This is a genomic window from Rhodococcus sp. DT1, from assembly GCF_049844875.1.
In the GTDB taxonomy this organism is placed as follows: domain Bacteria; phylum Actinomycetota; class Actinomycetes; order Mycobacteriales; family Mycobacteriaceae; genus Rhodococcus.
Genome location: NZ_JBNCLW010000002.1, coordinates 379434 through 494380 on the forward strand (window position 1 = coordinate 379434; position 114947 = coordinate 494380).

The following is a 114947-nucleotide window of genomic DNA, read 5'->3' on the forward strand; positions in this document are numbered from 1 at the left end:
AAACCGTGGGGTAACACGATGCGCGTACGGTCTGCGCGGCCGGCACGAGCACGCCGGCGGGTGGGGAGGCATCATGACCGAAACGTCTGCGCTGGCCGATGCGATCGCGCGGTCGTTCGCGCACCGGGAACCGGAACGCCCGGCAGTGTCGCCACTGCGAGCTTTGGGGCGCAGGCAACTGTCGGGATGGGAGGTGCTCGCTCAATCGGTCGCGACGACCGCCCCGGCGGCATCGATGGTCCTGCTGCCCGCCGCGATGCTCACCCACCACGCGTTGATGTCCGGTGTGATCGCCGTGGTGGCTGCAACTGTGCTGGTCACTCTGATTGCTTGGTGCACAGCGCTGTTCACCCGCCGCATGGTTGCCTCGGGCGGGCTGTACGCGTTCGTCGCAAAAGGTCTGGGCCCACGTGCGGCTCTGACGACGGGCGTCGCGATGGCGGTGAAGTATCTCGGGAGCGGCGCGCTGACGCTGTACCACGGAGGTCACGCGGTGATCGCGATCGCCGCACAGTGCGGCATCGGCATCCGCGGGCCGGCGACCGCGGTGGTGTATCTCCTGATCGCCGCGGCGATCCTTGCGGCATTGTTGCGTGGTGTCCGGTTCGCGGCGCTGGCGATCCTTGTGATCGAATCCTGTTCCTTGATTTTCATCGTCGGCCTGATGGTGATTCCCGGTGCGGAATCGGTACCGGTGCAGCCTTTTCCGGGATCCGGGACCGGTCTCCTGCTTCCTGTAGTTCTGTCCGCGCTCTTCGCCCTCGCAGGATTCGAGAGCGCGACGTTCGTCGCGCCCGAGGCGCGCCGTCCGATGATCACCGTAACCCGCACCGTGATCGCCACACCGGCACTGTGTGGAGCGCTGTTCGTGTTCGCCGGTTGGGCCGCGTGGAGCGGCCACGCCGACACCCTCGTGGGGGCTTATCTGTACGGCACCTCGACCGGCGTCAGTCCGGTGGTGGTGGCCTTGCTGCACCTCGGGATGGCCTGCTCGTGGCTCGCGTCGGCGATGGCGTCCTCCAACGCCGCGTCCAGGCTGCTGTATTCGATGGGCGTCGAAGGCGTTCTGCCGGCTGGGCTGGGCTCGGTACACCGGAGGCTCCGCACACCCTGGGTTGCGCTCGTCTCCGCGGTGTCCTGTCTCGCGATCGGTGCGACGGTCCTCGCGGTCCGGGGTGAGGTGCCCAACTGGGCCGGTGTCACGCTGCGCGTCGTTCTTCTGGTCGCGTACGTCCTGGTCGCGGTCGCGGCGGTGGTGTTCCTCGCTCGTATCCGGGAGTCGACGCCGGCAATCACCTGGACATGCCGCCTCGCTGCGACTCTCGGTGGGGTGGTCACCGGGTACATCGTGATCGGCCACGCGCTGGAGGGACGGTTCGGCGCTCTGACGGCGTTGCTCGTCGTGCTCGCGGTTCCGGTCCTGTGGCACCGGCACCTGCGACGAACGCGACCGGCCACCCTCGCCGACATCGGCGTCTTCGACAGCCCCGAATCGAAGGATGTGCTTCCCGGGGCCGGCGCCTTCGCGGAGACCGGGCGCGGCCGCGTCGCCCTCGTCGGATCCGATCATCCGAACGCGGTACGGCGGTGAGCGTCCGGGCCGGGCAGGGTGGGCACGAACCCCGGGCCGTTCAGCGTGCGCTCGCTCTCCTCGAAGCCGTTGCCACCCTCGGTGCCGGCGCATCGGCTCGTGACGTCGCGGCGCTGACAGCGATCCCGCCCGCGACTGCCTACCGTCTGCTCAATCTCCTCGTGGCAGACGGTTACCTTGTTCGGGTCGAAGACCTGTCGGGTTTCGCGCTCGGACGGCGTACCCGCGAACTCGCTGCCGCCGCACCGGCGCCCCCTGTGGACATCGATCCGGGTCCTGTCCTCGAGGAGTTGCGGGCACAGCTCCGGTACGGCATCTACCTGGTGTCCTACACGGGTGGCCGGGTCCGCCTCGTCGACCGAGACCCCGACCACGAACTGTCCGGCGAGTCGACCTGGACGACGCACCTGCACGCGTCGGCGATCGGAAAACTGCTGCTCGTTCAGCGGCCCGAACTGATCGGGCCCGGCCCGCTCCGCCGGATCACCGAATGCACCAAGACCGAACCAGCCGAACTGAGGGCGGAACTGGAACGTGTACGTGACGAAGATGCCGCGTGCGAGGTCGACGAGAGTCGCATCGGCCGGTCAGCGCTCGCGGTCCCGGTGCGCACTAACGACCATCGGCTCACCGGAGCGCTGACCGCCATCGGGCGCACCGGACGGCTCAGCGTGAACGATCCGGAGATCCGGGATCTCTTGCGCTCCTACGCTTCTGTCCTACACGGGTCGACCTCGGTCTCGTAACCGAGGTTCCGTCCGATCCGGCACACGAACCGTGCGGGCGTACCGAGCGGAAATGCTTGTCAGAACGACGGATTCACGGTCCGAGCGGGCGGGGTGGGAAAGGGGCAATCGCCGCACACACCTGCGTTGGCGGTGCGGTAGAACAGGCAGCAGCTACGACGCATTCCTGTCGCTCGGTCGATGCTGTCGGTCAATCGCGGGTCGTCCAGAAGCGCGTCGAGCTGCGGAAGTGCCGCGTCGCCGATCATTCGCCCCGCACCGATCAGAGCCGAGGCCGCGTTACCCCACATCAGCCCGGGTGCCACCACATCGCGCCACGCCTCGACGAGCGGCTCGAGTTGCCGGTCGAGCACCTCGACGGCAACGGAATCACCGAATCGCGGTTCGGCGACGTGCAACAGCACGGTGCCACCGTCGGACCGCCACAGCACCTGCTCCGGGTCGAGGCCGATACAACGTCCGGACAGCGTGACGGACCCGATCGCGATCGACCACACGCGCGCGGCGTAAGCGAAGAACACCGTCGAAGCGGCCACCCGCATCTCGTCGGTGCTCATCCGCTCGGCCGTAGCGGTCACGAGGTGGTCACGGGTCGTGCGCTCACGCAGTGTGGTGGTGGGTTGCCATCGGCCGTCGGGCACTTCTCCGGTCCCGGCCGCGAAGAAGGGACTCAGTGCCGAGATCCGTTCGAGCACCTCGGTCGCGCCCGACGTCGCATTCTCCTGGGCCACGGCACTCCTGCTCTCGTTCGTCCACTCCATCCGCCGGCTCGCTCGTGCCGTCGTGCGACGTCGGCAACGTAGCACGGCGCGAGCACGCCGAATCGCCCGCTTCGGCGGGCCGACTATCGTAGGTCTCACGACAACCGATCGAAAGGACCGGCATGGGTGTGAGTTTGGCCAAGGGCGGAAATGTCTCGTTGTCGAAGGAGGCTCCGAACCTCACTGCGGTGACGGTCGGTCTCGGCTGGGACGTCCGGGCTACGACCGGCGCCGATTTCGACCTCGACGCCAGTGCTCTCGTCACGGGCGCGAACGGCAAGGTGCTCTCGGACCAACACTTCGTCTTCTACAACAACCTGCGTTCGCCGGACGGATCGGTCGAGCACACGGGCGACAACCTGACCGGCGAGGGAGAGGGTGACGACGAGTCGATCAACGTCGACCTCGTGGCAGTGCCCGCCGAGGTGCAGTCCGTCGTATTCCCGGTATCGATTCACGACGCCGACGCGCGCGGGCAGTCGTTCGGTCAGGTGCGCAACGCGTTCATCCGGGTGGTCGACCGCTCCAACGATCGCGAACTCGCGCGCTACGACCTGAGCGAGGACGCGTCGTCGGAGACCGCGATGGTCTTCGGTGAACTGTACCGGCGCGGCACCGAATGGAAGTTCCGCGCGATCGGCCAGGGCTACGCGTCCGGCCTCGCGGGAATCGCCCGCGACTACGGTGTCAGCATCGGCTGACCCCGCAGGCGCGCCGCGGGCTCGTGACCGGGCCCGCGGCGCCGCCACCCGATCTGCTGCGATCACCTCGTGCAGGCGGACTCCCGGTGCGACACTGGTGTGATGTGTAGATGGATGGCCTACTCCGGCGATCCGATTCTTGCCGAAGACTTGTTGTTCAGGCCGGAGCATTCGCTGATCGATCAGAGCCTGCACTCGCATCTCGGTGCCACCACGACCAACGGTGACGGCTTCGGGGTCGGCTGGTACGGCCTGGGCGAGCGACCCGCGGTGTTCAAGGGCATCGATCCGGCGTGGAACGACGAGAATCTTCGTGAAGTCGCGTCGCAGGTGAGTACCCATTTGTTGTTCGCCCACATCCGGGCATCGACCGGAAGTGCCGTCCAGCGGAGCAACAGCCACCCCTTCCGGCACGAGAACTGGCTGTGGATGCACAACGGATGCATCGAAGGATTCGAGCGGATGAAACGGGATCTGGCCTTCGCCATCGAACCGGATCTCTACCCGTACATCGAAGGGTCCACCGACTCGGAAGTGCTCTTCTTTCTGGCGTTGACGTTCGGCCTCCGGGAAGACCCTCTCGGCGCGGTGGGGCGGGCAGTGGGACTGGTCGAGCATCTCGCCCGGCAATACGACATCGACGCTCCGGTGCAGATGAGTGCCGCCACCACGGACGGCGTCACGGTGTGGGCGTTCCGCTACTCGAGCGAAGGAAAAACGCGCTCGCTGTTCTACTCCACCGAGATCTCACGATTGCGCTCGCTGCATCCGGAGGTCGAGGCACTCCAGCGTTTCGGTATGACCGCGAGATTGGTTGTGTCCGAACCTATACGGGACTTGCCGGGGGCGTGGAACGAAATGCCCGAAGGGTCCGCGGCGATCGTCCGCGAAGGCCGCGACGACATCGTTCCTTTCGTTCCACTGGGTGCGGCGTAGACAGCGCGGGGCGACATCGTGTCCGCGTCGGCAACCCGTGATACCGGGGTCGGAGGCGGCGCGTGACCGGCCGGCTACCGACCGGAGGCCGGTCCACCCGCAGGTTGTTGTGGTCGGCCGGTGTGCGGCCGTTGCTGACAACCGTGGTGCTGCTGACCGTCTACTTTCTCGCACCGCTCGACGGTGTCGGGGATCTGGGGGCAGTGTTCCTCCTGATTGTGGGGGTTCTCGCGGTGGGTACGGTGGCGGTCTGGCAGGTCAAGAAGGTACTGGCGTCCCACTACCCGGCGGTGCAGGCCGTCGAAGCGGCCGCTGCCACTGTTGCCTTGTACCTCGTCGGTTACGCCGCGTTCTACTACCTGCTGTCCGCTGCGAACGCGCAGGGATTCAGTGAGGTGCTCTCGCGGGTCGACGCACTCTATTTCTGTCTCACCGTGTTCGCCACGGTCGGATTCGGCGACATCGTGGCCACCACGGATTCGACGAGAGCGGTCGTGTCCCTCCAGATCGTCGCCAATCTGGTGTTCCTCGCCGTCGGGATCCGTGTACTGACCGGCGTGGTGCAGTGGCGTCGGCAGCAGCGTCAGAACCTTCCCGGCACTCCCCCGGGTGGGTAGGACCGCCACCCGAAAGGAACGGAAATCGTGGCCGTACCCGACATCCCGACACACACCGAGGTGCATCTCGATCCCCGAGCACGGAGAGCCCGAGGGAAGCACGCACGACGCTCGACGCCCCTCGACTCGCTCGCCGACTGCGGCGCCGCTCCCGGCCGTTCCCCGATCGATCTGCTGTTGGCGCAAGCCGAGACCAGGGTGCCCCAGTTGGTCCCCATCCGGCACGGCCGCATGGCGTCGTCGCCCTTCGCGTTCTACCGCGGTGCCGCGCTCGTCATGGCGGACGATCTGTCGCGGACCCCGTCGAGCGGGCTGACCACCCAACTCTGCGGCGACGCGCACCTGTCCAATTTCGGCATCTTCGCCACGCCCGAAAGGAAATTGGCGTTCGACGTCAACGACTTCGACGAGACCTATCCCGGCCCGTTCGAATGGGATGTCAAACGACTCGCGGCCAGTCTCGCGATCGCAGCGAAGGACAACGAGTTCACCCGGAGGCAGCGGCGGCGCATCACCACTGCCTGCGCGTCCGAGTATCGGGAAACGATGCTCGAGCAGGCAGAGCGGGGGAACCTCGCGGTCTGGTACTCCCGGATCCAGCCGACCACCGAACTGGTGGAACTCCGCGACGAACTCGATTCGTCCATGAAAAAACGTGTGCGGAAGCTGCTCGAGAAGTCGGTACACAGCGACAGCGTGCAAGCGGCCGGAAAACTGACCTCCGTCGTGGACGGCCGCCGCACGATCACCAGCCGGCCACCTCTGATCGTGCCGGTCGAGGAAGTGTTCGCCGACGCCGATGCCACGCAGCTCTACGACGAACTGCGTCGGCGGCTCCGCGAATACGCCTCCACACTTCAATCGGATCGCCGCACCCTGCTCGCGCAGTTCGAATTCGTCCAGGCCGCGCGGAAAGTCGTCGGTGTCGGCAGCGTGGGCACCCGGGCATGGATCGTCCTGATGCGGGGCAAGGACGACGATCCGCTGGTATTACAGGCCAAGGAAGCACAGCGGTCGGTACTTGCGGGGTACGTCGACGGGCCGCAGTACGAGAACGAAGGGGAGCGGGTGGTGCACGGCCAACGGCTCATGCAGGCTGCGAGTGACATCTTCCTCGGATGGCAGCAGGGGCCCGGTGTCGACGGTGTCCGGCGTGACTTCTACGTCCGGCAGTTGCGGGACGGCAAGGGGTCCGCGGTGGTGGAGGCGATGACGCCGAGAGGTATGGAGCTGTACGGGCGGTTGTGCGCCCGTGTCCTCGCGTACGGCCACGCGCGCGGGGGAGACCGCATCGCGATCGCGTCCTATCTGGGATCGGGCAACGAATTCGACGACGCGATTGCGGGGTTCGCGGATACCTATGCGGAGAGGAATGTTCGCGATCACCAGGAGTTGGTCGCCGCGATCGATTCGGGTCGAGTCGCCGCGCGCACCGGTGTGTGAGCGCGACGGGTCAGCGCACCAGGAGCCAGTTCTTGTCGTGCCGGTAGAAGGTGGAGCGTTTGAGGGGGCGGGGATTCGCGACCCCGTCGCGGGTGACGGTCGCGGCCGGCGAACCCAGTTGCATCGCTCGTCCCGTCAGCCACTTGTAACCGCCGAACCAGCGCGGCCGGTCGATTGCGGCGCGCAGTCCCGGCATCGCCGGTGTGGGCTCGACCCGGATACCGGGCACCGTGCCGGAGAACAGGCGGGTGTCGTCGACGTAGGCCTCCCCGACGAGACCGGACTCGTCGCCACACACGAGCGCCCGGCCGACGAGCGCGATGCCGGCGTCGTCCCGGATCAGCGGAATCGGCTTCGCCTCACCGCGCAATGCGATGGTGGCCGCTTTCGAGCCGCTGCGCAGGCCGTATGCCTCGGTGGCCGGAGTGCGCGACTCGGGTACGTACGCGAGTTCGATGTCGTCGAGCCGATCGAGGCGCATCAGCCGGGTCAGTGTCGCGGCGAATGCGGCATCGTCTCCGACGACGATCAGCCGGGGGTTGTCCACCGAGTCCGCTTGGGCGAGGACATCCTCGAAATCGTCCTTCTCCGGAAGCGCGGGAGCGGACAGCGTCGTCTCCGGGGTGAGAGTCAGCGGCAGGGGTACCTCGCCACATCTGAACACTACCGGGGTCAACAGAACTCCTCGCGAATGTCGGGTTCGTACGGTTGCAGGCTTCGGTCCACTCTAATCGGAAGGCGCCGGGCGGGGGTGGGACGCGCGGCGGTGCCGCGAGTCCTCCTGCAGCTGCCACCCGGATCGTGCCGATACCGGTGCCGGAGCCGGAGGCCGTGGCAGGGTGGACTACACTGTGGTCCCGGCTGCTGTCCGGTTCCAGGGCAGGACCCTGCAGGCGAGACCGCCCGCACGTAACACCTGTCTGAGGAGAGCGCGACATGCCGGCAATCGTCCTGATCGGAGCCCAATGGGGCGACGAGGGCAAGGGCAAAGCTACGGACCTGTTCGGTGGACGTCTGCAGTGGGTCGTGCGCTACCAGGGCGGAAACAACGCCGGGCACACCGTGGTGCTGCCCAACGGCGACAAGTTCGCTCTGCACCTGATCCCCTCGGGCATCCTGACCCCGGGCGTCACCAACGTCATCGGCAACGGTGTCGTCGTGGATCCGGGCGTGCTGCTCACCGAACTCGCCGGCCTCGAAGAGCGCGACGTCGATACGTCCCGCCTGCTGCTCTCGGCCGACGCGCACCTGATCATGCCGTACCACGTGGCGATCGATAAAGTCACCGAGCGCTTCCTCGGCAAGAGCAAGATCGGCACCACCGGCCGCGGAATCGGCCCCTGCTACCAGGACAAACTGGCCCGCGTCGGCGTGCGCGTCGCCGATGTTCTCGACGAGAAGATCTTCACTCAGAAGGTCGAGGCGGCGCTCGAGTTCAAGAACCAGGTGCTCGTCAAGATCTACAACCGCAAGGCGCTCGATCCCGAGCAGGTCGTCGAAGAAGTCCTCACCCAGGCCGAGGGATTCAAGCACCGCATCACCGACACCCGCCTCGAGCTCAACAAGGCACTCGACCGCGGTGAGACGGTTCTGCTCGAGGGCTCGCAGGGCACGTTGCTCGACGTGGACCACGGCACCTATCCGTACGTGACGTCGTCCAACCCCACCGCGGGTGGCGCGGCAGTCGGATCGGGCATCGGACCGACGAAGATCACGACGGTGCTCGGCATCCTCAAGGCGTACACCACGCGTGTCGGTTCGGGCCCGTTCCCGACCGAACTGTTCGACCACCACGGTGAGTACCTGGCGAAGAAGGGCGGCGAGGTGGGTGTGACCACCGGTCGCGCGCGCCGCACCGGGTGGTTCGACGCCGTGATCGCCCGTTACGCCACCCGCGTGAACGGCATCACCGACTACTTCCTCACCAAGCTCGACGTGCTGTCCGGGCTCGACACCGTGCCGATCTGCGTCGGCTACGACGTCGACGGGGTCCGTGTCGACGAGATGCCGATGACGCAGACCGACGTCCACCACGCCAAGCCGATCTACGAAGAGATGCCCGGTTGGTGGGAGGACATCTCCCACGCCCGCACCTTCGAAGAGCTTCCGAAGAACGCTCAGGATTACGTGCTGCGTCTCGAAGAGCTTTCCGGAGCGTTCATCTCGTGCATCGGTGTCGGTCCCGGCCGCGACGAGACGATCGTGCGCCGCGACGTCATTCGCTGACACAGGCCGCGCCGCACTGAAACCGGTTGCGCGGCTGAGCCTCGACGGTCCCTCGGCGGACGTGCGGCTCGCAAGCGTCGGTGTGCAGCGGCCACCATGTGGTGCGGAACAGGATCAGGTCGTCGGTGGCGCGACGATGCGCACCGACCGCGGCGGGCTGGCAACCGTGAAGTCATACCGTCGCGCAGCGGCCACGAACGGGTCGGGACTCGGATCGGTCGGCCAGTCGGCCTCTCCCGCGTTCCCGAACAGGCTGACCGCGTTGGGGTTCGGCCCGGTGGTGAACCGGGTTTGATACTGCAGCCCGGCGAAGGTGGTGGCGGCGAACTTCGCCGCCCACTCCTGAGGCACCGCGTATGGGGTCATGGTGACAAGTTCCGTGGTTGAACCGAAGTCCGCCGCCGTGTCCGCGCAGGTGTCGGCGAGCCGATGGTTGTGTGGCACGGTCAGGGTGGAGAGCTGGCGTTCGGCGGCGAATTCGTCGCTGATGATCCCGGTTGCCGCCAGCGCCTGGCCGACGGTCTCCCGGATCGCGGTGAGCTCGTCGTACGCGAGGTAGCAGGTACCGCGTGGCGGGGTCAGATCGAAGCGGCCGCCGCCGTCGGAGGAGAACCACCAAGGGCCGTTCCCGGCGCGGTGCCCGCGGTGCAGCGGCTGCCCCACGGTGAGTTCGCAGGCGGGGAAGTTGCGCAGCGGCCGGGTCGGCGGCCCCAGAGCGACAGTGTCACGACTGCTCACGCGGCCCACCGCTGCGCGTCGGCGCGGGCCAGCTCCAGTGCCGCGTCCAGGGGATGACCGTCGACGATCCAGTCGGCTGCAGTGCGGTCATCGAGCTCGGGCTGGGGGCTGCGAAGCCAGACTGCGCAGGTCCACGGGTCGGCAGCGTCGCGCAGGGTCCTCCACAGAGTGAGCAGGTGTGGGTGCACCGTTCCTGTGTCGGTGAACTGCCAGGTGGGGTAGACCCACCCGCCGCCGTCGAGTTGGCAGGCGATCACACTGCCCGTGGCTACAGCCTTGTTGACGGCTTGGCGGCTCACACCCCACCACTGTGTCAGCCCCGCGGTGTCGTAAAACGGGCCGATGAGCTGGTCGTAGACGTGGGGAAGTGCTGCAGTCATCGCGCGAGCGATCGACTTGACGTCTGCAAAGGCAGCGGGGGAGACGTGGGCTTCGCGTGCGCGGTCGAAAGTGTCCTGGACGCGGCGGGTGAGCTCGTCCATGAGCTCACGTTGTTGCTCGGCGAGGGTAACCATGCGAAAGCCTCCTGGTCGTCAACCGTGTCAACCCCAGCGTCATCTTCTGCGTCAACCGTGTCAACGAACGGAAGATGGGTGTTCTCATTCCACCCCAGTCGCTGAGGTTCGTCTCCTGCGGGCCTGCCTCACCGACTGGCCTGACTCGATCGGTCCACTTTCGGCGATACTGGACCGGTGATCACGCGTGCGATAGGGGCCGGTTCGCTTGTCCGGGATCTGGGCAACTGGCAGGACGCCGGGGACCGCAGGCCGGCATACCGTGCGCTGGCCGACGGCATCCGCCTCCTCGTGCACGACGGTCGGGTACCGCTCGGGGTGGCGCTGCCCAGCGAACGCGAACTCGCGTCGGCCCTGTCGCTGAGCCGCACCACTGTCACCGCCGCGTACACCGCGCTGCGCGATGCGGGGTACCTCCGCAGTCGGCAGGGAGCGCGCAGCACGGTGGCGATGCCTGCCGAACGAACCACGGTCCCGGCGTCGGTGCCGGTGCTCGGTGAGGCGATCGACCTCCGCAACGCGTCGCTCGCGGCCCCGGCGGCCGCCATCGAAGCGGCGTACAGCGCGGCACTGGGATCGATGTCCGCGTATCTGGGCTCCCACGGCATGGAACCCGTGGGCGTCATGGCGCTCCGTGACGTGATCGCACGCCGGTACCGGGATCGTGGGCTGCCCACCACGCCCGATCAGATCATGGTGACTTCCGGTGCGCAGCACGCGATGCGATTGCTGCTCGGCGTCCTCACCGATCCCGGCGACCGGGTGATCGTCGACCACCCCACCTATCCGAATGCGCTCGAAGCGATCCGTCGTCACGGCACCCGTCCGGTGCCGGTCCCGGTGCGACCGGAAGACGGACCCGCCGGCGGCTGGGATCTCGACGGACTTGCCGGTGCCGCCCGCCAGACCGGCGCGCGCACCGCGTTCCTGGTGCCGGACTTCCACAATCCGACCGGGCTGTGTCTCGACGCGGACGGGCGAGCAGAACTGACCCGCATCATGCGTGACGCGAGGGTGACGCTCGTCGTGGACGAGACGATGGTGGACTTGTGGCTGGACGCCTCGCCACCGCCGCCCGTCGCCGCGACCTCGTTCGGAGGGCAGGTCGTCACCGTCGGGTCGACCGGCAAGTCGTTGTGGGGCGGGCTGCGAGTGGGGTGGATCCGTGCCGACCGGGACCTGATCGTGCGTCTCACCGGAGCGCGTATGGCAGTGGACCTCGGCACGCCGGTCATGGAACAACTTGCCGCCGCGCACCTGCTGTCGGACGTCGAGGACCTGCTCGATGCCCGCCGCCGCCTGTTGCGGGAGCGCCGCGCCGCACTCGTCGCCGCGCTCGCGGACCGGTTACCGGCGTGGAGATACACCATCGGGCAGGGCGGCATGTCGTTGTGGGCGAGGATGCCCGAACCGGTCTCGACGGCCCTCGCCGCGACAGGACCGAGCCACGGGGTGCTCCTCGCCGCCGGTCCCAGATTCGGAGTGCAGGGTGCGTTCGAACGATTCGTGCGGCTGCCCTACACCCAGGAGCCTGACACCCTGCGGCGTGGAATGGCCTCGGTTGCCGCGGCCTACAGCGCCGTCACCGCGGGATCGCCCATAGACGAGACCAGGATCGTCGTCTGAGAGACCACGAAAACCGCTGCCCCGCCGGAAGATCCGTCGGGGCAGCGGTCGAGCTCTGAAAGAGTCAGACCCAGAGCGTGTCGATATCGGTCGCCTCGCCGGCCGGCGCGGCGGGCTCACCCGACGGCGTGCGCGAGAAGCGCGGGGCGGGCGCGTGCTGGACGACACCGTCGACCTCGATCAGCGATCCCCGTGCGGCGAGATGCGCGTTCTGCGGCGCCTCCGCGAAAGTGAGGACCGGCGTCACGCACGCATCGGTACCGAGGAACACCTCGGACCACTCGTCGCGGGTCCTGCTGAGGAACTTCTCCGCGAACACCTTCTTCATCTCCGGCCACGAGGACTTGTCGAGCTGATGCGGCAGATCGGCCGGATCGAGTTCGAGACCCTTCAGCAGGAGCGCGTAGAACTGCGGTTCGATCGCACCGACGGCCATGTACTTGCCGTCCGAGGTCTCGTACACCTCGTAGAAGTGTGCTCCGGTGTCGAGCATGTTCACACCGCGCTCGTCGGACCACAGGCCGTTGCCGCGGAACGACCACATCATGTGCGACAGGGCGAGAGCACCGTCGACCATCGCCGTGTCGACGACCTGGCCGCGACCGGACGTCTGGCGTTCGACCATCGCCGCGAGGATGCCGAAGACGAGGAACATCGAACCGCCGCCGAAGTCGCCGACCATGTTGAGGGGCGGGACGGGCCGCTCGCCCTCCCGGCCGATCGCGTGGAGCACACCGGTCAGCGAGATGTAGTTGATGTCGTGGCCGGCGGCGTTGGCGAGAGGACCGTCCTGTCCCCAGCCGGTCATGCGGCCGTACACGATCCGGGGATTGCGCTCGAGCACCACGTCCGGTCCGAGGCCGAGACGTTCGGTGACGCCCGGACGGAAGCCTTCGATCAGCACGTCGGCGCGCTCGAGCAGTGCGAGCACCTTCTCGATGTCCGCCGGGTCCTTGAGGTTCGCCTCGACGACGCGACGGTTGCGCTGGATCGGGTCGCGGTGGCCCGCGGGCGGGATCTCGCCGGGACGCTGCACGATGACGACGTCCGCGCCGAGGTCGGCGAGCAGGGTTGCCGCATGCGGTCCGGGGCCGAGTCCCTTGAACTCCACGACGCGGATACCCGCGAGCGGGCCCTTTTTCTCAACAGCTTCAGCGGACACTCGTCGAACCTCACTCCGATGCGTAGGAACTCTCCGACCGGGACAGTACCTTAGCGATCGCTCGGGAATATGAGCGTGGTCACGGTGCTCCGGCTCACGCCTGGTACAGGTCTGCCTCGGTCAGTCCGGTCGCCTCGAATGCGTCCGCGAGACTGCTGTGCCGCACCACCATCACGACTTTGTCGTCGACCACCCGGAAGGCGATCGCCTCGTCGAGCGGCGCGCCCGTGGCTTCCGCACCCCACGTCGACCGTTCTTCGACGACCACGATGCCCTCGTGGACGAACATCCGTCCGGGCTCGAGAGTGACGCCGGAGTTCGTTGCCCATTCGCGCAGTTCGTCGAGGCCCTGATCGGCGTCGTCGTCGTCGGTGGGAAGGACGATGTCGTCGCTCGACAACTCGAGGAGCGTGTCGATGTCGTTGCTGTTGACGGCCTCGTGCCAGGCCAGAACGGTAGCGATCTCGGAGGTGCTCATGATCGAAGCCTAGCGTTCCGGCCCGGAGGTCGGCATCGTTCCCAGGCCCGACCCGGGGAGGCGAATCCGCCGAATCGGCCGCCCGGACGGGAGGTGCCGGGCACAGTGGAAGACATGCTGATCACAGGACAACTTGTGAGCTTCGTACCGAGCACGGACCTCGACGTCTCGGAGATGTTCTACGTCGACACCCTGAAATTCAGGAAGCTCGGTCGCGATGCGTTCGTGCTGGTGATCGATGGGGGCGGCGGAGCGCCCGTGCGGATCACGCTCGTGCAGTCGCGGGAGGAGACGGGCTACACCGCGCTGGGCTGGCGGGTACCCGACCTCGATGCCACCGTCGACCGACTCCGAGACAAGGGCGTCGACTTCACGCGCTACAACGGGATGGATCAAGACGAGCACGATGCGTGGACCGCGCCGGACGGCGCACGGGTCGCCTGGTTCCGTGATCCGCACGGAAACGTGCTCTCGCTCATGCAGTCCTGACCGGCGCGCGCCCGGTCCGCTCGGCGCCCGGGGCTCACCCGGCGAGGAAAGCACCCCGTACGAATCCGGCGAGCAGCACCGTGAATCCGCCGATCTCGCCGACGATCAGGGCGACCATCGCCGCTTCCGTACCGTGCACCGGATCGGCGAACTGGGCGCGATGTCGACGTACGGGTGCGCAAGGTGGTTCTCCGGCTTCGCCATCCCTGCTGCGAAGCAGCGGTTCATCCGGAAGTGCGATCCAACGGCGGGTTCTCTGCTGGATCGGTGGATGTTCGATCGGAGTTTGCGGAGCTGTCCTTGGCGATGATGGCGTACGCGATGAAGGCGAGAACCACGGGGACGGTGCCCGCGAGGAGGAAGAGGAGCCTGACGATTCCGTGGTCGATGAACAGCCCTGTCACCACTGTGGAGATGGGCATGAGAGAGATGCTGCCGAACCAATCGACACTGGTCACTCTTCCCCGCAGGTCGTCGGGCACGCCTTGTTGCATCAGGGTTTGCCAGAGGACGTTTCCGTAGGCGTTGAAGAGGCCGACGAGGACCATCGCGACCGCCGCCACTGCGACTGTCGGGTGGAAGGCGATGGCGATGAGGGGAAGGGACCCGAGGCTCCACGCGGCGAAGAGGGTTCCGAATCGGTTGTCGGGGCGGATCGCGAACGACGAGACCAGTGACCCTACGGCGCTGGCGATTCCGTAGCCGACCATGATGAGGGCGTATGCCCCTGCTGATCCCTCACCGAATACGACGGGTAGTGCGACGGATCGTGGGCCTGCCTGCAGAAGGAGCGCTAGTGCGGACCACAGCACTGCCGTCCATATCCATTTTGTCTGGGCCACGTACTGGAAGCCGTCGCCGATGTCCTGAAACACCGATGCCCAGCCGGCCGACCGGTCGGGTGCGGGCGGTTCGTAGGCCGGCACGATTTGTCGAGAGAACGCCGCCGTGACCAGGAACAAGACGCCCACGACTGCGAGAGCAGGGGCGGGGCCGGCCAGAGCGATTGTCGCGCCTCCGATCGCTGGTCCGAAGGCTTTCAGCAGCAGGGACTCCACTAAGGCTTGGAGGCTGTTGCCGACGTGGAGGTGCTCCTTTTCGACGATTTCTGGCAGGAGGGATTCGTTTGCCGGCCCGTATACGCCGTCGCAGGCGCCGACGATCGCCGCTGTTGCGGCCAAGGCGTACCACGGGATGGTGGCGGCCTCTGCCCATAGGCAGATGGCCAGGAGCACAGTCCCGGGGATGAAGGCTGACCAGGCGAGAATCGTCCGTTTGGGGTGCCTGTCGAGAAGGGCGCCGCCGAAGAGCAGGCTCGCCAGAGTGCCGATGAGTCCGCAGCCGACGACGATGCCGACGGTAGCCGGGCCGTATCCGAGGTGGAGTGTAAACAGGGGTAACGCGATGACCCACACGCCCGCTGCGAGCAGCGAGGATGAGAGTGCTAGCCAGAGGTATCGGAAGTCTCGATTACGGAGCGGGCTGGTCATGCCTTCCGGAGTGCCCTTTCCTTCGTGTCCACGCCTGAGCTGGTCGGGAGGTGCGCTCCGGCCGCCACCTTCTTGCGAACTGCGACCTTGACCGGCTGGCCGTCGGGGCCATCGGTCATGAGGACTGCTGGAGTCTCGGGCCGCTCCACAGGATGGGGTGTGCCCGCCACTGGAGTCCGTCGATGCCGACGATCGGCTCGACGTCAGGATGCGGGTTTCGCTTCTTCGCGTTGATCTTCCGGAGCTTGATCCTGCGGGACTGCCTGTCGTCGAAGGAGACGTCCATCGTCATGGAGTACTCCTCCGAGTTCGCGCTGATCGCGTTGTACTGCTGCTTCGCGAGCAACCGGTACCACCGCTCGGATGCAGCCTCGCTGTTCGGCTGGAAGACCGCAACTTCTAGGGGGGCTGCGTCGATCGGGACGTTGATTGCTCGGAATCGGGGTGCCACGAGGTCTTGTCGATTTGGTCTTCCGCAGGAAGGCAGCAAGAGTAGATGTTCGAGTCTGGATCCGTTGGAGGTCAGCACGTCCGCCTGGCCGCGCCCAGGGTCATCGCATCGGTATGGGGCAGCCGTCAACTGCAACCGCTGGTGCTCCCGCACGACGGGCAGGCGTGGCACGATCCGGCACGTTGCATACGCACTCCGCATTGCATGCAGTACGGCGCGTCCGGATTCCCCGGAGAGGGTGCAGTGAGGCCGCCGGGTGCCGGAGGAGTGTCGGGAGTATCCGTCGTGATCGCGGCCGTCGTGGCCGCTGTGGTTGTGCCCGTGTACGACGTGAGGGTCGGGGTGTCCGGGACGGTGCGCTCCGCGCTCGTCAGGATCCCGAGTTCGGTGCGTTCGTCGAGATCGAGGTAGTCCACCGCGAGCCGCCGGAAGATGTAATCGAGGATCGACGTGGCGATCCGCAGGTCGGGATCGTCCGTGATCCCGGCCGGCTCGAAGCGGGTGCTCGTGAACGCCCGCACGAACGTGCGCAGCGGAACCCCGTACTGCAGGCCGTAACTGACCGACATCGAGAACGCGTCCATGATTCCGGCAAGAGTGGAGCCCTGCTTCGACACCCGCAGGAACATCTCGCCGGGTCTGCCGTCGCCGTACTCGCCCACGGTGACGAACCCCTTGCAATCGGCCACGCGGAATTCGAACGTGCGCGAACGCCGGGTGCGCGGCATCCGTTCCCGGCGAGGCGCCGGGAGCGGCGTGGCGGCCCCGTCACGGCGCCCCGACCGGGAGGTCGCCGACAGCGGCTGACCGAGTTTGCAGTTGTCGCGGTAGATCGCGAGCGCCTTGAGGCCGAGCCGCCACGCGTCGACGTACAGGTCGGAGATGTCTTCCACCGTCGCGGATTCCGGAAGATTGACCGTTTTCGAAATCGCCCCCGACAGGAACGGTTGCACCGCCGCCATCATCCCGACATGGCCGCGCGGCGCGATCACGTTGTCGCCCATGGACGTCGCGAACACCGGCCGGTGTTCGTCACGCACGTGCGGCGCGCCCTCCAGGGTGTGCTCGAGATCGAGATAGGCCACGATGTCCGCGACCCGCGCCGGATCGTATCCGAGGCGTGACAGTGCCCGCGGCACAGTGCGATTGACGATCGAGAGCGACCCTCCGCCGACGAGCTTCTTCGTCTTGACGAGTGCGAGATCCGGTTCGATTCCGGTGGTGTCGCAATCCATCGCCAAGCCGATCGTGCCGGTCGGGGCGAGCACCGACACCTGGCTGTTGCGCACACCGTGTGCGGCGCCGTCGGCCACCGCACGGTCCCACGACTCGCGTGCCGCGGTGAGAACCTCCGGTGCCGCGAGGTCGGCGTCGATGTCGTCGAGCGCGCCCCGGTGTTTGGCGAGCACCCCGAGCATCGGCTCGCGATTCTCGGCGAAACCGTCGAACGGTCCGAGGCGCTGCGCGAGCTGCGCGGAGACCTCGTAGGCGGCTCCCGTCATCAGCGCGGTGACGGATGCGGCCCACGCACGGCCCGCATCGCTGTCGTAGGGGATACCCGAGGCCATCAGCAGCGCACCGAGGTTCGCGTATCCGAGCCCCAGTTGCCGGAAGCGCCGTGACGTCTCCCCGATCCTGTCGGTGGGGTAGTCGGCGCGGCCCACGAGGATCTCCTGCGCGGTGAGCATCACCGCGACGGCGTGCCGGAATCCGTCGACGTCGAACACACCGTCCTCGCGAAGGAAGGTCAGCAGATTGAGGCTCGCGAGGTTGCAGGCCGAATCGTCGAGGTGCATGTACTCCGAGCACGGGTTCGAGGCATTGATCCGGCCCGTCGCCGGCGCGGTGTGCCAGGCGTTGATGGTCGAGTCGTACTGCATCCCCGGGTCGGCGCATTCCCAGGTCGCGGCGGCGATGCGTTGCAGCAGGTCGCGGGCTCGGACGGTCCGCACCACCTTGCCGGTGCGGACCGCACGCAGCGGCCACTCGGCGTCGTCCACCACGGCGCGCATGAACTCGTCGGTCACCCGCACCGAGTTGTTGGCGTTCTGATACTGGACCGAATAGGTGTCGGCGCCGTCGAGGCTCATGTCGAACCCCGCCTCGGCGAGCACCCGTGCCTTGCGCTCCTCGATTGCTTTGCAGTCGATGAATTCCTCGATATCGGGATGGCTCACGTCGAGGATCACCATCTTCGCGGCTCGCCGGGTTTTTCCGCCCGACCTGATGGTGCCCGCGGAGGCGTCGGCTCCGCGCATGAAGCTCACCGGTCCCGACGCCCTGCCTCCGCCGGTGAGAGGTTCGGCGGACGACCGGATGTGCGACAGATTCACCCCCGCGCCCGACCCGCCCTTGAAGATCAGCGCTTCCTGCCGGTACCACTCCAGTATCGAATCGATGCTGTCGTCGACCGAGAGGATGAAACACGCGCTCGCCTGCTGCGGTTTGTCCGGCACACCGATGTTGAACCACACGGGGCTGTTGAACGACGCCCGCTGGTGGAGCAACAGGAACGTCAGTTCCGCCGCGAACGCCTCCGGATCGTCGAGGTGCCCGTCGGCCCTACCCCACGCCGTGACGGTGTCGACGATCCGGGCCACGACGTCGCGCAACGAGTGTTCGCGCTGGTCGGTGCCGATCTGTCCCCGGAAATACTTCTGGGTGACGATGTCGGTGGCGTTCTGCGACCAGAACGCCGGAAACTCGACTCCGGTCTGCTCGAACACCACCTTGCCGGTGCCGTGGTGGACGATGCGCGCGTCGCGGCGCTGCCAGTCCACTTCGTCGGCCGGATCGACGCCCGCCCGCGTGAAGAACCGGGTATCGGCGCGCGCGTCGGTGGGAGAGCCGGCAGGCGACTGCCGGGCGCTGCTGTGAGGCACTGCACTGCACATCGCTTTCCTCCAGGGACGGCGATCGATGCCACATATAGTCCCACCATGGTCTCACCGCGTCTCGGTACTCCGCTGTCTCCGACTGCCACCCGTGTTCTTCTGCTCGGCTCCGGCGAACTCGGCAAGGAGGTGATCATCGCCCTGCAGCGACTCGGCGTGGAGGTCATCGCCGTCGATCGCTACTCCAACGCCCCAGGTCATCAGGTTGCGCATCGTGCTCATACCGTCGACATGGGAGACCCCGACGCGCTCCTGGCGATCATCGAGGCAGAGCGTCCGCATCTGGTCGTGCCGGAGATCGAAGCCATCGCCACCGACGCGCTGGCCGTGGTCGAAGAACGCGGGCTCGCCGAGGTCATCCCCACCGCCCGCGCCACGCAGCTCACCATGAACCGCGAGGGGATTCGCCGCCTCGCGGCCGAGGATCTGGGTCTGCCCACCTCTCCCTACCGGTTCGCGCAGTCGCTCGACGAGGTCCGCGCCGCCGCCGAGCAGGTCGGTTTTCCGTGCGTCGTCAAACCCGTGATGTCCTCGTCGGGGAAGGGCCAGTCGACGGTGCGTTCCGCCGCCGACCTGTCCGCCGCGTGGGATCACGCACTGGCCGGGGGCCGCATCAACCACGGCACCGTCATCGTGGAGGGCTTCGTCGACTTCGATTACGAGATCACTCAGCTCACCGTGCGCGCCATCGGCGAGTCGGGCGAGGTCGAGACGTATTTCTGCGATCCGATCGGGCATCTGCAGCAAGACGGTGACTACGTCGAATCCTGGCAGCCGCAACCGATGAGCCCTACCGCGCTCGCCCGCGCCCGGGAGGTCGCCGGTGCGGTCACGGGTGCGCTCGGTGGTCGCGGCGTGTTCGGCGTGGAACTGTTCGTCAAGGGTGATGACGTGTACTTCTCCGAGGTCAGCCCGCGCCCGCACGACACGGGCCTGGTCACCCTGCGCACCCAGCGCTATTCGGAATTCGAGCTACACGCACGCGCGATCCTCGGGTTGCCGGTCGACACGGCCATGATCACCCCCGGCGCATCCGCCGTGATCTACGGAGGGGTCGACGCCCCCGGGATCGCCTTCGACGGTGTGGCCGACGCCCTGCGCGTCCCCGAAACGGACCTGCGCCTGTTCGGCAAGCCCGAGTCGTACCGTCGCCGCCGGATGGGTGTGGCCGTGTCGACCGCGACGGACGTCGCGACCGCCCGTGCCCGCGCGACCGATGCCGCGTCACGCGTGCACCCGATCGCACTGTGAGCACCGGCGCGGAGGTCCTCGTCGGCCTCGTCATCTGTGTCGGGCTGCTCGGTATCGTGCTCCCGATCCTGCCGGGCACGCTGCTCATCTTCGGAGCGATCGCGGTGTGGTCGGTGGTCACCGGGGGCGCGGTGGCATGGACGGTGTTCGCGATCGCCGCACTGGCCCTCGTGGTCACCGCGATCGTGAAATACACCTGGCCCGGAAAGCGACTCCAGCAGGCGGGTGTGCCGAACCGGTCGCTGATCATCGGCGGTCTGGTCGGGATCGTCGGGTTCTTCGTCGTGCCCGTGATCGGCCTCGTGCTCGGATTCCTTCTCGGCATGTACGTCTCGGAGATCCAGCGCCATCGCACACATGCGGGGGCGTGGCGGTCCACGGTGGCCGCTACCAAGGCGGCAGGCCTGTCGATCCTGGTGGAACTGTTCGGCGCCCTGATCGCAGCCGGCGCGTGGCTCGGTGCGGTGGTGTTCTGGTAGCTCCGGCGGCCGGGCCGGCAGCGCCGTCGTTGTTTACCCACCCGATCCGAATGGTTACGCCGTTGAAATGCGCGGCGGCCTAACGTCGTCCCCAACGATCGGTTCAGCGTCGAACCACCGGCCGTCACTCGCTGCCACCCGGAGGTGGGATGTTCACGTCACGATTGACAGAAGCCAGTGTGGTTCCCGAGCGGATAGACACCCCGCAGGAGGCACGCGCAGCCATCTCCTCCCGCGGTGCCGCGGTTGCCCGCGGACTGCACACCGAGGAAGATGCCCTGGCTTTTGCGGCGGAAGTGCTGGGAGACAAGCGTATCCGGCTCGGTCGGCAGTTCGAGGCGAGTATGCGCAACCATCAGCGGGAAGCTGCCGTCGTCGACGCTCAGCCCGTCGACGAGCGAGGACGAAAGCGCTCGTTCGGAAAACCGGGCGAACGGATGACCGCACACAACGACGGATTCGCGTTCGGGGACTACGCGCCGGACCACCTGTTCCTGTGGTGCAAGCGGCCCGCCGAATCCGGCGGTGACTCGTTCCTCGTCGACGCGTGGAAGCTCACCGAACTACTCGCCGCGGATCCCGCGACCGCCGACCTCGCGGAGTTCTGCCGGACCGTCGACATCGATCATTCGGAACCGAACTTCGCGCAGAGTACGTACGCGCCTATCGTGCGGGTCGTGCCCAGCGGGCGCGTACAGGCGCGGTACCACCCCTACCTGGCGCCGGTCCCGGGCTCGACTCGTCCCGCCGACGCCGACATGCTCGCGCGCTGGAACGACACGGTGCTGCATGTGCGGGACACCGGGCCGATGTTCCGGGCGGAAGCCGGCGAGATGATCTGTGTCGACAACTACCGGCTGCTCCACGGCCGCGACGGATACACCGATCCGGCGCGCGAGCTCTACTCGATCTGGGGGTGGACGACCGATGCGGTCGCCGTGCCCGTGCAGCAACTCGACATCGTCGAGCCGGACCTCGCCGGACTGACCGGCTGAGCCGCGCGATGAATACCGTCCTGTCCCGGGGAGCGCCCGCCGCAGGGGCCGCGACCGGACCCGCCGGCGAGGAGCACGTTCCGGCCATCGACATGAAGGGTGTCGCGAAGGCGTATCCGCTCGGCCGCCGACGCGGCGAACTGACCGCCGTCGACTCGTTCGATCTGACCGTCGCTCGTGGCGAGTTCGTCGCGCTTCTCGGCCCGTCCGGTTGTGGCAAGTCCACCGTGCTGCGCCTGCTCGCGGGCCTCGAGGAACCCACGGCGGGAACGGTCCGCATCGAGGGAGGCGGACCCGCCGACCTGGTGGCCTCGCGCCGGCTCGGCGTCGCGTTCCAGGAACACGCCCTGATGCCGTGGTCGGATGTGTGGCACAACATCGCGCTGCCCTTCCGCATCGCCGGGCGGACGGTCGACTCCGGTCGCGTCGAAGAACTCGTCGAACTCGTGGGGTTGTCGGGCTTCGAGAAAGCACGACCGCGACAACTGTCCGGTGGCATGCGGCAGCGTGTGGCCATCGCGCGGGCGCTCGCACTCGAACCGGACGTTCTGCTGCTCGACGAACCCTTTGGCGCGCTCGATGCGGTGACCCGCCGGCGCATGAACTTCGAACTCGCCCGGATCTGGGGCGACGCGGGGTCGACGACCGTGCTGGTGACACACGACGTCGACGAGGCTGTGCTGCTCGCGGACCGGATCGTCGTGCTCACCGGCCGGCCGGGCCGGGTACGGCACATCGAGAACGTGGCGCTGCCCCGGCCGCGATCGGCGGAGATCACCCGCGACCCGAGATTCCACAGCATCGTCGACCGGCTCACCGGCTTGCTCGACGGGCCCGCGACGTGACCGCGGTTCTTCCGCGACCCGTCACCATCCCGCCGTTCGCGTCGAACATTCTCGGCGCCGCCCTGTTGCTCGCGATGTTCGAGGTCGTCGGCAGGGCGCAGGTGTTCGGGAAGAACTGGCCCCCGCTGACGGAGGTCGTCACGTACGTCGCCGGCAACGACGCCGTGCAGGCCACCTTGACACGGGCATTCGGTGCGACCGCCACCTCGGCGCTGTGGGGATTCGCGCTGGGCACCGTCGTGGGCGGAGCGCTCGCATGCGTCACCGTCGTGGCCCGATGGACCGCACCGGGACTCGACCGGCTGGCGACGATCGTGCACGCGATACCTCTCATCGCGATCGCACCGCTGCTGGTGACCACGGTCGGGCGCACGACCGCTCCGACCGTCGTCGCAGCGATGGGCGCGGGTTTCGCCGTCTTCGTTGCCACGTCGGCGGGGCTGGCGTCGGCACCGGCGGCGCAGTCCGACGTGCACACGGCGCTCGGATCGTCGCGTTGGTCGCGTCTTCGTTTCCTGCAACTCCCGCACACGGTGCCGCTCGTCACGGACGCGGCGGGCCTCGCGGTGACTTCGGCCGTCCTCGGGGCTGTTCTCGGGGAGTGGTTCGGCGCCCCGAAGGGGCTCGGTGTGCTGCTGGTCAGCGCGATGAACAACTATCAGATCCCGCTGCTGTGGTCCGCCGCCGCCGGATGCGTGGTGCTGTCCCTGACCGCGTACCTGCTGGTCCGTGTACTCGCCGTACCCGTGCATCGGAGATTCTCATGACTGTCGTGCGCGGCGCCGTCACGCGGTACTGGGTGCTGCTCGCGCTGCTCGGCGGGTGGTGGGCGGTGGTCGCCGTCAACGACTTCAACCAGATCGTCATGCCGTACCCCCAGGATGTTCTCGTCGCGATCGTCCGCGAGCGACACGAGTACGTGACCGCGCTCGTTCCGACCCTCGCGCTGTCGCTGGGCGGACTGGCCGCGGGCTTGACGGCCGGCGGCGTGTGCGCGGTGCTCGTATGGTCCTCCCGGATCGTCGCGGGAGTGCTGACCCCGATGGCGTTGCTGCTCAACTCCGTTCCCGTCGTGGCGATGATCCCGGTGCTCGCGCGGGTGCTCGGGTACGGGCAGACCACGGTGTTCGTGGTCACCGCCATCATCTGTTTCCTGCCCGCGTTCGTTTTCGTCGGCGCCCGGCTCGCGGCCCCGCCTGCGTCACTCGGAGACGTCTACACGGTGCTCGGGGCGGGCAGGGGAGTGCGGCTGAGGAGACTCCTGCTGCCCCATGCCCTGCCCGGGTTCCTCGTCGCTCTGCGGGTCAGCGCGCCCACCGCGGTCCTGGCAGTCCTGCTCGGTCAGTACCTCATGGGTGCCGGCGGCCTCGGAAAGATGTTCTCCACCTCGATCACCTACAGCCAGAACCAGCAGGCCTGGGGCGTGGCGGTGGTCGCGACCGCTGTGTCCACCGGCCTTTTCTTCGCGGCACGTGCGGTCGCGGATCGTGCCGCCGCGCGCTTGACCTGACCACCCGCTGCTTTCTCACCGATCATCACCAGGAGGCTCCATGCCCGCACGCCCCTTCACCGGTCCGAGCCTGAGCCGGCGCACTTTTCTGCGGGGAACCGCGGCCGGGGCTCTGGGAATCGCCGCGGCCGGCACTCTCGGTGCGTGTGGGTCCGGCGAATCCGGTGCGGAGTCCGACACGCTTCGGGTCGCCTTCGGCTGGATCCTCAACACCGAGTTCGGTGGGTACTACGTCGCCGAGGACAAAGGTTATTACGCCGAGGAAGGACTCACCGTCGAATTCCAGGGCGGTGGCCCGAACGCCCCCACGCCGATGCAGGCGGTCGCCGCCGGATCGGCGGACATCGGTATCGCGGCCGGCGCGCCCGACCTGTACACCGCGATCGGGCAGGGCAACGATTTCGTGGCGCTCGGCGCCCAGTTCCAGGTCTCACCCGCCGGACTGCTGTCGTTGTCCGCACGACCGATCCGCACCCCGCGCGAACTCGCGAGCGCGCGCATCCTCGGCCAGGAAGGCATGCAGACCACCCTCGACGCGGTGCTCGTCGGCGCGGGTCTCGACCCGGTGTACGACTTCACTCCGGTGGGCTTCGATCCGAGCCCGCTCGTCGAGGGCCAGGGCGACTGCTACACCTGCTTCGTCACCAACCAGCCGATCACTCTCGAACAGCAATACGGTTTGCGACAAGGCGACGGCTACGAGGTGGTCACGTTCGCCGATCTCGGTTCGGCGCAATACGCCGATGTCGTGTTCGTGGACCGCACCGCCCTTGCGGAGAATCGCGACAGGCTGGTGCGGTTCATGCGTGCCACGATGCGCGGCTGGGACGACTACCTTGCCGACCCGCACGCCGCAGCGGCATTGGCGGTGGACAAGTACGGCGTCGACCTCGGACTGGAGATGGCGCAGCAGACCCGGCAGGCGGAACTCCAGGTTCCCCTGATCGAAAGCCCGAGCGGCCTGTTCGCGATGGACGTCACCGCCATGGAGGGACCCATGTGGCAGGCGCTGGCATCGGGCGGGTACGAGAACCTGCCCGCGCCGGACTCCTTCGTCGACCTCGGTGTGCTGGCGGAGGCACGTCCGCCTTCATGAGAGCAGCGTGCCTCCGCCGGCACCCACCGGAACGTCACGACGGACGCCGGGGTCACACCTCTTGCAGGCGAGGGTAATCCGTATATCCCTCGGCGCCGGGTCCGTAGAAGAGTTCCGGGCGCAAGTCGTTCTCGCGGTGTTCGCCCCGCCACCGTTCGACGAGATCGGGGTTGGCGAGCACCGCGCGACCGACGGCCACCGCGTCGGCATGGGCTTCTTCGATGAGGCGAACGGCTTCCTCACGCGTGGTCGGGGACGCGAAGCCACTGTTGGCGATCACCTTCCCGCCGAAGCGTGCCCGCAACTCCTGCACCAGGTCACCGGCAGGCTCCTGGTGCAGGACCGACAGATACGCCAGGCCGACGGGACGCAACCGGTCGACGAGGGCGCCGTAGACAGCGCGCACATCCTCACGGTCGGTCTCGAGCGCGTCCTGGATGTTGTGTTCGGGGGAGATGCGCAGTCCGACCCGGCCCGCACCGACGGCGTCCGCCACGGCCGTGACCGCCTCGGCGACGAGACGGATCCGGTTCTCCACCGAGCCGCCGTACTCGTCGGTGCGCCGGTTCGAGGCCGGCGACAGGAACTCGTGCAGCAGGTAGCCGTTGGCACTGTGGATCTCCACACCGTCCAGCCCCGCGTCGATCGAGCGCCGGGCTGCGGCGACGATGTCGGCGACCGCAGCGGCCACCTCGTCGGTCGTGAGCGCGTGCGGTACCGGGTACGGCTGCTTGCCCTTGGCGGTGTGCACCTCACCGTCGATCGCGACGGCGCTCGGGGCGACGACGCGCCGTCCGCCGTTCACATCCGGGTGGGTCACTCGTCCGCCGTGCATCAACTGCAGCACGATGCGGCCGCCGCGTCCGTGTACGGCGTCCGCGACCCGGCGCCAGCCCTCGGCCTGCTCGTCGGTGGCGATTCCCGGCTGTCCGACGAACGCCTGCGACTCGAAGTTGACGTAGGTTCCCTCGGCGATGATCAGGCCGACGCCGGCCCGCTGCCGATAGTGCTCGGCGATCAGGTCGCCGGGAATCCCGTCCGGTCCGCCGCGCAGGCGGGTCAGGGGAGCCATGACGATGCGGTTGCCGAGTTGGAGGTCGCCGAGTGTGACTGGTGTGAACAGATCCATTCGTGGCGCAACAGGATCTCCGGGGCCGGGATTCCCGATGTGGTGCCCGCTATGAAAAGTGTCACCGCAGGACCCGAGGTCCCCTCGGTGTCGTCCCGTCGCTCCGTGTGCGCATCCCCGCAGGACAGCGCAGAGACGGCTCCGCCCGGGGGACGCGAGGCGTCCACCGGGCGGAGATGGGCCGGTGATCAGGCCTTGTGCGGCTCCGACGCGCGGAACATGTCCTCGCGTTCGACGACCTTGACGCGCTCACGGCCTTCGGCTTCGCCGAGGCTGCGCTCGTGCGCATCGAGCCGGTACCAGCCCTGCCACGTGGTGTACGGCAGCTGCTTGCCTTCGAGGAACTGCACGACGGCATCCTCGGACGGCTCCTCGGGAGAGTTCAGGCGGCCCGCCGAGCGATCCTCGAGCAGGTTCGCGACCGTCTCGTTCGCGTCGCCCTTCGTGTGGCCGATCAGGCCGACGGGGCCGCGCTTGATCCAGCCGGTGACGTAGGTGTGCGGCATGAACCGCTCCGGGCCCTCGACGGACTCGTCGCCGAGGACGCGACCGGCTTCGTTGGGCACGGTGCCCGCCTGCTCGTCGAACGGCAGCTGAGCGATGTTCTGCGACAGGTAACCGACGGCGCGGTAGACGGCCTGGACGTCCCAATCGCGGTACTTGCCGGTCCCGCGAACGTTGCCGGTGCCGTCGAGTTCGGTGCGCTCGGTACGCAGGCCCACGACCTTGCCGTCCTCCCCGAGGATCTCGTGCGGAGACTCGAAGAAGTGGAGGAACAACTTGTGCGGACGGTTGCCCACGTCGCGGATCGCCCAGTCCTGCAGCGTGTTGGCGACCATGTCGACCTGCTTGGACGCGCGGCGCGCCTGCTCGGAGCCCTGGTCGTAGTCGATGTCCTCCGGGTCCACGATCACTTCGATGGTCGGGGAGTGATCGAGTTCGCGCAGTTCGAGGGGCGTGAACTTGGCCTGGGCCGGACCGCGACGCCCGAAGACGTGCACCTCGACGGCCTTGTTGTTCTTGAGGCCCTCGTAGACGTTCGGCGGGATCTCGGTCGGCAGCAGTTCGTCGCCCGTCTTGGCGAGCACACGCGCAACGTCGAGCGCGACGTTTCCGACGCCGAGGACGGCGACCTTCTCGGCCTCGAGCGGCCACTCGCGCGGCACGTCCGGGTGGCCGTCGTACCAGGACACGAAGTCGGCGGCGCCGTAACTGCCGTCGAGGTCGATGCCGGGGATGTTCAGCGCGCGGTCGGCGTTGGCACCGGTCGAGAAGATCACCGCGTCGTAGAAGCGGTTCAGGTCGTCGAGCGTGAAGTCGGTCCCGTAGTCGAGGTTGCCGAGAAGCCGGATGTTCGGCTTGTCGAGCACCTTGTGCAGGGCCGTGACGATGCCCTTGATGCGCGGGTGGTCCGGCGCGACTCCGTAGCGGATCAGACCGAACGGTGCAGGCATCCGTTCGAACAGGTCGATGCTGACTCCCGGATCCTGCGCGGTGTCGGACTTCATGAGCGCATCGGCGGCGTAGATACCGGCGGGACCGGCACCGACGATCGCGACGCGAAGGGGACGAGTCTGATCGGTCATCAGGGGATCAACTACCTCTTCGGTGAGCGGACGGACATACCCAGCTTAAATTAAGGCTGCCCTCAGCGGGCGGGGCGCAGGGCGCGGGGAAGGACGGTGTGAGAAGAATGAGAGAACCGTCGAGAGAATCGCTTCAGCGACAACACATGTGGGCACTCATGCGACACAGGTCGACGGCGAGGCGTCGAACGAGCTGAGTAGTGGCCACGTCACAATTCCTACCTCGAGAGGGTTTATTCGGCAAATGCGCCGTGACCGGCTCCGACCTGGTCGGGGATAGGATCGCCCATATGGCACAGCGTCAAGCACCCGATCCCGATCCCTCGGCCGACGAACCCGCCAGCGGTACACCCTGGCCGTTCATGGGGGCACTGCTGGTTGTCGTGCTGCTCATTCTGGCCGTGATGGGTGCGCAACTGCTCTCGCCCGCGCAGGACGAGCTGAGCGTGGACGAACGGATCAATCGCACTGTGGCGGACTACGTCAGGGCTCACAACGAGAACGACCGGGACATTCTCGCGCGTCTGCGCTGTGAAGAGCTGCCGGAGGCGGAGGCGCCGCTCTCCGACGTCGAGGGCACTGTGGAGTTGCAGGCGACCCAGGACGTCGCCGTGGAAGGTGACCGCGCGACGGTCGACGTCCGCGCGACCGTCGACGGTGAGTCCCGGATCGAGACCTGGCAGGTCGTCCAGGTCGACTCGGTGTGGCGGGTCTGCGAGTTCTGACAGCCTCCCGCTTGCGCGCCACGCCGTGACCTGTGAAAACATGTCGTGGTGAGCTACGCAGGTGATATAACGCCGCAGGAAGCTTGGGAGCTCCTGCGGGAAAACCCGGATGCCGTGCTCGTCGATGTTCGTACCGACGCCGAGTGGAAGTACGTCGGGGTCCCCGAGACCTCGCCCATCGGCCGCCGAACCGTCTTCGTCGAATGGGTTCGCTATCCCGACGGTGCCCCGAACCGAACGTTCGTGGACGACCTGGCGAAAGCCGGCGTCTCCGGCGGTCCGGTGATATTCCTGTGTCGCTCGGGGCAACGCTCGATAGGTGCCGCCGAGGCGGCTACCGCGGCGGGCGTGACCCCCGCGTACAACATCCTCGACGGATTCGAGGGAGCGCTCGACGCCGACGGGCATCGCGGAGCTCAGGGCTGGCGGGCAGTGGGCCTGCCGTGGAGGCAATCGTGAGCTCCATCCCCAAGGGCGGCGCATTCGAGCGCCGGCTTCCCGACAACGTGCGTCCTGCCACGCTGGGCGTGCGGGGTGGCACCCTGCGTTCGGGGTTCGAGGAGACGTCCGAGGCGCTCTACCTCAACTCCGGATTCGTGTACGAATCGGCGGAGGCCGCCGAAGCGGCGTTCACCGGCGAGGTCGACCACTTCGTGTACTCGCGGTACGGCAATCCGACCGTGAAGATGTTCGAGGAGCGGCTACGACTGCTCGACGGTGCCGAAGGCGCCTACGCCACGGCGTCGGGCATGTCCGCCGTCTTCACCGCACTCGCGGCTCTTCTGGGCAAGGGGGATCGGCTCGTCGCCGCCCGCAGCCTTTTCGGATCCTGCTTCGTCGTGTGCAACGAGATCCTGCCCCGATGGGGTGTGGAGACGGTGTTCGTCGACGGCGAAGACCTCGATCAATGGGAACAGGCATTGTCCGTCCCCACGACCGCGGTGTTCTTCGAGACTCCCTCGAACCCGATGCAGACCCTCGTCGACGTGCGGGCCGTCTCCGAGATGGCGCACGCTGCCGGGGCAAAAGTGGTGCTGGACAACGTATTCGCCACTCCTCTCCTGCAACGCAGCATCGATCTCGGTGCCGACATCGTGGTCTACTCGGGCACCAAGCACATCGACGGCCAGGGCAGAGTGCTCGGCGGTGCCATCCTCGGACCCGCGGACTACATCGACGGACCCGTGCAGAAGCTCATTCGTCACACCGGTCCGGCGCTGAGCCCGTTCAATGCGTGGACGCTGCTCAAAGGCCTGGAAACGATGCCGGTCCGGGTGCGCGCCGCGGTCGATTCGGCGCTGCGCCTGGGCCAGTTCCTCGAGACGCAGGACAAGGTGCGCTGGGTCAAGTACCCGTACCTGGAGTCGCATCCGCAGCACGACCTCGCGCGGTCGCAGATGAGTGGCGGTGGCACGATCCTCACGTTCGAGCTCGACGCTCCCGAGGGCGAAGGCAAGAAGCGCGCGTTCGAGCTGCTCAACAAGCTGCGCATCGTGGACATCTCGAACAACCTCGGCGATTCCAAGTCCCTCATCACCCACCCCGCGACCACCACCCACCGGGCGATGGGCCCGGAGGGGCGCGCCGCGATCGGCCTGTCCGACGGGGTCGTGCGCCTCTCGGTGGGACTCGAAGACCCCGAGGATCTGCTCGAAGACCTCGAGCAGGCGCTCTCCTGACCCGAGAGCACTCTTCCGGCCCGGAAACGCTGTGGGTTACGCTGCGGGTGCTCTGCCAGTCGGGCAGGGCACCCGCAGCGTTACGGTGAAGCCGGTGAAAATCCGGCGCTGTCCCCGCAACTGTGAACTCCGGCGATCGTGCCGGGGAAGCCAGGTCAGCCGGCGCAGCGGGCACGTACTGGTCCTCGGACGAAGGACGGTCTCGTGCCGCAACTGACGATGTTGCAGCCGTACTGTTTTCGTCCTCCGAGTTACGGAGGATGGCTGTGCCCCTCGTATCCCACCGGCTGCTCGCTGCCGGAATCACCGCGTGCGCTCTGCTGGCCACGGCGTGCGGCGCCGACGACGCCGCCAACCATGACAACCACGACACCGCCGGAGCCGGAAGTCCCCAGGCGATCGTGTCCCTGAGTCCCGTCAGTACCGAAATGCTGTACGCCGTCGGCGCCGGCGACCAGGTGATCGCCGTCGACGACCAATCCGACCATCCGGCCGGCGTACCGGTCACCGATCTGTCCGGGTACACCCCGAACGTCGAGGCGATCCTCGGTTACGAACCCGATCTGGTGGTCGCCAACGCGGACACCGCGGATCTCGTCGCCGGACTCGAGCAGGCCGGCGTCGAGACCCTGATTCTGCCCGCGGCGCTCACCCTCGACGACACCTACGCCCAGCTCGAGCAGGTCGGTGCGGCCACCGGGCACGTCGCAGACGCGGCCGAACTGGTCGCGCAGATGAGGAGCGAGGTCGACGAGATCCTCGCCGGACTGCCCGAACGTCAAGTCCCGCTTCGCTATTACCACGAACTCGACAACACCTACTACTCCGTCACGGACGACACCTACATCGGCGAGATCTTTTCCATGCTCGGTCTCACCTCGATCGCGACCGGCGGCAACGGGTATCCGCAACTGTCGGCCGAGTTCATCCTCGAAGAGAACCCCGACATCGTCTTCCTCGCCGACGGCCAGTGCTGCGGCGTCACGCCCGAGAATGTGGCGGAGCGAGCAGGATGGGGCGAGCTCACGGCGGTCCGTGACGGGCACGTCTACGTCCTCGACGAGGACATCGCCAGCCGCTGGGGGCCGCGCGTCGTGGACTTGATGCGGGACGTCGCCCGGATCGTCACCGGGATCCCCTCGGCCCAGCCCGCGTCTTGATCACGACCCCGCGTCGTCGCGCCCTCGTGCTGGGTGGCGCGGCGGTCGTTCTCCTCGCCGCCATGCTGGTGAGCATCCTCGTCGGTCCGGCGGGACTCACGCCACAGGCGGTCCTTCTCGACATCGCCGACCGGTTGCCGTTCGTCGACGTCGATTCCGGGCTCTCGACGCGGCAACAGGCGATCCTCTGGAACATCCGCATGCCGCGCGTGGTGCTGGGGGTTCTCGTCGGAGCCATGCTCGCCGTCGCCGGAGCGGCGTACCAGGGCGTCTTCCGCAATCCCCTGGCCGACCCCTACCTGCTCGGGGTGTCGAGCGGGGCGGGCCTCGGCGCGACACTCGCGATCGTGGTCGGAGGCGCCGCAGGGTTTGCCGGGGTTCCGATCGCAGCGTTCGCCGGCGGCCTGCTGGCGGTCGGTGCGACGTATGCCCTCGGCCGCTCGGTCGGCGGGGTGCGTTCCGAAGTCGTCATCATCCTCGCGGGCGTGGCGGTCGCGGCGTTCGCGAATGCCATCCAGACGTTCTTCATGCAACTGCACGACGACACCTTGCGTCAGGTGTACTCCTGGATGCTCGGGCGGTTGTCCACCGACGGGTGGTCCGATGTCGTCGTCGTCCTGCCGTACGTGGTGGTCGCGGTCGCCGTCATCGCGCTGCACCGGCGCACCCTCGACGTCATGGCGGTCGGCGACGTCGAGGCCGCCAGCCTCGGGATTCATCCGGCTCGTGTCCGGCTGTTGTTGGTCTGCGTGGCGACACTCGGCACCGCCGCCGTGGTGTCGGCGAGCGGACTGATCGGGTTCGTCGGCATCGTGGTGCCGCACGCGGTCCGGTTGCTCGTCGGCCCCGGTCACCGCATGCTGCTGCCGTTGTCATTGATGGTCGGGGCGACGTTCCTCGTCCTCGCCGATGTGCTCGCCCGCAGCGTCATGTCGCCGTCGGAACTGCCCATCGGCGTGGTCACCGCCGCGATCGGTGCGCCGTTCTTCCTCGTCGTACTCAGACGAAGCCGAGGTGCATGATGCCCGCCGATCTCGAATCGCTCGCGTCCACCGCCGTCACGTGCCGCGGTGTCGGGGCTGCACGCGGCGGCGTGGACGTGCTCCACGACGTCGATCTCACCGTGGCGACCGGCGCGTGGGTGTCGCTCGTCGGACCCAACGGGTCCGGTAAGACCACGTTGTTGCACGTTCTCGCGGGACTCGTTCCCTCGACGGGGCACGTGCGGGTGGCGTCCGTGACGCCCGGCCGGGGCGGCCGGCGCGCAACGGCGCGCGCGGTCGCGCTGATGCCCCAGCGCCCCGTGGTTCCCGAGGGTGTCACCGTCGTAGAACTCGTCCGGCTCGGCCGCACACCGCACATCGCACGGTTCGGCTCGGAAACGGGACACGACCGCGCGGTGGTGGACCGGGTCATCGAGCGCCTCGAACTCGAGCCGTTCACACGCCGATTCGCGACGGATCTGTCCGGGGGTGAACTCCAGCGCGTGGTCCTCGCTCGCGCACTGGCACAGGAACCACAGGTGCTGCTGCTCGACGAACCCACCAGCGCGCTCGACATCGGGCACCAACAGCAGGTACTCGAACTCGTGGACTCCATGCGCACCGAAGGCGAGCTGACGGTGATCGCCGCCATGCACGATCTGACCTCGGCGGCGCAGTACGGTGACAGGCTCGTCCTTCTCGACCGCGGCCGGGTCGTCGCCGACGGGCCGCCCGCCGAGGTGCTCACGGTCGACCGGATCGGCCAGGTCTACGGGGCGCGGGTCGAGGTCCTCGACCGTCCGGCCGGCCGCGCCGTTCTCCCGCTTCGTGATCCGTGGAAGGACGCATGATGGACGTACTGCTGCTGGGCACCGGTGCCGCGGACGGCTGGCCGAATCCTTTCTGTGCCTGCGAGTCCTGCACGGATGCCGCACGCCGCGGTGAGATCCGCGGCCAAACGGCCGCGCTCATCGACGACGTGCTCATGCTCGACTGCGGACCCGAAGCTCCCCGCGCCGCAGTACGTTTCGGCAGGACCTTGGCGGGTGTGCGTCACATCCTGCTCACCCACGCGCACACCGACCACCTCGGGCCGCAGGCACTGTTGTTCCGCTCGTGGGTCGATGCGGGTCACGTGCTCGACGTCGTGGGACCGGCGGACGCGGTCGACACGTGCCGGCAGTGGGCGGGCCCGGACGATCCGGTGCGCTTCGTACCGGTCCGGGCGGGCGACGCGCTCACCGTCGGCGGGTATGCGGTGCGGGTCCTTCCCGCACGACATCACGTGTTCCGCGACGGTGATGCGGTGCTCTACGACGTCACCGGTCCGGACGGTTCCCGCATCCTGTGGGCGTGCGACACCGGCCCGCTCCCGGACGGCTGGTTCGACGCGGTGCGCGGTGCGCGGTTCGATGCCGTGTTCCTCGAAGAAACATTCGGTGACCGATCGGAGTTGGGGCAAGGGCACCACGGACTGCCCGAATTCCGGGACACCGTCGCGGCTCTGCGCAGGTGCGATGCCGTGACCGACGCGACGGACGTGGTGGCGGTGCACCTCGGCCACCACAACCCGCCGATCACCGCCCTGCGCGAGCGGTTGCGGGAGTATGGGGCCAGGCCCGGTATCGACGGCGAGGAGGTGCGCGTGGGGGACGCCACCGCGCCGCCGCACCGGACCCTGGTGCTCGGGGGCGTGCGCTCCGGAAAGTCACGGCACGCGGAAGAACTGTTCGCTTCGCACGCCGCCGTCACCTACGTCGCGACCGGCGGGACCCGCGCAGGCGACGAGGAATGGGCGCAACGGGTTGCCCTGCATCGCGAGCGGCGGCCCGAATCGTGGTCGACGGTGGAGACATCCGATGTGAGCGGCGTGCTGCGCGCGGCTACCGATCCGCTGTTGGTCGACTGCCTCGGCACCTGGCTCACCGCACGAATGGATCTGCACGACGTATGGAACGGCGGGGACATGGGGGCGGTCGACGCCGACATCGCCGAACTCCTCGACGCGTGGCGGCGATGCCGGGTGCCGGTGGTCGCCGTGAGCAACGAGGTGGGCAGCGGTGTGGTCCCGGCCAGTGCCTCGGGACGGCTGTTCCGCGACACTCTCGGGCGTCTCAATGCCGCGGTGGCGGCAGTCTCGGACAGTGTCACGCTCGTCGTGGCGGGGATACCGCTGACGTTGCGCTGATCCCCGCGACCAGGCCTCTGCCTCAGGCGAGCAACCGGTACAGGCCGATGAGCCCCACTGCGACGATGACCGCCCGTAACACGGTGGGGGACATACGCCGACCGTACCGGGCACCGAGGTCTCCGCCGATCAGCGAACCCACGGCGATCAATACGACCACCGTCCAGTCGATGCGCTCGAACGCCACGAGAATGTATGCGGTGGCCGCGACGATGTTGACGAGCAGCGAGAGCAGATTCTTTGCGGCGTTCTGCCGTTGGATGTGTTCGGTGAGCAGAGCGCCGAACAAGCCCATCAGCAGAATTCCCTGCGCGGCGGTGAAGTATCCGCCGTAGATGCCGACAGCGAAAGTGCCCGCCACGAGCAGACTCATCCGCACCGGACCGATCCGGGCTTCCGGGTCGGCGTCGGTTCGCCGCAGTACCCACTTCTGGATCTGCGGTTGCAGCACGACGAGGACGAGTGCCAGGACCAGCAGGACCGGAACGACGGTCTCGAACACCGTCTCCGGCAGATGCAGCAGAAGCCACGACCCGATCAGCGCGCCGCTGACCGACGCGGGGATCTGCCATCGCAACGTCGGCCACTGGCCGCGTAACTCGCGCCGATAACCCCACGTTCCCGACACACCGCCCGCGACGAGTCCGATCGCGTTCGACATCGTCGCGGTGACGGGCGGCACGCCGAACGCAACGAGGGTCGGGAAGGTGATGAGGGTTCCGGAGCCGACCAGCGAGTTGATCGCACCGGCGCCGAGTCCGGCGAGGGCAACGAGAAACAACTCCAGCGGCGTCACTGCTCGGAGTCTACGGAGACCCCGGGACAGGGTCGAGGCGGCTTCCGGTCGCTCTAGGTGCCTGCATCCTGGCGCGCACTACGCCGCAAGGCGAGGACGACGACAAGGGGCCATATCGTCTCGGGCGTCAAGCCCACCCGCTCGACCAGCCCGAAATACTGCCCGCCCTGCGCCGAGATCAGGAACGCCACGGTCAGGGCCACGAACACCGCGGTCGCGATCGCCGATCCGCGGACGCTCAATGCGAACGACTGCGGACGGCTGCGAGACCCGACGAACGCGGGGAATGTCGCGATCAGGATCGAGCCGATGACGACACTGACCACGTGCGAGGTGGCAGACCCGTTCGCCGGTTGCGGAAGTGCCGCGAGAGCGATCCCGGAGATCCCCGCGCCGCCGAGGACCAGTCGTGCGGCGGGACGCAAGGCACTCAGTCCGAGCGCAGTGATCACATGGCACGCGCCGAGCACGAACAGCGATGTCGTCATGATCCAGCGTTCGGCTCCACCGTGCCCGGCGAGCGCGCTCAGGCTCTGCCGCACAGCGCTGTACTCCGGGGGTTGTACCGTGCCCGCGACCACCCAGCCCGCGGTCAGTGCAACGGGGGCGAGCACGGCCGAAGCCACTGCCCACCAGGGTGCCCCGCGATACACGCGGCTCGGCCCGGACGCGGTGATCGTTACTCGTTCGACGCTGCCCACGTGCTCCATCGTTGCGCACCAGCGGCTTCCGCGGCGGCGGATTGGAATGTTCCGCGAGGCTTGGAATCAGGTCGATCCGAATGGGTGTGCGCAGCGATCTCATGGTCCACAGTTCATCGCAGTCCACGTGTGTGCCCGATTCTTCTGTTCCGCGCAGTCCCATCCAGAGCGACCGAGAGACCCGGCTCCATGACGTCGCAGCAACCCTCCCGACATCGGGTGCGGGTGCTACCGCCGGGACCGATGGAAGGTAGATCCACCATGACGTCTCCTGCCCGCAGTGGGTCGGCGTGAGCGCGCCGGCCGAGTTCCGCACGACCATCCCGGTCCACGAGCATCTGGACGACTCGAATCTCGTCGTCGCTCCCACCCGTGGATTCCACGAACCTGTTCGGTGATGGGGAGCCGTACGACGTCCGCCCCGCATCGCCTGCGGGGACTTGCCGCATCGCCTCGCAGAACCCGCCCCGCCGAGGAGATCGGCCCACACCCGTTCGAGAGAATCCTGACCCGAAAGGTGGAGTCCGCGTGAGATTCCTGTTGCTGAGCTTGATCACCCACCAACCCGACCCCGCAACCGGAGACCTGCTCGGTCCGGCAGAACGACTTCGCGAGGTGGTGGAGACGGCGGTGCTGGCCGAACAACTCGGGTTCGAAGGCTTCGCGGTCGGGGAACGGCACGAGCACCCGTTTCTGTCGTCGTCGCCGCCGGTCGTGCTCAGCAACATTGCCGCACGCACGTCGACGCTCGAACTGTGGACCGGAGTGACCACGCTGAGTCTGCTCGATCCGGTGCGCGCGTTCGAGGACTACTCGACCCTGGACAATCTGTCCGGCGGCCGTCTGAACCTGATGATCGGCAAGGGCAACGGCACCGCACAAGCGGAACTGTTCCACGTCACCCCCGACGATCAGTGGGACCGCAATCGTGAAGGCTACGAACTGTTCCGGCTGCTGTGGGAGAACGAGACCGTGACATGGGAGGGGCGCTTCCGCCCGCCGCTAGCCGATGCGGTCACCGTCCCCCGCCCGCTGCAACGCCGCCTGACGATCTGGCACGGAAGCGCGACGAGCCGGGAATCGGTCGATCTGGCGGCACGATACGGCGACCCGGTGTTCTCCGCCAACGTGACGAATCCGATCGAGCCCTATGCCGAGCTCATCGACTACTACCGGCAGCGCTGGGCGGAGTACGGGCACGACCCCGCGTCCGCCCGGGTGGGCGCGGGAACGGCGGGGCTGTACGTGACGCGGACGTCGCAGGAGGCGGTCGATCGGTTCCGCCCGTTGTTCGACCAACGGTTGCGACTTGCGCACGCGGCCGGCCAGCCGAGCGTCTTCGACACCGTGGAGGACTTCGTCGAGCGCAGTTCCGCGCTCATCGGCAGCCCGCAGCAGGTGATCGACAAGGTGCTGCGCTATCACGAACGGCTCGGGCACGAGGTCATGCACGTCACCGCAGACCGCGGCGGCCTCACCACCGCAGAGCAACGCGCAAGTCTCGAACTGTTCCAGAGCGAGGTCGCGCCGGCGTTGCGAGCGGCGATCCCCGGCCGGCTCGTCGCCCGGTAGGAGTTTCGATCACGGTGAGCGTAAGCGTGTGCCCACCGCAGCGGGATGCGTAGCGTCTGCGACGACCATCCAGAGCGACCGAGAGACCCGGCTCGATGACGTCGCAGCAACCCCCTGCCCCGCAGGTGAGGGTGCTACCGCCGGGAACGATGGAGGACAGCATGAGGAATCGTCCCTCGGTGCGATCGTGGTCGCGCCGGCACGTCGACCTGTGCCGGCACAGCGGCGCACTCTGTCGCCGTCGCGCGGTCCCCGCTTCGTAAAGGATTCTCCCGCAACACGTCTACTCCGACCCGGCCGCCCCGCACTCGCGCGGCTGCCGGGGTCGTGCCGAGAACATGGAGCCACAGGTGCCACTTTCGTCCATAACCGCTTCCCGTCGGGTCGTCGTCGCCCTCACCGCGTCGGCACTTGCCGTCGGCCTGACCGCGTGCGGGTCCGATTCGTCGGCAGCCACCCCCGCTGGTGGCACCCCACAGCCCGGCGGAACACTGCGGTACGGACTGTCGCAGGCGCCGACCTGCGCAGATCCCGCCCAGGCCGGCACCAACCAGACCATCTACGTCGCACGTCAGATCGTCGACTCACTCACCGATCAGAATCCCGACACCGGTGAGATCGTGCCGTGGCTCGCCGAAAGCTGGGATGCCAACGCCGACGCCACACAGTTCACCTTCAGGCTGAGGGACGGCGTGACCTTCAGCGACGGAACACCTTTCACCGCGAGCTCGGTCAAGAACAATTTCGACGCGATCGTGCACAGTATCGGCGGCGTCAAGGCTCCGAGCGCCGTCGGCTACCTGGCGGGCTATACCGGCACCACCGTCGTCGACGACCACACCGCACAGGTGAACTTCTCCGCGCCGAACGCTCCGTTCCTCCAAGCCACCGCGACACTGCAACTCGGTCTGCTCTCCGACAAGGACGCGGCGAAGAGCGCCGAGGAGCGTTGCGCCGGAGATCTTTCCGCAACCGGGCCTTTCGTGCTCGAGGACTACCAGCAGGACAAGTCCGTGACCCTCGTCAAACGTGCCGGATACTCGTGGGGATCGGATGCCTTCGCGCACGACGGCGAGGCGTATCTCGATCGCATCGAATTCTCGATCGTTCCCGAATCCGGTGTGCGCACAGGTTCTCTCGCGTCGGGACAGCTCGACGCGATCTCGGACGCGCTGCCGCAGGACGCCCCCCAGATCGAGGGTGCCGGTGGAGGCATTCTCACCACGTCGAATCCCGGAATTCCTTTCGGTTTCCAGCCCAACGTCACTCGTGGGGTGCTCACCGATCCCGCGGTCCGCGCCGCGCTCGTCCCGGCGATCAACCGGCAGGAACTCGTCGATACCGTTCTCGGACCCGACTTCAAGCCGGCGACGAGCACACTGGCCTCGGCCACCCCCGGCTACGCCGCGCTCGACGACGTCACCTACGACCCGGAGAACGCGCAACGCATCCTCGACGAGGCCGGATGGGTTCCCGGCGCCGAGGGGATCAGGGTCAAGGACGGACAGCAGCTGAGTTTCCCCGTGCTGTTCAGTCCCGTGTTCGCGGGCAACCAGGCGATCCTCGAACTCATCCAGCAGCAGTTTCGTGCCGTCGGCGTGGACCTGCAACTCGACCTGCAATCCATGCCGGAGCAAACCGCCCGGCAGAACTCGGGTGAGTACGAGTCGTCGTACTACAACAGCACCCGCGCCGACGGTGACATCCTGCGCACGGCCTTCGGGCTCGACGGCCGCAATATCAACCGGCGCGGACCGATCCCGCAGCTCGACGAGGTGCTGACCGCTCAATTGACGACCACCGATCCGGCGGCGCGTGCGGAATTGATCCGGCAGGCACAGCAGCTCGTGCTCGACGACGGTCTGTGGATCCCCACGGTCGAGCTGTCACAGGCGATCGGTGTCGGCCCGAACGTGCAGGATCTCGCGTTCGAGGCGTCGGCGCGACTGCAATTCTTCGACACCTGGCTGAGCGAGTAGATCGTGGTGCGCTATCTCGTATCCCGCGTTCTGCAGGCGGCCGGTGTGCTGTGGGCTGCGTTCACCGTGTCGTTCGGTGTCCTCTATCTGCTGCCGTCCGACCCGGTGAGTATGGCCGCGTCGGCTGACAACGGCACTCCCGTCGACGCCGCGGCGATCGCCGAACTGCAGGCCAGGTATGGACTCGACCAGCCTGTGTGGACGCAGTACCGGAATGCCCTGGGCAGCGCGATCCGGGGCGACTTCGGGACGTCCATCTCGACCGGGCAGTCGGTGACCGACGCGATCGGCGCCGCACTTCCGAGCACGGTGGTCCTCGCCTCCACGGCATTGACGGCGGCGGTGGTGGGGGGAACGGCGGTTGCACTGCTCGCGACGTACACCCGCATCGGCTGGCTGCGCAACGCGCTGCTGTCCGTGCCCCCACTTGGTGTCGCGGTCCCGACCTTCTGGGTGGGGCTGATCCTGCTCCAGGTCTTCTCGTTCCGTTTGAAGCTTGTGCCGGCATTCGGGGATCAGAGCATCGAACATCTGATTCTGCCTGCGATCACGCTGGCGCTGCCGGTCTCGGCGGTGATCGCACAGGTACTCGCCGCAAGCCTCACCTCGACGTGGCGCCAACCCTTCATCGAAGCGGCTCGGGCGAAAGGGGCTTCCCGCCTGCGTATCCAGATGCGGCACGCCCTGAGACTGTCGAGCATTCCGGCGTTCACGATCGCCGGCGTCCTCGTCGGGTCGCTGCTCGCGGGGTCGGTCGTGGTGGAGACGGTGTTCTCCCGCGCCGGTATCGGCCGGCTGACACAGATGTCGGTGATGGCTCAGGACATTCCGGTGGTGCAAGGCATCGTCGTGTTCTCCGCGGCCGTGTTCGTTCTCGTCAATCTCGCCGTGGACCTGCTGTACCCGCTGATCGACCCGCGGATCGTCGGCGCCCGCCGGCGACAGGGCGTCGCGCCGGAGGTCGAGCGCGCCCCCGCCGCGCACGACGCCGACCTGGAGGTGAAGGCTCTTGTCTGACACTCTGACTCGGGAAGGACTCCACGCGGGCACCTCGCCCTGGCGAGGAACAGCGGTGGGCCGTCCGTGGCAGTGGCGTGCAGTGCCGGCGCAGGTGCGGCGCCACGGGGTCGTCGTGGTCTCCGCGGGCGTGCTGCTGCTGGCGGTGGGGTTCGCGCTCTTCCCGTCCGTTTTCGCCTCCGGCGACCCGCTGGTGGGGATACCCGCCGAGAAACTACAGGGCCCGAGCCTCGCACACTGGTTCGGCACCGACAACATCGGCCGCGACGTCTACACACGGGTCGTGCACGGGTCGGCGCTGTCGCTCACCGCCACCCTCCTCGCCGTCGGAATCGCACTCGTCGCGGGCTCGGCGATCGGGCTGCTCTCCGGCGTGGTCGGCGGCGTGCTGGACGCGGTGCTCATGCGTATCGTCGATGTGCTGCTGTCGATTCCCGCTCTCCTGCTGTCGCTCGCACTCGTCACCGCACTGGGGTTCGGCACCGTGAACGTGGCGATCGCCGTGGGTGTGGGGCTCGTCGCCAATTTTGCTCGTGTGATGCGCTCGGAGGTGCTGCGAGTGCGGCGCGCACTGTATGTCGAAGCGGCCTTCGCCTCCGGCGCACGCCGCCACTCGGTGCTGCGACGTCACGTGCTCCGCAATTCATACGCGCCGGTCCTCGCCCTCGCCGCAGTCGAATTCGGCATGGCCGTGCTGGCGGTCTCGTCGCTCAGCTTCCTCGGCTTCGGCGCGGTGCCGCCCACACCCGAGTGGGGGTCGCTGATTTCGGAAGGCCGCAACTATCTGGCGACCGCATGGTGGATGACCACTCTGCCCGGACTCGTGATCGTCGCGGTGGTGCTCGCTGCTCACCGCATAGGCCACGCCGTCGAGAAACGAGGAACCCGATGAGCACGACCCGTCCTCTCCTGGAGGTCAGCGATCTGCGCGTGGTGTACGGCTCCGGGCGGGATACGGTCGCTGCCGTCGACGGAATCGACTTCTCCGTCTCTCGCGGCGAGGTCGTGGCCGTGGTGGGCGAGTCCGGATCGGGCAAATCGACCACAGCGCACGCGATTCTCGGACTGCTGTCGGGGAGCGGCCGGGTCACCGGTGGCTCGGTCGTGTTCGACGGGCAGCGCCTCGACGACCTCCCCGAACGAGCGTGGACACGACTTCGGGGCGCGCGCATCGGCCTGGTTCCCCAGGACCCTGCCACCTCGTTGAACCCGGTCGTCCGAGTCGGCGACCAGATCGCCGAAGTGCTGCGGATTCACGGCCGTGCGGATCGCCGCACCGCGAAGATCGACGCTCTGCGGATTCTGGACGAGGCCGGCCTCGACCACCCGGAACTGCGTGCCGAGCAGTACCCGCAGGATCTCTCGGGCGGGCAACGACAGCGGGTGCTCATCGGTATCGCCCTCGCATGCCGCCCCGAACTGGTCATCGCCGACGAGCCGACGAGCGCACTCGATGTCACGGTGCAGCGACGGATCCTCGACCACCTCGAGGAGCGGATCGCGGAAACCGGTTCCTCTGTTCTTCTGATCACCCACGATCTGGGTGTCGCCGCGGACCGTGCCGACCGCATCGTCGTGATGAAGGACGGACGGATCGTCGAGACCGGGTCGGCGCTCCAGGTGCTCGACAACCCGCAACACGCATATACGCGTTCGTTGATCGCTGCGGCACCGAACTCGGCGGATGCGCCTCGTCGCGTCGGCCGGGACCGCGGTGGTGATCCGATCCTGTCCGTCTCCGGCGTGTCGAAGACCTTCCGCATCGGCCGGACATCCTCGCTCGAGGCGGTGCGGGACGTGTCGTTCGATGTGCACCGCGGCCGGACGCTGTCGCTGGTGGGGGAATCAGGATCGGGGAAGTCGACGGTGGCGCGGATCGCGATCCGGCTCGAGACCGCAACGACCGGAACGGTCAAGCTGAACGGGCGCGACATCACCGCGCTGCGTGGCCGTGAACTGCGGGCGTTGCGGCGGCGGGTGCAGATCGTCCACCAGAACCCGTACGCCTCGCTCGACCCGAAACTGCGGATACGTGAGATCGTCGCCGAACCGCTCGACGCCTTCGGTATCGGAACCCGGGCAGAGCGTCGTGCCCGAGTCGCGGAGCTTCTCGACCAGGTGGCGCTGGCGCCGTCCCACCTCGAGCGCAAGCCTGCCGAGTTGTCGGGCGGCCAACGTCAGCGCGTCGCAATTGCGCGAGCCCTCGCGCTGCAGCCGGAACTCGTGGTGCTCGACGAACCGGTCTCCGCACTGGACGTCTCGGTTCAGGCCCAGATCCTCGATCTGCTCACCGAACTGCAGAACGAGCTCGGTGTGAGCTACCTGTTCATCTCCCACGACCTTGCCGTCGTCCGCCACATCAGCGACACCGTCGCGGTGATGCGTTCCGGCGATGTCGTCGAATACGGCACCACCACCGATATTTTCGACAACCCACGGCACGAGTACACCAAGACGTTGCTCGACGCCATCCCAGGGAAGGTTCGTCATGCCCGATAGTTCGGAATTGCTGCTCGCCGTCGAATTCGCGGGCACCGGTCTCCATCCCGCGTCGTGGCGACGCGATGATTCGCGCGCCGAGGATCTGTTCACCTCGCGGTACTGGAGCGACCTCGTCGGGAGTGCCGACAAGGCGGGTGTCGACTTCGCCTTCCTTCCCGACGACTTCGGAGTCACCTCCGCCGAGAACACCGTGCGGGGTCGCCTCGAAGCGGTCGGTGTTGCTGCACGGCTGTCCACCGCTACGTCCCGGATCGGACTGATCCCCACCGCGACTGTGACCCATACCGAACCGTTCCACGTGGCCAAGGCGATCCAGACGATCGACCACACCACACTCGGCCGCGCGGGATGGGAGGTCGCGGTGACCCGGGGTGGCACTCCGGCACGGCTGTTCGGGCGCAAAGAGGCCCAGCACGACGGCTCGCTGTGGGCGGAAGCCCACGAGGCCGCCGAGGTCGCTTCCCGACTGTGGGACAGCTGGGAGGACGACGCCGAGATACGGGATGTGGAGACGGGCCGGTTCATCGACCGCGACAAGCTGCACTACATCGATTTCGAGGGTGAATACTTCTCGGTCAAAGGTCCGTCGATCACGCCGCGGTCCCCCCAGGGCCAGCCGCTCGTCGCGGTCACGATCACCGACGAGCACTCCTTCGACTTCGCCGCTGCGCGAGCCGATCTCGTACGGATTCTCGCGGCGGACCTGCGAGCGGCGGCAGATCTCGCAGACCGCGTGCGCGCCGCCGCGGACGGCCGTCGCGTCCACATCCTTCTCGACGTGGATCTGCTGCTCGCCGCGAGCGAGGACGACGCTGCGGCAGACCTCGCTCAGCTCGAGCGCTGGACCGGTGCGGAATACCGGCCCGGCACCGTGTTCCATCGCGGAACGTCGGCCGGCTTCGTGGACCTGCTCGAGCTGGTGCACGGTGTGGACGGCGTCGTTCTCCGGCCTCTCGCACTGGTGTCCACCGTGCATCACCTCGTCGACGACGTGCTGCCCGTGCTGCGGCCGACCGTCGAACCCGCCGCGGGCACACTGCGCGACCGACTCGGCCTCGTCCGACCCGCCAACCGCTTCGCTCCCACTCACTGAAGGGCTGACACCAGTGTCCCGCAACACGATCCGCAAACAGGTACACCTCGGGGCGCACTTTCCGGGCGTCAACAACACGACCGTCTGGGCCGACCCTGCCTCGAAGAGCCAGATCGACTTCGCGTCGTTCCTGGATCTCGCTCGCACTGCCGAACGCGGAAAGTTCGACTTCTTCTTCCTCGCCGAAGGATTGCGATTGCGGGAACACCGCGGCCGCATCCACGACCTCGACGTCGTGGGCAGACCGGACACGCTCACCGTGCTCGAGGCGCTGGCCGGCGCCACCACCCACCTGGGTCTGGCCGGCACGATCAACACCACGTTCAACGAGCCGTACGAACTGGCCAAGCAGTTCGCCACTCTCGATCACCTCTCCGACGGTCGGGCCGCGTGGAATCTCGTGACATCCTCCGACGCGTTCACGGGTGAGAACTTCCGGCGGGGCGGATACCTCGATCACTCTCAGCGATACGTCCGGGCGCACGAGGTGGTCGACGCGGTCCGCACACTCTGGGACAGCTGGAGTGACCGGAGCCCGGTGATCGACCGCGCCGGTGGAGTATTCGCATCCGACGAGGCGATCACGCCCGCCGAGATCCATTCCACCCAGTTCGACATCACCGGACGCTTCGAGGTTCCGCGCAGCCCGCAGGGTCATCCCGTACTGCTGCAGGCCGGGGACTCCGACGAGGGCCGCGAATTCGGTGCCGCCCGGGCCGACGCCATCTTCAGCCGGCACGGCACCCTCGAGGAAGGGCGCGCGTTCTACACGGACGTCAAGAGCCGGCTCGCCAAGTACGGCAGGACCCACGACGACCTGAAGATTCTCCCCGCCGCGACATTCGTACTCGGAGACTCGCCCGAAGACGCGCAGGAACGCGCCCGGCACATCCGGCTGCAACAGGTCGGTCCGCAGACCGCCCTGGCGTTCCTCGAACAGATCTGGGGCAAGGACCTCTCGTCCTACGACCCCGACGGCCCGCTGCCCGATGTGGACCCGGAAGACAACGTCACCATCACCCGTGGCCGGGTGCGTCACGCCAAGGACCCGCTCGCAGTCGCGCGGGCCTGGAAGGCGAAGGCGGACGCCGAGAACCTGAGCATCCGTGAACTCGTCATCGAGACCACCGCACGCCAGCAGTTCGTCGGGACGCCGCAGCAGGTCGCCGACGAGATCGATCTCTATGTGCAGACCGACGCGAGCGACGGCTTCATCCTCGTCCCGCACCTGACACCCGGAGGACTGGACGACTTCGTCGACCAGGTCGTGCCACTCCTCCAAGAGCGCGGCAGTTTCCGTGCCGACTACGAAACCACTACCTTGCGCGGCCACCTCGGAGTGGCCGACCCGCACACCGTCACAGAAGGAGTCCGTGCATCGTGACCACGACACTCGACCGGTTCGTCGCCGACTGGCAACAGTGGCACACCGAGCGCAACGAAAGCCTCCGTCGGCCCCTCGGCTGGCTGAGCCTGACCGCCTTGCACTGGCTCGACAGCACCCCCACACGATTCGAGGAGGTGCCGGGACGCTGGCACGTCGCCGGCACGACCGTGGTCCGGGATCTCGACGGGGAGATCACACGGCTCGAACCCGCCGAAGGTGCTCCCGGCGCGGAAGTGGAGTTCGATCGAGGGTTCGTCGAGGTCATCCAGCGCACCGGACGATTCGGTATACGCATCCACGACCGCGAGGCTCCCGCCCTCTCGTCGTTCACGCACATCCCGGCGTACCCCCCGGATCCGGCGTGGCGACTGACAGGACGGTTCACCCCGTTCACCGACGAGCGCGTCGTCACCACCGGCGCGGTCGTCGACGGACTCGAACACCACCACCGTGCGGCCGGCGTCGTCCGTTTCCGCCACGACGGTGCCGAACACGAACTCGTCGCCTTCGGGGACGCCGAAGGGCCGCTGCAGATCCTGTTCACCGACGCGACCAGCGGTGTCACCACCTATCCGGCTGCGAGGACTCTCCGTGCAGAACGAACCGGGAACGGAAGCGTCGTACTGGATTTCACGCGAGCCGCGAACCTACCGTGCGCTTTCACCGACGCGGCCACGTGCCCGATCGCGCCTCCGGAGAACCGTCTGCCGTTCGCAGTCGACGCAGGTGAGCGAAACCCGCGTACCGGCGGGGCACCGGCATGAGCGCGCCGAACCCGGTGCCCCTGTCCATCCTCGACCTCTCTCCGGTCAGTGAAGGGTCGACCGCTGCGCAGGCGCTGCGCAACAGCATCGATCTGGCGCGTCACGCGGAGGCATGGGGCTACCGGCGGTACTGGGTCGCCGAGCATCACTTCGTGGCTGTCGCGTCGTCGTCGCCGGTCGTGCTGATCGGCGCCATAGCTGCTGCGACAGAGACGATCCGGGTCGGGGCTGCCGCCGTGCAACTCGGCCACAACACCGCCGTCGGGATCGTCGAGGCGTTCGGGACGCTCGACGCTCTGTATCCGGGACGGATCGATCTGGGACTGGGCAGGTCGGGACAGCGACGGGCCGAAGCTCTCGCCGCCGCTGCGTCCGCAGCACCCGAACCGTCCCGTCCGGTCGAAGTCCGGGACGGACTCGTCATCCCGCCGCCCTTCTCGCCTGCGGCACTGCTGTCCTCGTCGCGGCTGGCCGCGAGCTTCGGGGTATTGCAGCAACCGGGAGCGCAGGCTCCGGAATTCGACAGCCAGGTCGGCGACATCCTCGCGTTCCTCCAGGGCACGTTCACCGCACCGGACGGAACGGACCTGCACGCCACCCCCGGCGAGAACGCCGACCTTCAAGTGTGGCTCTTCGGTTCGAGTGCGGGGCCGTCGGCGGACCTGGCGGGCCGGCTCGGGCTGCCGTTCGGAGCCAACTACCACGTGAGTCCGGGCACCACGGTCGACGCGGTCGACGCATACCGGGCAGCGTTCCAGCCTTCGGCGGTTCTGTCGGAACCGTACGTCGTGGTGTCCGCCGATGCGGTCGTCGCCGAAGACGACGCGACCGCTCGGGAGCTGGCCTCGACCTACGGGCACTGGACCCACAGCATCCGGAGCGGGCACGGCGCCGTGCCGTATCCCGATCCCACCAGTGCGCCGCCCCTGACCGACGACCAACGCGCTGTCGTCGACGATCGGCTGATCACCCAGTTCGTCGGGTCGCCGGATGTGGTCGCCGATCGCCTCGACTCGTTGCGGCGGGTGACCGGCGCCGACGAACTGGTGGTGACGTCGGTGACGCACAAGCACGAGGACCGGTTGCGCTCGTACGAACTGCTGGCGCGCGAATGGGGGTTGCGGAAATTGCGCGCCGCTTGACCGGCATCCGGTTTCCACGGGGGAGTTTCGGGCGCCACACCGGTCTCGACCAGAGGGGCATACTCGGGGGAAGTTGCACTACGACGGTCGGAGGATTTCGGTGGCACAGGAACTGAAGCTGGGATACAAGGCGTCGGCGGAGCAGTTCGGGCCGCGTGAGCTGGTCGAACTCGGAGTGCTCGCCGAGGCGCACGGGATGGATTCTGCGACGGTGTCGGATCATTTCCAGCCGTGGCGGCACAACGGTGGGCATGCCCCGTTCTCGCTGGCGTGGATGACCGCGGTGGGCGAGCGCACCGAGCGGTTGCAGTTGGGGACGTCGGTGCTGACTCCGACGTTCCGGTACAACCCGGCGGTGATCGCGCAGGCGTTCGCGACGATGGGGTGTCTGTATCCGGGGCGGGTGTTCTTGGGCGTGGGGACCGGTGAAGCACTCAACGAGATCGCCACCGGCTATGCCGGTGAATGGCCGGAGTTCAAGGAACGCTTCGCGCGTCTTCGCGAGTCGGTGGCGTTGATGCGGCAGTTGTGGCTGGGAGATCGGGTCGATTTCGAGGGGGAGTTCTATTCGACGAAGGGGGCGTCGATCTACGACGTGCCCGAGGGTGGGGTTCCGGTGTATGTGGCGGCGGGTGGTCCGGTGGTGGCGCGCTATGCGGGCCGGGCGGGGGATGGGTTCATCTGCACGTCGGGTAAGGGCATGGAGTTGTATACGGAGAAGTTGTTGCCGGCGGTGGCGGAGGGTGCGGCGAAGGCCGAGCGTGATGTCGCGGGGATCGACAAGATGATCGAGATCAAGATTTCGTACGACACCGATCCGGAGTTGGCGTTGGAGAACACCCGGTTCTGGGCGCCGTTGTCGTTGACGCCGGAGCAGAAGCACAGCATCGATGATCCGATGGAGATGGAGGCGGCGGCGGATGCGTTGCCGATCGAGCAGGTCGCGAAGCGGTGGATTGTCGCGTCGGATCCGGATGAGGCGGTGGAGTTGGTGCGGGCGTATGTGGATGCGGGGTTGAATCATCTGGTGTTTCATGCGCCGGGTCATGATCAGAAGCGGTTTTTGGAGTTGTTCGAGCGGGATTTGGCGCCGCGGTTGCGCGCACTCGCCTGACCGGATTCCCACGCGAGTAGACGCGGGGTGTCCTCTCTCCGGGGACACCCCGCACTAGGGTGGCAACCATGAGTGTTGCTGAAGATTCCGTATCGAGCATCTACATCGCAGCCCCGGAAGGCGACACCGGGAAGTCGACGGTGGCCCTGGGCTTGCTGCAGACATTGTGTGCTTCCACCGCCCGTGTCGGTGTCTTCCGGCCCATCGCTCGATCCGACAGCGACACCGACCACATCCTGGAACTGCTGCTCGAGCGCACCACCGCGGATCTCAGCTACGACGACTGCGTCGGCGTGACCTACGACGAAGTGCACGCCGACCCCGAGGCGGCGCTCGGCGACATCGTGACCAAGTACCACGCCGTCGCCGACCGGTGCGACGCCGTGGTGGTCGTCGGCAGCGACTTCACCGAAATCGCCAACCCCAGCGAACTCGCCTACAACGCACGCATCGCCGCCAACCTCGACGCGCCCGTGCTGTTGGTGCTCCGCGGCGCGCGCCGCACCCCCGACGAGATCGCCCACCTCGCCGACCTGTGCGCGAGCGAACTCGCGTTCCACCACGCGCACCTGAGCGCCATCGTCGTGAACCGGTGTCCACCGGAGGCGCTCGAGGAGGTCGCTGCCGCACTCGGCGGCCGGAAGGAACCGGTATGGACCCTGCCGGAAGTGCCGATTCTCAACGCACCGACCGTCGCCGAACTGCAGACCGCGATCGGCGGCAAGCTCTACAGCGGCGACCCCGACCTGCTGCAGCGGGAAGCACTACGCATCATGGTCGGCGGCATGACCGCCGAACGCATTCTCGAACGCATCACCGAGGGTGTCGTCGTCATCGCACCGGCGGACCGCTCGGACGTCATCCTGACGCTCGTCAACGCCAATGCGGCAGATGGCTTTCCGACGCTGTCGGGCATCATCATGAACGGCGGACTGCTTCCGCACCCCGCCATCGCCCAGCTCCTGTCCGGTCTCGGCTCGAATCTGCCGATCCTCACCACCGACCTCGGAACCTTCGATACCGCTTCGGCAGCGGACCGCACCCGAGGACGCATGGCGCTCGGCGCGCAGCGCAAGATCGACACCGCGCTCGCTCTCGTCGAACAGCACGTCGACACTGCCGCGCTGCTGGAACGGTTGCGGCTGCCCCGGCTGTCGGTCACCACTCCGCAGATGTTCGAGTATCAGCTCATCGACCGTGCCCGCAGTGCACCACGGCACATCGTGCTTCCCGAAGGCGAGGACGACCGCATCCTGCGGGCTGCGGGGCGGGTACTGCAACGGCACATCGCGGATCTCACGATTCTCGGTGACGAGCCCGCGGTCCGGCAGCGCGCTGCCCAGCTCGGAGTGGACATTTCCGGTGCACAGATTATCGATCCGCGCACATCCGAACTCGGCGAACGCTTCGCCGAGGAGTACCACAAGCTTCGTCAGCACAAGGGCATGACTCTCGACCGCGCGACCGAAATCATGCGGGACGTCTCGTATTTCGGAACGATGATGGTGCATTTCGGACTGGCCGACGGAATGGTGTCCGGCGCCGCGCACACCACCGCGCACACCATCCGCCCGTCGTTCGAGATCATCAAGACCGAGCCCGGAGTGTCGACGGTGTCGAGCATCTTCCTGATGTGCCTGTCCGACCGGGTCCTCGCGTACGGCGACTGTGCGGTCGTACCCGCGCCCACCGCCGACCAGCTTGCGGACATCGCCATCTCGTCGTCGGCGACGGCGGCGAAATTCGGAATCGAACCACGTATCGCAATGCTGTCGTATTCGACCGGAGAATCGGGTTCGGGCGCGGATGTCGACAAGGTGCGCACCGCCACGGCCCTCGTCCGGGAGCGCCGCCCGGACCTCGCGGTGGAAGGGCCGATCCAGTACGACGCGGCGATCGAACCGACCGTCGCGAGCGCGAAGCTTCCCGATTCGGAGGTAGCCGGGCGAGCCACGGTGTTCATCTTCCCTGACCTCAATACCGGCAACAACACCTACAAGGCGGTGCAACGCAGTGCCGGAGCCGTCGCGATCGGGCCGGTGCTGCAGGGGCTGAACAAGCCGGTCAACGATCTGTCGCGCGGGGCGTTGGTCCAGGACATCGTCAACACCATCGCGATCACGGCAATTCAGGCGCAGGGAGAAGAATCGTGAGCACATCCACCTCGTTGACCGAGGGGACCGTCCTGGTACTCAATTCGGGTTCGTCGTCGATCAAGTTCCAGCTCATTCACCCCGAAAGCGGTGAAGCTGTAGCGCACGGACTCATCGAGCGCATCGGCGAGCCGGAGGGGCGGATCATCTTCCACCACACCACCGGAACCGAGGAGCGGGTGGGCGAGATCCGCGACCACCGGGCCGGCTTACGCACGGTGCTGGACATGCTCGAGACGCTGGGCAGGCCGCTGCAGGAAGCCGGTATCGCAGCCGTCGGGCATCGGGTTGTTCACGGCGGCACCGTGTTCCACGAACCTGCCCTCGTCGACGACGACGTGGTGAAGGCCGTGGCCGAGTTGTCCATCCTCGCGCCCCTGCACAATCCGGCGAACGCCATCGGGATGGAGGTCGCGCGCGAGGAACTGCCCGACATCCCGCACGTCGCGGTCTTCGACACCGCGTTCTTCCACGCGCTGCCCGCGGCAGCCGCAACGTACGCACTCGAGCGAAACATCGCTCGCGAGCACGACATCCGGAGATACGGATTCCACGGGACGTCGCACGAATACGTCTCACAGCGCGCGGCAGCGTTCACCGGTCGCGACCAGGCCGAACTGAACCAGATCGTGCTGCATCTCGGCAACGGCGCATCCGCGTCGGCCATCGAAGGTGGCCGTCCCATCGATACGTCGATGGGGTTGACTCCTCTCGAGGGCCTCGTCATGGGTACGCGAACGGGTGATATCGACGCCGGCGTCGTCATGCACCTCAATCGGGTCGCGGGAATGAAGGTCGACGCGATCGACGACCTGCTCAACCGGCGCTCCGGACTCCGGGGACTCTCCGGTGTGAACGATTTCCGCGCGCTGCTGAACCTCATCGACGAAGGCGACGAAGACGCGAAGATCGCGTACGACGTCTATGTGCACCGGTTGCGGAAGTACATCGGTGCGTACGTCTTCGAGTTGGGTGGCGCCGATCAGATCATCTTCACCGCCGGCGTGGGCGAGAACAATGTCGATGTCCGGCGTGACGCGCTCGCGGGCCTGGAACGGCTCGGCATCGTCGTCGACCTCGAACGCAACGCAGCCCCCGGCAAGGGGGAGCGGCGGATCTCCGCAGACGAGTCGGAGGTCGAGGTCTTGGTCATCCCCACGAACGAGGAACTCGCGATCGCCCGCGCCGCTGCGGAATTCGCGTAACGGAGGCCCAGCAGCGGCGTCGGATCAACAGCGGTGTCGGATCAACAACGCTGTCAGATCAGGCTGCGGGGACGGATGGCGTTCGCGAGATCGACCAGGACGTAGCGATGCGCGCGCTCGGGGCACTTGCGGGCGAGTTCGCGAAGGGCGGCTTCGGTGCCGCGGCGCAGACCGTTCTCCGTGAACCGGCTGTCGAGGATCCGGCCGTGGTCACGCCGGGGGGATCGTCCGGCCCGGATCCATTCGAGGGCGGTGCCGAGAACCAGGGCACGCATCTGCAGGGCGCGGCCCTCGTCGGCGGGCAACGACGACACACGCTTCGCGGCGTCGAAGAGGTCGGCATCGGTCAGCTCGTCGATGTTGCCGTGACGCAGCAAGATCAGCGCTGCGGTCATGTTCGCGACGTTGTGGTGTCGTGACGTGTGGGGAACCTGGTCGAGGACGTCGACCGCGTCGCCGGTCCTGCCGCTGCCCGCGAGTTGGCGGGCGAGGCCGAAGGCGGCACTGACCACGCTGTGGTCGGTGCGCCACACCGTGCGGTAGAAGTTCTCGCAGAAGGCACGCCAGGACGCGGGATCATCGCTCTCCCAGTGTTCGAGCGTCAATTCCGCGGTGGCGGCCAGCGCGAGTTTGGGTGCGAGTTCACCCGGCAATGCCTGCAGCACCCGATCGAAGCGGGCGAATGCGCCTTCGTAGTCTTCTTGTAGCAGGGCAGCGTTACCGGCGTACCAGTCGATACGCCAATCGGCGCCGGTCTCTCGTTCGAGCCGGGTGAGGATCTCGATGGCTTGTTCGCCGCGCCCCAGATCCAGATTGGCCCGCACTTCGGCGAGAGTGATCTCGCGGGAGAACGCGGCGTCGGTGGTTCCGGACACGCGCTCGAGTCCGTTGTCTCGGGCGTGCCGCAACGAGTCGAGGGTCTGCTGGGGTTCGCTGTGCACGGCTGCGGTGAGAAGGGCGGCACTCGGATCCGCGGGGTCGAGCAGCGGCACGGGCAGCGCCGCCGTAACGGCGCGAGGGGAGAGCACCACCGTACGATCGACTCCGTCGGCAAGCGCGTCGGTGCGAGCCACATCCTCATCGGTGCCGAAGGTCGTGCGTTGCGGGCTGAACATCGTGGAGAACCCGGGATGTTCGGTGCGGGTCTGCTGCGACAGGATTTCACGGAGCACTCCGGTGAGCTGGCCGGCAACCTCGTCGGCCGACGAGAACCGCAGGGCTGGATCCGCGTTCGTCGCGCGCAGGAGCAGGCGGTGGAACGAGTCGAATTCGGCGAGCAACGGAGCCTTTGCCGGTGTGGGCAGTCCGTCGAGGTACCGGCCCTTCTCCGAGGGCATTTCCAAGGTGAGTACCGCGAGCGTGCGGCCCACGGTGTAGATGTCGCTGGCGACGGTGGGACCCGTCCGCACGATTTCGGGAGCTTGATATCCGGGGGTGCCGTACAGGTACCCGTAGTCCTCGATGCCTGCCACGGCGCCGAGGTCGATCAGTTCGAGTTGCTCGTCGGTCACCATGATGTTCTCGGGTTTGAGGTCGTTGTAGACGAGACCGATCTCGTGCAGATACTGCAGCGCCGGAAGAACTTCCAGCATGTAGGCGATGGCCTGCTCCACCGGCATCCGTTGTGGCTTCGAGTACGTGTCGAGGACTTCCCTCAGCGTGTGCCCGCCGACGTACTCCATGACGATGTAACCCATCGGCGTGCCGTCGGGGAGTGGGTGCTCGACGAAGTTGTAGATGCGCACGATGCTCGGGTGGCTGACTTCCGCGAGGAATTGCTGCTCGGCGACCGCGACGGCTTGCGTCTCCGCATCACCCGAGTGCAGCAGACCCTTGAGGACAACCCACCGATCGCTGACATTGCGGTCCACAGCGAGGTAGATCCAGCCGAGCCCGCCGTGCGCGAGGCACCCTTGGATCTCGTACTGGCCCGCCACGAGGTCTCCGCGCTGCAGGACAGGGGTGAAGGAGTAGGGCGACCCGCACCGCGGGCAGGTGCCCGCTGTCGGTCCCGGGCCGGACGGTGTGCTGCGCCCGACCGGTTCGCCGCACTTCCAGCAGAACCGTTTCCCCTCCGCGACATGCGGCGTGCGCAGCACGGCGTGCATCGGGTCCTGTGGCGCAGCGACCGGGACGTCGACCAGTCCTGCGATGCGGCGACGGCCCGTTCCGCGCGGCCGGGTACGCCGGCTCGAGGAACGCTGAGAGGGAATCGAACGCTCGGACGGACCCGTGGCCGGGAGCGGGGCCCGCTGCGTTCCCTGCCCCGGCGCGGTCTCGCTCTGCGCGCTCGCGGAAGCGGAATCTGCGTCGTCGGGCGTGCGGTTGGCGGACATCACTTCCTCAATCCACATACGTGGGTGCCGGTGGCTCCGGCGCGGGCCCCAGTACCGAAAGGTACCTGTCGTAGAGTGCGGTCCAGGTGCCGTCCGAGCGGATACGTTCCAGTGTGCGGTTGACGAACCGAACCAGGTCGTCGTTGCCCCGGGTGATCCCGATTCCGTACGGTTCCGTGCGCAGCGAGTCCCCGACGACTTCGACGTACGGGTCCTGGGCGGCGAAGCCCGCCAGGATCGTGTCGTCGGTGCTCACGGCGTCGACCTGCCGTTGCTGGAGCACCACCAGGCAGTCCGCCCAGGACGGGACCGTCAGAATCGACGCGGACGGCTGTACCTCGCGCATCCGCTCGAGCGAAGTGGTGCCGTCGACGATGCACACGCGTCGCCCCACGAGGTCGGAGACGTTGCGGATCCCGGAATTTCTGACCACGAGCACACGTTGCTCGGCGCGCAGATAGGTTGTGGAAAAGTCCACGAGTTCGCGACGCGCGCACGTGATGCTCATCGTCTTCGCCACGATGTCCACCGTCGAAGTCTGCAGCGCCTCCTCGCGCTCGGCGGAACTGAGAATCCGGAAATCGACCGATTCGGGACTGCCGAGGAGATCACGGGCGATTTCACGAGCGATGTCGACATCGAAGCCGGTGATGTCACCGGTGGTGGGGTCGCGATAACTCAGCAGATTGCTCCCGGCGTCGAGTCCGACGATCAGGCGGCCCCGGGCGCGGATCGCGTCGAGGGTCGGTCCGGAGTCGGCGCCGTTCGGGCGCAGGCTCGCGGTGGGGTCACCGCATTCCGGTGAGGCGGATGTCGGCCCGGACGGTTCGGCGATCCTGGCGCCTTCCGGAAGCGGGAAGGTTCTCTCGGCGGTCTCGACGACGGATGGACCAGGGGAAGGCTGTGTGCCGCAAGAGGATACGAGAGCAGCAGTGGCACACAGTGCAGCGGCGAAGGCGGAGGTGCGGCGCGATCTCATTGGTACTCCCTGATCCGTCGCCACAGTCCGATGCCGCTTCCCGTGAGCGCGATGACGACGAGGATCACGGCGGCCGGAACGAGCCCCGACAATGTGCGGGAGGCACGGGACTCGTTGTCGCGTAGTTCGGTACGTGATTCTGCGATGGCGGTCGAGAGGGCACCGTCGAGTGTTGTGAACTGTGCGGTGGATTCGTCCGGGCCGGGTCCGATCACCAGGACGACGGCGGCCTCGTAGTCGCCGCGTTCGAGAGCGTCCGTCGTGCGCGCATGAGAATTGATCCACGCGTCGCGGGCTGCCTGCGCACGCTGTACCGCTTCGGCCCCGGCTTCGGTCGGGTCGGCGCCGCCGTACCGTTCGAGAAGTTCCCCGAGCCGGGTGATCCGCTCGCCGTACGTTCCGTCGTACGCGCCGGTGGAGTGGCGTTGCGCCAGCAGCAGCGTTTCGGCGGTGCGTGACTGCTGGGCGAGGATTCTGCTCTCCGTGAGGACCGCCAATGGTTCGGCGCCCTGTTCGAGGGCGCGTTCGGTGGCGTCGGAGGACACCAGTCCCGCGACGAGAAGCCAGGCGAGCAGCGACCCGGCCGCGGCGATGGCCACCAGCAGACCGAGATTGAACGTGCGGCGGGTTTTGCGGCTGACCAGCATGTGAACCGCGACGAGCGCGGCGACGGTGACGAGCAGCAGTCCGATCGCCGGCCAGGGTGGCCGCACCGCGGCACGCTGCGTGGCCTCGACCGCGGAGATCCCTTCCGACTGCAGTTCCTGCGCCGCGGGAAGCAACACGGACTGCATCATGTACGACGCTTCCCCGAGGTAGGCGGAGGCGACGGGATTGCCGACGCGCGAATTGGCGCGCGCGGTCTCGATCAGCCCGGTGTAGACGGGCAGCATGCGTCCGATCTCGGTGAGGTTGCGGGTGCTGTGGGCCTGGTCCGCGGTGAGACCGGCCGCGGCGATCACGAGATGGTCGGAGGCCTCGGCGAGGGCGTCGAGATAACGCTCCCGAACCTCGGCGGGCTCGATGCCCCCGGAGATGAACCCTGTCACCGCGGCGGCGTCCGCGACGGACAGCGCGCTGTACAGGTTTTGGGAAGCGTTCGCGAGCGGTTCGGTCGTCGCGAGGAGCCGGCCGTGCGTGTCCTGCCGTGCGCCCACGAGTTGCACCGTCACCACGCACGACGCGACGAGCAGGACGGCGAGCACACCCGCGAGGACCGCGAAGAGCACGGGAGTGGACTGCAACGTGCTGCCGCGTCGGCGGGCAGCGCGTACAACCGGGTTCTTGGGATCCTCGGTACGCTGGTTGTGGTTCTCGACCGGTAGAACAGTAGGGGTCAGGCGAATATCCACCGCATAACCCCCCTTCTCAGGTTGCCGGTTTTGTGGAGCATATAAGCAGCACGCGAAAGAATGTGCCGACCACGGACACGGGATCTCCTCGCCCGAGCACTTCCGTGACGGCTGGGACCAGGGAGCGGACAGGATGCGCGGTGACGGGGACGGCTGGGCCGTCGGGCCGGACGGTGACAAGCGGTGGGGACGGCACGGTGCCGCCGGATTGCTCCTGCGCGCGCCGCTTCCGGACGGGACTCCCGCTGTTCTCCTGCAGCACCGGGCGGCGTGGAGTCATCAGGGCGGAACGTGGGCACTGCCCGGCGGCGCTCGCGACTCGCACGAAAGCACCGTCGACGCGGCGGTCCGCGAAGCGCACGAGGAGGCCGGGATCGAGGTGACGGCACTCGCCGTGCGTGCCGTGCGGGTCACCTCCGGGTCGGTGGGCGGGTGGACCTACACCACGGTCGTCGCCGACGCTGCTGCTCCGCTCGACACCACGCTCAACGGTGAGAGCACCGAACTCCGCTGGGTGCCCGAAGAGCAGGTCGGCGAGATGCCGTTGCACGCGGGTTTCGCGGAGGCGTGGCCGGCCCTGCGCACCCGCCCGGTACGGATGCTGCTCGACACCGCGAATGTCCTCGGCTCGACCGGGCCGACGGGCTGGTGGCGGGATCGTCCGGGCGCGACGAGTGCTCTGCTCGCGAATCTCGCCGCCGTCCTTCCCCGGACCGTCGAGCTTCCGGACGGCCTGTTCGGGTGGGTGCCGCAGGTCGAGGCGGTCCTCGAAGGAGCTGCCCGCGGTGCGGCGACGGACGACGCCCGCATTCCCGTGCACACCGCGGAGGGGAGCGGAGACGACGAACTGGCCCGCCTCGCGGCAAGTACTGCGACCGCGGTCGACCCGGGGGTCACGGTCGTGGTCACCGCCGACCGCGGACTTCGTGACCGGCTTCCCGGCAACGCGGTGACACTGCCCCCGTCCGCTGTCCTGGCGTGGCTCTAGAGCGCACCGTTCACGGTGTGGGCAGCGCGGCTTTCAGCGCTGCGGCGGCGGCGCGCGGATCGGCGGCTTCGGTGATGGCCCGCACGACGGCGATCCGGGTGGCGCCCGCGTCGAGGACCTGAGGCAGCCGCTCGAGATCGATCCCGCCGATCGCGAACCACGGCCTGCGCGGATGCGACTTGTGGACCTCTCGCAGCACGCTCAGGCCCGCTGCCGGACGACCCGGTTTGGTCGGGGTGTCCCACACCGGACCCGACGCGAAATAGTCGACTCCCTCTTCGATGTCGGCGAGCGACGCCTGCCCGCGGGTGCCGGTCGACCGGCCGATCACGATGTCGTCGCCGAGGATGCTTCGCGCATGCTCGACCGGCAGGTCGCCCTGGCCGAGGTGGAGGATGTCGGCACCCGCGGCAAGGGCGATGTCGGCTCGGTCGTTGACCGCCAGCAACGCACCGTGGCGCGCGCATGCGTCGGCCAGGATGGACAGGGCTGCGAGTTCGTCACGCGCCTCGAGCCGGCCGTACTTCTTCTCACCCGCCGAACCCTTGTCGCGCAGCTGAACGATGTCGACACCGCCGGTCAGCGCCTCGTCGATGAAACGGGCGAGGTCGCCGGTGTCGCGGCGCGCGTCGGTGCACAGGTACAGCCGGGCGGTCGCGAGACGCCCACGGGGGTCGGGATGGTTGCCGCGGTAGGTGGTCACGGTCAAGACGGTAACCTCTCGGGTAGACGAGATACGACACGGGAGTCCCGAGGTACACGGGGCTGAGAGGGGGCCTGCCGGCCCCGACCGTTATGACCTGAACCGGATCATGCCGGCGCAGGGAGTGAGGTGGACCGATGACAACAGTGGCAGTCGTGGGTGGCGGAGTGATCGGTCTGTCGATCGCGTGGCGCGCGGCCCGCTCGGGGTATGTCGTCACCGTCCACGATCCGGACCCCGGTTCGGGTGCGTCCTGGGTGGCGGGCGGAATGCTCGCCCCGTTGTCCGAAGGGTGGCCCGGCGAAGGCCACGTCCTCGAACTCGGTGCCGCGTCGCTGCAGCGCTGGCCCGAGTTCGCGGCACTCCTCCGGTCCGGGACCGGCATCGACCTGGTGACCTCCACCGCGTCGATGACGGTGGCTCTCGACGCCGCAGACGCCGCGGACCTGCGCACGGTCGCCGAGTGGGTTCAGGCGCAGGGCCACGAGATGAGGGTGCTCTCCCGCGCGGAGGTGCGAGACCTCGAACCGTCCCTCGGGCCTCGCATCCGTCTCGGTTTGCTCGCGTCGGCGGAATTGTCCGTGGACAACCGGGCGCTCGTCGTCGCCCTGCGTCGTGCCGCTGCCGATGCCGGTGTCCGATTCTCCGAGGCACCGGTCGCCGACCTCGCCGACCTCGACGCCGATCGCGTGGTGCTCGCCGCCGGTTCCGCCTCCTCCCGGTTGTGGCCGGCCCTGCCGGTACGGCCCGTCAAGGGCGAGATCCTGCGGCTGCGGATGCGTCCCGGAGCGACTCCGCTTCCGGAGCGCACCATCCGGGGCAACGTCCACGGCAGACCCGCCTACCTGGTACCCCGCCGTGACGGTCTCGTGGTCGGTGCCACCCAGTACGAGGCGGCGGATACGCAGGTGACCGTCGCGGGGGTGCGCGACCTGATCGCCGATGCGGAGGCACTGCTGCCGGCGATCGGCGAGTACGAACTCCACGAGGCGAGCGCGGGACTGCGCCCCATGACACCGGACAACCTTCCGCTCATCGGGCGGTTGTCGGAACGCGTGATCGCCGCGACGGGACACGGCCGCAACGGCGTGCTGCTCACACCCCTGACCGTCGACGCGGTGCTCGCAGAATTGTCCGAAGATCCCTTGTCCGAGGTGAAGCATGCTTCCCCTCAACGATTTACGGAAGTGGTAGCGCAATGACCAACGGAACCGGGTCGAACCGAACTCAGGTGGGCGTCACCGTCAACGGTGAGGACAAAGACTTCGCGGTGGCACCGACGATGTCGGAACTGCTGGCAGGCATGGGGCTGCCCGAGAAGGGCCTCGCCGTCGCAGTCGACGGCGTGGTGTTCCCCCGCAGCCGCTGGAGCGAGCGGGTCGCCGCGGGCGCACAGATCGAGATTCTCACGGCGGTCCAGGGTGGCTGAATTCCTCGACGGCCCTTCCGGCGACCCGGCCGCGGACCTGCCGCCGTTGACCATCGCCGGTCGCACCTTCGGGTCCCGGCTGATCACCGGAACGGGCGGAGCGGCGAGTCTCGCTGCGCTGGAAGACGCGCTGGTCGCGTCCGGAACCGAACTGACGACCGTCGCGATGCGCCGCGTCGATCCGACATCGGGCACCGGTGTCCTCGATCTGGTGCGCCGGCTGGGGATCGCGCTGCTGCCGAACACCGCCGGTTGCCGTGGCGCGAAGGAAGCCGTGCTCACCGCGCAACTCGGACGTGAGGCGCTCGAGACCGACTGGGTCAAACTCGAAGTCATCGCCGACGAGCGGACACTGCTCCCCGACGCGATCGAACTGGTCGCGGCTGCCGAGCAATTGGTCGACGACGGGTTCGTGGTCCTGCCGTACACGACGGACGATCCCGTGCTCGCGCGCCGGCTCGAGGACATCGGCTGTGCCGCGGTCATGCCGCTCGGCTCGCCCATCGGGACGGGCCTGGGCATTGCGAACCCGCATCACATCGAGATGATCGTCGAGGCGGCCGGGGTGCCGGTGATCCTGGACGCCGGAATCGGCACCGCGTCGGACGCCGCGCTCGCAATGGAACTCGGTTGCGACGCAGTGCTGCTCGCGACCGCGGTCACGCGCGCGAAAGAACCCGCGTTGATGGCCTCGGCGATGCGGCACGCGGTCGAAGCGGGATTCCGCGCACGCCATGCCGGACGGATTCCGAAACGGTTCTGGGCGCAGGCGTCGTCGCCTCTCGAACCCTGATGACGGGGCGGTAGCTGCGCGCGCGGTCCCGATCGTGCAGAGTATGGCCCATGATCGAAGTGACCGGACTGACCAAGACCTTCGGGTCCACGACCGCGGTCGACGATGTGACGTTCACGGTCCGCCCCGGCATCGTCACCGGGTTTCTCGGCCCCAACGGCGCCGGGAAGTCGACGACGATGCGCATGATCCTGGGCCTGGACCGCCCGACCTCGGGCAGCGCGCTCATCGGAGGCAAGCCGTATCGCAGCCTGACACGGCCGCTCCAGACGGTGGGAGCGCTCCTCGACGCGAAGTGGGTGCACCCCAACAGGACGGCGCGTGCGCACCTTCGGTGGCTCGCGGCGTCCAACGGCCTGCCGGCCTCCCGCGTGGACGAGGTGCTGCGCCAGGTCGGTCTCACCGAAGTCGCCGGGAAGCGCGCCGGTGGGTTCTCTCTCGGCATGTCGCAGCGGCTCGGTCTCGCCGGGGCGCTGCTCGGCGACCCGCAGGTGCTGCTCTTCGACGAGCCCGTCAACGGGCTCGACCCGGAGGGCATCATGTGGATCCGGCGCTTCATGCACGCCCTTGCGGCAGAGGGTCGCACCGTGCTGGTGTCGAGCCACCTGCTGTCGGAGATGGCACAGACCGCCGACCATCTGATCGTCATCGGGCGGGGACGCCTGATCGCCGACACGTCGGTGAAGGACTTCGTGGACCGGGCCTCCGAATCGGTCGTCGTGGTGCGCAGTCCTTCTGCCGGCGAGCTGCGCAGCGCCCTCACCGAGCGGGGGTACACCGTCCGCGAAGAGGACGGGGCGCTGCTGGTGCCGAACGTGGGCATTGCCGAGGTCGGTGAACTCGCCGCGTCGCGATCACTCGTGCTGCACGAACTGTCCAGCCGTAACGCGTCGCTCGAAGACGCATTCATGAAACTCACCGGGGGCCACGTGGAATTCCACGGCACCGGAACCGACGACGTCATGAAAGGCGGACTGTGATGGCGGGGACCGTGCTCGACACGCTGCGGGCCGAACGGATCAAACTCACCTCGGTGCAGTCGCCGTTGTGGTGCACGGTGGTGATCGTCGCGCTCGGGCTGGGCCTGGCCGCGGTTCTCGGTTCGGTCGCGCGCAGTTCGCTCACCGCGGACGACGAAGTGATGCAGTTCTATCCCACCGTCGATGTCGCCGTCAGCGGTGTCACGGGATTCGGCGTGTTGGTGCTGATGATCCTGGCAGCACTGTCGGTCACCAGCGAATACCGGTTCGGCGTCATCCGCACGACCTTCCAGGCCACGCCCAACCGGACGCTCCTCCTGACGGTCAAGGCCGCGCTCATCGGTGTGCTCGGCGCGATTCTCACCGGCGTGCTCGGTCTCGCGTCGTTCCTTCTCGCGAAGATGCTGGCGGGACCGGATGCCGGACGAGATCTCGTACTCAGCGGCGAGCCGGCGTGGCGGGCGATCTACGGAATTCCGCTCTACGCGTTCCTCTGTGTGGTGCTCGCGATCGGTGTCGGTACGCTGCTGCGCCAGTCCGCCGGGACGATCGCGCTGCTGCTGCTGTGGCCACTGCTCATCGAGTCGCTGTTCGGATTGTTCGGATCGGTCGGACGTGAAATCCAACCGTTCCTGCCCTTCGCCAACGCCAACAACTTCCTCAGCATGGAGCAGGGCATCGAATTCCACTGGGGTGCATGGGGTTCCCTCGTGTATTTCGCGGTTTTCACGGCTGTGGTGTTCGCTGTGTCACTGGTCGTGGTGAACAAGCGGGACGCCTGAGCACCACGCGCGGACCCCACCGGTCGATTACGCTCTGCCCATGGCGCGCGGACGGTGGGGACGGGCGGGGTTGTCGATCGCGGTAGCGGTCCTGTCGGTCGCGGGATGCGCGGCCGACGACAGTACCGAGGGCGGTGGTTCCGGCAGCGGGGGTTCCGGCAGCGTCGATTCCCCCAGCGGGCAGGAACCGCCGTCGCTCGACCCGTACGCGATCGCCGACCGGGTGCAGATCGAGGCGGTCACGGCACATCTGAGCGAACTCGAACGCATCGCCGGCGAGAACGACGGCAACCGCGCGCTCGGCACCCCCGGATACGACGCGAGTGTCGACTACGTCGCCGGCCGGTTGCGCGACGCCGGGTTCGACGTGCAGACACCGGAATTCGACGTGACCGGGTTCGACGTTGAGACCGAGACCCTCGACATCGACGGCACCCCCGTGGGCGTGCGCGCGCTGGGCTTCTCGCCCTCGACCGGGCCGGACGGACTCACCGTGCGCCCCGTGCGGGTTCCGGCCGACGAGACGCCGGGCTGTGAGCCCACCGACTACGACGGCCTCGACGTCTCCGGATCGGCGGTACTCGTCGACCGCGGTGCGTGCACGTTCTCGGTGAAGGAGCAGGTCGCCGCGGATCGGGGAGCGGCCGCAGTGCTGGTCGTCAACAACGAGGACGGGCCGCTGTCCGATGCGGGACTCGCCGAAGACGAGAAACCCCGGATACCTGTCGGAGGACTCGCCCGGCAGGACGCCGACACGGTCGCAGGGGCATCCTCGGTGAATCTGACTCTCGACACCACGACCGAGAGGCAGCGTTCGCGCAACGTGATCGCCGAGACCTCCACCGGCGCGGCCGACAATGTGGTGGTCGTCGGCGCACATCTCGACAGCGTCCCGGAGGGGCCCGGCGTCAACGACAACGGCACGGGAGTCGCCTCCGTGCTCGAAACCGCACTGCAACTCGGCGCGGAACCGGGTGTTGCCAACAAGGTGCGCTTCGCATTCTGGGGAGCGGAAGAAGTCGGGCTCGTCGGATCCGCTCGTTATATCGACGGATTGTCCGACGACGAACGCCGCGACATCGCGCTGTATCTCAACTTCGACATGCTCGGCTCCCCGAACCCCGGGTACCTCGTCTTCGACGGAGACGACTCCGACGGCGAAGGGGAAGGTCCCGGGCCGGAGGGATCGGCGGGGATCGAGCGGACGTTCGCACAATTCTTCGCGGAGCGCGGCATCACCGTGTCGGGCACCGATTTCGACGGCAGGTCCGATTACGGACCGTTCGTCGCCGTCGGCATTCCCGCCGGTGGGGTGTTCAGCGGTGCAGACGATGTGAAGACCGCCGAACAGGCGGAGCTGTGGGGCGGTACCGGCGGTGAGGCATTCGACCCGAACTACCACACCGCCGAGGACGACGTCGCGAACGTGGACCGCGACGCGCTCGCCGCAGCTGCGGCGGCCGTCGGGTACGGCACGGCGTTCTACGCGTTGTCGGTCGACGGGCCGGACGGTGTGCCCGTCGGCGACGCACGAGTGCAGGCACGCGAGGCGTTCACCGAGTAGCCGGCACCGGCTGCGGTCACTTCTCCTGTAGCCGCCACAACGGGTTGACCGGTCCGTGTCCACGCCCCAGGTCGTACGACCATTCGAGGCACTTGGTGATCCACTCCTTCGCGAACGCCACCGCGTCGGGCACCGACCGGCCGTGTGCGAGAGCCGAGGCGATCGCGGCGGCCAGGGTGTCGCCGCCGCCGTGATCGTTGCCCGTGTCGATCCGGGGGGTGGTGAATTCGAGGAACCGATCCCCGTCGAACAACAAATCGGTGCTCGACGACGACGTGCGCAGATGCCCGCCCTTGACGATGGCCCATTGCGCACCGAGCGCGTGCAGGGCCTCGGCCGCGCGCCGCGCCGACGGGTCGTCCACCACGTCGATGCCCGTGATGAGACGGATCTCGTCCAGATTCGGGGTGACGACGGTGGCCCGCGGGATCAACACCGAACGGATCGCGTCGAGTGCATCGGCATGGACCAGCGGGTCGCCGTGCATCGATGCGCATACCGGGTCGACGACGAGCGGTACCGGCAGATCGCGGCCGATGCCCATCTCGGTGCACACGGCGGCGACGGCTTCGATGATCGAGGTGGACGGGAGCATTCCGGTCTTGGCAGCCGAGATGCCGATGTCGTCGACGACGCACCGAACCTGTGCGGCGACGGTCTCGGCAGGAATCTCGTGGAACCCCTCTACTCCCACCGAGTTCTGCACCGTGACCGCGGCGACCGCGACGCACGCGTGCACACCGCACATCGCCATGGTCCGGGTGTCGGCTTGGATGCCGGCGCCGCCGCCGGAGTCGGTGCCGGCGATGGTGAGGGCGCGAACCGGCGTTTCACCGGCAGCTGACAAGGGCAGAAGTTCCACGGCGCTCACCCTACCGAGGCTGTGGGGGCTCACCCTCGGCAGCGGCTCCACGGCGGGCCCGTCACGAAAGAATGGGAGCTCGGAGGTTCTTGCAGGAACGTGTTCTATAGTGGTCCAGGTCACAGTTTGATCAGGAAAACACCGCTTGGAGATGCTCTTGGACACCAGTACGCCGAGCGCCGATGTGTCCGACAACGCCGACCAGAACCGCTTCGAACTGCGGCTCAACGGAGATCTCGTCGGCATACTCGGCTACTACGACACCAACTGCCCGTCCGGAGTGCCCGGGCCCTGCGATCCGATCGTGGACTTCATGCACACCGTGATCGTGGAAGACTTCGGTCACCGCGGACTCGCGGCCGTCCTGGTGGGCGGCTCCCTCGATATCGCACGGAAACGCGGCTGGCGGGTCCGGCCGATCTGCACCTATGTCCAGCGCTACCTCGACTCACACGGCGGTTACGAGAACGTCGTGGTCTCGCCCGGTCCGGTCGCGCGCAGGCGGGGTGCCTGACCTCCTCGCAGCCGGACTCACAGCCCGGCTCCCTGCCGCGGAACTCCGGGCCATGGGACTTCGGGACACCGACGTCGCTACGCGGGTTCGTCCGCCAGATCGACGATGACCGGAGCGTGGTCGCTCGCGCCCTTGCCCTTGCGCTCGTTGCGGTCGATCTCGGCGCCCGTGACCCGTGCGGCAAACGCGGGAGAACCGAGCACGAAGTCGATCCGCATGCCCTGCTTCTTGGGGAACCGCAACTGCGTGTAATCCCAGTACGTGTACACCCCGGGGCCCGGCGCATGCGGGCGCACCACGTCGGTGAACCCGGCGTCGGCGAACGCATGGAAGGCGTCGCGCTCGGGCTGCGAGGTGTGCGTCTTGCCTTCGAAGAATGCGGGGTCCCAGACGTCGTCGTCGGTGGGTGCGACATTCCAGTCGCCGACGAGGGCGATCTGCTGATCGGGATCGGCGGAGAGCCACGCCTGCGCGTCGGCCCGCAGCTTCGCCAGCCAGTCGAGTTTGTAGGCGTAATGCGGATCGTTGAGGTCGCGGCCGTTGGGCACGTACAGGCTCCACACCCGCACACCGCCGCACGTCGCGCCGATCGCGCGGGCTTCGAGCGCGGGAGAGATTTCGGGATCCTTGGAGAAGCCGGGCTGGTCTTCGAAACCGACCTGCACGTCTTCCAGGCCGACGCGGGAAACGATGGCGACGCCGTTCCACTGGCTCAACCCGACGTGCGCGACCTCGTAGCCCAGTTCTTCGAACCGCTCCGTCGGGAACTGCTCGTCCTTGCACTTCGTCTCCTGCATGGCGAGCACATCGGTGCCTGTCCGCTGCATCCAGTCGACGATCCGGTCGGTCCGGGCCCGGACCGAGTTCACATTCCACGTTGCCAATCGCACGCCCACACTCTAGGCCAGGGGTACGACGCGACGACTACGCGCGATCGGCGGACGACGGAGCCGGGGGTTCGGTCGCGTACGTGTAGTGGTGATGGTCGACGAACCCGAGTTCCCGGTACATCGTGCGCGCGGCCACGTTCTCGTCGTGGACCTGAAGATAGGCATGGGTGGCTCCGGCGTCGCGGGCCCAGGCGAGCAGCGACCCGCACAGCAGGGTCCCGAGGCCGCGGCGCCGGTGCTCCGGGGCGACCTCCACCGCGGAGAGTCCCACCCAGCGGCGACCGTCCGGGGCATGGGTCACCGCGGCCCGCCCGATGGCGAGGGGCGGTTGCCCGGGCGCTCCGATCCGGCCGAATCCGAGGGTTCCGGCGGCGACGGCGCCGAGCACGGCCTGCCCGACCGGGGGAACCGTGCCGTTCCGGTACAGCGACAACCATTCCTCGTCCGGTTCCCCGGCGACCGCGACGGGTACCGGCCCCTCCGGCAGCGGCACGTTCTCGAGATCCGCACCCATCACGACCACTCTGTCGCCGGTGGGCCAGCCCTGCGGAATCCGGGCCAGCCGGTCGGGGACGAGGAGACGCAGCGGAAGGCCACGCGCGGCGAACCAGTCACGCAGGCGTGCCCGCACCTCGGGATCGGCAGGGTCCGCGACGGTGCCGGGAGCCCCGATCGGGGTCGCCGAGTTGGCGCGGCCGGTGAAACCGCCGCCCGCCCGCAGGAACCAGCCGTCGATCCACGCTTGCTCCAGGCCTGGCCATCCGGCTGCGGCGGCATGTTCGAGCGACCGGATCTCGGAGGTCCGGACCGGTCGTGCGGCGATCTGCTTCACGGCCACCACGGCGCTCGGCGAGACCTGCACAAGTCGCTTGTCCGCGGTGCGCACCGCCACGACCGGTTCCATCGAGACGAGTTCGCCGATCACATCGGTCATGGGATGGCTGTATCCCGCGGGGAGGCGATAGCGCAGCACCACACGGCTGCCGAGCGGTACTGCGGGTACGGCAGGTTCGTCAGTCGTCATCGTCGTGCCCGAACGGGTCCTCGACCGTTCCGGGCATCCACGTCAGACCGGGAGTTCCCCATCCGGCACGCTTGATGGTCTTCTTGGCTGCGCGCGCGTTGCGGCCGATCAGCACGTCGACGTAGAGGTACCCGTCGAGGTGGCCGACCTCGTGTTGCAGCATGCGCGCGAAGAAGCCGTGGCCCTCGATCTCGACGGGGTTGCCGTCGGCGTCCGTTCCGGTGACCTTCGCCCACTCGGCGCGGCCGGTCGGGAAGTTCTCGCCGGGCACGGACAGGCACCCTTCGAGGTCGTCCTCCGGGTCCGGCATCGTCTCGGGGATCTCGGACGTCTCGAGTACCGGGTTGACGACAACTCCCCGGCGGCGCGCGACGTGCCCGGATTCGTCCCGGTCGGGGCAGTCGTAGACGAACAGGCGCTTGGCGACGCCGACCTGGTTGGCGGCGAGCCCGACCCCGTTCGCGGCATCCATCGTCTCGTACATGTCGGCGATCAACTGAGCGAGCTCGGCGGGGGATTCCGTCACCGGTTCGGTCGGGTTGTGCAGGACGGGGTCGCCGACGATGACGATCGGAAGAATGGCCATGGTGGAACAGGATAGTGCGCGTCCGAGGTGCTCGTCGGGCCGGTACGTGTCGGAACCGCGTGGTTGAATTACGGTCGGAAACACACAGGTGTAATTGTCGCCCGAGTGATCCGGGCTTCGAGGAGTGACATGGACGGCGCAGCAGCGCACGATGGGGGCCGGTCCGGTGCAGAGCCCCAGCGCAGTGACGACAAGATCGCCGGCGCGGCTGATCCGAATGCAATCGGAGACGACGGCCTGAGCCGGCGCGACCACGACATTCTGGCTTTCGAGCGGCAGTGGTGGAAGTACGCCGGCGCCAAGGAAGAAGCCATCAAGGAACTGTTCGGCCTCTCCGCGACCCGCTATTACCAAGTGCTCAACGCGCTCGTCGACCGGCCGGAAGCTCTTGCCGCCGATCCTATGCTGGTCAAACGGCTCCGTCGGCTCCGGGCGAGCCGCCAGAAGGCACGCGCCGCACGACGCCTCGGATTCGAAACGACGCGTTAGCCGAGCGTCAGCGCGTGAACCGTCGGCCAACTATGGTCGAACGCGTGAGCAGAACCGCCGAGAAACCCAACCGAGCACCCTCGTCGTCGGGGCCACCCCTCCGGGCCTTCGCGATGGTGTTGATCTCCCTCGCAATTCTGTTCGCCGGGATCGGGATGGCGTCACTCGGCGGCTCCGACGACGAGACGACCACCACCGCGAGCAGCGAACCCTCCGAGGCCGCTCCGTCGGCGTCGGCCGCGAGTGCGTTCGGCGGCGCGGCATCGGCGGCACCCAACGCAGCGCAGCCACCCGCCGCGACGTCGGCTGCCCCGGCCGCCACCACCCCCGAATCGTCGGCGGCGGCAGCGCCCGCAACCCCGGCGCCCGTCCGCGTCCTCAACAACAGCAACGTCGCCGGCCTCGCCGCCCAGACGGCAAGTCTGCTCGAGGACGAAGGCTTCACGATCGAGGACACGGGCAACTACAGCAACGGCACCGTCGGTATGACCACCGTGTACTACGGGACGACACCCGGCGAGGAGGAAACCGCGCTCGAGGTCGCCGACGCGCTCGGCGTCTCCGCGCAACCTCGCCTTCCGGGACTTGCCGACGAAGCCCCAGGCGTGATCGTCATCGTCGCTGCGTCGTAGACGGACCGACGGTGCCGCACGCGACCGATCGGGCTTTCCGGTAGCAGGGCAGGAGCGGCGCGCGGGGTCCCGGCTATGATCGGTTTACTTTTCGGCACTTCGAAGGAGCGGTTTGATGGTCTCCAGTTCCACCCGTCGCATGTCTTGGCGTGCTCTGGCCCCGATTGTCGCGATCGCTGCCGTCGGCCTGACCGCATGCTCGAACAACGAGGAACCGACCGACGTGCCGGGTACGACACCGCCGGTGTGGACCGGTTCCGCTGCCCCCGGCGACTCCCACGGGGACTCCCACGGCAGCGAATCCGGAGCAGGCGGAGCGCAGGCCGGCAGCGCGCAGGGCGGCGGCGCCGCAGGTGCGGCCACTCTCACCGCCGGCCTGAAGGCGGTCGACGGCGCTGATGCAGGCACCGTGTCCTTCGCCGAACAGGACGGCGGCGTGCAGGTCACGATCGACGTGGAGGGACTTGCGCCCGGCTACCACGGTGTCCACGTCCACGCGGTCGGCAAGTGCGAACCCGAGTCGGTCGCTCCCACGGGTGGCGCACCGGGAGCATTCCTGTCCGCCGGCCCGCACCTGCAGGTCGAAGGCAGCACCTCCGTCCCGGAGAGCGGTGACCTGGTGTCGGTCGTCGTCCACGAAGACGGAACGGCCACCACGACCGTGACCACGAACGCGTTCACCCTCGAGGATCTGCAGGGTGAAGAAGGTACCTCGGTGGTCGTGCACGAGGACAACCTCGGCGCCCGCCAAGCGTGCGGCGTAATCGAGTGACGTTTCACCGGAGACCGCACACGCGGTAATTCCACTCACAGGGCCTCGCGGGCATGATCGGTTCGCGGGGCCCTTGTGGTTGGATCGAATCGTGGCAGTCGAGTTTCCGGGTTCTCCCCGTCCGACAGTAGGCGTGGAGTGGGAGATCGCCCTGGTCGACAAGACCACCCGCGATCTGTCGAACAGTGCAGCGGACGTGTTCGACTCCGTCGGCAGGATCGCAGGTGAGACACCGCGTCTGACGAAGGAGTTCCTGCGGAATACGGTCGAACTCGTCACCGACGTCCACGATACGGTGGGCGAAGCGGTCGACGACCTCTCCGAATCGCTATCGCTGTTGCGCCGCGCCGCGGACCCGCACGGTGTCGATCTGATGTGCGCGGGCACCCACCCGTTCGCGCAGTGGACGGACCAGATCGTCACCAGCGCCCCGCACTACGACGAAATGATCGATCGCACCCGCTGGTGGGGCCGGCAGATGCTGATCTGGGGGGTGCACGTCCATGTCGGCGTGTCGTCGCCGCACAAGGTCATTCCGATCCTCAACGCCCTGCTCGTGAAGTATCCGCACATGCTCGCGTTGTCGGCGTCGTCGCCGATCTGGGCGGGATACGACACCGGTTACGCCAGCAACCGGGCACTGATGTTCCAGCAGTTGCCCACCGCCGGTCTGCCCTACCACTTCTCCGACTGGGCGCAGTACGAACGCTTCATCGAGGATCAACTCAAATCCGGGGTCATCAACACTCCCGGTGGGATGCACTGGGACATCCGGCCCGCCCCCAAATGGGGCACGATCGAAGTGCGGGTCTTCGACGGCATCACCAACCGCGCCGAACTGGCGGCACTCGTCGCGTTCGTCCACTCGCTCGTCGTCTACTTCGACGAGTGTCTCGAGCGCGGTGAAGACCTTCCGATCCTGCAGCCGTGGCACGTCAAGGAAAACAAGTGGCGCGCGGCGCGGTACGGGCTGGAGGCCGAGGTGATCCTGGACCCCGAATGTCACGAACGCCTCGTCACCGACGACCTGCACGACCTGCTCGAGCAGATCACGCCGACCGCTGCCCGGCTCGGGTGCGCCGACGAACTGGCACGGGTCGCCGACATCCCGGTGCGCGGAGCGTCGTATCAACGGCAGCGACGTCTCGCGGAGGCTACGGGAGGCGATCTCGTGGCCGTGGTGGACTCGCTGGTCGACGAACTACGGGCCTGAACGCCCCTGCCGGTCAGGTTCCGTCGCCGGGGAACTCCTCTTCGAGCAGTCCGTCCCGGCCGAGCTGTTCCCGGTAGGCGATGCGTCCCACCCGGTGCGCGATCACCGGTGCGGTCAGCACCATGAACATGCCGGCGAGCGCCATCATCCAGATATCCACCGACCCGCGCAGGATCAGCATCGCCCCGCCGAGCACGAAGAGGAGCCCGATCACCTGCGGCTTCGTCGCGGGGTGCATCCGCGAGAGGGTGTCGCGGAAGCGCACCACCCCGATCGCCGCGGTGAACGAGACGACTGCCCCGATGAGAATCAGGATGTGGCCGATCAGGTCGAGAACTGTGCTCATTGTTCGTCACGCACCCGGAAGCGGGCGATGGATACCGACCCGATGAATCCGACGAGCGCCAGCGCGACGATCGCGGGCGCGACGGTGGTGTCGCGACTGTAGACCGCCCAGACGGCGAGCCCGCAGATCGCGATCGCCAGCAGGGCGTCGACACCGACCAACCGGTCGAGCGAATTGGGGCCGCCGAAGGCCCGGTAACAGATCAGGACCGCCGACACGAACAAGAGCACGCCGGAGATCACCAGCAGCACGGTCATCAGATACTCTCCGTTCCGCTTCGCCAGGGGCTCGGCTGCCATTCGGAATCGCGCTCGAACGTCCTGATCAGGAGGCGTTCGATCAGTCGTGCCGAACGGTAGAAGTCCGACACCGCGCGGTCGGTGCTCACGTCCAGGACGTGGACGTACACGATGCGGCGCACCTGGTCGATCTCGAGAACCATCGTGCCGGGGATGTTGTTCATGATGTCCGTCCACAGTGTGAGCACCAGGTCGGACTTGATGGTCAGACGGCAGCGCAGGACACCGGTCACCGGAGGTGGCGCCGGACGGATCGCGAGCCAGCCCACGGACACCGTCGAGCGCATCGATTCGATGAAGATGTACATACCCAGCCGGACTGCCGACAACAGGTGCACTCTGCCCTCGACGGGAACGCGCGGGAGCGGTAGCAGCACCATGACGATGATCGACACGACCAGTCCGCCGAGGATGTTGGCGATACTGAAGGTGCCCCACAGCAGCACCCACACGAAGGTCATCCAGCCGAGCACGAACAGCCTGACGACGTTGGCGCGTTTCATCATCGTCCGTCACCTCCCAGCACGGCTTCGATGTACACCGAGCGGTCCAGCAGGTTCTCGGCGGCGCGGTGGCTGATATCGAGAAGCGGACCCGCGAACACCGTCAGCGACACGCCGATCGTCACGAGCCAGATGGTCGGCACGAGCATCGCGCGGGGCATCTTGCCCACGTCCTCGCGCTCCTCGAGAAGGATGTCCGTTTCGGATTCGTCGATGAGCGCGGAGGGACCGATGTCGGCGAGTTCGCCCTCGGGAGCGTCGGCGCGGGCCCGCCAGAACGCCTTCGTCCAGATCCGCGCCACGACGTACAAGGTGAGAAGACTGGTCAGCACGCTGCCGCCGACGAGCAGCCACGCGAGAACCGAGCCGTCCTCGGCGCCGGCCTGCAGCAACGCGACCTTGCCGATGAATCCGGAGAACGGCGGGATGCCGCCGAGATTGAGCGCCGGGATCAGGAACAACACTGCGAGCAGCGGGCTGGCGAGGGCGAGCCCGCCGAGGCGGCGCAGCGATGCCGAACCGGCCTGCCGCTCGATCAGGCCGACGACGAGGAACAGGGTCGTCTGCACGAGAATGTGGTGGCCCACGTAGAACACCGCGCCGGCCAGGCCCGTCTCGGACGACAGCGCGATACCGAACACCATGTAGCCGATGTGGCTGACCAGGGTGAACGACAGCAGACGTTTGATGTCGTTCTGGGCGATCGCGCCGAGAATGCCGACGACCATCGTCAGCAGGCCCGCAACCATCAGCACCCCGTCGAGTTCGCCGCCGGGGAACAGCAGGGTGTGGGCACGGATGATCGCGTAGACACCCACTTTCGTGAGCAGCCCGGCGAACACGGCGGTGACGGGTGCGGGAGCGGTGGGGTACGAGTCGGGAAGCCACGACGACAACGGGAACACCGCCGCCTTGATGCCGAACGCGACGAGCAGGACGCCGAAGATCGCCGCACGGGTGCCTTCGGGCACGTCGTCCATCCGGACCGCCATCTGGGCGAGGTTCAAGGTGCCCGTCGCGGCGTAGGCGAATCCCATGCCGGCGAGGAACACCATCGACGACACCATCGACACCATCACGTACGAGACACCGGCCCGGACGCGGTCGGCGCTCGCCCCGATGGTCAACAGCACAAACGATGCCGCGAGAAGTACCTCGAATCCGACGAACAGATTGAAGAGGTCACCGGCGAGGAACGCGATGTTCACGCCCGCGGTGAGGGCGAGGTAGGTCGGCAGGAAGATGGAGACCGGCTGTTGTTCGTCGCCGTCGTGGATGCCCTGCCCGACCGCGAAGAGCATCACCGACAGCAAGACGATCGCCGACACGACGAGCATCAGCGCGGCGAGACGGTCGACCACCAGGGAGATACCGATGGGCGCTTCCCACCCGCCGACCTGCATCACTTCGATGCCGTCACGGTCGGCGAAGTACAGCAGCGCAACCGCGACGACGAGCGTCGCGACCAACGCGAACACGGTGATTCCGCGCTGGGCACGCGGCCGGCGGCCGAGGATCAGGGTGACGGCGGCTGCGAGCAGCGGGATGAGGACGGGTAGCGGGATGAGGGCGGCCGAGGTCAATATCATCGGCGGTCACCCTCTCCGTGTGTGTCGTCGTGCCGGTCGCTGTCCTCGCCCGAACCGCTGGTGTGCGGTTCCGCACCGCTGTGGATCGGGTCGTACGCGGAGTCGGTGGGGTCGTCGAAATCGCCGTCGTGCAGGTCTTCGTACACCTCGAGGTCCTCGATGTTGGTGAGTGCCTCGAGGGGAATCGGGTTGCCTTCGGCGTCGAAGGCGTCGCCGCTCTTGCTGGGCTCGCCGGTGAGCGGGTCGTCGGAGCGGTCGCGCACCGGCGCTTCCGCCGGACTGCGCCGCCGCGACACCAAGGTGTCTTCGGGGTCGTTCTCGATCTCGTCGCGAGCACGGAACGTGTACGACCGGTACGTCAGGGCCAGCACGAACGCCGCGATACCCATCGTGATCACGATGGACGTCAGGATCATCGCCTGGGCCAGCGGGTCGGCCATGTCCTCGTGCAAGTCGCTCTCCGTGCCGACGATCGGGGCTTTGCCCGACGGGCCGGAGAGCGTGAGGATCAGCAGATTGATGGCGTTGCCGATGAGGAGCAGCCCCAGCAGCATCTTGATGATGCTGCGTTCGAGGAGCATGTAGACACCGCACGCGGCGAACACGCCGACGACGCCCATCAGGGTGAGGTTCGCGGTCATCATCGCTTTGCCCCCACGACCTCGGCGTCGAGTCGCGCGCCGAGACTGCGCAGCACGTCGAGGATCAGTCCGACGACGATCAGGTACACGCCGAGATCGAAGAACAGGGCGGTCACGATCTTGATGTCGCCGAGCACCGGCAGGGTGAACTGCAGGGTCGCCGACGACAGCGCCGGGGCGCCGAGCAGCACGGACACCAGGGCCGTGCCGGCGGCGAGGGTGAGACCGAGACCGAGGATCTTTCCGGCGTCGATGGGAACCGCCTCTCCGAGCTCGTAGCGACCTCCGGCCAGGTAACGCAGCACGAGCGCCAAGCCTGCGACGAGCCCGCCGGCGAAACCGCCACCGGGGGCGTTGTGCCCGGAGAAGTAGAAGTACACCGACAGCACCATCATGGTGGGGAACACCAGACGGGTCGTGACCTCGAGGACCAGCGACCGGTATCGCGGATCGATGAGGTCACCGCCCAGCAGCCACGTCGTGTCGTTGTTCGCCGATGCCGCATCGAGCTGCGCGGCGGGCGCATCCGACACGCGGGGTGCGGTGCCGAAGCGGCGGGTTCGGAACACCAGGCTGGCGACGCCCGTCGCGGCGACCAGCAGCACCGAGATCTCGCCGAGGGTGTCCCAGGCGCGGATGTCGACGAGGAGCACATTGACGACGTTCTTGCCGTCGCCCATGTTGTACGCGGCGTCGGGAAGCAGCAACGAGATGGGGTCGGCGCTGCGCGCGGCGACCGCGTAGACACCGATACCCGTCACGACCAGGCCGACTGCGATGCCGAGCAGTGCCCGCGGCAGCCTGCTCTGGGCATCGGTTGCCGGGTCGGACTCGGGAGGCAGCTTCCGCAGCACCAACACGAACATCACGAGGGTGACGGTCTCGACGAGGAACTGCGTCAAGGCGAGGTCGGGCGCTCCGTGCATCGCGAAGAGCAGACCGAGACCGTAGCCGGTGACGCCGACGACCAGAACGCCGCCGAGGCGGTTGCGCAGCACGGTTGCGGTGATCGCGGCACCGGCGACGATTACGCCGACCGCCAGCTCCCACGGGGTGTCCCAGAGGCGCGTCTCCGGCATGGTGCCCACCCCGAACACGAACATGAGAATGGTCGGGAGCAACGTGAGCGTGACGAGGATCGTCGCCTGGGTGAGCGGCAGCGAACCCCGCTGGAGGAAGCCGGTGAGCCGCAGCGACAACAGGTCCATGCCGCGCAGCGTCGCGTCGTACATCCGGTCGGCGTTGCCGAGGGGCGGATGCTCGAACTTGAGTCGCGCGATGGTGCGGTGCGCGAGGAACAGTGCCGTACCGCCCGCGATCACCACTGCCGTGAGACCCAGCGGCAACGTCGGCCCGTGCCACAGCGCGAGATGGTAGGTCTTCGAGAGCCCGGACGGGAGCGTGTCGGCGTAGGGGGTGACCAGCCCGTCGATCCACGACGCGCCGAACCCGGCGGCGAGACCGGCGACGGCAAGCGCGGTGGGCGCCGACATCAGCAGCCACCCGGGGGCGTGCACGTTCTGCACCGCCGGACTCGGGCGCTTGAGTTGCTTGCGGCCGAACGCGCCCCAGATGAACCGGATGCTGTAGGCGAGCGTGAGGATCGAACCGACCACGATGCCGGCGGTGGTGGCCACCCTCGCCCACTCGGGCAGGACGTCGGCGACGAGTGCGCCCTCGAGCGCAGCTTCCTTCGCGACGAAGCCGATGAGCGGTGGTAGCCCGGCCATGCTGGCAGCGGCCAGTACCGCGACTCCGGCGAGCAGCGGCGTCGCCTTGCCGAGGTGGGCGAGCTTGCGGATGTCGCGGGTGCCCGTCGAGTGGTCGATGACGCCCACGACCATGAACAGGCATGCCTTGAACATCGCGTGCGCAATCACCATGGTGAGCCCGGCCAGTGCCGCTTCACGACTGCCGATCCCGACGAGTGCGGTGAGGAAGCCGAGCTGACTGACCGTGCCGAACGCGAGGATCAGTTTGAGGTCGAAGGCCCGGAACGCTCGCCAGCCGGCGAGGATCATCGAGGCGAGACCGAGTCCGATGACGATCGGTCGCCATGCGGCGCTGTCCGCGAAGCCGGGCGCCAGCCTTGCGACGAGGTAGATGCCGGCCTTGACCATGGCGGCGGCATGCAGGTAACCGGACACCGGGGTGGGTGCCGCCATCGCGCCGGGCAGCCAGAAGTGCAGGGGGACCACGGCCGACTTCGACAGCGCGCCGATGAGGACGAGCACGATGGCAACCCCCGCCAGCCAACCGTGCGGAGCAGCCTCCACGACCGCCGACAGGTTGTAGCTGCCCACCATCTGCCCGAGGATGATGATGCCGACGAGCATTGCGAGACCGCCGGCGGTCGTGACCAGGAGTGCCTGCGTCGCCGCACGGCGGCTCGATGCTCGCTCCGCGTAGTGGCCGACCAGCAGGAACGACAACACGGTCGTCAGTTCCCAGAAGGTGTAGAGCAGCAGCATGTTGTCGCTGACGACCAGGCCGAACATCACTCCGGCGAAGGCGACCATCTCCGCGGCGAACAGCCCGAGCCGAGGTTCGTCGTCGTCGAAGTAGCGGGAGCAGTAGAGCAGGATCAGCGATCCGATGCCGAGCACCAGCAGGCACATGATCGAGGCGAGCGCATCGAACCGGAGGTCGATATCCATCGACAGCGAGGTCGCCCACGGGATCTGCACCCGCTGCTCGGTTCCCCAGTTCGCGATGACCCAGCCCAGGCTGCCCAGCGGCACGAGTGCCAGCGGCAGGAAGGCGTTTCTCCCCATGACTCTGACCAGAGACGGCGCCAGCAGAGCGGCAACCGCGTGAGCGAAGAGTATGGCGAGCAAAAGGCACTCCGTCGGGGTCGAGCCAGGCGGCGGTGTCTGACTGTGCGGCGTAACACGTTTGTCAAGAAATACGGCACAATGCCGAAACGCGGGACGCCCCGACATGCGTTCGTTCTGCCTCTAGTAGGCGAAACGGAATGAGTCCATCTTAACGGTTGGCTTCGCACGCTTGCGAATCGGGTGGAAACGCCCTTCGCATCACGTGCCTGCGCGGTTCGCCGAATTGGATGTACCTGTCATCGAATTGGAGAGTCGCCCGGGCACCCGATAGGCCGATCGGGCTACCGCACCTGCCACGCACACGCGCCGACGGTCGCGGCGAGCGCGAGCACGATCCACCGTGGGTCGGCCGGCAACACCCACACCGCTCCGATCACTGCCGCGGCCGGCACGGGGAGCGCGAGCCCCAGCGCCGCGATCGATGCCGATCCCGGCAGTGACGCGGCGAGGGCGAGACCGGTCCCGGCGGCGACGAGCGCGGCACGCACCACGAGCGGAATTCCCTCGCCGATCTCTTCGGGAAACCAGACCGCGGCCACGGACACGACCATCGCGACCGCGAATCCGGCGAGTGGGCTGGGGAAGTACCGGGCGAGACGAACCCCCACGAGTACGGCACCGACCGTGACCAGGAGAACCCACCGAGGTGCGCCCGCCCACAGTTCGACAACGATCGGATATCCCGCAGCGACCGCCCCGGTGGCGGCGAGCACGAACCGGTCGTTGCCCGGCGGGAGGAGGCGGGCGGTGATCTCGGCTGCGATCACGATCGCAAGGAGGGCCACAACCACGACGAGCCACATCCGCACGGCGGTTTCGGCCGCCTGCGACGTGACGAGATCAGCGAGAAGCCGGTAGCCGAGCGTGAGGACACCGGCTGCCACGACCGCGATGACGGACACCCGTGGGTCCAGCCGTTGCACGCGCATCCCGGGCCGGGCGGTAATCGCGGCGCCGACCAGCGTGACGAGTGCGAGCACCAACAGCCACTGCGGCACTGTCCAGCGCATCACCGCGACCGGCACCACCGCACCCACGGCCGCTGCCGTGAGAAAAGCCGACCAGGCCCCGGCGACGAGCGCCCACTGGCCGCTCGCCGAACCCCACGCCCCGGCGGCCGCCGAGCCGAGCAGCACACCGGTGGTCGCGGCCGCCACGAATCCCACGACGGCGAGCGTCTCGGACGATGCGTCGACCGGAACGATGTACCGCACCGAGCCGAGCACCAGAACGGCACCCGCCCCGATCGCCCACGCGGTCCGCCGCGAACCCGACCGCTGCAGCCCGGTCGCGGCCAGCACCGCGAGCACAGCGGTGATCACCGGCGTGTAGTCGTTGCTCGTACCCGCGGGCAGGACGGAGTCACCGACGGCGAGCACCATGACGGCCGCCGCCGCAGCAGCGACCGCGGCGAGCGTGGACACCGGATCGGCGAGCCGCACGGCCGTCGAGGCGGGAGACACGTCAGCGACCCTCGGCGTACGTGCGCAGGTGCTCGACCTGCACCGGGTCGAGTGACGGACGCACCTTGTCGCGCGCCACGGCCATGTCCTCGGAGGTCACCACCGCGGCATCCACGTTGCGGCGCATCGCGGCGAGCGCGGCCTCACGCAACAGTGCGGAACAATCCGCCGCCGAATACCCGTCGAGTTGCCGGGCGAGGTCCCCAAGGTTCACGTCGTCGGCCAGCGGGACGGACCGGCCGGCCGTTTCGAGGATGGCGGCGCGGGCCTCGGCGTCGGGCGGCGGTACGAACACCAGCCGTTCGAGCCTGCCGGGACGCAGCAGTGCCGGATCGATGAGATCCGGACGGTTCGTCGCGGCCACCACGACGACGTCCCGGAGCGGTTCCACGCCGTCGAGCTCGGTCAGCAGTGCCGCGACGACCCGATCCGCGACACCCGAATCCGAACTCTGCCCGCGCCGCGGTGCGAGTGCGTCGACCTCGTCGAGGAACACGAGCGCCGGGGCGGAGTTGCGGGCACGCTGGAAGAGTTCGCGCACGGCCTTCTCCGACGCACCGACCCACTTGTCCATCAGCTCGGCGCCCTTGACCGCGTGCACACTCAGCTGTCCGGTGCCGGCGAGTGCCCGGACCAGGTAGGTCTTGCCACAGCCGGGCGGCCCGTAGAGCAGCACACCTCGCGGCGGATCGACCCCGAGCCGGGCGAACGAATCGGGATGCTGCAACGGCCACAGCACGGCTTCCGTCAGTGCCTGCTTGGTTTCGACCATGTCACCGACGTCGTCGAGGCTGACGCTGCCGATCGCGAGCTCCTCGGTTCCCGATCGCGACAGCGGGCGGATGACCTCGAGGGCACCGATCAGGTCGTCCTGGGTGAGTTTCGGCTCGTCCGCGGCGCGGCTCGCGCGGGAGGCCGCGCGGAGTGCGGCCTCGCGGCACAGTGCGGCGAGGTCCGCGACGACGAAGCCCGGGGTACGGCCGGCGACTGCCGGCAGGTCGAGGTCTGCCGACGGAACCGTGCGCAGCAGCACCTCGAGCAACGCGCGTCGCGTGGTGCCGTCGGGTAGTGGCAGCGACAGCTCACGATCGCAGATTTCGGGCGCGCGGACCCGGGCGTCGAGGTCGTCGGGATGGGCGGTCGTGACGACGAGTGCGACACCGGGGGTGTCCACCGCGCGCCGGAGTTCCTCCAGGATCAGCGTGGCGACGGGCTCGGCGTCGGAGGGAAGAAGCGCATCGGCATCGGTGACCAGCAGGACGCCACCACTGCGGACGTCCTGTGCGGCGGCGGCGACGCGGCGCAGGCGCTCGTCGGCCGCGAGCGCGCCGATGCCGGGACCGTCGAGTTCGAAGACCCGCCTGCTCGCGAGGACCGAGCGCACGAACGTCGCTTTGCCGACGCCGGCGGGGCCGGTCACCAGTACGCCCAGGTGCGGCGACGCACCGAGCGTCCGGAGCAGTTCGGGTTCGTCGAGCGCGAGGGTGAGCCATTCGCTGAGCTTGGCGACCTGCGGCTGTACGCCGACGAGGTCTTCCACCGGAGGCGGCGGAGGAGCGGGGGCCGGGTCGGGAGTGCGGGTGATCCCCGCGTCGTGGACGACGGCGGGAGCGGTGCCCCCACCGGTTCCGGCGCCACTTCGCCACGTGACCGCGCTGTTGGGCTGCACGCTCACCGGACCCTGAGGATCGACCGTGGTCACGGTGAGCAGTTCCGACGTCCACGCGACCCCGAACGTCCGGGACAGCGTCCGCGTCGTGTCGGCACTGCTCGTTCCCGGACCGAGGTCACGGGGGAGAAGCGAGACCGCGTCACCGACGGTGAGGACCTTGCCGAGCAGCGCCTGTCGCAACGTGGCGTCGGAAATCGACTGTCGCGCGAGTGCAGATCCGGTGACCGTCACGGTGCGGGCGCCGTACACGGTGACGGATTCGACGACGACCGTGGCGTCCTCACGGAGTCCGGTGTTCGACAGCGTCACGTCGTCGAGCAGGATCGTGCCGGTGGGTGTCCCGGGTGGCGCGAGCCCCGCGACCGCGGCGGTGCGCCGTGCCCCCACCAGCGCGATCGCGTCCCATTCCCGGATCCCCAGAGCGGCGAGAGCCTCCGCGTGGAGGCGGACGACGCCGCGGCGCGCGTCGGCCGCGGAGGTGTTGAGTCGGACGGTCAGCGCGAGTTGTGGAGAGGTCACGCGCCGAGCCTAGAACGTGCTCACTCCCCGCGGGGACGACGCAGGCCCAGGCGCGTCGCCGACCGTGCTGTCGTGGTCACCCGGCGGGCGCCCGCGCGGTGTGGCCGAGCGGCACGGGTTCGGGCACGGATCGCGCGTCGTTCCGCCGGTTTGATGTCCCATGTCTCGGGCCGCGCCGCGACCCAACGCTTGGATCGGATGGCGAAGGGGATGTGCAGCAGGTAGACGCCCACGAGCACGATCATCAGGACGAACGGGTAGGTGACGAGCGCAGCAGCCGCGACGGCGACGAGGGCGAGGAGCAGCACGGCCAGCCGCGCGGGCACCGATGCGGACTTCATCGCGAGGGTGGGTACCCGGCTGACGATCAGGGCCGCCGATATCAAGGTCCACACCGCGACGAGCGGCATCGACGACCACCAGCCGTCACCCCACTGGATGTAGGCGGCGACCGGAGCGAGCGCGACGAGCGCGCCCGCAGGGGACGGCACGCCCACGAAGTACTCGCGCGCGTACGCCGGCACGCTGTCGTCTTCGAGCAGTGTGTTGAATCGGGCCAGTCGCAGCACGATGCTCACTGCGTACAGCAACGCGACGATCCAGCCGAACGCGCTGCCGTCGAGCAGCGTCACGTACAGGACGAGTGCGGGCGCGACACCGAAGGCGATGGCGTCGGACAACGAATCGAGTTCGGCGCCGATCTTGCTGGTCGCATCGAGCATGCGCGCGATGCGGCCGTCCAGCGAATCGAGGACGGCGGCAGCGCCGACAAGTCCGATGGCGGTGCCGAGTTGTCCGTCGAGTGCGAACTTCACCGCCGACAGACCCGCCGACAACGCGAGAATCGTGATGACACTGGGGAGTAGGCGGACCACCTGCGGCCGGTTACGGGTCTTCCGAACCGGGGCCGGGCGGACTGCCGGACCGGGAGGATTCACGACAGCGGCGTAGTCGGCAACTGCGCGATCACCGTCTCGGCGCCGATTGTGCGCTGGCCGCGCTCGACGAGCAGTGTGCTCCCGGGCGGGAAGTAGGTATCGACGCGCGACCCGAAGCGGATGAGGCCGTACGTGTCGCCGATCGGAAGGGTGTCGCCGATCTGTGCGTCGCACACGATCCGGCGGGCGAGCAGGCCGGCGATCTGCACGACCACGACCTCGCACCCGTCCCGTGTTTCGAGCAGCATGCTGTTGCGCTCGTTCACTTCGCTCGCATCGGCGAGGTCGGCGGAGAGGAACTTGCCCGGCGTGTGCACGACCTTTCGTACGGTGCCGCCGACGGGGCTGCGCTGTACATGCACGTCCAGCACCGACAGGAAGATGCTCACCCGCGGGCGGGGCTCTGTGCCGAGACCGAGTTCGGCGGGAGGCGCTGCGGTATCGACGAGCGCGACCTCGCCGTCGGCGGGAGCCACGACGACGCCGACCCGGTTCGGCGGTACCCGATGCGGATGCCGGAAAAAGGTGGCTGTGGCAGCCGCAGACGCCAGGCCGGCGCGCCGCACCCACTTGTGGCGGCGGCCGAGAGCGGCTACCGCCAGGGGCGCGGCGACGAACGGGACGCCTCCGGGGTGGAGCGGCGGAATCACGTGCCGGACCAGATCGACGACGTGGGCTATACCGCTGGTGGGGGGTTCTCCGGCGGGGGACGGCTTACGTGCCACGGCTCCTCTTATGTGTCGCGTTCGGTGTGTCGCCACGGCCGGGGGCCGCGGGCTACCCGGCCGCAAGGCCTTGGGCTACCACAGGGTACGTGAGCGACGTCGGGGATGCGCGGAGCCGAAGCGTCAGACGGTGGCTCCGGCTTCGACCTCGTTCTTGATGCGTGCGAGGGTCGCGTTCATTCCCTGGATCATGTCGTCGTCGAACGGTTCGCTGCCCCCCAGAACGTATTTGATGAGGGTCTGCGACACCTTGCTGGTGCCCTGCGGTGCTTCGCGACGCTGCACGATCCGCGTTCCGGTCGCCGTGGGCTCCAGGGTGAACGACCAGATCGACCGGTTCTCGTTGATGCGGAACCGCAGTTCGCGTCCGGGTTCGAAGGCGATGACCTTCGAGGTGGTGGGCCACACGAGCAGGCCCTTCTTGTTGATGTTGATCGTTTTGGTGCCGCGCGCGACGGTGCCACCCCGAATGATCATTTTTCGGCACTGAGGGCTCCACTCGCCCATGCGCTTCAGGTCGGAGATCACACTCCATACGCGCTCGGGTGATGCGGCGATGTCGACGGTGGCTTCGAGGGTCTGGGACACGGGGGACTCCTGTGCTCGTCGGTTCGGTTCCGGTCTACCGGCGCCGATATCTGATACTTCCGGTTACAGATGTGCGTCGATCGTAGCGGACATTGTGTCGCGGGTCACCGGCGCGCCTCCGGGCGTGGCGACGTAGCCGGGTCATCGCAACCGCCGGTGAGGCGAAGGAATGCGCCGAGTTCGGCGAGCGCGTCGGGAGTTGTCGGAAGGTAGTCGGTCAGAACTCCCGATTGCACGACGATCGCGCACCACTGCCCACGCGACAGAGCCACGTTCAGCCTGTTCCTCGACAAGAGAAACGACATGCCCCGAGGAACGTCCTCGAGCGCAGACGCGGTCATCGATACCAGGACCACCGCCGCCTGTCGCCCTTGGAATTTGTCGACGGTTCCGACGGGGACGCGCTCGAGACCGGCAGCGGACAGTGCCGTGCGGATGGAGGCGACCTGCGCGTTGTACGGCGCCACGACGAGGATGTCGGCCTCGTCGAGGGGACGCGCCGGCATATCAGGGTCGCCCGTCCATGCAGCACCCAGCAACTTTTCGACCTGTCCGACGATTTCTGTGCTCTCCTCCTCGGAGCAGGTGGCGTTGCCCCGATGGTCGACCCGGACCGTGTGGACGCCGGGCAGCACCCCGTCGAGTGCCCGCGCGGACGTCACCTCTGTCTTGGACAGCAGTCTGCCGTCGTACGACAGGTCGGACACTCGCGCGCAGAGGTCCGGATGCATGCGCCATGTCAGCGACAGGAAGTAACCGCGCTCCGCGGGGAGTGCGCCGTGTCCTTCCGCGAGCCACCCGAGAGCGGATTCGTCCACCGCTTCCGGATGTGTCCCCTGGCTGACCTGGGGCAACTGCTGGGGGTCGCCGAGGAGCAGCAGGTTCTGTGCGGCGCGAGCGACCGCAACCGTGTTCGCCAGGCAGAACTGTCCCGCCTCGTCGACGACGAGCAGATCGAGACTGCCGGGCTCGATGCACTGCGGGTTGGTGAAATCCCATGCCGTACCGCCGACGACGCATCCACCCTCGCTCGCGTTCAGGTACGAGGCCACACTCCGGGCATCGGGCACCGCGGTCCACGCCGGGTCGGCGGTCTTGGTTTTGGCCTTCACCACCCGGTCTCCGGGGACGCCGGCAGCGACGATGCCGTCCAGCATGTTCTCGACCACCGAGTGCGATTGGGCGACCACGCCGATGCGCCATCCGTGTTCGCGCACCAGCGCTGCGACGACCCGCGATCCGGTGTAGGTCTTTCCGGTGCCCGGTGGGCCCTGCACCGCCAGGTACGACTCGTCGAGGTCGAGAACCGCGGCGGTGATCGCTGCCGCGAAATCGGCGTCCTCGACCTCGGGCAGTCCGGCCCCCGACCGGGTACGCGGCGGGATGCGGCGCAGCACGTCCACGGCCGCCGTGCGGGGGAGTGTGGGCAGTTGGTCGCACATTGCCGAGGCGGCCGATTCGATCGCAGCCTCGAGGCTGGTCGACGGGATCGGGCTTCCGGGCGTCACCGCCATCGGCAGCGACGAGTGCTCGTCGCGCTGCAGCAGTTCCTCGACGACGAGCACATCGTGGAAATGCGGGTCGACCGTCCGTTCCACCACCTCGGCGCTCGACCACGACCGAGTGCCCGCGCCTCCGCTGGGCAGTCCCTCCGGGCCGGGAGACTCGTACAGCAGGAACACCTTGTCCTTCGGCCGCAGTGTGCTTCCGGTATCGAAATCGCCGACGAGACGCACACGCCGTCGCAATTTTCGCTGTCGCGGCGTGGCCTTGTGCCAGTCGGCGTCGAGCGTGACCGACGACGCGATCAGGGTGTCGCCGGTGTCGGCCCATTCGTCCGCCGGCGCCGCCAGCCGATCGAAATGCGCCCACCAGAACGGTTTCCGCTCACGGCGGTGGTATCCGAGCGAGGCCGCCATGAGCGCGGCCGCTTGCTGGTCGTGGGTGCGATTGCCCGTCGTTGCGTCGCCCGCGTAGGCGAAAAGACGCGTTTCCTCCGGGCGCGGTTCGGCTTCCGGCCTCGCTTCATCGTGGACAGCGCCCGTCGGCGCGATGCCGTGTTCGCGGGCCCGGTCGAGCAGCCAGTTCCGCAATTTCACCGTGGAGACGCAATCGGCCTCGTTGTATGCGGCAATGGAGTCGAGCATCTGCTGCGCCCGATCCGACAGTCCTGCGTCGCGCAGGTCGCAGTAGTCGGCGTACGCGACGATCGAGGCACCGGCATCGACCACGTCTCCTCCGCGGCCGTCCATGTACAGCGGTTCGAGCTTCTTGATGCTGTACGACGATGCTCCGATCCGGATCGACCCCCGCACAAGGGGATACAGGTCGACGAGTACGCCGTCACGTAGGAGTTGGTCGACCGCGTCTTCTCCGGCTCCGTGCCGCCCGGCCAGTCGGAGCAACGCAGACTTCTCGTATGCCGCGTAGTGGTAGACGTGCATTCGCGGGTGTTTCCGGCGGCGTTCGGCGACGTACTCGAGAAAGTCGAGCAGCGCCCGTCGCTCGTCGCTGCGGTTGTGTGCCCAGAACGGGCGGAAGGCAAGGGTTCCTGCGCGGCCTTCGACGACTCCGAACAGATACTCGAGCCCCCAGTCCGGGTTGCCGTCCTCGCACCACAGCGGATCGCCTTCGAAGTCGAAGAAGATGTCGCCGTCGTCGGGTGCGGGAAGCGAGCCGAGAGGAGCGGCGTCGAATACCTCGGCGAACGGGGTACCCGTCCGCTCTTGCGTGAGCTGTGCCCTGGCTTGCGCACGCAGCGATCCGAATGTCCGGTGCGACAACCCTTCCACCGGCTCGCTCCGCGCGGCGAGGTCGTCGATGGTCGACACCCCGCCGGTGCGCAGGCGTGCGCGCTGGGTGGCCCGCATCCCCGCGACGAGCAGGAGGTCGCGGTGCGTCCGGAGATGTGAGCGGCACGTGTCGCATCGTCCGCAGGCAGTGTGGTGCCCCGCTTCCCACCGGGCGGGTGCGCCGGTGCGGCGGTGCTCGTCGACGAGTGTCTCCAGATGGGCACGCCGACGCTTGTATACCGGGGCGATATCGGCGTACGAGTGGGAGGACACGATTCCTTGACCGAGAATCAGACGGGTGTGCGTGGCGACGGGCACCCCGCTGCCCTCGAGTGCATCGGCGTACGCGGCGAGTTGCAGCAGCGCCTCGACCTTGGCGTGCCGGGAGAGCTTGGTGTCGTATACCGCGTAGGCGTCGCCTTCCCGGACGAGGAAATCGCAGAACCCGACGAGGCGCCCGTCGAAGAACGCGCCCTGGTAGACGACGGGGGCACCGTCCCGCACGGCCGAGAGGGTGGCATGGGCAGCCTCGGCCAGCCCACCTGTCGTGTACTCGGGGCGGGGGATCTCGACGACGCCCGACCCGTGTTCGGCACGGAAATCGGCAAGGATCCGCTGTTCGTGACGACTGCCGAGTCGCGCGGTGCGTTCGAGCATCGGATCGTCGGCAGCCGGGGTCTGCCGCGCGAGCCCGAGAACGGCGTCGAGTTCGCAGAGCACGGCGAACTCGCACGAGGCTGCGGCAGCGAGATCGCGGGCACTGTAGACCAGTACGTTGTCGAGCAGGAACATCGCGCCGCCTCCCCCGTGTGATGTCACCGACTATCGCAGAGACCGCCGACACGGTTGCCGTTGTGTCGGCGCCGTTGCGGTGAGAGCATCTATCCCAAAATGGAGAATACGATTCTTGGGAGGCTCGTGTGACGTCAGACGGAGTGGTCCGGCAGCAGCGGCGGGGTCGGGCGATCGCCATGACCGCAGAGGAGATCGACGCCTTTCTCTCGGAGGAGAGGACGTGCCGGGTCGCGACCGTCGGTAAGGACGGCAGTCCGCACGTGGCTCCGCTGTGGTTCGTGTGGGACGGGACGTTCGTCTGGCTCAATTCGGTGGTGCGAAGCCAGCGGTGGACCGATCTCGAGCGCGATCCGCGTATTGCCGTCGTCGTCGACGGCGGGGTCGAGTTCGGAGACCTGCGGGGAGTGGAGATCCGAGGCGCCGTACGGGCCGTCGGTGATGTGCCCCGCGGAACGGATCCGGATGGCACGCTTCACGGGGTCGAACTGGCGTTCGCCCGGAAATACACGGGCAGAGACGAATTCGTTGCCGACGGGCGGCATGCCTGGCTCCGGGTCACCCCCGAGTCGATCGCCAGCTGGGACTTCCGTAAGTTCCGCCGGGGCCACTGAGAGCGCGTACGTGCCGCAGGGCGTGCGCGTGCGACGGGCTCTCGATGCCGAGCACCGTTCGGGTGAGGAGTACGAGTCCCCACGGTCCGATCACCCAGATCGGCCACGGGTAGACCAGCGAGGTCGTGGCGAGCGAGACGAGTACCCAGACCAGGACGTTGATCGCGCCCACACTCGCCCATATGGACCACTCGATGCGCTGGTGTGCCGAAAGCCGGCGGCGGGAGCGGCCGGCCGCCGAGGGGCGTTCCGGCGACATGCTCACCGGAAGGCCGGTGAACTGTTCGCGTGCTTCGGCGACGGTGTCGGACGCGTAGATACGGGCTGCTCGCCGGTCGAATTCGTCGACCGTCAGGCGACCGGCGCCGACATGACGGACGAGTTCGTCGACGTACCGCGCGCGCTCGGGTTCTGATATCCGCAGATTCTCGGTGGACATGGGGTCCTCCAGGAGGATTCCGAGGGAGATTCCATTGTGGAATGTCGGTGTGTCCATGGTGGATATGCCACAGTGGAATGTCAACCCCTCGACGACAGGAAAAACGCATGGCCGGACGTCCCCTCAACGCCACAGCGGCGTCCCTCCTGGGGTTTCTCCACGAAGGCCCCAAAACGGGTTGGGACCTTGTCGCCACGGCGCAGGAGCGAATCGGGAAGTTCTGGTCGCTCACCACCAGCCAGGTCTATCGAGAACTCTCGGCGATGGAACGCGACGGCCTGATCGAAGCGGGAGAGACGGGACCGCGAGCCCGCAAGCCCTACGCTCTCACCGACGACGGCCGGCGCGCGTTCGCCGACTGGCTCGAGCGTGATCCCGGGCCGGAGAACATCCGGCATCCTCTTCTGCTCACCGTGGCTTTCGCCGAGCATCTGCCGGCGCACAGGCTGGTCGAGATCCTCGCCCACTATCGGGCCGAGCACGAACGGCAACTCGCCGAGTACGAACAGTTGCTGGCAAGCCACGTACTGCCGGACTATCCGGCCGCTACCGTCGAATTCGGCATCGCGTACGAGCGCGCTGTCCTGAGCTGGCTTCGCGGCATGGACGAGCGACTCGGCGGAGCGGTCAACGCAGCGGATCGAAATGCGCCGACAACGGATCCTGATGTCCGGTAATCGCATTCGCCAGCATCCGGCCCGTCATCGGTCCCAGCGCGACGCCCCACATGCCGTGCCCGCCCGCAACGAAGACCCGAGGTGAACGTGTGCCTCCGATCAGGGGCAGACCGTCGGCGGTGCAAGGCCTCGACCCCACCCACTCCTCGTGCCGCCGGTCCCAGTCGATCCGCGGCAGGAGCGGACGGGTCGCGTCGACGATCGCCGTGATCCGCCGCGGATCGAGCGGGGCGTCGGGACTGCGGAACTCCATCATTCCGGCGATGCGGAGCCGGTCGTGCAGCGGCGTGCACGCCACGCGCTGGGCAGGGAAGTAGACGGGATGGTCGAGTGGCTCCTCCGGACGAACGGTGAAGCTGTAACCGCGCCCGGCCTGCACTCGCGTGCGGACACCGAACGGACGCGCAAGCGCATCGAGCCGCGCTCCGGTTGCGAGCACGACGGCATCGGCGGCCGCCCGCCGCCCGTCCGCCGAGACGACCTCGACCGTGCCACCCGAGTCGCGTACCGCCGTCACCTCGTAGCCGGCCACCACCTCTCCGCCCCGGACGCGAACGGACTCGGCGAGCGCCGACATGAAGCGGGGCGGATCGAGGAACCGCTGCCCCCGGATGCGCAACCCCGCGCACACCGGGTCGCCGAGCGCCGGGGCCAGCGCGTGCAGGCTGTCCGCATCCAGCAGTTCGAAGTCGACCTCTCCGCCTGCTGCCCGTGAGTGGTCCAACTCCGTTATCAGGTGGTCGCGGTCGGATTCGCTCGTGAACGCGGCGAGGAACGGGTCTGCCTGCCGTGTCCGTTCGGCCACGCCGCCGGCTGCGAGGACGTCGTACGCCTCGGTTGCGATCCGGTCGGTGCGGGCGAAGATCTCCGCCGAGCGCTTCCAGCGCCGCGTGGTGCAGTGCCGGGCGAAATCCGCGAGAAACCGCAGAAGCCGCAGGTCCGTGGTGAAAGGCACGTATACCGGCGATGACGGCGTGAGCACCGAACGAAGCCCGTACCTCAGCACGGACGGTTCCGGCAGCGGCAATGTCAGTGCCGGGGCGAGCCAACCGGCATTGCCCCACGAGGCGTCGGCTGCCACGCCGGTACGGTCCAGCACCGTCACCTCGAGGTCGTGTTCCTGGAGGAACCACGCCGTCGACAGCCCGACCATGCCCGCGCCGACAACCACCACCCGACGAACTGCCATGACGCACTCCCGTCGTTCGAGTGACCCCGCCACCATGATGGACCCCGGCGGCGCGCGCCGCGAATCGCGGTGAGCAACGGGAGTGTTACTGCCGGGTAACGAGTTTCGTCGGAGACCGGTGTCGCGGGGGATTGTCGGTTACGGTCGGCGCAGTCCCACGCGCGAAGGGTTGTTGCCGATGCCGCTCTACGAATACCGCTGCGTCGACTGCGGTCCGTTCGACGTATCCGCTCCGATGAGCGCCGTCCGCCCCACCACCGCGTGCCCCGCGTGTGCCGCCGAGTCACCGCGCGCGGTGACCGCGCCACGACTCGGGCGCGGCCGCACGGCGGCGATGCGCGTGCTCGATTCCACCGCGCGCACCGCGTCCGAACCCGCTGTGGTGTCGGGTGCGATACCCGGTAGTCCGCGCACGCCACCGCGTCCGGTCACCACCGATCCTCGTCATCGAATGCTTCCCCGGCCCTGACCTGGCCGGAATACGGCTCGCACCCCCGGTCGCTCAGCCCCCGGTGCTCACTCCAGGAGGTTCCCTTGCCCGACGTCATCTTCCCGCTCGACTCCACTCGCAAGTTCACCGAGCAGGAGAAGATCGGCCACAACCGGTGGCACCCCGACATTCCGCCCGTCGCGACGGTCAAGCCGGGAGACTCGTTCCGGGTGCACTGCCGCGAGTGGTTCGACGGCGAGATCCACAACGACGACAGCGCCGACGACATCCGCAATGCTCCGCTGCACACCGTGCACGCGTTGTCCGGGCCGTTCGCGGTGGAAGGTGCGAAACCCGGGGATCTGCTGATCGTCGACATTCTCGACCTCGGGCCCATCCCGCAGGAGGATTCCGGGCCGCTCGCGGGACAGGGCTGGGGGTACACCGGCATCTTCGCCAAGCCGAACGGCGGCGGGTTCCTCACCGACCAGTTCCCCGACGCGTACAAGGCGGTCTGGGATTTCTCCGGTCAGACGGCAACGAGCCGGCATATTCCGCACGTGTCTTTCACGGGCATCGTGCATCCGGGACTGATGGGCACGGCCCCGTCGCACGACCTGCTCTCGACGTGGAACACCCGTGAGGCCGCGCTGATCGCGACGGACCCGGATCGTGTTCCGCCACTGGCGCTTCCGCCGGAACCGAACGGGGCGATTCTCGGTGCTCTGACAGGCCCCGAGTTCGATCGGGTCGCGGGGGAGGGCGCTCGTACCGCACCGCCGCGCGAGAACGGCGGCAACCAGGACATCAAGAACCTCACCAAGGGCAGCCGCATCTTCTATCCCGTGTTCGTCGACGGCGCGAATCTGTCGGTCGGTGACCTGCACTTCTCCCAGGGCGACGGCGAGATCACGTTCTGCGGCGCCATCGAGATGGGCGGGTTCATCGATCTTCGCGTCGACATCATTCCCGGCGGGATGACGACCTACGGCGTGAGCGAGAACGCGATCTTCATGCCGGGCAACACCGACCCGCAGTTCTCGGAGTGGCTGGCGTTCTCCGGAACGTCGGTGACGCTCGACGGTGAACAGCGGTACCTGGATTCGCAACTGGCGTACCAGCGCGCGTGTCTGCACGCCATCGACTACCTCACCAAGTTCGGTTACACCCCGGAACAGGCCTATCTTCTGCTCGGCGCCGCGCCCATCGAAGGCAGATTGTCGGGAGTCGTCGACATCCCGAACTCGTGCACGACCGTCTACATCCCGACCTCGATCTTCGACTTCCCGGTCTCCCCGAGCGTCGACGGCCCGTTCCGGATCGATCCCGGTGCGGGGGCGCCCCGCTCACCGGCGTAAACACGTCCTAAGATCCCGTTCGAAAGTTCTGCTGCCGAAGGGGACAAGAATGAGCACACACGTCGAACAGCGTGAGTTCCAGGCCGAAACGCGCCAACTGCTCGATCTGATGATCCACTCGATCTACTCCAACAAGGACACGTTCCTTCGTGAGTTGATCTCCAACGCCTCCGATGCGCTGGACAAGCTCCGGCTCGAGTCCTTCCGCGACAAGGATCTGCAGGTCGACACGTCCGACCTGCACATCGAACTCGCGGTCGACAAGGAGGCCCGCACCCTCACGGTCCGGGACAACGGCATCGGCATGACGCGCGACGAAGTCGTCGATCTGATCGGCACGCTCGCGCGTTCGGGCACCGGTGAACTGCGGCAGAAGTTGCGCGAAGCCAAGGACGCCGCCGCATCCCAGGAACTGATCGGCCAGTTCGGCATCGGTTTCTACGCCTCGTTCATGGTCGCCGACAAGGTCACGCTGGTCACCCGCAAGGCGGGCGAACCCTCGGGAACCAGGTGGGAATCGAGCGGAGAATCCACCTACACGATCGAGACCGTCGACGACGCCCCGCAGGGCACGTCCGTCACCCTCCACCTCAAGCCGGAGGATGCCGACGACCACCTCTTCGACTACACCTCGCAGTGGAAGCTCGAGGAGATCGTCAAGAAGTACTCCGACTTCATCGCCTGGCCGATTCGTATGGAGGTCACGCGCACCACCAAGGGTGAGGACGGTACCGACGAGGTCGGCGTCGAGACCAAGACGCTCAATTCGCAGAAGGCACTGTGGGCGCGCTCGCGGGACGAGGTGTCCGACGAGGAGTACACCGAGTTCTACAAGCACGTCGCGCACGCATGGGACGAACCCCTCGAGATCATTCCCATGCGCGCGGAGGGGACCTTCGAGTACCAGGCGCTGCTCTTCATTCCGAGCCATGCACCGTTCGACCTGTTCGCCCGGGAGCGGACGACAGGCATCCAGCTCTACGTCAAGCGCGTCTTCATCATGGACGACTGCGAGGATCTCGTTCCCGAGTACCTGCGGTTCGTCAAGGGTGTCGTCGACGCGCAGGACCTCTCGCTCAACGTCTCCCGCGAGATTCTGCAGCAGGACCGGCAGATCCGCGCGATCCGCCGCCGGCTCACGAAGAAGGTCCTGTCGACGGTCAAGGACATGGCGACGCAGGACGCCGAGAAGTACCGGACCTTCTGGAACGAGTTCGGCCGCGTCCTCAAGGAAGGCCTGATCTCCGATACCGACAACCGCGACACGCTTCTCGAGATCGCGTCCTTCGACTCGACGGCGAGTGACGACGAGCAGACGACGCTCGCCGGATACGTCGAACGCATGAAGGACGGCCAGGACGAGATCTACTACATCACCGGCGAGTCCCGGCAGCTGCTCGAAAGCTCCCCGCACATGGAGGCGTTCGCGGCGAAGGGCATCGAGGTGCTGTTGCTGACCGACCCGGTCGACGAGATGTGGGTGACGTCGGTTCCCGAGTACGACGGCAAGCCGTTCCGCTCCGTCGCCAAGGGCGAGGTCGATCTCGACACCGACGACGAGAAGAAGGCAGCCGAAGCCGAACGCGAGGAGCAGGAGAAAGAGTTCGGCGACCTCCTGACGTGGATGAAGGACACCCTCGACGAACACGTCAAGGAGGTGCGGCTCTCGTCGCGCCTCACGACATCGCCCGCCTGCATCGTGGGCGACACCTTCAGCATGTCGCCGGCGCTCGAGCGCATGTACCGGGCATCGGGCCAGCCGATCCCGCGAACCAAGCGCATCCTCGAACTCAACGCCGGACATCCGCTCGTCTCGGGTCTTCGCACGGCGCACGCGGAACGCAACGACGATCCCGCGCTCGCCGAGACCGCGGAACTGCTGTACGGGATGGCGCTGATCGCCGAAGGCGGTGAGGTCGAGGACCCGGCGCGCTTCACCCGGCTTCTCGCCGACCGCCTCGCCCGCACGGTGTAGTCGGGCCCAGGGGGGCGGTGTGATCGGGCCCGGGGGCGGTGCGGAACCGACGTCCGCTTCCGCCCCCCTGGCTCTGCCCGCCACGTCATCGATAGGGTCGGTTCATGAGTGACGTGGGTGGAGTTCTGTTCGACATCGAGGGCGTGATCGTCACCTCGTGGAAGCCGGTGCCGGGGGCCGCCGACGTGCTGGCCCGGTTGCGCGAGGACGGCGTGACCCGGGCATTTCTCACCAACACCACTTCGCGCACGCGCTCCGCGATCGCGCGCTCGCTCACCGATCTGGGAATGCCGGTCGATCCGGACGAAATAGTGACGGCCGCGGGACTCACCGCGGAATACGTCCGGCAGACCTACCCGGGTCGCCGCTGCTGGGTACTGAACGACGGTGATATCGAGGACGATCTCGAGGGCATCGTGCAGGACGACGTCGATCCCGAGGTCGTCGTCCTGGGTGGAGCAGGTCGTCATTACGACCACCGCTCGCTGAGCAGGGTCGCGGACCTGATGCTCGGCGGAGTGCCTGTCGTTGCGATGCACCGGGCGATGTCGTGGCAGACGGACGACGGGTTGCGCCTCGACACCGGGTCGTACCTCGCCGGGCTCGAGGAGTTGACCGGCCGGACCGCGGTGACGGTAGGCAAGCCCTCGATGCGCGGGTTCCTCGTCGCGGCGGACCTGATGGGCGCGGAACCCGACTCCATCGTCGTGGTCGGTGACGACCTCGCGGGTGAGGTGGTTCCCGGTCAGCGGCTCGGTATGACCGGAGTTCTGGTACGTACCGGGAAGTTTCGCCAGTCGGTGCTCGATCTCTCGGTCGACGAGCCCGACCATGTGATCGACTCGGTGGCCGATCTGCCGGCACTGCTCGACGCCCTCTGAGGACGCACGTCCACCTGTGAGGTGGTTCCTCGCGCCCGTCCGGTGTGATCGGTACCCTACCGCCGGGGGATCAGCCCTCACCGTCTCCTGTAGAGGCAATCCAGCGCAGAGGAGTGCTCTTTGTCCATTCGATCCTTCCGTTCCGTTCTCTCCGGCCGCCGTGTCGCACGCGCCGGTGTGCTCGTCGCCCTCGGCGTGGCGTCGGCCGCTTTCATGGGGACCGGGACCGCGGCGGCCGCTCCGGTGACGTGTCTGTCTCCGCCGTCCGCAAACCAGATCCTCGTCTCGGACGCCGCGAGTTGCGGCGCGACGGCCGCTCCGGGCGCCACGGCGCGCGCGTCGGCTGCCGACAGCGGCACCGCGGTGTCCGTCGCGGAGCGAGGGGGAGCTGCCGAGTCCCACGCAACCGGATTCGGCACCGCTCTCAGCGGGGCGGCCGACGGAGGCCGCTCCTACGCGTACGCGCTCGGCGGCGGGCTGAGTCATTCGTGGGCCGAGGGACCGGCCATGACGGTGTCGGTCGCGGGCTGGGGCTCGGGTGCGACCGCCGATACGACCGGCGTGACCTGCGTGGGTGCCCAGTCGTTCGCGGTCAACACGGCGACCGGTCAGTGGTGCGCCGTGGGTGTCGGTTCTACGCGTCGATAACTTTCTTCCGCGTTTTTCCGCTGCACTGTGACGGGGGTGGTGAGTGCCTGTAATCTTGCACTCACCACCCCCGAGTGCTAAGAATGCACTTAGCACTCGCAACACGTGAGTGCCAGGTCGGGACGGTGAGACCGGGAATAACGACACTCCCTGGTCGTCCGTCGCGGGCACTGAACCCGGCCGGCAAGCGTGTCACCCCCATACCCGGAGGATCACTTCGCAATGGCCAAGATCATCGCGTTCGACGAAGAGGCTCGTCGCGGCCTCGAACGGGGCCTCAACAGCCTCGCCGACGCAGTCAAGGTGACGTTGGGCCCCAAGGGTCGCAACGTCGTTCTCGAGAAGAAGTGGGGCGCTCCCACGATCACCAACGATGGTGTGTCCATCGCCAAGGAGATCGAGCTCGAGGACCCGTACGAGAAGATCGGCGCCGAGCTGGTCAAGGAAGTCGCCAAGAAGACCGACGACGTTGCGGGTGACGGCACCACCACCGCCACCGTTCTCGCCCAGGCGCTGGTGCGCGAGGGTCTGCGCAATGTTGCAGCAGGAGCGAACCCGCTCGGCCTCAAGCGCGGCATCGAGAAGGCCGTCGAGGCTGTCACGGCCCGGCTGCTCGACACCGCCAAGGAAGTCGAGACCAAGGAGCAGATCGCTGCTACCGCCGGCATCTCCGCCGGTGACCCCGCGATCGGTGAGCTCATCGCCGAGGCCATCGACAAGGTGGGCAAAGAAGGCGTCATCACCGTCGAGGAGTCGAACACCTTCGGCCTTCAGCTCGAGCTGACCGAGGGCATGCGCTTCGACAAGGGCTACATCTCCCTCTACTTCGCCACTGACGCAGAGCGTCAGGAGGCAGTGCTCGAGGATCCCTACATCCTGCTCGTCAGCTCCAAGATCTCCACGGTCAAGGACCTGCTGCCGCTGCTCGAGAAGGTCATCCAGTCGGGCAAGCCGCTGCTGATCATCGCCGAGGATGTCGAGGGCGAAGCCCTGTCGACCCTGGTGCTGAACAAGATCCGCGGCACCTTCAAGTCCGTCGCCGTCAAGGCTCCGGGCTTCGGCGATCGCCGTAAGGCTCAGCTCGCCGACATCGCCATCCTCACCGGTGGCGAGGTCATCAGCGAAGAGGTCGGCCTCTCGCTCGAGACAGCCGGCGTCGAGCTCCTCGGCCAGGCACGCAAGGTCGTCGTCACCAAGGACGAGACCACCATCGTCGAGGGTGCGGGCGATCCCGACTCCATCGCCGGTCGCGTCAACCAGATCCGCGCCGAGATCGAGGCGTCGGATTCGGATTACGACCGCGAGAAGCTGCAGGAGCGCCTGGCCAAGCTGGCCGGTGGCGTCGCCGTCATCAAGGCCGGCGCTGCGACCGAGGTCGAGCTCAAGGAGCGCAAGCACCGCATCGAAGATGCCGTGCGTAACGCCAAGGCAGCAGTCGAAGAGGGCATCGTCGCCGGCGGTGGCGTTGCACTTCTGCAGGCCGCTCCGGCTCTGGACGAGCTCAAGCTCGAGGGCGACGAGGCGACCGGTGCGAACATCGTCCGCGTTGCTCTCGAAGCACCGCTGAAGCAGATCGCCTTCAACGCCGGCCTCGAGCCCGGCGTCGTTGCCGAGAAGGTTCGCAACCTGCCCGCGGGCCACGGCCTCAACGCCGCGACCAACGAGTACGGCGACCTGCTCGCTGCAGGCATCAACGACCCGGTCAAGGTCACCCGCTCGGCGCTGCAGAACGCAGCGTCCATCGCGGCTCTGTTCCTGACCACCGAGGCCGTTGTCGCCGACAAGCCGGAGAAGTCTTCTGCTCCGGCCGGCGATCCGACCGGCGGCATGGGCGGCATGGACTTCTGATCCAGCCCCCGGCATACGCCAGGTAGTCCTCCGCGAGGCCCGAACCCATCTCGATGGGTTCGGGCCTCGCGGCATGTCCGGGGAGCCTCGTTGTTCCTGATGCGTTCGGCAGGAACGCATTCCCGGGATTACCGAGCGGACGACCTGCGTAACTCGCGGCCGCTGAGTGCCCGGGGTGCGTACACGGCCCGGCCCCGTCCTTCCGGCCGCGACCCTGACCTTCGAGACCCGAAATCCCACCCCCGAACCCGATGTCCGATTCATTCCCATTGGGAGGTCTATGGTGTATCAATTGACAGAGCCCTCGATTATTCAGGGCGGTAACCCAGCGTCGCCGTTTGGCTGACGAAAGCACACGGGAGGTCGGTCGAGTGATCTCGGCGTTGTTCCGGCGAGCGATCGCCACTGTAGGGATAGGGGTGCTGGTTCTCCTCGGAGCACCGGGCATTGCTTCCGCCGAGCCGGTTTCGCATCTGTCCCGCATCGAGGTCAAGAGCGATCGCGTCGTGGTGGCCCACGTGTACTCCGCAGCGATGGATCGTGAAGTGGCGCTGCGCGTGTACACGCCGGCGGACACGAGCGTGCCGAGTCCGACGCTCTATCTGCTCAACGGTGCCAGTGGCGGGCAAGGGGTGGCCACCTGGGATGCGCAGACGAACATGGACGAGTTCTTCGCCGACAAGAACGTCAACGTCGTCACTCCGTTGGACGGCTCGTTCACCTACTACACCGATTGGCTCGAGGACGACCCGATTCTGGGCCGGAACAAGTGGACGACGTTCCTCACTCGTGAACTCCCGCCGATCATCGATGCCGAATTCGGCACGAGCGGCACGAATGCGATCGCGGGATTGTCGATGTCGGGGACTTCGGTTCTGAGTCTCGCGATCGCGGAGCCGACGCTGTACAAGGCGGTGGGTGCCTACAGCGGCTGTGCCGAAACGAGCACCGAACTCGGGCAACTCTATGTCCGGGCAGTGGTGGAGAGTCGTGGAGAAGCGAACGCGGAGAACATGTGGGGCCCGTACGGCGGCCCCGGTTGGGTCGAAAACGATCCCTTTGTCCACGCCGAGAAGTTGCGTGGCATCGATCTCTACATCTCCTCTGCTACCGGGTTGCCGGGTAAGCATGATCGTCTCGGCTCTTCCAGGATCGGCGACGATCCGGGCGTGCTGGCGAACCAGGTGGTTGTCGGAGGCGTGATCGAGGCTGCGGTCGACAACTGCACGCGCCGGTTGGCTGCGCGCCTGGAGGAGCTGGAAATTCCCGCTGTGTTCGACTTCCGTCCGGCGGGAACGCATTCCTGGGGTTATTGGGAAGACGATCTGCACAACTCGTGGCCCATGCTTGCGAACGCACTCGAGGTGAGCTGAGACGACACCGACCCGGTGCGCGCACTTGACGAACCGGTCATCACCTTCGATGGTGATGACCGGTTCGTCGTATACGGCGGTTCGCGGCAGCGGACAAAATCCGTCGTTGGCGTCGCTGTCGACGGATGACCGGGTGGGTCCGATGTGGCCGGACCCCAGGTGCACGCCTCGGAAACTGGGCTGACTCCCACCGGAATGCCCGTTTCGCACTATTCCTCCTTCTCGTGGTGTATCTATTGATGCGTCTCCGGACTATTCGGAGGGCGGTCATCGGGCGTCGCCGCGTGCGTCGACGAAGCATCAGGGAGGGTCGAGTGATCTCGGCGTTGTTCCAGCGGATACTTGCGGTTGTGGGGGTAGCGGCGACGGTTCTCGTCGCGCTGCCGAATATTGCGTCCGCACAGAATGTTTCGTATCTGTCCCACATCGTTGTCGAGAACGAACGCGCGGTGGTGGCCCACGTGTACTCCGCGGCGATGGACCGGGTCGTGCCGCTTCGTGTGCGCACACCGGCCGACACGAGTCGCGCCGCCCCCACGCTCTATCTGCTGAACGGGGCCGGCGGAGGGCAGGGGGTGGCCACCTGGGACGAGCAGACGGACATCGACGAATTCTTCGCCGACAAGAACGTCAACGTCGTGACTCCGCTGGACGGATCATTCAGCTACTACACCGACTGGCGACGGGACGATCCGGTACTCGGCCGCAACAAGTGGACCACCTTCCTCACGCGTGAGCTTCCTCCGGTCATCGATGCCGCCTTCGGTACGACAGGTGTGAATGCCATCGCGGGGCTGTCGATGTCGGGGACGTCGGTGTTGGGCCTCGCCATCGCGAAGCCGACGTTGTACCGGGCGGTGGGCGCCTACAGCGGATGTGCCGAAACGAGTACAGAACTCGGGCAACTCTATATCCAGACCGTGGTCGAAAGCCGCGGAGGAGCCGATGTGGAAAACATGTGGGGCCCGCTCGACGGTCCCGGATGGGTCGAGAACGACCCGTACGTCAACGCCGAGAAGTTACGAGGTATCGACCTCTATGTCTCCTCGGCTACCGGACTCCCGGGCAAGCATGAGCACCTCGGCGCCCGTTCGGTCGGGAACGACCCGGCTCTGCTGTTGAACCAGGTGGTGATGGGCGGCGTGATCGAGGCTGCGGTCGACGACTGCACACGGCGTCTCGCAGCCAGGCTCGAAGAGCTGGATATACCCGCTGTGTTCGAGTTCCGCCCGACCGGAACGCATTCCTGGGGCTACTGGGAAGACGACTTGCACAACTCGTGGCCCATGCTTGCGAGGGCTATGGAGACGCGCTGATATTTGCACGGTCGGGTGCGCTCACCTGTCATGGGCGCACCGCGATCTACTGTGCGAATTATGTTGATGCACAGTGGATTAGCGAATCATCAGCGCTCACGACTTCTCCACGAAAACCATTGACGCTTTAAGTACCGAACAGTATGGTTGGCCGCACGGCACCCGCTCGGATCCGAAATTTACTGTGCCGCAACCGATCTGTTTCATCGTCTCCAGGAGGACACATGGGTAGCACAACGATCACCGAGATCATCAACTTCTTCTTCTCGCTGCTCCTGCAGACCGCGCAGTTCATCAGCTGATCGCCGCATAACCCGATCGCCGCTGTACCCGATCGCTGGTTGTACCTGACCGTCGATCGTCGCTGTATCCGACGCCCGGGGGCATGAGGTCTCCGGCAGGAATCTGGAGGAAACATGGGTAGCATCTCGAGTGGTTTCGAAGCCATCAGCCAGTTCGTCGAACTGATCCTGGTGATCGCGCCGGTACTGCTGACCGGCTCGCTGTAAAGAGTGGATTATGAGGCCGTGAGTCCCGAGGTTCGGGGCTCACGGCCTCTTCCGTTTCGTGGGCGCGTTCGTCAGCGCCGGACCGCCGGTTCCCTCCGGCCTGATCAGCCTTGCAGCGCCGGCTCGGCCGATTGCTTCGCGAGTCGGGCGGCGATCGCTGCACACACCAGCAGCTGAATCTGGTGAAACAGCATGAGGGGAAGAATGATCAGTCCGATGGGTTCTCCGGGAAACAGAACCGTGGCCATCGGCAGGCCGGTGGCGAGCGACTTGGTGGAACCGCAGAAGAGGATGGCCGTCCGGTCCTCGTACGAGAATCCGAGTTTGGCGGGCGCGTACCAGGTGAGCGCCAGCACGATCGCCAGCAGGAGTATGCACACTCCGGCGAGTGCAAGCAGACGCAGAACAGACAACTGGGTCCAGATGCCCTCGTTCATGCCGCGACTGAACGCGACATAGACGACGAGCAGAATGGAACCGCGGTCGACGAGCTTGAGGGGCTTGCCGTGTGCCGTGACCCAGCCCCCGATCCAGCGGCGCATGACCTGGCCCGCGACGAAGGGGACCAGCAACATGAGCACGATGTCCAGCACTGCCGCGGAACTGAAGGTCACTCCTTGCGTACTCATCGTCACCGCCACGAGTGCCGGGGTGAACAGAATTCCGAGCAGGCTCGAGGCAGATGCCGAGACGACCGCGCCGGGGATATTGCCGCGCGCAACGGAGACCAGTGCGATCGAGGACTGCACTGTCGAGGGCAGCAGGCACAGGTACAACACACCCAGATAGAGCGGCTCGGTGAGCAGCCACGGAACGAAGACCTTGGCAGCAAGGCCGAGGAGCGGGAAGATCACGAAGGTGACCGCGAGAATGGTCGCGTGCAGCCGCCAATGTCTCAGGCCCGCCACGGCTTCGGCGGTAGACAGGCGCGCGCCGTACAGGAAGAAGAGAAGGCCGATCGCGATCTTCGATGCCCATGTGAAGACATCGAGCCCGACGCCGTGTGCGGGCAGGGCCGCGGCGACGGCAACTGTCAGCACGATTCCGACAAGGAACGGGTCGAGTCGATTGAGAAACGGGATCTTCGCCAGCATGGTTCGACGCTAGGCCATGGTGGGCTGATTCGAGAAGCCGATTACCGCGATCACTGTGATCACAGATTGTGATTGAATGCAGGGGTGTTCGATCCCGTCCACCTCCGTAGTTTCCTGGCCGTCGAAAGCGAACGCAGTTTCACGGCGGCGGCGCGGCGCCTGGGCCTGCGGCAATCCACCGTGAGTCAGCACGTCGCCAAACTCGAGGCGACTGCGGGTCGTCGGCTGTTCGTGCGCGACACCCACACCGTCGAGCCGACCGCCGACGGGAGCGCGATGCTCGGATTCGCCCGCGAGATCCTCGAGCGTCACCACGCCGCCCAGCGTTACTTCACCGAATCCACCGTCAGTGGGCGCGTGCGGTTCGGCGCGTCCGACGATCTGGTGCTCCACGAACTCCCCGCGATCCTCGCCGAGTTCCGGCGGGGGCATCCGCGTGTGGATTTCGAACTCACCGTCGGACTCAGTGAGAACCTGCACCGCAGCCTGGAGGACGGCGATCTCGATCTCATGTTCGGAAAGCGCCGGCCCGGCGAGCGTCACGGCGAACTGATCTTCCGTGACAAGCTCGAGTTCCTCGGCGCACCCGGCTTCGTGCCGGACCCGGAGGGACCGATACCGCTCGTCACCTATCCCCACCCGTCGCTGACCCGGGAGATCGCGCTCGACGTGCTCCAGCGGTGCGGATACGGAGCGCGGGTGACATGCGTCGCCGACAGTCTCATCGGGTTGAGCGCTGCAGCACTGGCGGGGCTGGGTGTCGTTCTGCATGCGAGCCGGCTCCCACCGGCGGGTCTCGTTCCTGTTCGGTCCGCAACCCGCCGGTTACCCGATGCCGGTCATCTCGATTTCGTGCTCGTCGCGCGCCGAAGCGTGCTCAGTGAGCCGGAGCGTGCACTCCGTGCAGCGATTCTGGCCAACGCCGACCGGCTGGTGCGCGATACCCACGACACCGACCCTCATTCCGGCAGCAGCATCCACAGGGCGAGGTAGAGAAGCACTGCCGTGCCACCGGTGACGAACGCTGCGAGCACCGCGCCCGCGCGGACGAGATTGACGTCCAGGCCGAAGTATTCGGCGAGGCCTCCGCAGACGCCACCGAGCATGCGCTGCGACGAGGAGCGGGCGAAGGGACGGGGGGTGTTGTTCTCGAATGTCATGATTCGATCGTGCCGGTTGTGAGCCTTCCGCACATCGGGGACGAACCCGGATCTCTACCCTGATCTTTCTCTCGGGGGTGCGAGCGAGACCCAGGATCAGGATGAGGCCAAGTATCGCCGGTCGTGATCGGGAAGAGCAGACTCGGTGTTCGTCATGTTTTCGAGAAAGGAGTTCCCGACCATGGACACCGTCAGCGATCGTCGTCTCGTCGCCTTGCTTCGCCGCTACGGCGCCGATGAAGCCGAACGTGTAGGCGCCCGCATCGACCCATTACTGTGGAACGACGTTCTTGCGGTTCAGCTCGCGCACCGGTCGGTACGGAAGTTCCTGCCCGAGAAGGTGTCCGAAAGCCACCTCCGTGCGATCGTCGCGGCGGCTTCGTCGGCTGCCAGTTCAAGCAACCTGCAGTTGTGGAGTGTGATCGCGGTGACCGATCGTGAGCGCCTCGGCCGCATAGCGGAACTCGCCGGCAACCAGGAGTCGGTGCGCAACGCGCCTCTTCTCCTGGTGTGGGTCGCGGATCTGGCGCGTGCCGCCCGGTTGGCGACGAGGCGTGGCAGAGACCTCGTCAACGCGGGCTATCTCGAATCGGCAGTGCTCGGGATCGTCGACACGACCCTGGCCGCGCAGAACGCCGCACTCGCCGCGGAATCACTCGGGCTCGGCACGGTATTCATCGGGGCGCTCCGCGACCACCCGACCGACCTTGCCTCCGAACTGGCCATGCCCGACCACAGTTTCGCCGTGGTCGGGCTGGTGGTGGGCCGTCCCGACCCGGCCGAGTATCCGGAGGTCAAGCCGCGGCTCGGTCAGGACGTCGTGCTGCATCGAGAGCAGTACGGGTCCGGCGCGGAGGATGGGGAGGAGGAAGGGGTAGCCGCGTACGAGGACGCCATTGCGCAGTTCTACCGGGGCCAGGGCTTGCCGGACAGTTGGAGCGAGCGCGTCCTCGGTCGTTTTGCCGCACCGGGTGCGCTGGGGCACCGGGAAGGACTGCGGCAAGCATTGCTGCAGCGAGGGTTCGGATTCGAGTGAGGACTCGTCCGTGGGCAGTGCTCAACGGCAGACGACGGTGAGTCCGATTCCGCGCCAGACCTCGGTTTCGACGCGCTCGAATGCCCCGTCCTCGTGGTCGTACTCGTAGTCGACCTCGACGCGGTTTCCCTTGTCGCGTTGCTCGGTGACGACGCAATGACCCGACAGATTGCCCGACCGGTTCGTGATCGAATGAGGAATGTTGCGTTCGGTGAGAAGCTCGACCGCCGACTGCTGGCTCATGCCGACGACGACGGGAACGGTTTGTGCTGTGGCAGTGCCTGTTCCGAGAGCGACGGCCGCCGCGCCGGCGAAGAGTGCTGCAATGACCCTGGTGCGCATGAATTCTCCCGATGGTGAGTGACCCGCGAAAACGAACACGTCTATCGTGCGCCGGACATGCACCCGAACACATCCGGGCACGTCCCCCATCTCGACCCTGAACTCGACCTCGGGGTCGAGCGGAATCCGGGGTGCGATGCGGGTGGGTCTGCGTACGATCGGGTCCATGGCGGGACGGACACGGGTGGCGCTTGCGCTGGGGAGCGGGGGCGCCAGGGGGTATGCGCATATCGGCGCGATCCAGGTGATCGAGGAACGCGGCCTCGAAATCGTCGGCGTGGCAGGCGCTTCGATGGGTGCGCTGGTCGGGGGTGTCTACGCGGCGGGCAAACTCGAGCCGTACACGCAATGGGCGCTGAGCCTGTCCCAGATGGATGTCGTGCGGCTGCTCGACGTGTCGGTGTCGGCTCCCGGCGCCATCCACGCCGAGCGGATCCTGTCGAAGATGCGCGACATACTCGGAGAGGTCTCGATCGAGGATCTGCCGATCCCGTTCACGGCCGTTGCCACCGACCTCGCGGCGGGACGCGCGGTGTGGTTCCAGCGGGGTCCCGTCGACGCGGCGATCCGAGCGTCGATCGCAATTCCCGGCGTCATCACTCCCGTGGTGCTCAACGGCAGGGTTCTCACCGACGGAGGCACACTGTCGCCGTTGCCGATCGCCCCGACCGTCGGAATGCACGCTGATCTCACGATCGGCGTCAGTCTCGCCGGAGAGGACGGCGGTCGGCCGCACTCACCCGAGAACGCGAGTTCGGAACCGCGGCCTGCCGAGGAATGGATGGGACGTTTCCGTCGTAGCGCTGCCTCGGTGCTCGAAACCGACATCGTGCGATCGGTGGTCAACCGGTTCTCCGCGAGCAGCGTCGACAACGACGACTCGTTCGCGGACACGACGGTCCCCGAGGCGGATACCGGAACGGACGACGCGCCGACGCCGAAGTTCGGACGCGTTGCGGTGATGAACCGGTCGCTCGACATCATGCAGTCGGCCCTGTCGCGGTTCCAGCTCGCCGCCTATCCGCCGGACGTGTTCGTCGAGGTCCCGCGAACCGCGTGCCGGAGTCTCGATTTCCACAGGGCCGCGGACATGATCGCTCTGGGGAGAACGCTCACCGCGGCGGCGCTCGACGACGCCGGCATCCCGGACTCCGCCACGCGGGAGGTCGCGCCCGAACCGGCGAACGACGAGCCCGGATCGGCCTAGTCTGAGCCGGTGCAGACCGTACCGATCCAGTTACCCGACGGCACCACGACACCGGTGCGGTTGTTCGCGGGCCCCGATCACGAGCACGAATCCCGTCGCGATTCGTCACGCGCAGTGGTCGTGATCGTGCCGGGACTCGGCGTTCCCGCCGGATACTACGAATCGTTCGCCGAGGCGCTGACCGGGTACGGGTTCGATGCGGCGATCTGCGAACTGGCGGGGCAGGGGGACAGCCGCCCCCGGCCCGGACCGGAGAGCACCTACGGCTACCACGACATCGTCGCCGTGCATCTGCCCGCCGTGTTCGAGGTGGTGCGGGAGCGCTTTCCGGATTCGACGCCCTATCTGCTCGGGCATTCGATGGGAGGCCAACTCGGCGTGCTCTACGCGTCGCGGATCCGCGGCCGGCTCGGCGGGCTGATTCTCGTCGCTGCGGGCACCCCGTATTACCGGCACTACCGCGGTGCCCGCCGCCCCGGACTCCTGCTGGGCTCGGCGGCGATGTCGTTGACGTCGAGTGTCGCGGGTTTCTGGCCGGGCGACCGGATCGACGTGGCAGGATTCGGCCGGCAGTCCCGCGTCCTGATTTCCGACTGGGCGCGGCTCGCGCGCGGAGGCCGGTTCGATCCGGCCGGCGCCGACATCGACTACGAGGAGCGGCTCGCCCGCCTCACCCTGCCGGTCCTGTCGATCACCATCGAGGGCGACGAGCTGACGCCGGTGGAGTCGGCCCGCCACCTGCTGGGCAAACTGTCCGCCGCGGACATCACGACGTGGCACAACCCCCGGAAGCTCGGGCACAACGGCTGGATCCGCGACAACGCCGACACGGCGGCGAAGGTCGCCGCGTGGTTACGCGACCGCTAGGTCACGTGAGTTTGTCCGCCAGGAATGTGAAGGTCAGCGCCGACTTGAATGCCGCCTGCGCATTGTCGGCTGCACCGCCGTGTCCACCTTCGATGTTCTCGTAGTACCAGACTTCGTGACCCTCCTCCTCGAGGCGGGCGACCATCTTGCGGGCATGGCCGGGGTGGACGCGATCGTCGCGAGTGGAGGTCGTCACGAGGATCGGCGGGTACGTCGCATCCGGGTCGGTGTTCTGGTACGGCGAGTATCCGCTGAGGAACTCCCATTCTTCGGGCTTGTCGGGGTCGCCGTACTCGGCCATCCAGGAAGCACCGGCGAGCAGCAGGTGGTAGCGCTTCATGTCGAGCAACGGCACCTGGCACACGATCGCGCCGAACAACTGCGGGTACCGGGTGAGCATCACGCCCATCAGGAGTCCGCCGTTGCTGCCTCCCTGCGCGCCGAGCTGCTCTGCCGTGGTGATGCCCCGCGCCACAAGGTCTTTCGCAACGGCGGCGAAGTCCTCGAAGACTTTGTGCCGGTTCTCCTTGAGCGCTTGGGTGTGCCAGCCCGGACCGTACTCGCCGCCGCCGCGGATGTTGGCGATCACGTACGTGTAGCCCTTCTCGAGCCACGCGCGGCCGATACCTCCGCTGTAGGCGGGCACCATCGAGTTCTCGAATCCGCCGTAGCCGTACAGCAGGGTGGGTGACGGGCTCGTGGTATTGCGTCCCACCACGAAGTACGGAATCTGTGTGCCGTCGTCGGATGTCGCGAAATGCTGCACCACCGAAATGCCGGTGGCGTCGAAGAAGGACGGCGCGGACTTGATCGGCTCGATCCGGCCACCCACCGTGCCGGACAGCAGTGTCGCCGGGATCGTGAAACCGCTCGAATTGAGGAAGAAGTCGTCGCCGGTGAGCGGATCCACGTCGATGATCGATGTCGACGTCGCGTCCGGCACCCCGGGCAATTCCTCGTCCGACCAGCCGTCGGCGCCGGGGGTGAGCACCCGCATCTGGGTCTGCACATCGCGCAACGTGACGACGAGCAGATGGTTCTGCGTCCACGCGTACTGTTCGAGCGATGTGTGCTCGTCGGGAGTGAACAACACCGTCAGGTCCCGCGAGCCCGACAGGAACGAGGGATAGTCGGCAGCGAGCAACGCGCCGGCGGGGTGCCCCAGCCATTCGGAGCGGGTACGGATCAGCAGGTGATCGCGGTACACACTCACCCGCGCGTCGTGTGGAACTTCGAGTTCGACGAATTTGCCGGTCGCCGTCAGTTCGAACCGCCGGGCCCGGTAGAAGTCGAGAGCACGATCGACGAAACTGCGCTCGTAACCGGGGGTGTCGTCGTACCACGCGGACACCGCGACATCGCCCGCTTCGCCCTCGAAGACCGTGTCCGCGTCGGCCAGCCTCGTCCCGCGCCGCCAGCGCGCGGCGATGCGGGGATATCCGGAGTCGGTCAGTGATCCCTCGCCGAAATCTGTTCCCACATAGACGGTATCGGCATCGATCCACCCGATGTCGGTCTTCGCCTCCGGCACTTCGAAGCTGTCCGGTCCGGAGACGAACTGCCGCGTGACGAGGTCGAACTCGCGAACGACCGTGGCGTCGGCACCGCCGCGCGAGAGGCTGATGAGCGCGCGCGTCTGGTCCGGACGCAGGACCTGGGCACCCGACCACACCCAGTTCTCGCCTTCCTCTTCGGCCACGGCATCGAGGTCGACCAGGACGTCCCACTCCGGGTTGTCGCGTACGTACTGGTCCATCGTGGTGCGTCGCCACAGCCCGCGCACATGAGTGGCGTCACGCCAGTAGTTGTAGAGGTACTCGCCGCGGCGCCGGGCATACGGAATGCGAGCGTCGGTGTCGAGAACTTCGCGGATCCGGCTTTCGAGTGTGCCGAAACCGGTGCTGCGGGTATAGGCGTCGACCGTGCGGTCGTTGTGGGCGCGGACCCAGTCGAGCTGCTTCTCGCCCGTGACGTCCTCGAGCCAGAGGTACGGGTCGGTGGTGGTGTCGCTCATGACTTCATTTCTACCCGGCATTACGCTGCCGAGGTGCAGCTCACCCCCGCGGACGCGCAGATGTACTGGCTCTCCGATCGAATGCCGAACGACCAGTTCCTGCTCTTCTGCTTCGCTACCGACGCCGGTGTGGACGAGGTGCGCGAGGCGGTGCGCAGGCGTACCGACGTCATGGGGAAGTTGCTGTGCCGCGTCCGGGACGTTCCCCGGCATCTGGACTACCCGTATTGGTGTCCGAGACCTTTCGGCGACGACCTCGTCGCCGAGTACCGGCTCGACGATCCGTCGTGGGGGAACGTGCAGAACGCACTGGGGGCGCTCGTTGCGACGGTGCTCGATGCTCGGGTGAGCCCGTGGCGCCTGCACGTATTCACCGGAGTGCGCGGCGCGCCCCTGTGTGACGGTGCCGCCCTGGTGGTCGTCTGGCAGGTCTCGCACGCGTTCGCGGACGGCCGTGGGGCCACCGCCCTGGCCAGGGCGCTGTTCGGTGCGGACGAGCCACCGGCGTCCCCGCGTCCGGATCGAGGGCCCGTCGCGTGGGAGATGGTCGTTCGTGCCGCCGCCCGGTTTCCCGCGCAGGTCGTTCGCCTGGCGCGGTCGGGTCGGCGTGCGGCCGCTGCGGCACGCGCTCTCGACGCCGCGACCGCGGCAGGTGAGATACCGGCACCGGCCGCCGGGCGGCCACTCGTCGGCGTCAACTGCGATCCGGGTACCGAGCGCAGCGTCCGCGCCGTGGTGTTCAGGTCCGCTGCCTTCCGCGGTGGTGGACATACCGTCACCGTCGTCGCATTGACGGCGATCTCGGTGGCGCTGTCCAGGTTTCTCGAGACGCGCGGCGAGAGCGTGCCGGACAGGCTAGGTGTGGAGGTCACCGTGGCGGTCGGGGCCGTGGGTTCCGCGAACAACAACTATCGCAATGTCGGCGTCGACCTGTTCGTCACCGAATCCGACCTGGGTGTCCGGGCTGCCCGCATCGCTGCCGATCTGGGTGCGCGTCGTGAGAGAGTGACCGATCCGCTGTTCGCGCAGCGCGACGCGGCAGCCGAGCATGTTCCGGCCCCTCTGTCGCGGTTCGGGATCGTTCGGTACGCGTCGCCGCGTCCCGTCACCGTCACGGGAAACACCGTGGTGTCGAGCGTCTTCCGTGGTTCTGCCGACCTCGCCCTCGCCGGTGGGCCGGTGGTGTTCAGCGCCGGATTCCCGGCACTGTCGCCGGCCATGGCGTTGACCCACGGTGTATACGGACTCGGAGAGACGGTCACGATCGGTGTGGCCGCGGGCAGTCGGGTGATTCCCGATCTCGATGCGTACGAGCAGATGGTGCGCGACGCCGTCGCCGAGGTCGGCGCGGCGCTCTCCCCGGCGAGATGAGCGCCGGTGGAATAGCACCGGCCGCTGCGGTCCCGCGCATGTACCGTGCGGGGAGCAATCGAATCGGCGAGGCGGGGGCAGCACGGTCATGGGCGTATACGTAGTAACGGGATCAGCGTCGGGTATGGGCAGGGCGAGCGCGGAAAGACTGCGCGCCGCAGGCCACACCGTGATCGGTGTGGACATCCGGGACGCCGATGTGGTGGCCGACCTCTCGACTCCGCAGGGGCGGTCCGACGCCATCCGCGGCACCCTCGATCGGGCCGGAGCCACGCTCGACGGTGCGGTTCTCGCCGCCGGCCTCGGCCCCACTCCCGGTAGGGAACCGCTCATCGCCCAGGTCAACGTGCGAGGTGTGATCGATCTGCTCGTGGGCTGGCGCCCGGCACTCGCCGCGGCCGGAAACAGCAAGGTGGTGGTCTTCGGCTCCAACTCCACGACGACCACGCCGGGCGTACCGAATTCTGCGGTGAAGGCGTTTCTCGCGGGCGACATGGACAAGGGCGTCGCGCGGGCCACCAGGATCGCCAAATCGGGGCCGCCGTTCACCTACGCAGCGTCCAAGATCGCGGTGACACGCTGGGTTCGCCGCACAGCGGTGACGCCGGAATGGGCGGGCTCCGGCATCCGCCTCAACGTGCTCGCGCCGGGTGCCATCTCCACACCACTGCTCGACGCACAACTCGACAGTCCGTTGAAGAGGGCGGTCGAGAGCTTCCCTGTTCCGCTCGGCGGATTCGGCGACGCCGAACAGATCGCGCAGTGGGTCGAGTTCATGGTGTCCCCGGCCGCCGACTTCATGGCCGGCAGCGTGGTGGTTGTCGACGGTGGCACCGAGGCATACTTCCGGCCGGACGACTGGCCGGTTCGCGTGCCGTTCCGGTCGATACCCGGATACCTGCGCCGGATGCGCTCTTTCGCTCGCAGAACCGGTACCTCGGGCGACTGACCCGCATCCCCCGATCGGTTGATGCCGTCTGAGACCGTCGGGCGATGTGGCGGCCCGCCCCCGCCGGGCAAGCTCGGACCATGCCCATCGTAGAAGTGAAAGGCCTGTACAAACGGTACGGCGACCGCGCCGCCGTCGACGGCGTGAGTTTCGATGTCCGAGAAGGAGAGATATTCGGAATTCTCGGCTCCAACGGGGCTGGGAAGACCACCACGGCCGAATGCGTTTCCGGCTTGCGGGCACCGGACGAAGGGACCGTACGCGTCGCCGGGCTCGACCCGGTCGCCGACCGCCGCGTGCTGACGGAACTGCTCGGGGCTCAGCTACAGCAGAGCGAACTCCAGCCGAAGCTGACCGTGCAGGAGGCTCTCGACCTCTACGCATCGTTCTACCCGCGTCCCGCGGACGGGACGGCGCTGGCCGAACGGCTCGGCCTCGAGCACGTGCTCGACACCCGGTTCGCGAAGTTGTCGGGGGGACAGCAACAGCGCCTCTTCATCGCGCTCGCGCTGATCGGATCGCCGCGGGTGGTAGTGCTGGACGAACTCACCACGGGCTTGGATCCGCGTGGCCGCCGCGAGACATGGTCGCTGATCGAAGAGATCCGGGACTCGGGGGTCACGGTGCTGCTGGTCACCCATTTCATGGAAGAGGCGCAGCGGTTGTGCGACCGGGTCGCGGTATTCGATACCGGCAGGATCAAGGCGCTGGGCACGCCCTCGGAACTCATCGCCCGCACCTCGACAGCGGTCGTCGTCTCGTTCCGCCCGTCGGCTCCGCTCGATCCGGACGCCCTGACGGCATTGCCCGGAGTCCTGGCAGTGCGTCACGACCACGACCGGCTGGTCGTGGAAGGCAACGACGACTCGGTCGATGCGGTGCTCGCGCTCCTCGTTCGCGACGGCATCTCCGCTCGACGGCTCCGCATCACGGAAGCCACGCTCGACGACGCATTCCTCGATATCACGACCCCGGAGAAACGGCCATGACGACGACCGATACGAATCCTGTGACCGCGGTAGTGCGCACCGAAGCGCGCCTGTTCGTCCGCGAACCCGGCGCGATGTTCTGGATCCTCGCGTTCCCTGTCGTCCTACTGACGATTCTCGGCCTCATCCCCGCCTTCCGGGAGCCGGACGCGAGTCTCGGAGGACGCCGGGTGATCGATCTTTACGTTCCGACCGTGGTGTTGCTGTCGATGATCGTCGCGGGTATCCAGACGATGCCTGCTGTGCTGTCGTCGTATCGCGAACGCGAAATCCTGCGCCGGCTGTCGGTGACCCCGGTCCGGCCGGTGACAATTCTGCTGGCGCAGATCGTGGTTCACGCTGTGGCCGTGGCCGGGGCGGTCGTGCTCGCCCTGCTCGTCGGCCGTGGTGTGTTCGGAGTGGCATTCCCGGAGCAACCGTGGGGCTACGTGCTGGCGGTGTTCCTCACGCTTGCGGCGGCGCTGAGCATGGGCGCCGCGATTGCCGCCGTCTCGGGGACCACACGGATCGCGCAGACGATCGGCACCATCGTCTTCTTTCCGATGATGTTCTGCGCCGGGGTGTGGCTCCCGGTCCAGACCATGCCGGTTCTGCTGCAGCGGATCGTCGAGGTGACGCCCTTCGGTGCGGCATCGCAGATCCTCGACCAGGCGGCCCGAGGGGAGTGGCCCAGTGCGGGTGGTCTGATGGTGGTGGCGTTGTGGGCGGTGGCATTGACGGCCGCAGCGGCACGCTGGTTTCGCTGGCAGTAGAGATCGGTCCGCGGCAGTGACACCGGTCGGCAGTGACATTCCGTTGGCAACGACGACATTCCGTTGGCAACGACGGCGGCACCCGTCATGCTGAACAACGTGGCGACGGACACCGCGATGGCAGCGCCCCCGACAGACGAGTACTGGGAGCGTATCTACAGGTGGGGACCGTGGGTGCTGCTCGCGGTCGGGACGGTCCTGTCCCTGGCCTCCGCGAACCTGCTCATGACGCCGGCAGAACGTGTTTCGGCTCTGGTGCTGGTTGGCGCCGCAGTGTGCTGGGAGCGCTGGTGGTGGCGTCGCGACAAGGACGCTGTGTACTTCACCGGGCGCACTGTTCTTGCGTTCGTCCTGACCTGGCTCAATCCGTTTTTCGCGTTTTACGCCTTCATCGGGTACTTCGACGCAGAGCGGTTGCTCCCCGAGCGTTGGATGCGAGTGGGGCTGCTCTCGACAGCGGTGACGATGGCGGGATCCCAGAGCGGGGGTCTCCCGCCGTCGGGCCTCACCATGTGGATCGCGTTCGGTGCGTTGTTCGTCATCAACTCCTCGATCGTGATGATGATGCTCCGAATCAGTGCGCGAGAGGAGACGCTGACGCAGGAACGGATCGACGCGATCGCGGAACTCGAACGCACGAATCACCGTCTGGAACAGGCTCTCTCCGAAAACGAGGCACTCCACGCGCAGCTCGTGCTGCGCGCGCGGGAGGCCGGCATCGACGACGAGCGGCGACGTCTCGCCGCCGAGATCCACGACACCCTGGCGCAGGGTCTCACGGGGATCGTCACGCAATTGCAGGCGGCGCAGAACACCGTCGACCCGGTCGTGGCCGGGGGGCATGTGGAGCGGGCCGCGGCACTTGCTCGCCGTAGCCTGTCCGAAGCCCGTCGCTCCGTGCAGAATCTGCTCCCGCAGGCGCTCGAGCACGGCACACTCGACGAGGTGCTGGGCCGAGTGGTGAAGATGTGGGAGGCGGACTCCGGGGTAGCCGCCGTATTCACCGTGACCGGCACAGTCGAGCCGTTGCACGACGACATCGGCGCGACGCTCCTGCGCATCACCGAGGAGGCACTCGCCAACGTGAGCAAGCATGCGGGGGCGGGACGTGTCGGTGTCACGGTCTCGTATATGGAGGACGAGGTGAGCGTGGATGTGCGAGACGACGGATGCGGTTTCGATCCGTCCGCAGGATCGGTTCGCGGGTTCGGCTTGAGGGGCATGCAGTCCCGGGCGGCCCGCGTTGCCGGCGAAGTGACTGTCGAGTCGGAGCGCGGTGCCGGGACGGCGGTCTCGGTGCGGGTTCCGCTCGTGCGGGTGGGAGCAGCGGAATGAGCGCCGACGCGATCACAGTGCTGATCGCCGACGATCATCCGGTCGTCCGCGACGGCCTGCGTGGGATGTTCGCCGCGTCAACCGAATTCGCGGTCGTAGGAGAGGCGTCGTCCGGACCGGAGGCTGTGGTGGTGACTGTGGCGCTTGATCCGGATGTGGTGCTGATGGACCTGCGGATGCCGAGGGGCGGGGGAGTCGAGGCGATCGCCGAACTCACCGCCCGCAAGGTCCGGAGCCGCGTACTCGTCCTCACGACATACGACACCGACGCCGACGCCTTCTCGGCTATCGAGGCCGGAGCGATCGGCTACCTGCTCAAGGACACGCCCCGTGACGAACTGTTCGCGGCGGTGCGCGCTGTCGCGGAGGGGCGCACCGTCCTCTCGCCGGTGGTGGCGTCGCGGCTGCTGTCGCGCGTGCGCGCCCCGGGCGCATCGAGGACGCTCAGCGCGCGGGAGCGTGAGGTACTGACCCTGGTGGCGAAGGGCACGTCGAACCGCGCGATCGCGCAGGAATTGTTCATCAGCGAGGCGACGGTCAAGACGCATCTGACCCACATCTTCGGGAAGCTCGAGGTGGCGGATCGCGCCGCGGCGGTGGCGACCGCGTACGACCGCGGCATCCTGGGCTGAAGCGCCCGCCTCGTACCTACCGGTGGGTAACCGGACCATCGGCAGACAGCCGAATGGGGCAGGACTACCCTGTATGGCTGTGACCTCACACTATGACGTCGTTGTCCTCGGAGCCGGTCCCGGTGGGTACGTCGCTGCTATCCGCGCGGCACAGCTGGGATTGAGCACCGCCATCATCGAGCAGAAGTACTGGGGCGGTGTCTGCCTGAACGTCGGCTGCATCCCCTCGAAGGCACTTCTCCGAAATGCCGAACTGGCACATCTCTTCACCAAAGAGGCCAAGACCTTCGGTATGTCGGGAGACGTGTCCTTCGACTTCGGTGCCGCCTACGACCGCAGCCGCAAGGTGGCCGACGGTCGCGTCAAGGGCGTGCACTTCCTGATGAAGAAGAACAAGATCACCGAGTACGACGGTAAGGGCTCGTTCGTCGACGCCAAGACCATCGAGGTTTCGCTCAGCAAGGGCGGAACCGAGCAGGTGACCTTCGACAACGTCATCATTGCGACGGGTTCGGTCACCAAGCTCCTGCCGGGAACCGAACTCAGCGAGAACGTCGTCACGTACGAGGAGCAGATCCTCACCCGCGACCTTCCCGGATCGATCGTCATCGTCGGTGCCGGTGCCATCGGCATGGAGTTCGGCTACGTCCTGAAGAACTACGGGGTCGACGTCACCATCGTCGAGTTCCTCGACCGGGCACTGCCCAACGAGGACGCGGACGTCTCCAAGGAGATTGCCAAGGCCTACAAGAAGCTCGGCATCACCATCAAGACCGGTGCCGCGGTCCAGAAGATCTCCGACAACGGCTCGGACGTCACCGTCGAGATCAAGGACAACAAGTCCGGCAACGTCGAGACGATGACCGTCGACAAGGTCATGCAGTCGGTGGGATTCGCCCCGCGCGTCGAAGGCTACGGCCTCGAGAAGACCGGAGTCGAGCTCACCGATCGCGGCGCCATCGCCATCGACGAACGGATGCGCACCAACGTCGACGGCATCTACGCCATCGGTGACGTCACCGCAAAGCTCCAGCTCGCCCACGTCGCCGAGGCTCAGGCCGTCGTCGCTGCCGAGACCATCGGTGGTGCCGAGACCCTCGAGCTCGGCGATTACCGGATGATGCCCCGCGCGACGTTCTGCCAGCCGCAGGTCGCGTCCTTCGGACTCACCGAGCAGCAGGCGAAGGACGAGGGCTACGACGTCAAGGTCGCGACCTTCCCGTTCACCGCGAACGGCAAGGCGCACGGACTCGCCGATCCGACCGGTTTCGTCAAGCTCATCGCCGACAAGACCCACGGTGAGCTTCTCGGCGGCCACCTCATCGGGCCCGACGTCTCGGAGCTGCTCCCCGAGCTGACCCTCGCCCAGAAGTGGGATCTGACCGTCAACGAACTGGCGCGCAACGTCCACACGCACCCGACGCTCAGCGAGGCG

At 67.4% G+C, this 114947-nt stretch carries 108 protein-coding genes and 4 riboswitches (1 of these 112 only partly in view); of the genes, 69 read left to right on the forward strand and 39 right to left on the reverse strand.

Annotated features, from left to right (window positions below):
* The first annotated feature begins 73 nt into the window (after positions 1–73).
* Both ACLQ3J_RS05985 and ACLQ3J_RS05990 read left to right on the forward strand, forming a co-directional pair.
* Complete coding sequence (locus ACLQ3J_RS05985; protein ID WP_425902528.1) at positions 74–1591, forward strand: APC family permease; 1518 nt, start codon at positions 74–76, stop codon at positions 1589–1591.
* On the forward strand, positions 1588–2337 hold the full coding sequence (locus ACLQ3J_RS05990) for an IclR family transcriptional regulator (RefSeq protein WP_425902530.1): 750 nt from the start codon (positions 1588–1590) through the stop codon (positions 2335–2337). Before ACLQ3J_RS05985 ends, ACLQ3J_RS05990 begins: the two co-directional genes overlap by 4 nt.
* A 59-nt stretch (positions 2338–2396) precedes the next feature.
* On the opposite strand, the gene ACLQ3J_RS05995 is transcribed toward ACLQ3J_RS05990, so the two are convergent.
* Positions 2397–3068, reverse strand: coding sequence for a (2Fe-2S)-binding protein (locus ACLQ3J_RS05995; protein WP_425902532.1), 672 nt, complete (start codon positions 3066–3068; stop codon positions 2397–2399).
* 152 nt (positions 3069–3220) lie between these two features.
* Here ACLQ3J_RS05995 and ACLQ3J_RS06000 point away from each other — a divergent pair, with 152 nt between their 5' ends.
* From ACLQ3J_RS06000 to ACLQ3J_RS06015, 4 genes are all read left to right on the forward strand, one after another.
* Positions 3221–3799 carry a TerD family protein gene (locus tag ACLQ3J_RS06000; RefSeq protein WP_425902534.1) on the forward strand — a complete coding sequence of 193 codons (579 nt, stop codon included), beginning with the start codon at positions 3221–3223 and terminating at the stop codon, positions 3797–3799.
* Positions 3800–3901: 102 nt separating this feature from the next.
* The gene (locus ACLQ3J_RS06005; RefSeq protein WP_425902536.1) at positions 3902–4735 is read left to right on the forward strand and encodes a class II glutamine amidotransferase; all 834 of its coding nucleotides are present in this window, start codon (positions 3902–3904) and stop codon (positions 4733–4735) included.
* Positions 4736–4797: 62 nt separating this feature from the next.
* Positions 4798–5352 (forward strand): potassium channel family protein, encoded by a 555-nt coding sequence (locus tag ACLQ3J_RS06010; protein WP_425902538.1) that lies wholly within the window; start codon positions 4798–4800, stop codon positions 5350–5352.
* Positions 5353–5379: 27 nt separating this feature from the next.
* Positions 5380–6795: a DUF2252 domain-containing protein gene (locus tag ACLQ3J_RS06015; protein WP_425902540.1), complete on the forward strand. Its 1416-nt coding sequence runs from the start codon at positions 5380–5382 to the stop codon at positions 6793–6795.
* 10 nt (positions 6796–6805) lie between these two features.
* Here ACLQ3J_RS06015 and ACLQ3J_RS06020 read toward each other — a convergent pair whose 3' ends face one another.
* Positions 6806–7471 carry a hypothetical protein gene (locus tag ACLQ3J_RS06020; protein WP_206036418.1) on the reverse strand — a complete coding sequence of 222 codons (666 nt, stop codon included), beginning with the start codon at positions 7469–7471 and terminating at the stop codon, positions 6806–6808.
* Between the two features lie 260 nt (positions 7472–7731).
* Here ACLQ3J_RS06020 and ACLQ3J_RS06025 point away from each other — a divergent pair, with 260 nt between their 5' ends.
* The gene (locus ACLQ3J_RS06025; RefSeq protein ID WP_169619125.1) at positions 7732–9021 is read left to right on the forward strand and encodes an adenylosuccinate synthase; all 1290 of its coding nucleotides are present in this window, start codon (positions 7732–7734) and stop codon (positions 9019–9021) included.
* Positions 9022–9135: 114 nt separating this feature from the next.
* Here ACLQ3J_RS06025 and ACLQ3J_RS06030 read toward each other — a convergent pair whose 3' ends face one another.
* Both ACLQ3J_RS06030 and ACLQ3J_RS06035 read right to left on the reverse strand, forming a co-directional pair.
* Positions 9136–9759 (reverse strand): RES domain-containing protein, encoded by a 624-nt coding sequence (locus ACLQ3J_RS06030; RefSeq protein WP_425902543.1) that lies wholly within the window; start codon positions 9757–9759, stop codon positions 9136–9138.
* On the reverse strand, positions 9756–10274 hold the full coding sequence (locus ACLQ3J_RS06035) for a hypothetical protein (protein ID WP_169619129.1): 519 nt from the start codon (positions 10272–10274) through the stop codon (positions 9756–9758). The genes ACLQ3J_RS06030 and ACLQ3J_RS06035 overlap by 4 nt, the downstream gene beginning before the upstream one ends.
* 177 nt (positions 10275–10451) lie before the next feature.
* Here ACLQ3J_RS06035 and ACLQ3J_RS06040 point away from each other — a divergent pair, with 177 nt between their 5' ends.
* A complete protein-coding gene (locus ACLQ3J_RS06040; RefSeq protein ID WP_422423289.1) occupies positions 10452–11900 on the forward strand; it encodes a PLP-dependent aminotransferase family protein in 1449 nt (482 codons plus the stop codon).
* Positions 11901–11964: 64 nt separating this feature from the next.
* On the opposite strand, the gene ACLQ3J_RS06045 is transcribed toward ACLQ3J_RS06040, so the two are convergent.
* On the reverse strand, positions 11965–13062 hold the full coding sequence (locus tag ACLQ3J_RS06045) for a CaiB/BaiF CoA transferase family protein (protein WP_425902546.1): 1098 nt from the start codon (positions 13060–13062) through the stop codon (positions 11965–11967).
* Positions 13063–13156: 94 nt separating this feature from the next.
* A complete protein-coding gene (locus ACLQ3J_RS06050; protein ID WP_422423288.1) occupies positions 13157–13540 on the reverse strand; it encodes a nuclear transport factor 2 family protein in 384 nt (127 codons plus the stop codon).
* Between the two features lie 114 nt (positions 13541–13654).
* Between ACLQ3J_RS06050 and ACLQ3J_RS06055 the strand changes: the two genes are divergently transcribed.
* Positions 13655–14029, forward strand: coding sequence for a VOC family protein (locus tag ACLQ3J_RS06055; protein WP_378528062.1), 375 nt, complete (start codon positions 13655–13657; stop codon positions 14027–14029).
* Between the two features lie 224 nt (positions 14030–14253).
* Here ACLQ3J_RS06055 and ACLQ3J_RS06060 read toward each other — a convergent pair whose 3' ends face one another.
* The 3 genes from ACLQ3J_RS06060 to ACLQ3J_RS06070 form a co-directional block, all read right to left on the reverse strand.
* Positions 14254–15729 (reverse strand): MFS transporter, encoded by a 1476-nt coding sequence (locus ACLQ3J_RS06060; protein WP_425902751.1) that lies wholly within the window; start codon positions 15727–15729, stop codon positions 14254–14256.
* Positions 15635–15970: a hypothetical protein gene (locus ACLQ3J_RS06065; protein WP_378528061.1), complete on the reverse strand. Its 336-nt coding sequence runs from the start codon at positions 15968–15970 to the stop codon at positions 15635–15637. The genes ACLQ3J_RS06060 and ACLQ3J_RS06065 overlap by 95 nt, the downstream gene beginning before the upstream one ends.
* 125 nt (positions 15971–16095) lie before the next feature.
* Positions 16096–18864 (reverse strand): vitamin B12-dependent ribonucleotide reductase, encoded by a 2769-nt coding sequence (locus ACLQ3J_RS06070; protein ID WP_425902548.1) that lies wholly within the window; start codon positions 18862–18864, stop codon positions 16096–16098.
* A gap of 45 nt (positions 18865–18909) precedes the next feature.
* On the opposite strand from ACLQ3J_RS06070, the gene purT reads away from it, so the two are divergent.
* The 7 genes from purT (at position 18910) to ACLQ3J_RS06105 (ending at position 25040) form a co-directional block, all read left to right on the forward strand.
* Positions 18910–20115 (forward strand): formate-dependent phosphoribosylglycinamide formyltransferase, encoded by a 1206-nt coding sequence (purT, locus tag ACLQ3J_RS06075; protein ID WP_169619142.1) that lies wholly within the window; start codon positions 18910–18912, stop codon positions 20113–20115.
* Positions 20112–20594 (forward strand): DUF456 domain-containing protein, encoded by a 483-nt coding sequence (locus tag ACLQ3J_RS06080; RefSeq protein WP_169619144.1) that lies wholly within the window; start codon positions 20112–20114, stop codon positions 20592–20594. The genes purT and ACLQ3J_RS06080 overlap by 4 nt, the downstream gene beginning before the upstream one ends.
* Positions 20595–20758: 164 nt before the next feature.
* Positions 20759–21589, forward strand: coding sequence for a TauD/TfdA family dioxygenase (locus ACLQ3J_RS06085; RefSeq protein ID WP_378528059.1), 831 nt, complete (start codon positions 20759–20761; stop codon positions 21587–21589).
* 8 nt (positions 21590–21597) lie between these two features.
* On the forward strand, positions 21598–22434 hold the full coding sequence (locus ACLQ3J_RS06090; RefSeq protein ID WP_169619148.1) for an ABC transporter ATP-binding protein: 837 nt from the start codon (positions 21598–21600) through the stop codon (positions 22432–22434).
* The gene (locus tag ACLQ3J_RS06095) at positions 22431–23201 is read left to right on the forward strand and encodes an ABC transporter permease (protein WP_296550600.1); all 771 of its coding nucleotides are present in this window, start codon (positions 22431–22433) and stop codon (positions 23199–23201) included. Before ACLQ3J_RS06090 ends, ACLQ3J_RS06095 begins: the two co-directional genes overlap by 4 nt.
* Positions 23198–23944 (forward strand): ABC transporter permease, encoded by a 747-nt coding sequence (locus tag ACLQ3J_RS06100; protein WP_169651359.1) that lies wholly within the window; start codon positions 23198–23200, stop codon positions 23942–23944. Before ACLQ3J_RS06095 ends, ACLQ3J_RS06100 begins: the two co-directional genes overlap by 4 nt.
* 40 nt (positions 23945–23984) lie before the next feature.
* Positions 23985–25040, forward strand: a complete 1056-nt coding sequence (locus tag ACLQ3J_RS06105) for an ABC transporter substrate-binding protein (RefSeq protein ID WP_425902553.1) — start codon at positions 23985–23987, stop codon at positions 25038–25040.
* A 52-nt stretch (positions 25041–25092) separates the two neighbouring features.
* Here the strand turns inward: ACLQ3J_RS06105 and ACLQ3J_RS06110 are convergent, their stop codons facing one another.
* The gene (locus ACLQ3J_RS06110) at positions 25093–26169 is read right to left on the reverse strand and encodes an alkene reductase (RefSeq protein ID WP_425902555.1); all 1077 of its coding nucleotides are present in this window, start codon (positions 26167–26169) and stop codon (positions 25093–25095) included.
* A 188-nt stretch (positions 26170–26357) separates the two neighbouring features.
* The gene (locus tag ACLQ3J_RS06115; RefSeq protein ID WP_169651357.1) at positions 26358–27755 is read right to left on the reverse strand and encodes an FAD-dependent oxidoreductase; all 1398 of its coding nucleotides are present in this window, start codon (positions 27753–27755) and stop codon (positions 26358–26360) included.
* Positions 27756–28045: 290 nt separating this feature from the next.
* Here ACLQ3J_RS06115 and ACLQ3J_RS06120 point away from each other — a divergent pair, with 290 nt between their 5' ends.
* The 7 genes from ACLQ3J_RS06120 to cobU all read left to right on the forward strand — a co-directional run bounded on the left by ACLQ3J_RS06120 (position 28046) and on the right by cobU (position 34490).
* On the forward strand, positions 28046–28480 hold the full coding sequence (locus ACLQ3J_RS06120; protein WP_169651356.1) for a hypothetical protein: 435 nt from the start codon (positions 28046–28048) through the stop codon (positions 28478–28480).
* Positions 28481–28528: 48 nt separating this feature from the next.
* Positions 28529–28939 carry a rhodanese-like domain-containing protein gene (locus ACLQ3J_RS06125; RefSeq protein ID WP_169619159.1) on the forward strand — a complete coding sequence of 137 codons (411 nt, stop codon included), beginning with the start codon at positions 28529–28531 and terminating at the stop codon, positions 28937–28939.
* Complete coding sequence (locus tag ACLQ3J_RS06130) at positions 28936–30159, forward strand: O-succinylhomoserine sulfhydrylase (RefSeq protein WP_169619162.1); 1224 nt, start codon at positions 28936–28938, stop codon at positions 30157–30159. The genes ACLQ3J_RS06125 and ACLQ3J_RS06130 overlap by 4 nt, the downstream gene beginning before the upstream one ends.
* A 28-nt stretch (positions 30160–30187) precedes the next feature.
* A riboswitch (cobalamin riboswitch) is annotated at positions 30188–30337 on the forward strand.
* Between the two features lie 88 nt (positions 30338–30425).
* A complete protein-coding gene (locus ACLQ3J_RS06135) occupies positions 30426–31319 on the forward strand; it encodes an ABC transporter substrate-binding protein (RefSeq protein WP_425902558.1) in 894 nt (297 codons plus the stop codon).
* Between the two features lie 62 nt (positions 31320–31381).
* Positions 31382–32341, forward strand: coding sequence for a FecCD family ABC transporter permease (locus ACLQ3J_RS06140; RefSeq protein ID WP_240951912.1), 960 nt, complete (start codon positions 31382–31384; stop codon positions 32339–32341).
* Positions 32341–33153, forward strand: coding sequence for an ABC transporter ATP-binding protein (locus ACLQ3J_RS06145; RefSeq protein WP_169619166.1), 813 nt, complete (start codon positions 32341–32343; stop codon positions 33151–33153). The genes ACLQ3J_RS06140 and ACLQ3J_RS06145 overlap by 1 nt, the downstream gene beginning before the upstream one ends.
* A complete protein-coding gene (gene cobU, locus ACLQ3J_RS06150; RefSeq protein WP_296550603.1) occupies positions 33153–34490 on the forward strand; it encodes a bifunctional adenosylcobinamide kinase/adenosylcobinamide-phosphate guanylyltransferase in 1338 nt (445 codons plus the stop codon). The genes ACLQ3J_RS06145 and cobU overlap by 1 nt, the downstream gene beginning before the upstream one ends.
* A gap of 22 nt (positions 34491–34512) precedes the next feature.
* Here the strand turns inward: cobU and ACLQ3J_RS06155 are convergent, their stop codons facing one another.
* Both ACLQ3J_RS06155 and ACLQ3J_RS06160 read right to left on the reverse strand, forming a co-directional pair.
* Positions 34513–35286: a sulfite exporter TauE/SafE family protein gene (locus ACLQ3J_RS06155; protein ID WP_169619168.1), complete on the reverse strand. Its 774-nt coding sequence runs from the start codon at positions 35284–35286 to the stop codon at positions 34513–34515.
* A 53-nt stretch (positions 35287–35339) separates the two neighbouring features.
* A complete protein-coding gene (locus tag ACLQ3J_RS06160; RefSeq protein ID WP_169651353.1) occupies positions 35340–35912 on the reverse strand; it encodes a DUF998 domain-containing protein in 573 nt (190 codons plus the stop codon).
* Positions 35913–36143: 231 nt separating this feature from the next.
* A riboswitch (SAM riboswitch) is annotated at positions 36144–36237 on the forward strand.
* 278 nt (positions 36238–36515) lie between these two features.
* Here ACLQ3J_RS06160 and ACLQ3J_RS06165 point away from each other — a divergent pair.
* The 13 genes from ACLQ3J_RS06165 to ACLQ3J_RS06225 all read left to right on the forward strand — a co-directional run bounded on the left by ACLQ3J_RS06165 (position 36516) and on the right by ACLQ3J_RS06225 (position 51915).
* On the forward strand, positions 36516–37559 hold the full coding sequence (locus ACLQ3J_RS06165; protein ID WP_425902561.1) for an LLM class flavin-dependent oxidoreductase: 1044 nt from the start codon (positions 36516–36518) through the stop codon (positions 37557–37559).
* Positions 37560–37621: 62 nt separating this feature from the next.
* Positions 37622–37715, forward strand: a riboswitch (SAM riboswitch).
* 5 nt (positions 37716–37720) lie between these two features.
* The gene (locus tag ACLQ3J_RS06170; RefSeq protein ID WP_425902563.1) at positions 37721–37822 is read left to right on the forward strand and encodes a putative leader peptide; all 102 of its coding nucleotides are present in this window, start codon (positions 37721–37723) and stop codon (positions 37820–37822) included.
* Between the two features lie 75 nt (positions 37823–37897).
* On the forward strand, positions 37898–39538 hold the full coding sequence (locus ACLQ3J_RS06175) for an ABC transporter substrate-binding protein (protein ID WP_425902565.1): 1641 nt from the start codon (positions 37898–37900) through the stop codon (positions 39536–39538).
* A 3-nt stretch (positions 39539–39541) separates the two neighbouring features.
* Positions 39542–40555: an ABC transporter permease gene (locus ACLQ3J_RS06180; protein ID WP_425902567.1), complete on the forward strand. Its 1014-nt coding sequence runs from the start codon at positions 39542–39544 to the stop codon at positions 40553–40555.
* Positions 40556–40649: 94 nt separating this feature from the next.
* A complete protein-coding gene (locus ACLQ3J_RS06185; protein ID WP_425902753.1) occupies positions 40650–41447 on the forward strand; it encodes an ABC transporter permease in 798 nt (265 codons plus the stop codon).
* Positions 41444–43054 carry a dipeptide ABC transporter ATP-binding protein gene (locus tag ACLQ3J_RS06190; RefSeq protein WP_425902569.1) on the forward strand — a complete coding sequence of 537 codons (1611 nt, stop codon included), beginning with the start codon at positions 41444–41446 and terminating at the stop codon, positions 43052–43054. Before ACLQ3J_RS06185 ends, ACLQ3J_RS06190 begins: the two co-directional genes overlap by 4 nt.
* Entirely contained in the window at positions 43044–44150 is a 1107-nt protein-coding gene (locus ACLQ3J_RS06195) for an LLM class flavin-dependent oxidoreductase (protein ID WP_169651347.1), read from the forward strand. Before ACLQ3J_RS06190 ends, ACLQ3J_RS06195 begins: the two co-directional genes overlap by 11 nt.
* A 13-nt stretch (positions 44151–44163) precedes the next feature.
* Entirely contained in the window at positions 44164–45534 is a 1371-nt protein-coding gene (locus ACLQ3J_RS06200) for an NtaA/DmoA family FMN-dependent monooxygenase (protein ID WP_425902571.1), read from the forward strand.
* Positions 45531–46301 carry a DUF1684 domain-containing protein gene (locus tag ACLQ3J_RS06205; RefSeq protein WP_425902572.1) on the forward strand — a complete coding sequence of 257 codons (771 nt, stop codon included), beginning with the start codon at positions 45531–45533 and terminating at the stop codon, positions 46299–46301. Before ACLQ3J_RS06200 ends, ACLQ3J_RS06205 begins: the two co-directional genes overlap by 4 nt.
* Complete coding sequence (locus ACLQ3J_RS06210) at positions 46298–47443, forward strand: LLM class flavin-dependent oxidoreductase (RefSeq protein ID WP_425902573.1); 1146 nt, start codon at positions 46298–46300, stop codon at positions 47441–47443. The genes ACLQ3J_RS06205 and ACLQ3J_RS06210 overlap by 4 nt, the downstream gene beginning before the upstream one ends.
* 100 nt (positions 47444–47543) lie before the next feature.
* Positions 47544–48557, forward strand: a complete 1014-nt coding sequence (gene fgd, locus ACLQ3J_RS06215) for a glucose-6-phosphate dehydrogenase (coenzyme-F420) (protein ID WP_425902574.1) — start codon at positions 47544–47546, stop codon at positions 48555–48557.
* Positions 48558–48625: 68 nt separating this feature from the next.
* On the forward strand, positions 48626–50710 hold the full coding sequence (gene pta / locus ACLQ3J_RS06220) for a phosphate acetyltransferase (RefSeq protein WP_425902576.1): 2085 nt from the start codon (positions 48626–48628) through the stop codon (positions 50708–50710).
* 14 nt (positions 50711–50724) lie between these two features.
* Positions 50725–51915, forward strand: coding sequence for an acetate kinase (locus ACLQ3J_RS06225; protein WP_169651578.1), 1191 nt, complete (start codon positions 50725–50727; stop codon positions 51913–51915).
* 53 nt (positions 51916–51968) lie between these two features.
* Here the strand turns inward: ACLQ3J_RS06225 and ACLQ3J_RS06230 are convergent, their stop codons facing one another.
* Genes ACLQ3J_RS06230 through ACLQ3J_RS06240 form a run of 3 tightly spaced genes read right to left on the reverse strand, consistent with a single transcriptional unit; the run spans position 51969 to position 56582 of the window.
* Positions 51969–54251 (reverse strand): tetratricopeptide repeat protein, encoded by a 2283-nt coding sequence (locus ACLQ3J_RS06230; RefSeq protein WP_425902577.1) that lies wholly within the window; start codon positions 54249–54251, stop codon positions 51969–51971.
* Positions 54252–54258: 7 nt separating this feature from the next.
* On the reverse strand, positions 54259–55230 hold the full coding sequence (locus ACLQ3J_RS06235) for a glutamate ABC transporter substrate-binding protein (RefSeq protein ID WP_169619178.1): 972 nt from the start codon (positions 55228–55230) through the stop codon (positions 54259–54261).
* On the reverse strand, positions 55227–56582 hold the full coding sequence (locus ACLQ3J_RS06240; protein ID WP_169651328.1) for a hypothetical protein: 1356 nt from the start codon (positions 56580–56582) through the stop codon (positions 55227–55229). The genes ACLQ3J_RS06235 and ACLQ3J_RS06240 overlap by 4 nt, the downstream gene beginning before the upstream one ends.
* Before the next feature lie 133 nt (positions 56583–56715).
* Here ACLQ3J_RS06240 and ACLQ3J_RS06245 point away from each other — a divergent pair, with 133 nt between their 5' ends.
* Positions 56716–57570, forward strand: coding sequence for an NUDIX hydrolase (locus ACLQ3J_RS06245; RefSeq protein ID WP_169619181.1), 855 nt, complete (start codon positions 56716–56718; stop codon positions 57568–57570).
* 10 nt (positions 57571–57580) lie between these two features.
* Here ACLQ3J_RS06245 and thiE read toward each other — a convergent pair whose 3' ends face one another.
* Entirely contained in the window at positions 57581–58273 is a 693-nt protein-coding gene (gene thiE / locus ACLQ3J_RS06250) for a thiamine phosphate synthase (RefSeq protein WP_169619183.1), read from the reverse strand.
* Positions 58274–58301: 28 nt separating this feature from the next.
* Positions 58302–58414: riboswitch (TPP riboswitch) on the forward strand.
* Between thiE and thiO the strand changes: the two genes are divergently transcribed.
* The 6 genes from thiO (at position 58411) to ACLQ3J_RS06280 (ending at position 63821) form a co-directional block, all read left to right on the forward strand.
* On the forward strand, positions 58411–59475 hold the full coding sequence (gene thiO / locus ACLQ3J_RS06255; RefSeq protein WP_425902581.1) for a glycine oxidase ThiO: 1065 nt from the start codon (positions 58411–58413) through the stop codon (positions 59473–59475). (Overlaps the previous riboswitch by 4 nt.)
* The gene (thiS, locus tag ACLQ3J_RS06260) at positions 59472–59702 is read left to right on the forward strand and encodes a sulfur carrier protein ThiS (protein ID WP_169619187.1); all 231 of its coding nucleotides are present in this window, start codon (positions 59472–59474) and stop codon (positions 59700–59702) included. Before thiO ends, thiS begins: the two co-directional genes overlap by 4 nt.
* Positions 59695–60495, forward strand: coding sequence for a thiazole synthase (locus ACLQ3J_RS06265; RefSeq protein ID WP_296550902.1), 801 nt, complete (start codon positions 59695–59697; stop codon positions 60493–60495). Before thiS ends, ACLQ3J_RS06265 begins: the two co-directional genes overlap by 8 nt.
* Before the next feature lie 50 nt (positions 60496–60545).
* Complete coding sequence (locus tag ACLQ3J_RS06270) at positions 60546–61475, forward strand: ABC transporter ATP-binding protein (protein ID WP_169619189.1); 930 nt, start codon at positions 60546–60548, stop codon at positions 61473–61475.
* Positions 61475–62257, forward strand: coding sequence for an ABC transporter permease (locus ACLQ3J_RS06275; protein WP_169619191.1), 783 nt, complete (start codon positions 61475–61477; stop codon positions 62255–62257). Before ACLQ3J_RS06270 ends, ACLQ3J_RS06275 begins: the two co-directional genes overlap by 1 nt.
* Positions 62258–62297: 40 nt before the next feature.
* Complete coding sequence (locus tag ACLQ3J_RS06280) at positions 62298–63821, forward strand: M20/M25/M40 family metallo-hydrolase (protein ID WP_425902583.1); 1524 nt, start codon at positions 62298–62300, stop codon at positions 63819–63821.
* A gap of 16 nt (positions 63822–63837) precedes the next feature.
* On the opposite strand, the gene thiD is transcribed toward ACLQ3J_RS06280, so the two are convergent.
* Positions 63838–64683 carry a bifunctional hydroxymethylpyrimidine kinase/phosphomethylpyrimidine kinase gene (gene thiD / locus ACLQ3J_RS06285; protein ID WP_169619195.1) on the reverse strand — a complete coding sequence of 282 codons (846 nt, stop codon included), beginning with the start codon at positions 64681–64683 and terminating at the stop codon, positions 63838–63840.
* A 151-nt stretch (positions 64684–64834) separates the two neighbouring features.
* Here thiD and ACLQ3J_RS06290 point away from each other — a divergent pair, with 151 nt between their 5' ends.
* Positions 64835–65197, forward strand: coding sequence for a GNAT family N-acetyltransferase (locus ACLQ3J_RS06290; protein WP_206036473.1), 363 nt, complete (start codon positions 64835–64837; stop codon positions 65195–65197).
* Positions 65198–65274: 77 nt separating this feature from the next.
* Here ACLQ3J_RS06290 and ACLQ3J_RS06295 read toward each other — a convergent pair whose 3' ends face one another.
* From ACLQ3J_RS06295 to ACLQ3J_RS06305, 3 genes are read right to left on the reverse strand one after another with little or no spacing between them, the layout of a single operon-like run.
* On the reverse strand, positions 65275–66087 hold the full coding sequence (locus tag ACLQ3J_RS06295; protein ID WP_169651326.1) for an exodeoxyribonuclease III: 813 nt from the start codon (positions 66085–66087) through the stop codon (positions 65275–65277).
* A gap of 34 nt (positions 66088–66121) precedes the next feature.
* Positions 66122–67111 (reverse strand): N-acetylglutamate synthase, CG3035 family, encoded by a 990-nt coding sequence (locus tag ACLQ3J_RS06300; RefSeq protein WP_425902584.1) that lies wholly within the window; start codon positions 67109–67111, stop codon positions 66122–66124.
* Positions 67101–67697: a peptide deformylase gene (locus ACLQ3J_RS06305; RefSeq protein ID WP_169619201.1), complete on the reverse strand. Its 597-nt coding sequence runs from the start codon at positions 67695–67697 to the stop codon at positions 67101–67103. The genes ACLQ3J_RS06300 and ACLQ3J_RS06305 overlap by 11 nt, the downstream gene beginning before the upstream one ends.
* 129 nt (positions 67698–67826) lie before the next feature.
* On the opposite strand from ACLQ3J_RS06305, the gene ACLQ3J_RS06310 reads away from it, so the two are divergent.
* The 4 genes from ACLQ3J_RS06310 (at position 67827) to ACLQ3J_RS06325 (ending at position 70803) form a co-directional block, all read left to right on the forward strand.
* Positions 67827–68186 (forward strand): DUF3263 domain-containing protein, encoded by a 360-nt coding sequence (locus ACLQ3J_RS06310; RefSeq protein ID WP_422423175.1) that lies wholly within the window; start codon positions 67827–67829, stop codon positions 68184–68186.
* 32 nt (positions 68187–68218) lie between these two features.
* Positions 68219–68818, forward strand: a complete 600-nt coding sequence (locus ACLQ3J_RS06315) for a LytR C-terminal domain-containing protein (protein ID WP_425902585.1) — start codon at positions 68219–68221, stop codon at positions 68816–68818.
* A gap of 115 nt (positions 68819–68933) precedes the next feature.
* On the forward strand, positions 68934–69590 hold the full coding sequence (locus tag ACLQ3J_RS06320; protein WP_169619207.1) for a superoxide dismutase family protein: 657 nt from the start codon (positions 68934–68936) through the stop codon (positions 69588–69590).
* 91 nt (positions 69591–69681) lie between these two features.
* Positions 69682–70803, forward strand: a complete 1122-nt coding sequence (locus ACLQ3J_RS06325) for a glutamate--cysteine ligase (RefSeq protein ID WP_169619208.1) — start codon at positions 69682–69684, stop codon at positions 70801–70803.
* Positions 70804–70816: 13 nt separating this feature from the next.
* Here ACLQ3J_RS06325 and mnhG read toward each other — a convergent pair whose 3' ends face one another.
* The 12 genes from mnhG to ACLQ3J_RS06385 all read right to left on the reverse strand — a co-directional run bounded on the left by mnhG (position 70817) and on the right by ACLQ3J_RS06385 (position 86507).
* A complete protein-coding gene (gene mnhG / locus ACLQ3J_RS06330; protein WP_169651323.1) occupies positions 70817–71149 on the reverse strand; it encodes a monovalent cation/H(+) antiporter subunit G in 333 nt (110 codons plus the stop codon).
* The gene (locus tag ACLQ3J_RS06335) at positions 71146–71406 is read right to left on the reverse strand and encodes a monovalent cation/H+ antiporter complex subunit F (RefSeq protein WP_169619218.1); all 261 of its coding nucleotides are present in this window, start codon (positions 71404–71406) and stop codon (positions 71146–71148) included. Before ACLQ3J_RS06335 ends, mnhG begins: the two co-directional genes overlap by 4 nt.
* Positions 71406–71951 (reverse strand): Na+/H+ antiporter subunit E, encoded by a 546-nt coding sequence (locus ACLQ3J_RS06340; protein ID WP_169619597.1) that lies wholly within the window; start codon positions 71949–71951, stop codon positions 71406–71408. Before ACLQ3J_RS06340 ends, ACLQ3J_RS06335 begins: the two co-directional genes overlap by 1 nt.
* A complete protein-coding gene (locus ACLQ3J_RS06345) occupies positions 71951–73540 on the reverse strand; it encodes a Na+/H+ antiporter subunit D (protein ID WP_169619220.1) in 1590 nt (529 codons plus the stop codon). Before ACLQ3J_RS06345 ends, ACLQ3J_RS06340 begins: the two co-directional genes overlap by 1 nt.
* A complete protein-coding gene (locus ACLQ3J_RS06350; protein WP_169619598.1) occupies positions 73537–74181 on the reverse strand; it encodes a Na(+)/H(+) antiporter subunit C in 645 nt (214 codons plus the stop codon). The genes ACLQ3J_RS06345 and ACLQ3J_RS06350 overlap by 4 nt, the downstream gene beginning before the upstream one ends.
* Positions 74181–77018 (reverse strand): Na+/H+ antiporter subunit A, encoded by a 2838-nt coding sequence (locus tag ACLQ3J_RS06355; RefSeq protein ID WP_169651322.1) that lies wholly within the window; start codon positions 77016–77018, stop codon positions 74181–74183. The genes ACLQ3J_RS06350 and ACLQ3J_RS06355 overlap by 1 nt, the downstream gene beginning before the upstream one ends.
* A 281-nt stretch (positions 77019–77299) precedes the next feature.
* Positions 77300–78481, reverse strand: a complete 1182-nt coding sequence (locus ACLQ3J_RS06360) for a hypothetical protein (protein ID WP_425902586.1) — start codon at positions 78479–78481, stop codon at positions 77300–77302.
* Between the two features lies 1 nt (position 78482).
* Positions 78483–80672: an AAA family ATPase gene (locus ACLQ3J_RS06365; protein WP_296550312.1), complete on the reverse strand. Its 2190-nt coding sequence runs from the start codon at positions 80670–80672 to the stop codon at positions 78483–78485.
* 20 nt (positions 80673–80692) lie between these two features.
* Positions 80693–81547: a CDP-alcohol phosphatidyltransferase family protein gene (locus tag ACLQ3J_RS06370; RefSeq protein ID WP_296550311.1), complete on the reverse strand. Its 855-nt coding sequence runs from the start codon at positions 81545–81547 to the stop codon at positions 80693–80695.
* Positions 81548–81606: 59 nt separating this feature from the next.
* Positions 81607–82335 carry a phosphatidylserine decarboxylase gene (locus ACLQ3J_RS06375; RefSeq protein ID WP_296550310.1) on the reverse strand — a complete coding sequence of 243 codons (729 nt, stop codon included), beginning with the start codon at positions 82333–82335 and terminating at the stop codon, positions 81607–81609.
* A gap of 123 nt (positions 82336–82458) precedes the next feature.
* A complete protein-coding gene (locus ACLQ3J_RS06380; RefSeq protein ID WP_169619230.1) occupies positions 82459–82923 on the reverse strand; it encodes an SRPBCC family protein in 465 nt (154 codons plus the stop codon).
* A 104-nt stretch (positions 82924–83027) separates the two neighbouring features.
* Positions 83028–86507, reverse strand: a complete 3480-nt coding sequence (locus tag ACLQ3J_RS06385) for a TM0106 family RecB-like putative nuclease (RefSeq protein WP_425902754.1) — start codon at positions 86505–86507, stop codon at positions 83028–83030.
* A 179-nt stretch (positions 86508–86686) separates the two neighbouring features.
* Here ACLQ3J_RS06385 and ACLQ3J_RS06390 point away from each other — a divergent pair, with 179 nt between their 5' ends.
* Entirely contained in the window at positions 86687–87121 is a 435-nt protein-coding gene (locus ACLQ3J_RS06390) for a pyridoxamine 5'-phosphate oxidase family protein (RefSeq protein ID WP_169619599.1), read from the forward strand.
* On the opposite strand, the gene ACLQ3J_RS06395 is transcribed toward ACLQ3J_RS06390, so the two are convergent.
* Positions 87066–87560, reverse strand: coding sequence for a DUF1707 SHOCT-like domain-containing protein (locus tag ACLQ3J_RS06395; protein ID WP_169619234.1), 495 nt, complete (start codon positions 87558–87560; stop codon positions 87066–87068). The two genes, ACLQ3J_RS06390 and ACLQ3J_RS06395, sit on opposite strands and share 56 nt — an antisense overlap.
* A gap of 107 nt (positions 87561–87667) precedes the next feature.
* On the opposite strand from ACLQ3J_RS06395, the gene ACLQ3J_RS06400 reads away from it, so the two are divergent.
* On the forward strand, positions 87668–88237 hold the full coding sequence (locus tag ACLQ3J_RS06400) for a PadR family transcriptional regulator (RefSeq protein ID WP_425902588.1): 570 nt from the start codon (positions 87668–87670) through the stop codon (positions 88235–88237).
* On the opposite strand, the gene ACLQ3J_RS06405 is transcribed toward ACLQ3J_RS06400, so the two are convergent.
* The gene (locus ACLQ3J_RS06405) at positions 88188–89426 is read right to left on the reverse strand and encodes an NAD(P)/FAD-dependent oxidoreductase (RefSeq protein ID WP_425902589.1); all 1239 of its coding nucleotides are present in this window, start codon (positions 89424–89426) and stop codon (positions 88188–88190) included. The two genes, ACLQ3J_RS06400 and ACLQ3J_RS06405, sit on opposite strands and share 50 nt — an antisense overlap.
* Before the next feature lie 178 nt (positions 89427–89604).
* On the opposite strand from ACLQ3J_RS06405, the gene ACLQ3J_RS06410 reads away from it, so the two are divergent.
* The 8 genes from ACLQ3J_RS06410 (at position 89605) to ACLQ3J_RS06445 (ending at position 99255) form a co-directional block, all read left to right on the forward strand.
* The gene (locus tag ACLQ3J_RS06410) at positions 89605–89895 is read left to right on the forward strand and encodes an FmdB family zinc ribbon protein (protein WP_425902590.1); all 291 of its coding nucleotides are present in this window, start codon (positions 89605–89607) and stop codon (positions 89893–89895) included.
* 65 nt (positions 89896–89960) lie between these two features.
* Positions 89961–91214, forward strand: coding sequence for a formamidase (gene fmdA, locus ACLQ3J_RS06415; RefSeq protein ID WP_425902591.1), 1254 nt, complete (start codon positions 89961–89963; stop codon positions 91212–91214).
* A gap of 49 nt (positions 91215–91263) precedes the next feature.
* Positions 91264–93189, forward strand: coding sequence for a molecular chaperone HtpG (gene htpG, locus ACLQ3J_RS06420; protein WP_169651317.1), 1926 nt, complete (start codon positions 91264–91266; stop codon positions 93187–93189).
* Positions 93190–93293: 104 nt separating this feature from the next.
* Complete coding sequence (locus ACLQ3J_RS06425) at positions 93294–94070, forward strand: HAD-IIA family hydrolase (RefSeq protein WP_169651316.1); 777 nt, start codon at positions 93294–93296, stop codon at positions 94068–94070.
* 120 nt (positions 94071–94190) lie between these two features.
* Positions 94191–94718, forward strand: a complete 528-nt coding sequence (locus tag ACLQ3J_RS06430; protein WP_169651315.1) for a DUF6764 family protein — start codon at positions 94191–94193, stop codon at positions 94716–94718.
* 222 nt (positions 94719–94940) lie between these two features.
* Positions 94941–96566 (forward strand): chaperonin GroEL, encoded by a 1626-nt coding sequence (gene groL / locus ACLQ3J_RS06435; RefSeq protein ID WP_169619250.1) that lies wholly within the window; start codon positions 94941–94943, stop codon positions 96564–96566.
* Positions 96567–96904: 338 nt separating this feature from the next.
* Complete coding sequence (locus tag ACLQ3J_RS06440; protein WP_425902593.1) at positions 96905–97939, forward strand: alpha/beta hydrolase; 1035 nt, start codon at positions 96905–96907, stop codon at positions 97937–97939.
* A gap of 314 nt (positions 97940–98253) precedes the next feature.
* A complete protein-coding gene (locus tag ACLQ3J_RS06445) occupies positions 98254–99255 on the forward strand; it encodes an alpha/beta hydrolase (RefSeq protein WP_425902594.1) in 1002 nt (333 codons plus the stop codon).
* Between the two features lie 613 nt (positions 99256–99868).
* Here ACLQ3J_RS06445 and ACLQ3J_RS06450 read toward each other — a convergent pair.
* Positions 99869–100858 carry a bile acid:sodium symporter family protein gene (locus ACLQ3J_RS06450; RefSeq protein ID WP_425902595.1) on the reverse strand — a complete coding sequence of 330 codons (990 nt, stop codon included), beginning with the start codon at positions 100856–100858 and terminating at the stop codon, positions 99869–99871.
* A gap of 84 nt (positions 100859–100942) precedes the next feature.
* On the opposite strand from ACLQ3J_RS06450, the gene ACLQ3J_RS06455 reads away from it, so the two are divergent.
* Positions 100943–101851, forward strand: a complete 909-nt coding sequence (locus ACLQ3J_RS06455; RefSeq protein ID WP_169619253.1) for a LysR family transcriptional regulator — start codon at positions 100943–100945, stop codon at positions 101849–101851.
* Here ACLQ3J_RS06455 and ACLQ3J_RS06460 read toward each other — a convergent pair.
* Complete coding sequence (locus tag ACLQ3J_RS06460; RefSeq protein WP_169619255.1) at positions 101818–102018, reverse strand: PspC domain-containing protein; 201 nt, start codon at positions 102016–102018, stop codon at positions 101818–101820. The genes ACLQ3J_RS06455 and ACLQ3J_RS06460 overlap by 34 nt on opposite strands.
* A gap of 181 nt (positions 102019–102199) precedes the next feature.
* Here ACLQ3J_RS06460 and ACLQ3J_RS06465 point away from each other — a divergent pair, with 181 nt between their 5' ends.
* Positions 102200–103054 (forward strand): nitroreductase family protein, encoded by an 855-nt coding sequence (locus ACLQ3J_RS06465; protein ID WP_425902596.1) that lies wholly within the window; start codon positions 102200–102202, stop codon positions 103052–103054.
* A gap of 21 nt (positions 103055–103075) precedes the next feature.
* Here ACLQ3J_RS06465 and ACLQ3J_RS06470 read toward each other — a convergent pair whose 3' ends face one another.
* Positions 103076–103396, reverse strand: a complete 321-nt coding sequence (locus ACLQ3J_RS06470; protein ID WP_169651312.1) for a hypothetical protein — start codon at positions 103394–103396, stop codon at positions 103076–103078.
* 166 nt (positions 103397–103562) lie between these two features.
* Here ACLQ3J_RS06470 and ACLQ3J_RS06475 point away from each other — a divergent pair, with 166 nt between their 5' ends.
* Together ACLQ3J_RS06475 and ACLQ3J_RS06480 are read left to right on the forward strand one after the other, a co-directional pair.
* Positions 103563–104603 (forward strand): patatin-like phospholipase family protein, encoded by a 1041-nt coding sequence (locus tag ACLQ3J_RS06475; RefSeq protein ID WP_425902597.1) that lies wholly within the window; start codon positions 103563–103565, stop codon positions 104601–104603.
* Between the two features lie 9 nt (positions 104604–104612).
* Positions 104613–105470: an alpha/beta fold hydrolase gene (locus ACLQ3J_RS06480; RefSeq protein WP_169619263.1), complete on the forward strand. Its 858-nt coding sequence runs from the start codon at positions 104613–104615 to the stop codon at positions 105468–105470.
* Between the two features lies 1 nt (position 105471).
* On the opposite strand, the gene ACLQ3J_RS06485 is transcribed toward ACLQ3J_RS06480, so the two are convergent.
* Entirely contained in the window at positions 105472–107484 is a 2013-nt protein-coding gene (locus tag ACLQ3J_RS06485; RefSeq protein WP_169619265.1) for a prolyl oligopeptidase family serine peptidase, read from the reverse strand.
* 33 nt (positions 107485–107517) lie between these two features.
* Between ACLQ3J_RS06485 and ACLQ3J_RS06490 the strand changes: the two genes are divergently transcribed.
* From ACLQ3J_RS06490 to lpdA, 7 genes are all read left to right on the forward strand, one after another.
* Entirely contained in the window at positions 107518–108855 is a 1338-nt protein-coding gene (locus ACLQ3J_RS06490) for a wax ester/triacylglycerol synthase domain-containing protein (protein WP_169619267.1), read from the forward strand.
* An 88-nt stretch (positions 108856–108943) separates the two neighbouring features.
* A complete protein-coding gene (locus tag ACLQ3J_RS06495) occupies positions 108944–109804 on the forward strand; it encodes an SDR family oxidoreductase (RefSeq protein WP_169619269.1) in 861 nt (286 codons plus the stop codon).
* Positions 109805–109884: 80 nt separating this feature from the next.
* Entirely contained in the window at positions 109885–110793 is a 909-nt protein-coding gene (locus ACLQ3J_RS06500; RefSeq protein WP_425902600.1) for an ATP-binding cassette domain-containing protein, read from the forward strand.
* Positions 110790–111545: an ABC transporter permease gene (locus tag ACLQ3J_RS06505; RefSeq protein ID WP_425902601.1), complete on the forward strand. Its 756-nt coding sequence runs from the start codon at positions 110790–110792 to the stop codon at positions 111543–111545. Before ACLQ3J_RS06500 ends, ACLQ3J_RS06505 begins: the two co-directional genes overlap by 4 nt.
* Before the next feature lie 99 nt (positions 111546–111644).
* On the forward strand, positions 111645–112880 hold the full coding sequence (locus ACLQ3J_RS06510) for a sensor histidine kinase (protein WP_425902602.1): 1236 nt from the start codon (positions 111645–111647) through the stop codon (positions 112878–112880).
* Positions 112877–113512 (forward strand): response regulator, encoded by a 636-nt coding sequence (locus tag ACLQ3J_RS06515; protein WP_296550302.1) that lies wholly within the window; start codon positions 112877–112879, stop codon positions 113510–113512. The genes ACLQ3J_RS06510 and ACLQ3J_RS06515 overlap by 4 nt, the downstream gene beginning before the upstream one ends.
* A gap of 79 nt (positions 113513–113591) precedes the next feature.
* A protein-coding gene (gene lpdA, locus ACLQ3J_RS06520; protein WP_169619279.1) for a dihydrolipoyl dehydrogenase crosses the window boundary here: on the forward strand, positions 113592–114947 show its 5' portion. 48 nt of this gene lie beyond the right edge of the window; 1356 of the gene's 1404 nt are visible here — the first part of the coding sequence; it begins with the start codon at positions 113592–113594; its stop codon lies beyond the right edge, outside the window.

What these genes read in the sequence shown, in the direction of transcription:
- ACLQ3J_RS05985 (WP_425902528.1), top strand. Translation starts at nt 74, where the DNA reads ATGACCGAAACGTCTGCGCTGGCCGATGCGATCGCGCGGTCGTTCGCG.
- ACLQ3J_RS06000 (WP_425902534.1), top strand. Translation starts at nt 3,221, where the DNA reads ATGGGTGTGAGTTTGGCCAAGGGCGGAAATGTCTCGTTGTCGAAGGAG.
- ACLQ3J_RS06005 (WP_425902536.1), top strand. Translation starts at nt 3,902, where the DNA reads ATGTGTAGATGGATGGCCTACTCCGGCGATCCGATTCTTGCCGAAGAC.
- ACLQ3J_RS06025 (WP_169619125.1), top strand. Translation starts at nt 7,732, where the DNA reads ATGCCGGCAATCGTCCTGATCGGAGCCCAATGGGGCGACGAGGGCAAG.
- ACLQ3J_RS06035 (WP_169619129.1), bottom strand. Translation starts at nt 10,274, where the DNA reads ATGGTTACCCTCGCCGAGCAACAACGTGAGCTCATGGACGAGCTCACC.
- ACLQ3J_RS06050 (WP_422423288.1), bottom strand. Translation starts at nt 13,540, where the DNA reads ATGAGCACCTCCGAGATCGCTACCGTTCTGGCCTGGCACGAGGCCGTC.
- ACLQ3J_RS06055 (WP_378528062.1), top strand. Translation starts at nt 13,655, where the DNA reads ATGCTGATCACAGGACAACTTGTGAGCTTCGTACCGAGCACGGACCTC.
- ACLQ3J_RS06070 (WP_425902548.1), bottom strand. Translation starts at nt 18,864, where the DNA reads ATGTGCAGTGCAGTGCCTCACAGCAGCGCCCGGCAGTCGCCTGCCGGC.
- purT (WP_169619142.1), top strand. Translation starts at nt 18,910, where the DNA reads ATGGTCTCACCGCGTCTCGGTACTCCGCTGTCTCCGACTGCCACCCGT.
- ACLQ3J_RS06090 (WP_169619148.1), top strand. Translation starts at nt 21,598, where the DNA reads ATGAATACCGTCCTGTCCCGGGGAGCGCCCGCCGCAGGGGCCGCGACC.
- ACLQ3J_RS06100 (WP_169651359.1), top strand. Translation starts at nt 23,198, where the DNA reads ATGACTGTCGTGCGCGGCGCCGTCACGCGGTACTGGGTGCTGCTCGCG.
- ACLQ3J_RS06105 (WP_425902553.1), top strand. Translation starts at nt 23,985, where the DNA reads ATGCCCGCACGCCCCTTCACCGGTCCGAGCCTGAGCCGGCGCACTTTT.
- ACLQ3J_RS06110 (WP_425902555.1), bottom strand. Translation starts at nt 26,169, where the DNA reads ATGGATCTGTTCACACCAGTCACACTCGGCGACCTCCAACTCGGCAAC.
- ACLQ3J_RS06115 (WP_169651357.1), bottom strand. Translation starts at nt 27,755, where the DNA reads ATGACCGATCAGACTCGTCCCCTTCGCGTCGCGATCGTCGGTGCCGGT.
- ACLQ3J_RS06120 (WP_169651356.1), top strand. Translation starts at nt 28,046, where the DNA reads ATGGCACAGCGTCAAGCACCCGATCCCGATCCCTCGGCCGACGAACCC.
- ACLQ3J_RS06140 (WP_240951912.1), top strand. Translation starts at nt 31,382, where the DNA reads ATGCTGGTGAGCATCCTCGTCGGTCCGGCGGGACTCACGCCACAGGCG.
- ACLQ3J_RS06145 (WP_169619166.1), top strand. Translation starts at nt 32,341, where the DNA reads ATGCCCGCCGATCTCGAATCGCTCGCGTCCACCGCCGTCACGTGCCGC.
- cobU (WP_296550603.1), top strand. Translation starts at nt 33,153, where the DNA reads ATGGACGTACTGCTGCTGGGCACCGGTGCCGCGGACGGCTGGCCGAAT.
- ACLQ3J_RS06170 (WP_425902563.1), top strand. Translation starts at nt 37,721, where the DNA reads ATGAGGAATCGTCCCTCGGTGCGATCGTGGTCGCGCCGGCACGTCGAC.
- ACLQ3J_RS06175 (WP_425902565.1), top strand. Translation starts at nt 37,898, where the DNA reads ATGGAGCCACAGGTGCCACTTTCGTCCATAACCGCTTCCCGTCGGGTC.
- ACLQ3J_RS06190 (WP_425902569.1), top strand. Translation starts at nt 41,444, where the DNA reads ATGAGCACGACCCGTCCTCTCCTGGAGGTCAGCGATCTGCGCGTGGTG.
- ACLQ3J_RS06195 (WP_169651347.1), top strand. Translation starts at nt 43,044, where the DNA reads ATGCCCGATAGTTCGGAATTGCTGCTCGCCGTCGAATTCGCGGGCACC.
- ACLQ3J_RS06210 (WP_425902573.1), top strand. Translation starts at nt 46,298, where the DNA reads ATGAGCGCGCCGAACCCGGTGCCCCTGTCCATCCTCGACCTCTCTCCG.
- pta (WP_425902576.1), top strand. Translation starts at nt 48,626, where the DNA reads ATGAGTGTTGCTGAAGATTCCGTATCGAGCATCTACATCGCAGCCCCG.
- ACLQ3J_RS06230 (WP_425902577.1), bottom strand. Translation starts at nt 54,251, where the DNA reads ATGTCCGCCAACCGCACGCCCGACGACGCAGATTCCGCTTCCGCGAGC.
- ACLQ3J_RS06235 (WP_169619178.1), bottom strand. Translation starts at nt 55,230, where the DNA reads ATGAGATCGCGCCGCACCTCCGCCTTCGCCGCTGCACTGTGTGCCACT.
- ACLQ3J_RS06245 (WP_169619181.1), top strand. Translation starts at nt 56,716, where the DNA reads ATGCGCGGTGACGGGGACGGCTGGGCCGTCGGGCCGGACGGTGACAAG.
- thiO (WP_425902581.1), top strand. Translation starts at nt 58,411, where the DNA reads ATGACAACAGTGGCAGTCGTGGGTGGCGGAGTGATCGGTCTGTCGATC.
- thiS (WP_169619187.1), top strand. Translation starts at nt 59,472, where the DNA reads ATGACCAACGGAACCGGGTCGAACCGAACTCAGGTGGGCGTCACCGTC.
- ACLQ3J_RS06270 (WP_169619189.1), top strand. Translation starts at nt 60,546, where the DNA reads ATGATCGAAGTGACCGGACTGACCAAGACCTTCGGGTCCACGACCGCG.
- ACLQ3J_RS06275 (WP_169619191.1), top strand. Translation starts at nt 61,475, where the DNA reads ATGGCGGGGACCGTGCTCGACACGCTGCGGGCCGAACGGATCAAACTC.
- ACLQ3J_RS06280 (WP_425902583.1), top strand. Translation starts at nt 62,298, where the DNA reads ATGGCGCGCGGACGGTGGGGACGGGCGGGGTTGTCGATCGCGGTAGCG.
- ACLQ3J_RS06290 (WP_206036473.1), top strand. Translation starts at nt 64,835, where the DNA reads ATGCTCTTGGACACCAGTACGCCGAGCGCCGATGTGTCCGACAACGCC.
- ACLQ3J_RS06300 (WP_425902584.1), bottom strand. Translation starts at nt 67,111, where the DNA reads ATGACGACTGACGAACCTGCCGTACCCGCAGTACCGCTCGGCAGCCGT.
- ACLQ3J_RS06305 (WP_169619201.1), bottom strand. Translation starts at nt 67,697, where the DNA reads ATGGCCATTCTTCCGATCGTCATCGTCGGCGACCCCGTCCTGCACAAC.
- ACLQ3J_RS06310 (WP_422423175.1), top strand. Translation starts at nt 67,827, where the DNA reads ATGGACGGCGCAGCAGCGCACGATGGGGGCCGGTCCGGTGCAGAGCCC.
- ACLQ3J_RS06315 (WP_425902585.1), top strand. Translation starts at nt 68,219, where the DNA reads ATGGTCGAACGCGTGAGCAGAACCGCCGAGAAACCCAACCGAGCACCC.
- ACLQ3J_RS06320 (WP_169619207.1), top strand. Translation starts at nt 68,934, where the DNA reads ATGGTCTCCAGTTCCACCCGTCGCATGTCTTGGCGTGCTCTGGCCCCG.
- mnhG (WP_169651323.1), bottom strand. Translation starts at nt 71,149, where the DNA reads ATGAGCACAGTTCTCGACCTGATCGGCCACATCCTGATTCTCATCGGG.
- ACLQ3J_RS06335 (WP_169619218.1), bottom strand. Translation starts at nt 71,406, where the DNA reads ATGACCGTGCTGCTGGTGATCTCCGGCGTGCTCTTGTTCGTGTCGGCG.
- ACLQ3J_RS06340 (WP_169619597.1), bottom strand. Translation starts at nt 71,951, where the DNA reads ATGAAACGCGCCAACGTCGTCAGGCTGTTCGTGCTCGGCTGGATGACC.
- ACLQ3J_RS06345 (WP_169619220.1), bottom strand. Translation starts at nt 73,540, where the DNA reads ATGATATTGACCTCGGCCGCCCTCATCCCGCTACCCGTCCTCATCCCG.
- ACLQ3J_RS06350 (WP_169619598.1), bottom strand. Translation starts at nt 74,181, where the DNA reads ATGACCGCGAACCTCACCCTGATGGGCGTCGTCGGCGTGTTCGCCGCG.
- ACLQ3J_RS06385 (WP_425902754.1), bottom strand. Translation starts at nt 86,507, where the DNA reads ATGTTCCTGCTCGACAACGTACTGGTCTACAGTGCCCGCGATCTCGCT.
- ACLQ3J_RS06390 (WP_169619599.1), top strand. Translation starts at nt 86,687, where the DNA reads ATGACCGCAGAGGAGATCGACGCCTTTCTCTCGGAGGAGAGGACGTGC.
- ACLQ3J_RS06395 (WP_169619234.1), bottom strand. Translation starts at nt 87,560, where the DNA reads ATGTCCACCGAGAATCTGCGGATATCAGAACCCGAGCGCGCGCGGTAC.
- ACLQ3J_RS06400 (WP_425902588.1), top strand. Translation starts at nt 87,668, where the DNA reads ATGGCCGGACGTCCCCTCAACGCCACAGCGGCGTCCCTCCTGGGGTTT.
- ACLQ3J_RS06405 (WP_425902589.1), bottom strand. Translation starts at nt 89,426, where the DNA reads ATGGCAGTTCGTCGGGTGGTGGTTGTCGGCGCGGGCATGGTCGGGCTG.
- ACLQ3J_RS06410 (WP_425902590.1), top strand. Translation starts at nt 89,605, where the DNA reads ATGCCGCTCTACGAATACCGCTGCGTCGACTGCGGTCCGTTCGACGTA.
- htpG (WP_169651317.1), top strand. Translation starts at nt 91,264, where the DNA reads ATGAGCACACACGTCGAACAGCGTGAGTTCCAGGCCGAAACGCGCCAA.
- ACLQ3J_RS06425 (WP_169651316.1), top strand. Translation starts at nt 93,294, where the DNA reads ATGAGTGACGTGGGTGGAGTTCTGTTCGACATCGAGGGCGTGATCGTC.
- groL (WP_169619250.1), top strand. Translation starts at nt 94,941, where the DNA reads ATGGCCAAGATCATCGCGTTCGACGAAGAGGCTCGTCGCGGCCTCGAA.
- ACLQ3J_RS06450 (WP_425902595.1), bottom strand. Translation starts at nt 100,858, where the DNA reads ATGCTGGCGAAGATCCCGTTTCTCAATCGACTCGACCCGTTCCTTGTC.
- ACLQ3J_RS06460 (WP_169619255.1), bottom strand. Translation starts at nt 102,018, where the DNA reads ATGACATTCGAGAACAACACCCCCCGTCCCTTCGCCCGCTCCTCGTCG.
- ACLQ3J_RS06465 (WP_425902596.1), top strand. Translation starts at nt 102,200, where the DNA reads ATGGACACCGTCAGCGATCGTCGTCTCGTCGCCTTGCTTCGCCGCTAC.
- ACLQ3J_RS06470 (WP_169651312.1), bottom strand. Translation starts at nt 103,396, where the DNA reads ATGCGCACCAGGGTCATTGCAGCACTCTTCGCCGGCGCGGCGGCCGTC.
- ACLQ3J_RS06475 (WP_425902597.1), top strand. Translation starts at nt 103,563, where the DNA reads ATGGCGGGACGGACACGGGTGGCGCTTGCGCTGGGGAGCGGGGGCGCC.
- ACLQ3J_RS06485 (WP_169619265.1), bottom strand. Translation starts at nt 107,484, where the DNA reads ATGAGCGACACCACCACCGACCCGTACCTCTGGCTCGAGGACGTCACG.
- ACLQ3J_RS06495 (WP_169619269.1), top strand. Translation starts at nt 108,944, where the DNA reads ATGGGCGTATACGTAGTAACGGGATCAGCGTCGGGTATGGGCAGGGCG.
- ACLQ3J_RS06500 (WP_425902600.1), top strand. Translation starts at nt 109,885, where the DNA reads ATGCCCATCGTAGAAGTGAAAGGCCTGTACAAACGGTACGGCGACCGC.
- ACLQ3J_RS06505 (WP_425902601.1), top strand. Translation starts at nt 110,790, where the DNA reads ATGACGACGACCGATACGAATCCTGTGACCGCGGTAGTGCGCACCGAA.
- ACLQ3J_RS06515 (WP_296550302.1), top strand. Translation starts at nt 112,877, where the DNA reads ATGAGCGCCGACGCGATCACAGTGCTGATCGCCGACGATCATCCGGTC.